84 protein-coding genes, 1 other RNA gene, 1 pseudogene, 1 riboswitch and 1 other annotated feature (1 of these 88 cut by a window edge) are annotated in these 90,310 nt (G+C 69.6%); of the genes and pseudogenes, 41 read left to right on the forward strand and 45 right to left on the reverse strand.

Going from position 1 to position 90,310, the window contains the following annotated elements:
• From MKK65_RS30650 to MKK65_RS30660, 3 genes are all read right to left on the reverse strand, one after another.
• On the reverse strand, positions 1-1,437 hold the 5' portion of the coding sequence (locus MKK65_RS30650) for a DNA polymerase III subunit gamma/tau (RefSeq protein ID WP_243961960.1). It extends 462 nt beyond the left edge of the window; 1,437 of the gene's 1,899 nt are visible here — the first part of the coding sequence; the start codon lies at positions 1,435-1,437; the stop codon falls past the left edge of the window.
• 35 nt (positions 1,438-1,472) lie between these two features.
• Positions 1,473-1,571: signal recognition particle sRNA small type (ffs, locus tag MKK65_RS30655), an RNA gene on the reverse strand.
• Positions 1,572-1,612: 41 nt separating this feature from the next.
• Positions 1,613-1,873 carry a PepSY domain-containing protein gene (locus MKK65_RS30660; protein ID WP_058192673.1) on the reverse strand — a complete coding sequence of 87 codons (261 nt, stop codon included), beginning with the start codon at positions 1,871-1,873 and terminating at the stop codon, positions 1,613-1,615.
• 157 nt (positions 1,874-2,030) lie between these two features.
• Between MKK65_RS30660 and MKK65_RS30665 the strand changes: the two genes are divergently transcribed.
• Positions 2,031-3,569, forward strand: a complete 1,539-nt coding sequence (locus MKK65_RS30665) for a YifB family Mg chelatase-like AAA ATPase (protein WP_243961961.1) — start codon at positions 2,031-2,033, stop codon at positions 3,567-3,569.
• A complete protein-coding gene (locus MKK65_RS30670; protein WP_243961962.1) occupies positions 3,566-5,308 on the forward strand; it encodes a bifunctional protein-serine/threonine kinase/phosphatase in 1,743 nt (580 codons plus the stop codon). The genes MKK65_RS30665 and MKK65_RS30670 overlap by 4 nt, the downstream gene beginning before the upstream one ends.
• Positions 5,309-5,374: 66 nt before the next feature.
• Here the strand turns inward: MKK65_RS30670 and MKK65_RS30675 are convergent, their stop codons facing one another.
• The 5 genes from MKK65_RS30675 to MKK65_RS30695 all read right to left on the reverse strand — a co-directional run bounded on the left by MKK65_RS30675 (position 5,375) and on the right by MKK65_RS30695 (position 9,920).
• Positions 5,375-6,094, reverse strand: coding sequence for a glutathione S-transferase family protein (locus MKK65_RS30675; RefSeq protein WP_243961963.1), 720 nt, complete (start codon positions 6,092-6,094; stop codon positions 5,375-5,377).
• Positions 6,095-6,141: 47 nt separating this feature from the next.
• On the reverse strand, positions 6,142-6,588 hold the full coding sequence (locus MKK65_RS30680) for a hypothetical protein (protein WP_243962060.1): 447 nt from the start codon (positions 6,586-6,588) through the stop codon (positions 6,142-6,144).
• 125 nt (positions 6,589-6,713) lie between these two features.
• Entirely contained in the window at positions 6,714-6,935 is a 222-nt protein-coding gene (locus MKK65_RS30685) for a hypothetical protein (protein ID WP_243961964.1), read from the reverse strand.
• A 204-nt stretch (positions 6,936-7,139) separates the two neighbouring features.
• Complete coding sequence (locus MKK65_RS30690; RefSeq protein WP_243961966.1) at positions 7,140-9,020, reverse strand: methylmalonyl-CoA mutase family protein; 1,881 nt, start codon at positions 9,018-9,020, stop codon at positions 7,140-7,142.
• Between the two features lie 96 nt (positions 9,021-9,116).
• A complete protein-coding gene (locus MKK65_RS30695) occupies positions 9,117-9,920 on the reverse strand; it encodes an undecaprenyl-diphosphate phosphatase (RefSeq protein ID WP_058192678.1) in 804 nt (267 codons plus the stop codon).
• 255 nt (positions 9,921-10,175) lie between these two features.
• Here MKK65_RS30695 and MKK65_RS30700 point away from each other — a divergent pair, with 255 nt between their 5' ends.
• The 3 genes from MKK65_RS30700 to MKK65_RS30710 are packed head-to-tail and all read left to right on the forward strand — an operon-like array spanning position 10,176 to position 12,903.
• Complete coding sequence (locus tag MKK65_RS30700) at positions 10,176-10,868, forward strand: glutathione S-transferase family protein (protein WP_058192679.1); 693 nt, start codon at positions 10,176-10,178, stop codon at positions 10,866-10,868.
• 29 nt (positions 10,869-10,897) lie between these two features.
• Positions 10,898-12,043 carry a tRNA epoxyqueuosine(34) reductase QueG gene (queG, locus tag MKK65_RS30705; protein ID WP_279597057.1) on the forward strand — a complete coding sequence of 382 codons (1,146 nt, stop codon included), beginning with the start codon at positions 10,898-10,900 and terminating at the stop codon, positions 12,041-12,043.
• Positions 12,040-12,903, forward strand: coding sequence for an SDR family oxidoreductase (locus MKK65_RS30710; RefSeq protein WP_243961968.1), 864 nt, complete (start codon positions 12,040-12,042; stop codon positions 12,901-12,903). Before queG ends, MKK65_RS30710 begins: the two co-directional genes overlap by 4 nt.
• Here MKK65_RS30710 and MKK65_RS30715 read toward each other — a convergent pair whose 3' ends face one another.
• Complete coding sequence (locus MKK65_RS30715) at positions 12,904-13,728, reverse strand: metal ABC transporter permease (RefSeq protein ID WP_243962063.1); 825 nt, start codon at positions 13,726-13,728, stop codon at positions 12,904-12,906.
• A 47-nt stretch (positions 13,729-13,775) separates the two neighbouring features.
• Positions 13,776-14,582, reverse strand: a complete 807-nt coding sequence (locus MKK65_RS30720; protein ID WP_243961969.1) for a metal ABC transporter ATP-binding protein — start codon at positions 14,580-14,582, stop codon at positions 13,776-13,778.
• A gap of 255 nt (positions 14,583-14,837) precedes the next feature.
• Between MKK65_RS30720 and MKK65_RS30725 the strand changes: the two genes are divergently transcribed.
• Entirely contained in the window at positions 14,838-15,323 is a 486-nt protein-coding gene (locus tag MKK65_RS30725) for a transcriptional repressor (RefSeq protein WP_243961970.1), read from the forward strand.
• A gap of 11 nt (positions 15,324-15,334) precedes the next feature.
• On the opposite strand, the gene MKK65_RS30730 is transcribed toward MKK65_RS30725, so the two are convergent.
• A complete protein-coding gene (locus MKK65_RS30730) occupies positions 15,335-16,840 on the reverse strand; it encodes an undecaprenyl-phosphate glucose phosphotransferase (RefSeq protein ID WP_243962065.1) in 1,506 nt (501 codons plus the stop codon).
• 427 nt (positions 16,841-17,267) lie between these two features.
• Positions 17,268-17,615, reverse strand: a complete 348-nt coding sequence (locus MKK65_RS30735) for an antibiotic biosynthesis monooxygenase family protein (RefSeq protein WP_243961971.1) — start codon at positions 17,613-17,615, stop codon at positions 17,268-17,270.
• 487 nt (positions 17,616-18,102) lie between these two features.
• Between MKK65_RS30735 and MKK65_RS30740 the strand changes: the two genes are divergently transcribed.
• A complete protein-coding gene (locus MKK65_RS30740) occupies positions 18,103-18,510 on the forward strand; it encodes a helix-turn-helix domain-containing protein (protein ID WP_243962066.1) in 408 nt (135 codons plus the stop codon).
• Between the two features lie 89 nt (positions 18,511-18,599).
• Here the strand turns inward: MKK65_RS30740 and MKK65_RS30745 are convergent, their stop codons facing one another.
• The 4 genes from MKK65_RS30745 to cbiE are packed head-to-tail and all read right to left on the reverse strand — an operon-like array spanning position 18,600 to position 22,322.
• On the reverse strand, positions 18,600-19,919 hold the full coding sequence (locus MKK65_RS30745; protein ID WP_243961972.1) for a cobyrinate a,c-diamide synthase: 1,320 nt from the start codon (positions 19,917-19,919) through the stop codon (positions 18,600-18,602).
• Entirely contained in the window at positions 19,916-20,692 is a 777-nt protein-coding gene (cobM, locus tag MKK65_RS30750) for a precorrin-4 C(11)-methyltransferase (protein ID WP_243961973.1), read from the reverse strand. Before cobM ends, MKK65_RS30745 begins: the two co-directional genes overlap by 4 nt.
• Positions 20,689-21,093: a cobalamin biosynthesis protein gene (locus MKK65_RS30755; protein ID WP_243961974.1), complete on the reverse strand. Its 405-nt coding sequence runs from the start codon at positions 21,091-21,093 to the stop codon at positions 20,689-20,691. The genes cobM and MKK65_RS30755 overlap by 4 nt, the downstream gene beginning before the upstream one ends.
• The gene (cbiE, locus tag MKK65_RS30760) at positions 21,090-22,322 is read right to left on the reverse strand and encodes a precorrin-6y C5,15-methyltransferase (decarboxylating) subunit CbiE (RefSeq protein WP_243961975.1); all 1,233 of its coding nucleotides are present in this window, start codon (positions 22,320-22,322) and stop codon (positions 21,090-21,092) included. The genes MKK65_RS30755 and cbiE overlap by 4 nt, the downstream gene beginning before the upstream one ends.
• A gap of 13 nt (positions 22,323-22,335) precedes the next feature.
• On the opposite strand from cbiE, the gene MKK65_RS30765 reads away from it, so the two are divergent.
• A complete protein-coding gene (locus MKK65_RS30765) occupies positions 22,336-23,118 on the forward strand; it encodes a cobalt-precorrin-6A reductase (RefSeq protein WP_243961976.1) in 783 nt (260 codons plus the stop codon).
• On the opposite strand, the gene cobJ is transcribed toward MKK65_RS30765, so the two are convergent.
• The 9 genes from cobJ to MKK65_RS30810 form a co-directional block, all read right to left on the reverse strand.
• Entirely contained in the window at positions 23,085-23,846 is a 762-nt protein-coding gene (gene cobJ, locus MKK65_RS30770; RefSeq protein ID WP_243961978.1) for a precorrin-3B C(17)-methyltransferase, read from the reverse strand. The two genes, MKK65_RS30765 and cobJ, sit on opposite strands and share 34 nt — an antisense overlap.
• Positions 23,843-24,622, reverse strand: a complete 780-nt coding sequence (locus tag MKK65_RS30775) for a precorrin-2 C(20)-methyltransferase (RefSeq protein WP_243961980.1) — start codon at positions 24,620-24,622, stop codon at positions 23,843-23,845. Before MKK65_RS30775 ends, cobJ begins: the two co-directional genes overlap by 4 nt.
• Positions 24,622-25,302: a precorrin-8X methylmutase gene (locus MKK65_RS30780; protein ID WP_243961982.1), complete on the reverse strand. Its 681-nt coding sequence runs from the start codon at positions 25,300-25,302 to the stop codon at positions 24,622-24,624. Before MKK65_RS30780 ends, MKK65_RS30775 begins: the two co-directional genes overlap by 1 nt.
• A complete protein-coding gene (cobG, locus tag MKK65_RS30785) occupies positions 25,299-26,657 on the reverse strand; it encodes a precorrin-3B synthase (protein ID WP_243961984.1) in 1,359 nt (452 codons plus the stop codon). The genes MKK65_RS30780 and cobG overlap by 4 nt, the downstream gene beginning before the upstream one ends.
• Positions 26,654-30,022, reverse strand: a complete 3,369-nt coding sequence (gene cobN, locus MKK65_RS30790) for a cobaltochelatase subunit CobN (protein WP_243961985.1) — start codon at positions 30,020-30,022, stop codon at positions 26,654-26,656. Before cobN ends, cobG begins: the two co-directional genes overlap by 4 nt.
• 72 nt (positions 30,023-30,094) lie before the next feature.
• Positions 30,095-31,129, reverse strand: coding sequence for a cobalamin biosynthesis protein CobW (gene cobW / locus MKK65_RS30795; RefSeq protein ID WP_243961986.1), 1,035 nt, complete (start codon positions 31,127-31,129; stop codon positions 30,095-30,097).
• Positions 31,126-31,524 carry a DUF1636 domain-containing protein gene (locus tag MKK65_RS30800; protein ID WP_243961987.1) on the reverse strand — a complete coding sequence of 133 codons (399 nt, stop codon included), beginning with the start codon at positions 31,522-31,524 and terminating at the stop codon, positions 31,126-31,128. Before MKK65_RS30800 ends, cobW begins: the two co-directional genes overlap by 4 nt.
• Positions 31,517-32,251 (reverse strand): CbtA family protein, encoded by a 735-nt coding sequence (locus tag MKK65_RS30805; RefSeq protein ID WP_243961988.1) that lies wholly within the window; start codon positions 32,249-32,251, stop codon positions 31,517-31,519. Before MKK65_RS30805 ends, MKK65_RS30800 begins: the two co-directional genes overlap by 8 nt.
• A 16-nt stretch (positions 32,252-32,267) precedes the next feature.
• The gene (locus tag MKK65_RS30810) at positions 32,268-32,450 is read right to left on the reverse strand and encodes a CbtB domain-containing protein (RefSeq protein ID WP_243961989.1); all 183 of its coding nucleotides are present in this window, start codon (positions 32,448-32,450) and stop codon (positions 32,268-32,270) included.
• A gap of 33 nt (positions 32,451-32,483) precedes the next feature.
• Positions 32,484-32,678: riboswitch (cobalamin riboswitch) on the reverse strand.
• A 225-nt stretch (positions 32,679-32,903) separates the two neighbouring features.
• Between MKK65_RS30810 and MKK65_RS30815 the strand changes: the two genes are divergently transcribed.
• Both MKK65_RS30815 and MKK65_RS30820 read left to right on the forward strand, forming a co-directional pair.
• Positions 32,904-33,938, forward strand: coding sequence for a DUF4424 family protein (locus MKK65_RS30815; protein ID WP_243961990.1), 1,035 nt, complete (start codon positions 32,904-32,906; stop codon positions 33,936-33,938).
• Positions 33,939-34,102: 164 nt separating this feature from the next.
• Positions 34,103-35,458 (forward strand): discoidin domain-containing protein, encoded by a 1,356-nt coding sequence (locus MKK65_RS30820; protein ID WP_243961992.1) that lies wholly within the window; start codon positions 34,103-34,105, stop codon positions 35,456-35,458.
• Between the two features lie 3 nt (positions 35,459-35,461).
• Here MKK65_RS30820 and MKK65_RS30825 read toward each other — a convergent pair whose 3' ends face one another.
• The 4 genes from MKK65_RS30825 to secG all read right to left on the reverse strand — a co-directional run bounded on the left by MKK65_RS30825 (position 35,462) and on the right by secG (position 39,948).
• Positions 35,462-37,051: a S10 family peptidase gene (locus MKK65_RS30825; RefSeq protein WP_243962067.1), complete on the reverse strand. Its 1,590-nt coding sequence runs from the start codon at positions 37,049-37,051 to the stop codon at positions 35,462-35,464.
• Positions 37,052-37,053: 2 nt separating this feature from the next.
• Positions 37,054-37,506, reverse strand: a complete 453-nt coding sequence (locus MKK65_RS30830) for a DNA polymerase III subunit chi (protein ID WP_007561502.1) — start codon at positions 37,504-37,506, stop codon at positions 37,054-37,056.
• A 66-nt stretch (positions 37,507-37,572) separates the two neighbouring features.
• On the reverse strand, positions 37,573-39,201 hold the full coding sequence (locus tag MKK65_RS30835) for a CTP synthase (protein ID WP_058192697.1): 1,629 nt from the start codon (positions 39,199-39,201) through the stop codon (positions 37,573-37,575).
• 333 nt (positions 39,202-39,534) lie between these two features.
• Positions 39,535-39,948, reverse strand: a complete 414-nt coding sequence (gene secG / locus MKK65_RS30840) for a preprotein translocase subunit SecG (protein ID WP_243961994.1) — start codon at positions 39,946-39,948, stop codon at positions 39,535-39,537.
• A gap of 261 nt (positions 39,949-40,209) precedes the next feature.
• Here secG and MKK65_RS30845 point away from each other — a divergent pair, with 261 nt between their 5' ends.
• Positions 40,210-40,680 carry a nuclear transport factor 2 family protein gene (locus MKK65_RS30845; protein WP_243961995.1) on the forward strand — a complete coding sequence of 157 codons (471 nt, stop codon included), beginning with the start codon at positions 40,210-40,212 and terminating at the stop codon, positions 40,678-40,680.
• 116 nt (positions 40,681-40,796) lie between these two features.
• On the opposite strand, the gene ppk2 is transcribed toward MKK65_RS30845, so the two are convergent.
• Together ppk2 and tpiA are read right to left on the reverse strand one after the other, a co-directional pair.
• On the reverse strand, positions 40,797-41,708 hold the full coding sequence (ppk2, locus tag MKK65_RS30850; protein WP_243961997.1) for a polyphosphate kinase 2: 912 nt from the start codon (positions 41,706-41,708) through the stop codon (positions 40,797-40,799).
• Positions 41,709-41,877: 169 nt separating this feature from the next.
• Positions 41,878-42,639, reverse strand: coding sequence for a triose-phosphate isomerase (gene tpiA, locus MKK65_RS30855; protein WP_243961999.1), 762 nt, complete (start codon positions 42,637-42,639; stop codon positions 41,878-41,880).
• Positions 42,640-42,835: 196 nt separating this feature from the next.
• On the opposite strand from tpiA, the gene MKK65_RS30860 reads away from it, so the two are divergent.
• Genes MKK65_RS30860 through glp form a run of 7 tightly spaced genes read left to right on the forward strand, consistent with a single transcriptional unit; the run spans position 42,836 to position 50,663 of the window.
• Positions 42,836-44,737: a peptidylprolyl isomerase gene (locus MKK65_RS30860; RefSeq protein ID WP_243962001.1), complete on the forward strand. Its 1,902-nt coding sequence runs from the start codon at positions 42,836-42,838 to the stop codon at positions 44,735-44,737.
• Between the two features lie 5 nt (positions 44,738-44,742).
• Positions 44,743-46,263 (forward strand): anthranilate synthase component I, encoded by a 1,521-nt coding sequence (trpE, locus tag MKK65_RS30865; RefSeq protein WP_243962003.1) that lies wholly within the window; start codon positions 44,743-44,745, stop codon positions 46,261-46,263.
• Between the two features lie 60 nt (positions 46,264-46,323).
• On the forward strand, positions 46,324-46,938 hold the full coding sequence (locus MKK65_RS30870; RefSeq protein WP_243962004.1) for an anthranilate synthase component II: 615 nt from the start codon (positions 46,324-46,326) through the stop codon (positions 46,936-46,938).
• Between the two features lie 35 nt (positions 46,939-46,973).
• Positions 46,974-48,011 (forward strand): anthranilate phosphoribosyltransferase, encoded by a 1,038-nt coding sequence (gene trpD, locus MKK65_RS30875; protein ID WP_243962006.1) that lies wholly within the window; start codon positions 46,974-46,976, stop codon positions 48,009-48,011.
• Positions 48,008-48,943, forward strand: a complete 936-nt coding sequence (gene trpC, locus MKK65_RS30880; protein WP_243962008.1) for an indole-3-glycerol phosphate synthase TrpC — start codon at positions 48,008-48,010, stop codon at positions 48,941-48,943. The genes trpD and trpC overlap by 4 nt, the downstream gene beginning before the upstream one ends.
• 2 nt (positions 48,944-48,945) lie before the next feature.
• Complete coding sequence (gene moaC, locus MKK65_RS30885) at positions 48,946-49,437, forward strand: cyclic pyranopterin monophosphate synthase MoaC (protein ID WP_243962009.1); 492 nt, start codon at positions 48,946-48,948, stop codon at positions 49,435-49,437.
• Positions 49,434-50,663: a gephyrin-like molybdotransferase Glp gene (gene glp / locus MKK65_RS30890; protein ID WP_243962010.1), complete on the forward strand. Its 1,230-nt coding sequence runs from the start codon at positions 49,434-49,436 to the stop codon at positions 50,661-50,663. Before moaC ends, glp begins: the two co-directional genes overlap by 4 nt.
• Before the next feature lie 4 nt (positions 50,664-50,667).
• Here the strand turns inward: glp and MKK65_RS30895 are convergent, their stop codons facing one another.
• Positions 50,668-52,446 (reverse strand): hypothetical protein, encoded by a 1,779-nt coding sequence (locus MKK65_RS30895; RefSeq protein WP_243962011.1) that lies wholly within the window; start codon positions 52,444-52,446, stop codon positions 50,668-50,670.
• 161 nt (positions 52,447-52,607) lie between these two features.
• Here MKK65_RS30895 and MKK65_RS30900 point away from each other — a divergent pair, with 161 nt between their 5' ends.
• The 3 genes from MKK65_RS30900 (at position 52,608) to MKK65_RS30910 (ending at position 55,965) form a co-directional block, all read left to right on the forward strand.
• The gene (locus tag MKK65_RS30900; RefSeq protein WP_243962012.1) at positions 52,608-54,110 is read left to right on the forward strand and encodes an NAD(P)/FAD-dependent oxidoreductase; all 1,503 of its coding nucleotides are present in this window, start codon (positions 52,608-52,610) and stop codon (positions 54,108-54,110) included.
• A 112-nt stretch (positions 54,111-54,222) separates the two neighbouring features.
• Entirely contained in the window at positions 54,223-55,506 is a 1,284-nt protein-coding gene (locus tag MKK65_RS30905) for a PQQ-dependent sugar dehydrogenase (protein ID WP_058192709.1), read from the forward strand.
• Between the two features lie 141 nt (positions 55,507-55,647).
• The gene (locus tag MKK65_RS30910) at positions 55,648-55,965 is read left to right on the forward strand and encodes a c-type cytochrome (protein ID WP_243962014.1); all 318 of its coding nucleotides are present in this window, start codon (positions 55,648-55,650) and stop codon (positions 55,963-55,965) included.
• 209 nt (positions 55,966-56,174) lie between these two features.
• Here MKK65_RS30910 and lepA read toward each other — a convergent pair whose 3' ends face one another.
• From lepA to MKK65_RS30925, 3 genes are all read right to left on the reverse strand, one after another.
• Entirely contained in the window at positions 56,175-57,977 is a 1,803-nt protein-coding gene (gene lepA / locus MKK65_RS30915; protein WP_147938642.1) for a translation elongation factor 4, read from the reverse strand.
• A gap of 322 nt (positions 57,978-58,299) precedes the next feature.
• Entirely contained in the window at positions 58,300-58,500 is a 201-nt protein-coding gene (locus MKK65_RS30920) for a hypothetical protein (protein ID WP_058192769.1), read from the reverse strand.
• Between the two features lie 57 nt (positions 58,501-58,557).
• Complete coding sequence (locus MKK65_RS30925; protein WP_243962016.1) at positions 58,558-59,352, reverse strand: HugZ family protein; 795 nt, start codon at positions 59,350-59,352, stop codon at positions 58,558-58,560.
• 289 nt (positions 59,353-59,641) lie between these two features.
• Between MKK65_RS30925 and MKK65_RS30930 the strand changes: the two genes are divergently transcribed.
• The 4 genes from MKK65_RS30930 (at position 59,642) to MKK65_RS30945 (ending at position 63,187) form a co-directional block, all read left to right on the forward strand.
• Entirely contained in the window at positions 59,642-60,352 is a 711-nt protein-coding gene (locus tag MKK65_RS30930; protein WP_058192712.1) for a response regulator transcription factor, read from the forward strand.
• Positions 60,353-60,401: 49 nt separating this feature from the next.
• The gene (locus MKK65_RS30935; protein WP_409565526.1) at positions 60,402-62,171 is read left to right on the forward strand and encodes a stimulus-sensing domain-containing protein; all 1,770 of its coding nucleotides are present in this window, start codon (positions 60,402-60,404) and stop codon (positions 62,169-62,171) included.
• Positions 62,171-62,611, forward strand: a complete 441-nt coding sequence (locus MKK65_RS30940) for an HPr kinase/phosphorylase (protein ID WP_243962018.1) — start codon at positions 62,171-62,173, stop codon at positions 62,609-62,611. Before MKK65_RS30935 ends, MKK65_RS30940 begins: the two co-directional genes overlap by 1 nt.
• 174 nt (positions 62,612-62,785) lie before the next feature.
• Positions 62,786-63,187 (forward strand): PTS sugar transporter subunit IIA, encoded by a 402-nt coding sequence (locus MKK65_RS30945; RefSeq protein WP_007561549.1) that lies wholly within the window; start codon positions 62,786-62,788, stop codon positions 63,185-63,187.
• A 7-nt stretch (positions 63,188-63,194) separates the two neighbouring features.
• Here MKK65_RS30945 and MKK65_RS30950 read toward each other — a convergent pair whose 3' ends face one another.
• The 7 genes from MKK65_RS30950 to MKK65_RS30980 form a co-directional block, all read right to left on the reverse strand.
• Entirely contained in the window at positions 63,195-64,019 is an 825-nt protein-coding gene (locus tag MKK65_RS30950) for a DMT family transporter (RefSeq protein ID WP_279597060.1), read from the reverse strand.
• A gap of 62 nt (positions 64,020-64,081) precedes the next feature.
• Positions 64,082-65,395, reverse strand: a complete 1,314-nt coding sequence (gene hslU / locus MKK65_RS30955; RefSeq protein WP_058192715.1) for an ATP-dependent protease ATPase subunit HslU — start codon at positions 65,393-65,395, stop codon at positions 64,082-64,084.
• Positions 65,396-65,511: 116 nt separating this feature from the next.
• Positions 65,512-67,008, reverse strand: coding sequence for a SulP family inorganic anion transporter (locus MKK65_RS30960; protein ID WP_243962022.1), 1,497 nt, complete (start codon positions 67,006-67,008; stop codon positions 65,512-65,514).
• Between the two features lie 64 nt (positions 67,009-67,072).
• Positions 67,073-67,128: a sequence feature (sul1 is cis-regulatory element that is thought to sense ions involved in sulfur or methionine metabolism; They are found in Alphaproteobacteria), on the reverse strand.
• 53 nt (positions 67,129-67,181) lie between these two features.
• Entirely contained in the window at positions 67,182-68,852 is a 1,671-nt protein-coding gene (locus MKK65_RS30965; RefSeq protein ID WP_243962024.1) for a methyl-accepting chemotaxis protein, read from the reverse strand.
• A gap of 130 nt (positions 68,853-68,982) precedes the next feature.
• Positions 68,983-69,513, reverse strand: a complete 531-nt coding sequence (gene hslV, locus MKK65_RS30970; protein WP_058192772.1) for an ATP-dependent protease subunit HslV — start codon at positions 69,511-69,513, stop codon at positions 68,983-68,985.
• A gap of 111 nt (positions 69,514-69,624) precedes the next feature.
• Entirely contained in the window at positions 69,625-70,377 is a 753-nt protein-coding gene (locus tag MKK65_RS30975) for an SGNH/GDSL hydrolase family protein (protein ID WP_058192717.1), read from the reverse strand.
• Between the two features lie 234 nt (positions 70,378-70,611).
• Complete coding sequence (locus MKK65_RS30980) at positions 70,612-71,061, reverse strand: cupredoxin domain-containing protein (protein ID WP_243962028.1); 450 nt, start codon at positions 71,059-71,061, stop codon at positions 70,612-70,614.
• 306 nt (positions 71,062-71,367) lie between these two features.
• On the opposite strand from MKK65_RS30980, the gene MKK65_RS30985 reads away from it, so the two are divergent.
• The 3 genes from MKK65_RS30985 (at position 71,368) to MKK65_RS30995 (ending at position 73,316) form a co-directional block, all read left to right on the forward strand.
• Positions 71,368-72,594, forward strand: coding sequence for an MSMEG_0565 family glycosyltransferase (locus tag MKK65_RS30985; RefSeq protein ID WP_243962030.1), 1,227 nt, complete (start codon positions 71,368-71,370; stop codon positions 72,592-72,594).
• On the forward strand, positions 72,587-72,865 hold the full coding sequence (locus tag MKK65_RS30990) for an MSMEG_0570 family nitrogen starvation response protein (protein ID WP_243962031.1): 279 nt from the start codon (positions 72,587-72,589) through the stop codon (positions 72,863-72,865). The genes MKK65_RS30985 and MKK65_RS30990 overlap by 8 nt, the downstream gene beginning before the upstream one ends.
• Positions 72,866-73,016: 151 nt before the next feature.
• Entirely contained in the window at positions 73,017-73,316 is a 300-nt protein-coding gene (locus MKK65_RS30995) for a hypothetical protein (protein ID WP_243962032.1), read from the forward strand.
• Between the two features lie 16 nt (positions 73,317-73,332).
• Here the strand turns inward: MKK65_RS30995 and selB are convergent, their stop codons facing one another.
• Positions 73,333-75,279 (reverse strand): selenocysteine-specific translation elongation factor, encoded by a 1,947-nt coding sequence (gene selB / locus MKK65_RS31000; protein WP_243962033.1) that lies wholly within the window; start codon positions 75,277-75,279, stop codon positions 73,333-73,335.
• A gap of 325 nt (positions 75,280-75,604) precedes the next feature.
• On the opposite strand from selB, the gene MKK65_RS31005 reads away from it, so the two are divergent.
• The 11 genes from MKK65_RS31005 (at position 75,605) to MKK65_RS31055 (ending at position 87,193) form a co-directional block, all read left to right on the forward strand.
• Positions 75,605-77,119: a CYTH and CHAD domain-containing protein gene (locus MKK65_RS31005; RefSeq protein ID WP_243962034.1), complete on the forward strand. Its 1,515-nt coding sequence runs from the start codon at positions 75,605-75,607 to the stop codon at positions 77,117-77,119.
• A 129-nt stretch (positions 77,120-77,248) separates the two neighbouring features.
• Entirely contained in the window at positions 77,249-78,415 is a 1,167-nt protein-coding gene (locus tag MKK65_RS31010; RefSeq protein ID WP_243962035.1) for a carboxylate-amine ligase, read from the forward strand.
• Between the two features lie 244 nt (positions 78,416-78,659).
• Entirely contained in the window at positions 78,660-79,121 is a 462-nt protein-coding gene (locus tag MKK65_RS31015) for a tellurite resistance TerB family protein (protein WP_243962036.1), read from the forward strand.
• Between the two features lie 100 nt (positions 79,122-79,221).
• The gene (locus MKK65_RS31020) at positions 79,222-80,502 is read left to right on the forward strand and encodes a Zn-dependent hydrolase (protein ID WP_243962037.1); all 1,281 of its coding nucleotides are present in this window, start codon (positions 79,222-79,224) and stop codon (positions 80,500-80,502) included.
• Complete coding sequence (locus MKK65_RS31025) at positions 80,499-81,731, forward strand: allantoate amidohydrolase (RefSeq protein WP_243962039.1); 1,233 nt, start codon at positions 80,499-80,501, stop codon at positions 81,729-81,731. The genes MKK65_RS31020 and MKK65_RS31025 overlap by 4 nt, the downstream gene beginning before the upstream one ends.
• Before the next feature lie 56 nt (positions 81,732-81,787).
• The gene (locus MKK65_RS31030; RefSeq protein ID WP_243962040.1) at positions 81,788-83,071 is read left to right on the forward strand and encodes a beta-ketoacyl-ACP synthase; all 1,284 of its coding nucleotides are present in this window, start codon (positions 81,788-81,790) and stop codon (positions 83,069-83,071) included.
• Positions 83,068-83,826 (forward strand): SDR family NAD(P)-dependent oxidoreductase, encoded by a 759-nt coding sequence (locus tag MKK65_RS31035; RefSeq protein ID WP_243962041.1) that lies wholly within the window; start codon positions 83,068-83,070, stop codon positions 83,824-83,826. The genes MKK65_RS31030 and MKK65_RS31035 overlap by 4 nt, the downstream gene beginning before the upstream one ends.
• Positions 83,827-83,937: 111 nt before the next feature.
• Positions 83,938-84,225 (forward strand): SH3 domain-containing protein, encoded by a 288-nt coding sequence (locus MKK65_RS31040; RefSeq protein WP_243962042.1) that lies wholly within the window; start codon positions 83,938-83,940, stop codon positions 84,223-84,225.
• An 11-nt stretch (positions 84,226-84,236) separates the two neighbouring features.
• The gene (locus MKK65_RS31045; RefSeq protein ID WP_243962043.1) at positions 84,237-85,259 is read left to right on the forward strand and encodes a zinc-binding dehydrogenase; all 1,023 of its coding nucleotides are present in this window, start codon (positions 84,237-84,239) and stop codon (positions 85,257-85,259) included.
• A 136-nt stretch (positions 85,260-85,395) separates the two neighbouring features.
• Positions 85,396-86,412, forward strand: a complete 1,017-nt coding sequence (locus MKK65_RS31050; RefSeq protein WP_243962044.1) for a lipid A biosynthesis lauroyl acyltransferase — start codon at positions 85,396-85,398, stop codon at positions 86,410-86,412.
• A gap of 7 nt (positions 86,413-86,419) precedes the next feature.
• Complete coding sequence (locus tag MKK65_RS31055; protein WP_243962045.1) at positions 86,420-87,193, forward strand: DUF1223 domain-containing protein; 774 nt, start codon at positions 86,420-86,422, stop codon at positions 87,191-87,193.
• Positions 87,194-87,203: 10 nt separating this feature from the next.
• On the opposite strand, the gene MKK65_RS31060 is transcribed toward MKK65_RS31055, so the two are convergent.
• Positions 87,204-87,419, reverse strand: coding sequence for a hypothetical protein (locus MKK65_RS31060; protein WP_243962046.1), 216 nt, complete (start codon positions 87,417-87,419; stop codon positions 87,204-87,206).
• Between the two features lie 187 nt (positions 87,420-87,606).
• Between MKK65_RS31060 and MKK65_RS31065 the strand changes: the two genes are divergently transcribed.
• Complete coding sequence (locus tag MKK65_RS31065; protein ID WP_243962048.1) at positions 87,607-88,323, forward strand: DUF1194 domain-containing protein; 717 nt, start codon at positions 87,607-87,609, stop codon at positions 88,321-88,323.
• 137 nt (positions 88,324-88,460) lie between these two features.
• Entirely contained in the window at positions 88,461-89,984 is a 1,524-nt protein-coding gene (locus tag MKK65_RS31070; RefSeq protein ID WP_243962069.1) for a UxaA family hydrolase, read from the forward strand.
• A 144-nt stretch (positions 89,985-90,128) separates the two neighbouring features.
• On the opposite strand, the pseudogene MKK65_RS31075 reads toward MKK65_RS31070, so the two are convergent.
• A pseudogene (locus MKK65_RS31075) lies at positions 90,129-90,310 on the reverse strand (saccharopine dehydrogenase); the annotation flags it as partial.

The raw sequence follows: 90,310 nt of genomic DNA on the forward strand, positions 1-90,310 counted from the left end.
TTCCGACGGGACGGCCATCGGGGTTGGGGCCGGCGCCGACATCGCCACGGGCGCGGGCATGGGGGCCGCCGCGGCGGACGCCATCGGAGCAGCGACCGGCATCGGACGGGGCGCGACGGCGGCCGCCGTCTGGCCGCCGCCGCGCAGGTCCGGAATCGGCGGCAGGGGCGGGCGACCGGAGGAGGATGGGGCCTCCTCGATCGGCGCCGCGGCGGCCTCGGCCTTCAACAGGCGCAAAGCCTCATCGGGTGTGGGCAGATCGGCTGCGTAGGCGAGGCGCACGATCGCCATCTCGGCCGCCGCCAACGGACGCGGCGCGGCCTGGACTTCGGGAATCGCCTTCAACAGGATCTGCCAGGCCCGCGACAGGGCGCGGATCGAAAGCTTCTCGGCGAACTGGCCGCCGCGCACCCGCTCGGTCTCGCTGAGCGTCGGGTCGGAGGCGGTCTCGGGCACGACCTTGAGCCGGGTGACCAGATGCGTGAACGCGGCGAGGTCGGACAGGACCACCGACGGGTCGGCCCCCGAATCGTACTGCGCCCGCAATTCCGCGAAGGCCGCCGGGACGGCGCCGCGCATCACCGCCTCGAACAGGTCGAGAATGCGCGCCCGGTCGGCGAGCCCGAGCATGTCGCGCACGCTCTGGGCGGTGACCGCACCGGCGCCGTGGGCGATCGCTTGGTCGAGCAGCGAGAGCGCATCGCGCACCGAGCCTTCGGCGGCCCGCACGATCGCGCCGAGCGCCTCCTCCTCGGCCTCGACCTTCTCCGCCGCGCAGACCTTGGCGAGATGCGCGTGCAGGATCGGCGCCTCGACCCGGCGCAGATCGAAGCGCTGGCAGCGTGACAGGATCGTCACCGGGACCTTGCGGATCTCCGTGGTGGCGAACACGAACTTGGCGTGCGGCGGCGGCTCCTCGAGCGTCTTCAGGAAGGCGTTGAACGCCTTCTCGGAGAGCATGTGGACCTCGTCGACGATGTAGACTTTGTAGCGTGCAGAGACCGGCCCGTAGCGGATCCCGTCGATGATCGCGCGCACGTCGTCGATGCCGGTATGCGAGGCGGCATCCATCTCCAGCACGTCCATGTGCCGGGATTCCATGATCGCCGCGCAATGGAGGCCGAGTTCCGGCATCGACACGGTCGGACCGGTATCGGGGACGCCGGCGCGGGCGTAGTTCAGGCCGCGGGCGAGGATACGGGCGGTGGTGGTCTTGCCGACCCCGCGCACGCCGGTCAGCATCCAGGCCTGCGGGATGCGGTTGGCCGCGAACCCGTTGGCCAGGGTCCGCACCATGGCGTCCTGGCCGATCAGGTCTCCGAAATTGGTCGGGCGGTATTTCCGCGCGAGCACCCGATAGGGCGTCGCCGCGCTGGCGGGGCTTGCGAACCCGGGCAGGCCCGGCTCGTCGTCAGGCGTGCCGGTCGAAGCGTCCATGCGTGTCGGGTCGGGCTTCCGAGCGCCAGGAATTGAGGTGGGAGGCTGGACGAAGACCCGCTCGGTCTCGTTAGGGCTGCTTCCTTCCGGACCTGACCCGGTTGGCGAGTGAAACGTCCCTCGCCAACCCCCCGCCGGCTATATGGCCGGGCTCTTGGCCGAACGCAAGCGCCGGCTACTCGGCCTCGCGCTTCACCACCGCCAGTGTCTTCGGGTCGAGCTTCAGGTCGAACTGCTTGCCGTTCGCGTCGATCGCATCGTCCACCTCGATCATGCCGTCGTCGAGCTCGATCTCCTTCCACTTGGTGAAGCCCTCCTGGCGCAGCATGGCCTCGACCTTGGCCTGCTGATCGGGCGGGAGTTTTTCGTCCGCGCGGGCGGTGGCGGTGAGGCCCGTGACCAGGGTGAGGGCGAGAAGGGACGTCGCAAGGCGCATGGCAATCTCCGGTGTGTATAGCGTGCCGGCTTTGAACAGGAACGCGGCGTCCTGGTTCCGACAAAACCGCGATCCTCTTGAGCGCGCTTCGAATTTCCCGCACAGCTAAGGCTGCTCACGGCAGCGCCTCGGCTCAGAGGCTCAGGACTACCGACCTATGGTCACACGCGTTGCCACCGTCGCGTTCGAAGGGATCGAGGCTCGGGCCGTCGACGTGCAGGTCCAGATCATCCCGGGCAACGTCGTGTTCAACGTGGTCGGCCTGCCCGACAAGGCGGTTGCCGAATCCCGCGAGCGGGTGCGCGGTGCGTTGATCGCCTCCGGGTTAGCGCTGCCGGCCAAGCGGATCACGGTCAACCTCGCCCCGGCCGACCTGCCCAAGGAGGGCTCGCATTACGATCTCCCGATCGCGCTCGGCGTCATGGCGGCGATCGGCGCGATCCCGGCCGATGCCCTCGGCGGTTATTGCGTCCTTGGTGAGCTGGCGCTGGACGGCAGCATCACGGCGGTGAACGGCGTGCTGCCGGCGGCCATCGCAGCGGGAGCCCGCGGGCTCGGGTTGATCTGCCCGGCCGCGACCGGGTCCGAGGCGGTCTGGGCCGGGGGCGATCTCGACGTGCTCGCCCCGCGTTCGCTGATCCAGCTCGCCAACCACTTCAAGGGCAGCCAGGTCATGGCCCGGCCGGAACCCTCGGTGGCCGGTCAGGCGGGGCCGCTGCCCGACCTCTCCGACATCAAGGGCCAGGAGGGGGCCAAGCGTGCCCTCGAGATCGCGGCGGCCGGCGGTCACAACCTGCTGATGAACGGGCCGCCCGGCTCCGGAAAATCGATGCTCGCGGCCCGGATGCCCTCGATCCTGCCGCCCCTCACGCCCCGGGAATTGCTCGATATCTCGATGATCCAGTCGGTGGCCGGCGAGCTGAAGGACGGGGCGCTCTCGAACCGCCGGCCGTTCCGGCAGCCGCATCATTCCGCCTCCATGGCGGCGCTGGTCGGCGGTGGCCTCGGGGCCAGGCCCGGGGAAGTGTCGCTCGCCCATGGCGGCGTGCTGTTCCTCGACGAGCTGCCGGAGTTCACCCCGCAGGTGCTCGACAGCCTGCGCCAACCGATGGAGACCGGCGAAGTCATGATCGCCCGGGCGAACCACCGCGTGACCTATCCGGCGCGCTTTCAGCTCGTGGCGGCCATGAACCCGTGCCGCTGCGGCCAGGGGCTGGAGCCGGGCTATGCCTGCCGGCGGGGGCCGAACGCGCGCTGCATGGCGCAGTACCAGGCCCGGATCTCCGGGCCGATGCTCGATCGTATCGACCTGCGCATCGAGGTGCCGGCGGTCACCGCCGCCGACTTGATCCTGCCGCCGCCGGCCGAGGGCTCACGGGAGGCCGCGGCCCGGGTCGCGGCAGCCCGCACCCTCCAGACGGCGCGCTACGCCGCCCGCGCCCTGCCGGCCGCCACCACCAACGCCACCTGCCCGGCGACGCTGATCGAGGAGGTCGCGAGCCCGGATGCTGAGGGGACGGCCCTGATCCGGCAGGCGGCCGAGAGCATGCGGCTCTCCGCCCGCGGCTTCCACCGGACCCTACGGGTTGCGCGCACGCTCGCCGATCTCGACGGCGAGGCGCAGGTGCGCCGGCTGCATCTGGCCGAGGCGTTGTCCTATCGCGGCCGGGGCGACGCGTCGGCGGCGGCCGCGTGAGTGAGGACCTGACCGTCACGATCGGCCAGGCCAGCGCGGCCGGGCGGAAGGAGGCCAATCAGGATTTCCACGGCGCCCTGGTGCCGTCTCAGCCGGCCCTCGGCTTGAAAGGCATCGCGGTGGCGGTCGCCGACGGGATCAGCAGCAGCGCGGTCGGCGCGCTGGCGAGCGAGACCGCGGTCAAGAGCTTCCTCAGCGACTACTACGCCACCCCCGACACGTGGTCGGTGAAATCCTCAGCGCAGCGCGTGATCGCGGCGACGAATTCCTGGCTCTACGCCCAGACGCGACAGGGGCGCGATCCGCACGATCCGGACAAGGGCTACGTCACCACCTTCGACGCGCTGGTGTTGAAGGCGCGCACCGCTCACCTCTTCCATGTCGGCGATGCGCGGATCTGGCGGGTGGACGGCCGGTCGCTGGAACAGCTCACCGAGGATCACCGCGTCGTGGTCTCGGCGGCGGAATCCTATCTCGGCCGCGCCCTGGGGGCGGGCGGGCATGTCGAGATCGACTACCATGCCGTGCGCGTCGAGGCCGGCGACGTCTTCGTGCTGACCACCGATGGCGTCCACGAGCATGTCCGCCCGCGGGAGGTGGCGGCGATGATCGCGGCGGCCGGCGACGATCTCGATGCGGCCGGCCAGGCGATCGTGCAGGCCGCGTTCGAGGCCGGCAGCGCGGACAACCTCACCGTCCAGATCGTACGGATCGAGGCCGTGCCCGATGGCGATCCAGCCGACCTGCTCGGCGGCGTCGCGGGTCTCGACCCGGCCCCGCTGCTCGACCCGCCGGCCGAGTTCGACGGATACCGGCTGCTGCGCACGCTGCATTCCGGGCCGCGCAGCCGGGTCTACCTGGCGATCGATGCGGAAACGGGGGACCCGGTCGCGCTGAAGGTCCTGTCGCTCGACCTGCGCGACGACCCGGCCCAGCGCAAGCGCTTCGCGCTGGAGGAATGGATCGCCCGGCGGATCGACAGCCTGCACGTGCTCAAGGCCCATCCGCAGGCACGCCGACGCAGCCACCTCTACACGGTCATGCGCTACGTCGAAGGCCAGACCCTGACCCAATGGATGCGCGACCACGCTGCCCCCGAGCTGGAGGCGGTGCGCGGCCTCATCGAGCAACTGGCGAAGGGCGTGCAGGCCTTCCACCGCCGGGAGATGGTCCATCAGGATCTGCGGCCCGACAACGTGCTCATCGACAGGGCCGGGACCGTCCAGGTCATCGATTTCGGCGCCACCAAGGTGGCCGGGGTGGTGGAGGGCGATCCCCGGATCGAGGCCGCCGAGATTCTGGGGACGGTACAGTATACCGCGCCCGAATGCTTTCTGGGCGAGCCGTCCACGGCCAGCGCGGATATCTTCGCGGTGGGCGTGATCGCCTACCAGATGCTCACCGGCCGGCTGCCCTACGGTGATCGGGTGCCCCGGGCGTTGACCCGTGCGGCCCAGCGCAGGCTCCGCTACGCCTCGGCCCGGACGACCCGGCCGCTGCTTCCGGCCTGGGTCGACGGGGCGCTCCGGAAGGCCGTGCATCCCGATCCTGCCCGGCGCTACCAAGCCCTCTCGGAATTCATCCACGATCTTCGGCACCCGAACCCGGCCTTCACCGAGACACGCCGCGCCGCGTTGCTGGAGCGCGATCCGCTGCTGTTCTGGCGGTTGCTGTCGCTGCTGCTGGGGCTCATCGCCCTCGGGCTCGCAGGGGTTCTGGTCGCCCACCTGCCGCGATGAGGCGGAGCCGGGCTTGCGCCGCATCATCGGTTCCGAAAGCCCGCGGCCACCGTTCGGGATGATGCTCTAGCCGTCGAGCTCCGGGTACCGGCGAAAGATCCCGTCCTCGTTGAACGGTATTCGCCGCTCGCTCCCCAGGTAGGCGGCGATCCGCGGGCGCTGCGCCACCGCCTCGTGCAGACGGGCGACCCGGGGCGTATCGCGCAGGACCGCCGCGGTGGCCTTCGGGAAGGCGTAGCGCAGGCCGGCGACGAGCTGGAACAGGGAGAGGTCGGCATAGGACAGTGTTGCGCCGACCAGATGCTCGCCCCCGTTCCCCTCCAGCACGCGCTCGAAATAGCCCAGGAATTTGGGGATGCGCGCTGCGCAAAACCCCTGCGCCCGGCGCAGCGCCTCCGGCTTCTGGTCGGCGTAGTAAAGGCTCACGCCGAGGGGGTGATGGGTGTCGTGGGCCTCGTCCACCGCATCCGCGATGGTGAGCTGGAGCTGGTGCGTCCAGATCCGGTCCGCTTCCCTGTCGCCGACGAGGCCGAGGCGGGGCCCGAGATAGAGCAGGATCGCCGGACTCTGGCCGATCACGACGGCGCCGTCGCGCAGGAACGGCGGTGCGAAGGGCGGGCGCGGATCGTGAGGATCGGCGAGGCGGTCGAGCATCGGCTCGATGCCGCCGGCATCGTTGTCTTGGCGCGCCACGTCGACGTAGTCGGCGCCGGCTTCTTCGAGGGCGAGGCGGACGAACTCGCCGCGCCCCTGGATCATCGGCCAGTAATGCAGCTCGTAGGGCATCGTGTCTCCTCGACCGAGACAACGCCGTGCCCGCGCGCGGTTCCCGCTCAGTTGGCCGGAGCGTCGCCGTCCGTGGCCTTCTCGGGCGGCGGCTCGGCGCTGGCCACCGTCTTGTGGGCCAGCATCGGCTGCAGATGCTCGGCGAGCTGCTGGTCGAGGTGCTTGACGTAGGCGCCCTTGAAGTAGCGCTCGCCGGTCTTGGCACCGTAGATCCGGTCATGGGCCTGGATCATCGCGGCCACCTCGGGGCGGCACAGGAAGCCGGTGATGCCCACCGCCTCGTACCAATGGCCGGCCCGGGCCTCGGCGGTCGCCTTGGGGTTGGCCAGCACGGTCTCGGCGAAGCATTCCGTCGCCGCCTGCCGCAACGGGGCCAGGATCTTCTCGGCCTCCGCCTGATTCACGGCGGGAGCGACCGGGTGGCGGTGGGGACGGGCCTGCGCCGTGGAAACCAGCGTGAGGACGGCGAAAGTGGCGAGGATCGTGGACTTCATGCGGGCGGCCTCGTCGGGTGTCCGAACGGCGTTCAGCATTCCCTCATGATTGCGTCGGGATCGGGGCTGAGGGAAGACTGCATCCGCCCGATCTCGGGCAAGAGACGGACCATTTCGCGACGGGGTCAGCGGCGGCGCTCGGGCCGCCAGCGGCCGCAGCATGTGTCGGCGCCGGAGGCGACCCAGGTGCCGGTCCCGAACCCGGTCGAGCCGAGGCGGCCGGCACCGTCCGCGGTGGCGGCGATGCCGCTGGCGATCGTGCCGCGTACCCCGCCGTTTCCGGCATCGTTGCCCTGCACGACAAAAGCGGTCCCGACGAACCGCGCTTGGCCGTCCTCGATCCGCACCGGGTCCCGGCAGGCCGGGTCGCAAGCGCAGGCCTTCGTGCGGTTCTCGACGCTCCACGTGCCGTCGAGCCGACCCAGGATCGGGACGCCCCGCGGCAGGGCCGTCGCGGGGATAGAACGTCCGAGGATCAGCTTGCCCCGATCAGCCGCCCGAAACGGTGTCGGATCATGGCGACGGTCGGGGCAGGCGGATTCGCGGTCGTCTCAATTCTTCGGGGAAGGCCGCATGGCGGCGCGAAGGGCGCCGTTGAGCAGGGCCACCAAGTCGCAGCCGGCGTGCAAGAAGGCGTGCACGCCAGCCGCCTGCAGCGGATCCAGAAGATCCGTCGGTTTGCCGGCAAGATAGATCGTTCCGGCACCCGCCTGGTTCAGGGCTTCGGCGGCCGGCACCGCCTGATCGGCATAGATCTTATCGGTGGAGCAGATGCAGGCGAGCGCGGCGCCGGACTCCTTGAAAGCCGCCACGAGGGCGGCCGGATCCGTGAAGCCATCGTTCGACACGGCCTCGATGCCACCGGCCGCGAAGGCGTTCGCCGCGAAGGTCGCCCGGGCGTTGAACGCCGAGACGGAGCCGAGATTGGCGAGGAACACGGCCGGTCGGCGGCCGGTCTTGGCGAGGTAGGCGTCGGAGGCGTCGCGCAGCGCCTCGAAGGGCTCCGCCAGGCGGATCGACGGGAGCGCATCGCAGGCGACCGCCGAGCCCGAGCCGAAATTCGAGCTGGGGCCGGCAGTCACCGGTTTCACGTCAAGCACCGTGACCGGCTTCTCGGCGAGATTCGGGAACTCGCTCGCGCCGGTCAGGGGCTCTCGGCGGGTCGCCACCGCCTTGGCCCGGGCCTCGCGGGTGGCCTCGATGCGCCGCTGCAGCTTGCCGACGCTGAGCGAGGCGACGATGCCGCCCTCGGCCTCGATCGCCTGGAAGGCCTCCCAGGCCGCCTCGGCAAGCTGGGCGGTCAGGGTCTCGAACCCGCCCGCACCGGCTGCGGGATCGCTGACCCGGGCGAGGTGCGATTCTTCGAGCAGGACGATCTGGCTGTTGCGCGCCACCCGCCTGGCGAAGGCGTCGGGCAAGCCGAGCCCCAGAGTGTAGGGCAGCACCGTGACGGTATCGGCCCCGCCCATACCGGCCGAGGCGGCGGCCATGCCGGTGCGCAGGATGTTCACGAACGGATCGCGCCGCGTCATCATCCGCCACGCGGTCTCGGCGTGGAGGCGCAGGGGCTTCGGCTCCAGACCGCAGGCCTGCTCGATCCGAGCCCAGAGCCGGCGCAGGGCGCGGAACTTCGCCACCGTCACGAACTCGTCGGCATCGGCGGGGAGCAGCACCGAGATCCGGTCGCGGGCTGTGGCGAGGTCGTGGCCGGCCGCTTCCAGGCCGCGCAGGTAGGTGACCGCGGTGGCGAGCACGGCCGCCAGCTCCGCCGCCTCGCCGGCCCCGGCCTCGTGGTAGGGGCGGCCGTCGGCCACGAAAGCCCGGCCGGTGAAGCCCGCCGCTACGAGGTCCGACACGGTGGCGGCCAGCCGCGGGGCGATCTCGCTCCAGACCGCGCCGAGGCTGCCGGTGGCGGCCAGCGTGCCGACCGGATCGATGCCGAGGTCGAGATCGTAGCTGGACAGGTCCTCGCCCCGGTGCGCCGCAAGGCCCTTCACCAGGCCGGCGACTTCGAGGCCGCGCGCGCCGGCATCGAGGCGCAGGCTGATCAGCGGCAGCATCACGCCCTTCAGCACGGCGTCGAGATCCGCGACGCTGCCGGCGGTCAGGCCGTAGCCCCGGGCGGCGGCTGAGCCGGCGAACACGAGTGCAAGCGCGTCGGCGCCGCCTTCGAGGTCGGTCATCGCCTGCGCGTTGGCGGCGGCGATCTCCGGGTGGTCGACCCGCTGGGAAACCCGCCAGGGCCCCGGCTCGCGGAAGGGTTGGGCGGTCGGCTCGGCCCGGGGATAGAGCGGCTCGATCCGCAGGCCGTCGCTCGTCCGGGAGACCAGCCGCTTCTCGAAATCGGCGCCCTTCAGGACATTGTCCACGAGGCCGAGCCAGCGCGCCCGGTCGGCGGGCTCGAACAGGTCGGCGAGCTGTGTGTCTTCCATCGGAACGTCCCTGGGCGCGGCGTCTTGTGCACCGCTTTCAGGGACGTGCGTCGCATGCCGCTCGGCCGGAGGCAATCGCCCGAGGGCTGAGGATTGTTATCCGAGGATGATCAGCCCGGCGAAGCCCAGGGCACCGACAATGATCCGCCACCAGGCGAACAGCCGGAACCCGTGGCGCGACACGTAGTCGAGCAGCACGCGGACCACGAACAGGGCCGAGATGAACGACACGATGAAGCCGATCACGATCAGGCCGACATCGTCGCGCGACAAGTATTTGTAGTTGTCGAACAGGTCCTTGGCGAAGGCGCCCGCCATGGTCGGCATCGCCAGGTAGAACGAGAACTCGGTGGCGGAGCGCTTGTCGGCGCCCATCAGCATCGCGCCGACGATGGTGGCGCCCGAGCGCGAGACGCCGGGGATCATGGCGAGGCACTGGAAGATGCCGATCTTCAGGTCCATTGGCAGGGTGAAGTCGTAGACGTCGGTCTTCTTCACCTCGAGGTCGGTGTCGTCGAGGACGAGAAGCACCAAGCCGCCCGCCACCAGGGTCGCACAGACGATCCATGGGTTGAACAGGTAGGCCTTGATCACCTTCGAGAAGAGCCCGCCGATGATGGCGGCCGGCAGGAACGCCACCAGGATGCCGATCACGAAGCGGCGAGCCTGCGGATTTGTCGGCAGCGCTGTGGCGATGCCGATCAGCCGGCGGAAATACACCGCCAGGATCGCCAGGATCGCTCCGAGCTGGATCAGCACCTCGAAGGTGTTGTTGGGCGAGTGGAACCCGATGAAGTGGCCGACCAGCAGCTGATGGCCGGTGGATGAGACCGGGATGAACTCGGTCGCGCCCTCCACCAGGGCGAGCAGGACCGCCTTGCCGATGCTTGCCGGATCCATTGTCGAGCCTCGCGCCGCGGGCGCGCGACCGCTCCTCGTGAGCGCGCCGCGGACCATGGGAAAATTGCGCCCGGAGGCTTCGCCCATCAGGGTTGACGGGCAGTTACCGGAACAGGCAGCGCGTGTTAAGGGCTCGGCAACGATCGAGCAATAACGCTCGCTCTGAAGTCCTGCGCGCCGAAGACCTGCGCGCCTGGGCCGACGACCGGCGCGGGACTGGCCGCGCCGTCAGACCGAGCAGTCCTGACGGCCTCAATGGCGACCCTCTACCACTTCCCCTTCTGCGCGAACTCTCGGTTCATCCGTCTCGTCCTGGCCGAGATGGGCCTGGAACCGACGCTGTTCGAGGAGCGCCCCTGGGAGCGCCGGGACGACTTCCTGCTGATCAATCCGGCAGGCTCCACGCCCGTGCTGCTGGAACAGACCGGTCTCGTGGTGCCGGGGGCCGGGGTCATCGCCGAATACCTCGACGAGACGCGCGGGCTCGGCCTCTCGGGACGCCGGATGCTGCCCGACGACACGGTCGAGCGCGTCGAGGTCCGGCGCCTGCTCGACTGGTTCCTGATCAAGTTCGACTCCGAGGTGACCGGATACCTGGTCAACGAGAAGATCTCGAAGCGCTTCATGTCGTCCCATGAGGGCGGCGGGCCGCCGGACATGAACGCGATCCGGGCGGCGCGCACCAACGTGCGCTACCACCTCAAATACATCGGCTACCTGATCGCGCGGCGGCGCTGGCTCGCCGGCGACAACCTGACCTATGCCGATCTTGCGGCGGCCGCCCACCTTTCCTGCGCCGACTACCTCGGCGATGTCCCGTGGGACGAGGACGAGATGGCGCGCAACTGGTATGCTCGGGTCAAGTCGCGGCCCTCGTTCCGGGGGCTGCTGGCCGACCGGGTGGCTGGCATGCCGCCGGCGGCCCATTACGCGGATCTGGATTTCTGAACCCGAGACGGACCTATCACGGCGCCGATCTGCGTCGCCTCGTCGAGGCGCGGGCGCAGCATCTCGGCTTCTGCGGGCTGCGGATCACCCGGCCCGACCGCCTGCCGGACCTGCCGGACCGTCTGTCGCGCTGGCTCGGCGAGGGCGCTCACGGCACGATGGACTGGATGGAAGAGCGCGCCGATCAGCGCGCCAGCCCGGTCGGCCTGTGGCCGGGCCTGCGCAGCATCCTGGTGCTCGCCATGAGCTACCGCCCGGACGACGATCCGCTCGAGCTTGTGACCCGAACGGATCGCGGCGCCGTCGCCGCCTACGCCCGGCGGCGCGACTATCACGAAGTGTTGAAGGGCAAGCTCAAGGAACTCGGCGGCTACCTGTCCGCCAAGGGCGACGTCCGGGTGAAGGTCTTCTGCGACACCGCGCCGGTGATGGAGAAGACGCTCGCCGAGGCCGCCGGGCTCGGCTGGCAGGGCAAGCACACGGTGCTGCTGTCGCGCGAGCACGGCAACTGGCTGCTGCTCGGGGCGATCTACACCAGCGCCGAGTTCGAGCCGGACGAACCCGGGCGCGGCCATTGCGGCTCCTGCCGGGCCTGCCTGGAGATCTGCCCAACCGACGCATTCCCGGCACCCTACCGCCTCGATGCCCGTCGCTGCATCTCGTACCTGACCATCGAGCATGCCGGGCCGATCGCGGAAGAATTCCGGACGGCGATCGGCAACCGCGTGTTCGGCTGCGACGACTGCCTCGCCGTCTGCCCGTGGAACAAGTTCGCCCGCACCGCCGCCGATGCCCGGCTCGCCGCCCGGGCCGATCTCGAAGCGCCGGCCTTGGCCGATCTCGCCGAATTGGACGACGTATCCTTCCGGAGATTCTTCGCCGGGACGCCGGTGAAGCGCACCGGCCGGGACCGGTTTCTGCGCAACGTGATGATCGCGGTGGGCAATTCCGGCGATCCGCACCTCGCCGCATCGGCGATCGCGCGGCTGGAGGACGACTCGCCCCTGGTGCGTGGCATGGCGGTCTGGGCCTGCGGCCGGCTCCTGACGCCGGTCGCCGTGCAGGCGCTGCATCGCCGGCACGCACCGGCCGAGACAGATTCGCACGTGCGCGACGAGTGGATCGCCGCCGCCGCCTTGACGGAGGCCCGGGCCGGCGAGACATCCGCGGCATGAACCTTTTCATCTTCGGGCTCGGCTTCACCGGCCGCCGTTTCGCCGAGCGGGCGCGTGACCGCTTCCAGACCGTGCGCGCCACCGTCACCGATCCGGTGGCTGCCGCGCGCTTGGCCGCCGAGAGCGGCTTCACCGTGCGCGCCTTCGGGCCGGAGGCCGACGATCCCCGCATCGTAGACGACCTCGCCGACACCGACGCGCTCCTCGTCTCGGCACCGCCCTCCGAGCAGGGCGACCCGGTGCTGCGGCGCTACGCGGAGGCGATCGCGGCGAGCCGGATCGGCTGGATCGGCTATCTCTCCACCATCGGTGTCTACGGCGACCAGGGCGGCGCCTGGATCGACGAGACCACGCCGGCCGCGCCGCGCAGCGCCCGGTCTCGGATCCGGGTCGAGGCTGAGGCGGCCTGGTTCGACTTGGGCGCCCGGACCGGGAAGGCCGTGCAGGTGTTCCGGCTCTCGGGGATCTACGGCCCGGGGCGCAACCCGATCGTGAAGCTGCGCGAGGGCCGCTCGCAGCGCATCGTCAAGGCGGGGCAGGTGTTCAACCGCATCCATGTCGACGACATCGCCACGACGCTGCTGGCGTCACTGGACCGTCCGCGACCGGGTGCCGTCTACAACGTCACCGACGACGAGCCGACGCCGCCGCAGACCGTGACCGAGCACGCCGCCGCGCTCGCCAACCTGCCGCTGCCCCCCGAGATCGATTTCGAGACCGCCGACCTGTCGCCGATGGCACGCAGCTTCTACGGCGAGAACAAGCGCGTGCGGAACCAGCTGATCCGGGACGAACTCGGCGTCGCACTCGCCTATCCGACCTATCGCGAGGGGCTCGCCGCGCTCAAGGACCAGGCCTGATCAGGCTTCGAGGTGGCGCGGCCGGATGAGGCGGCGGAGCAGGCCGCCGCGCGGTCCGGCCAGCATCGAGACGAGGTAGAGCGCCCCGGCGGCCAGCACGATGGCCGGGCCGCTCGGCAGGTCGAGGTGGTAGGACAGGCTGAGGCCCGACACGCTGGCGATCACCGCGATCAGCATCGACACCGGGATCAGGCCGCCGAGATCGCGCGCCCAGAACCGGGCCGCCACCGCCGGCAGCAGCATCAGGCCAACCGCCAGCAAAGTCCCGAGCGCCTGGAAGCCGCCGACGAGGTTCACCACCACCAGCGCCAGAAAGGCGAGATGCACCGGGCCGCCGCTACGGCTCACCGTGCGCAGGAACAGCGGATCGACGCATTCCATCACCAGCGGCCGGTAGATGGCGGCCAGCGCCACCAGCGTCAGCGTGCTGATGCCGCCGAGCAGGATCAAAGCAGCATCGTCGAGCGCCAGGACCGAGCCGAACAGGAAGTGCATCAGGTCGATCTGCGAGCCCCGTAACGACACCAGCAGCACGCCGCCGGCGAGCGAGATCAGGTAGAACGCCGCGAGGTTGGCATCCTCGCGCACCACGGTGGCCCGGGTGACCGCACCGGCGAGCAGCGCCACCGCCAAGCCGGCCACGAGGCCGCCGAGGGTCATGGCCGGCAGCGACAGGCCGGCGACGAGAAATCCCGCCGCCGCGCCGGGCAGGATCGCGTGGCTCATCGCGTCGCTCATCAGGCTCATCCGGCGCAGGGTCAGGAATACCCCGACCGGCGGCGCAGAGACCGACAGGGCCAGGCAGCCCGCCAGCGCACGGCGCATGAAGCCGAACTCCACGAACGGCGCGAGGATCGGCCCGAACGGATCGATCACGCGGCGTCCTCGTGATGGTGGGTGTCCAGGCCGTGAGACCCGTGATCGTGGCCGTCCACCGGCCGGGGACCGCCGCAGATTGCCGCGCCCTCGTCCCAGGCTTCGGAGAGATTGCGGGCGCGCACCAGATTCTCCGCAGTCAGAACCCGCGCGGTCGGGCCCCAGGCCACGGGTTCGCGGGCGAGCAGGAGCGTCGTCGGGAAATGCTCGCGCACCTGGGTGAGGTCGTGCAGGGCAGCAACGACGGTGCGGCCCTGGCCGTGCCAGAGGCGGATCAGGGCCAGCAGATCCTCGACGGTGCGATTGTCGATGCCGGTGAACGGCTCGTCGAGGAGCACCACCGGGCAATCCTGCAGGATCAGCCGGGCGAACAGGGCCCGCCGGAACTGGCCGCCGGAGAGGGTGCTGATCGGCCGTGCCTCGAACCCGCCGAGCCCGACCGCGTCGAGGGCCGACCCGATCTCCGGTCGCCACCGCGTCAGGCCGCGCCAGGATCCGGCCTTCCGCCAGAGTCCCATGCCGGCCAGATCCATGACGCTGAGTGGAAAGCTGCGGTCGATTTCGTCGGCCTGGGGCATGTAGGCGAGGGTGCCGAAGCGATCGATGTGACCCTCCAGGCAGGGGATCTCGCCGGCCATGCCTTTCAGCAGGGTCGACTTGCCGGCACCGTTCGGCCCGACCAGAGCCAGCAGGTCGCCGGCACGCACGACCCCGGAGAGGTGGTGGACCGCCGGATGCCGGTCGTAGCCCAGGGTTAAGCCGACGAGCCGGAACGCATCCTGTGTCGTGGGCCGGATGCTCATGCAGCAAGCGCCCAGGCGATGAGCAGCCAGACTATGGCCGAGAGGCCAGCGGCGAAGGCGAGGCGCGGGCCGATACCACTGCGGAACAGGGATCGCGGAGCTGCCCGGCTGGGATGGGGATGGGTGGGCAAGACGTCCTCGTCGCGCGCTCGGACCGGCGCGGGGACCTTTCGGGCTACTGGTGCGGTCCGGGGCAGCAGTGATACACTGTAACATTCCCGCCGGACAACCGGCGGTTTTCCGGTTGGAGCGATCATGCACCGTCACGAGGGTCACGACGCGTGCCACACAGGCGTCGGCGACATGCTCGCGCGGGCGGAGACCATCTGCCGGGAGCGCGGGCTGCAATTCACGCCCCTGCGCCGCGACGTGATGGAGGCAGTGGCCGAGGCCGGGAAGGCCCAGGGCGCCTACGATATCGCCGAGAAGCTCAGCGCACGGGGAAAGCGGGTGGCGCCCGTCTCGGTCTATCGCGCCCTCGATTTCTTGATGGAGCAGGGCCTGGTCCATCGGATCGCGAGCCGCAACGCCTTCATCCCCTGTCCCCACGGGCACGCCCCGGGGGAGGGGGTGGTCTTCCTGATCTGCCGGACTTGCGGCGTCGTCGACGAGGCGTCGTCGAAGGCATTGGAGGACGGTCTCGACCGCACCCTGAAGCGGGCGGGCTTCACGCCGGCCCACAGCATCCTGGAGGTCGAGGGCGATTGCGGCGCCTGCCGGGAGCGCCGGCAGGATTCCTGAGGCGCCCTCGCTCAGCGGGCGTTCTTGTAGGCCCGGCGCGAGACGATCGTCTGGATCATGATCTGGATGTCGAACCAGATCGACCAATTGTCGATGTAATGCAGATCGCAGGCGACGCGCCGCTCCATGTCCAGGTCGGTCAGGGTCTCGCCGCGATAGCCGTTGACCTGCGCCCAGCCGGTGATGCCGGGGCGCACGTTGTGCCGCCGGGCGTAGAGCGCGATCCGCCGCTCGAAGCTGCGATCATGCGCGAGTGCGTGGGGCCGTGGGCCGACCAGCGACATTTCGCCCCGAAGGACGTTCAGGAGCTGGGGAAGCTCGTCGAGATTGGTCCGACGCAGGATCGCACCGACCTGGGTGATGCGGCTGTCGTTGCGGGTCGCCTGCTTGAACACCGCGCTGGCATCCGCCCGCATTGAGCGGAACTTGAACACGCCAAAGGGCTGCTGATTGAAGCCATAGCGCTTCTGGCGGAAGAAGACCGGCCCAGGGCTGTCGAGCTTGATCGCCACCGCGATGAAGGCAAGCAGCGGCGAGAGCGACACCAGGGCGATCGCCGCCACGACCAGATCGAGGGCGCGCTTCAGCACGATCTCGGCGACGTTGAGCGGCCGGCGCCCGATATTGATGCCGGACACACCGCCGACCCGGGCGACCTGCATATCGGGGAACCGATCCAGCACGCTGCCCGGTCGAAGATGCAGGGCGGCCGGCACGCGCAGGAACGCATCGATGCAGCGCTCCACCTCGGCAGTGTCGGTCCACGGCACCAGCACGAAGACGTCGTCCGGCCGCAGGAACCGGACTACCGACACGGCGAGGTCGAGATCCTCCTGCAGCTGGTCGTGCCGCGACACGGTATCGGCGCCCGGGTCGATCCGGCGCAGGTAGCTGGTGCCGACGATCCGGGAGCCGAGCTGGTCAGCCTCGTGGCTGGCGTAGAACTTGGCGATGTCCTCCTCGTAGCCGACTAAGTGGACGCGGCTGGCCGAGGCCGAACCGGAGGCAAGGCTGCGCCGCACCAAACGGGTCGCCACCGTGCGGGTCGCCACCAGGGCGGGCAGTCCGAGGACGAAGGCGGTGATCGAGACGATGCGCGAATAATCGTTGGTGGTCTTGGTCAGGAAGCCGACGACGAGCACTGCGGCCCAGGCGACCAGCCAGAGCGAGGCCATGCGCTGAAAGTTCAGCCTCTGCGCCATGATGCCGTCGAGGCTGTAATCCTCTCGCAGCACGTTCGTCGCGACAATGATGGCGCTGAGCAGGGCAGCGAGCCGCAGGCTGCGGAAGCTGGTCACCCAAAAGCTGTCGCCGGCGAAGGCGAGTTGGTAGCCGAACTCGACGGTCAGGATGACGACGAGGATCGCCGCGATGTCGGCCAGAGCCAGCGATGACGACAGGGCCATCCGTGCCACCGCGCGACCGCGACGCGGCAGGAGCGCGGACCATACGCTGCGACGGCGTTCGGCCGAGGTCGGCAAGGCCTGAAACGTCTCCGGAACCCGCTCGTGAAACATCTGGCCCGCCACGTCCCGGTTTGATCGGACTTTGTACCGGTCTGAAACACGAAAGATTTCAGCGCCGGCATCTGCCGATGACGGAGCAAGGGGTGAGCCGCGACGTACAGTGATTCGGCCACTTCGGAATGGGCGCCCATGTAGGCGAACGCCTGGCCGCCGGCAATACATGGTAAATGCTAAGTCACCGGAATACAGACACATACCGTTCGCCCCGGCACCAGAGTCTGATACCAGCGGTTGCGTTGTAATGTCGGTTTCTTGCTAGACGGTTGAATTCCGTCGCAGCGCGAAGCTTGGCCATTGCGGCTGTAAAGCCGAACGAATCGACGCCGCTGGTTTTGCGTGCCGGGCAAAGAGTCTGGCAATAAAAAACGCCCGCCGCCGATCCGGCAGCGAGCGCCTTCAAATGTTATGTCCTGCGGCGTCAGACGGCGTCGGCGTGGGGTCTGGTCTCGCTCGCACCGCCGACCGTCTGCACCATCTCGAAGCCCTCGAATTGCGGATGACCGAGATAGAGTGGCTTGGTCGACGGCGCCCGGCTGTGCGCCTTGCGGAACTGCTCGGAGCGGGTCCAGGCCTCGAAATCGCTCCGTGACCGCCAGACAGTGTGCGAGGCGTAGAGGACGTGGTCCTCGTGCTCGGGCCCACGCAGAAGGTGAAACTCCACGAAGCCTTCCATTTCGCCGAGATGGCTGTCGCGGCCGAGCCAGACGGCCTCGAAGTCCTCGGTCGCATCCTTAACGACCTTGAAGCGATTCATCGCGATAAACATGGTGTTCTCCATTCGCACATCGGATTTAGGCCTTGAACCCCGCGCAGGCGAGCCCTGCTGCGGCGACGCAGCGCGCGGGATGGACTGGGGACAGTTTGCGGATCGACATTTCCGCAACAATGTTTCGGAGATACGTCAGGTTAAACCACAAGATGTAGACTTAGACTTGCGGAGCTTAACAACTTCGTGTCCAATTGCCTGACGGTTCGTATTGTGTCGCAGTCGGGCTGTTGGCCGACTGCTATAGCGCTCAGGGTCGATGTGGATTGTTTGTCGACGGAAGAGAGCGGATCACAATAAGGGCTTAGAGCTGTGGCCGATTGCAATGCAGGCGGCGGCTGCTCTAGCGTGTGGCACCGCACTCTAGGTGTAGACAGGATATGAGATTGAGGGTCGGACGGTGAAGCGGCGCGATAGCGAGGCGAGAGCACCGGATCCGCAAGGGGACGCTGTTCAGGCCGCGGAAAAGGATGTGAACAATCAGACGATGCCGAAGCAGACGACCGACGTGGATCGTCTGGTGGGTATTCGCATCACCGCTCTGCGGAAAGCGCGCGGTCTGAGCCAGACCGCCCTCGGCAATGCCGTCGGCGTCACGTTCCAGCAGGTGCAGAAGTACGAGAAGGGCCAGAATCGGGTCGGCGCCGGCCGGCTGCGCGAGATCGCGCGCCTGCTCGAAGTGCCGGTTTCTGCCTTCTTCGAGGAGAGTGAGCCCCGCGAAAATTCGCAGGAAGACGTCTTCGGCTTTCTCAGCGCGCATGGCGCGATCGAGCTGCTCCGCGCCTACGCACAGATCGAGGACGAGCAGATGCGCCGGGACGTGCTGGCGCTGGTGCGCAGCGCCGCGCGCCTCGCGCAGTCCCGCTCCGTGGCGCCCGCGGCGGACTCCGCCTGATCTTCGGCCCTGGCAGGACGGACGGGTCGCCCCACGATCAGCCTGATCGGGGGAGGCTTTTGTTTCGGGCATGACGCTCGAATGGCGTCTCACCCCTCGTCCGCCGCGATGAGGTGGAAGAAGCTTCCGCCCACATATCCGACCCGATGACCGGCCAAGCCCTGATCCGTGCCCTCCGCGTCTGTGACGCGGGCCAGGGCATCCGCCGCTGCGGCGACTGGCGAGAGTTCGGTAGCATAGTGGAATTCGTGGCCGACGACCCGTGCACCCTGCCGGCCCAGGGGGCCGTCGCTACAGAGCCGGGCGACGCGATAGCCGAGATGCAGCTTCCGCTTGCGGTAGGACGTGGCGACCGGCAACAAGCCCGCCATGACGTGGGTGGTGCCGTCCGCATCCTCGAGGGTGCGCCCGAGGACCATGTAGCCGCCGCACTCGCCGTGGATTGGGCGCGTGGTCGCGAAGGCGCGCAGGCCCTCGAGGAATCGAGTGGCGGCGGCGAGTTGGCCCGCATGCAACTCCGGATAGCCGCCCGGTAGCCAGCAGGTGTCGCACGACTCGGCCGGCGCCTCGTCGGCGAGCGGGGAGAAGGGTACAATTTCGGCCCCGGCCAGCTGCCAGCCGGCTTCGAGGTGCGGGTAGAGGAAGCTGAACGCCGCATCGCGGGCCACGGCGATGCGTTGCCCGGGCGGGCGCGGCAGGATTCCGGCTGACGCGGCGGCGCCGCCGCCCGCGCAGGCGAGCACGGCGTCGAGATCGATGCCGGCTTCGGCGAGGTCGGCCAGCCGGTCGAGGCGCGCTTCGAGATCGGCGGTCTCGCCGGCCTGAACGAGGCCGAGATGGCGCTCGGGCAGGACCAGCTCGGCGTCGCGCATCAGCACGCCGAGGACCGGAAGCCCCACGCGCTCCATGCCGGCCTCCACCAGCCGGCGGTGGCGGGCACTGGCAACTTTGTTGAGGATCACCCCGGCGATGCGGATCCGCGGATCGTAGAGCGTGCAGCCGAGCGCCACGGCAGCTGCCGACTGCGCCGCGCCGGAGACGTCGACCACGAGCACCACCGGCCAGCCGTAGCGGGCCGCGATGTCGGCATTCGCCCCGGTCCGGCTCTCCGCCGCCCGCACGCCGTCGAACAGGCCCATCGAGCCCTCGGCGACCACGATGTCGGCCTGCGCGGCCGTTTCACCCGCCAGTGCGTCGAGGAGGCCGGGCGCCATGGCGAAGCTGTCGAGATTGAAGCTCGGCTGGCCCGTGGCCGCGCGATGGAAAGCCGGATCGATATAGTCCGGCCCGCATTTCGCACCCCGGACGCGCAGGCCCCGCCGGCTCAGTGCCCGCATCAGCGCCAGCGTGACGGTGGTCTTGCCGGAACTCGAGCGCGGCGCTGCGACCAGGAGGCCGGGGGCGCTCATACCGCGCGCCCCACGGTCCCGCCCGGCCGGTAGCGCCGGTCGTAATCGGGCGCGTAGAGCGCGCTCTCGTGGAAATCGGCGGCGCCGAGAGCCGGACCGACGAGGATCAGAGCGGTGCGTTCGAGACCGGCCTCGGCGACGAGGGCCGGCAGCCCGGCGAGGTCGCCGACCAGGGCCCGCTCATCCGGCCAGGAGGCGCGGAACACTGCGGCGGCCGGGCAAGCGGCGCCGTAGTACGGGATCAGCTCGGTCGCGACCTTCTCCACGACGTGGATCGAGAGGTGGACCGCCAGCGTCGCCCCGGTGGCCGCAAAGGCCGCCAGCGTCTCGCGCTCCGGCATCGCGCTCGCCCGGCCGGAGGTGCGGGTCAGGACGACGGATTGCGACACGCCCGGCACAGTCAGCTCCCGGCGCAGCAGGGCAGCGGCGGCCGCGAAGGCCGGGACGCCCGGGGTCACCGTGTAGGCGATGCCGAGCCGGTCGAGCCGGCGCATCTGCTCGGCCAGCGCGCTCCAGATCGACAGGTCGCCCGAATGCAGCCGCGCCACATCCTGCCCGCGCGCGTCCGCAATCTCGATCTCGGCCATGATCGCGTCGAGGTCGAGGGGTGCTGTGTCGACGATGCGCGCACCTGGCGGGCACCAGCCCAGGATCTCGGGCGCCACCAGGGATCCCGCATAGAGGCAGACCGGGCAGGCGGCGATGCGATCGCGGCCGCGTACCGTGATCAGGTCGGCGGCGCCGGGGCCGGCGCCGATGAAATGGACGGTCATGTGTGCCGGGCTATGGGGTGCAGGACGGCGAGGGCGCAGGTTGCGCCACCGCTGGCGATACGGGGAAGGGCGAGGTGGCTGCCCGGTCCCGCCGCCGCCAGGGCCGCCGCCTCGGCGAGCGAGCCGACTCCACGCAGGCGTTCGATCCGGGCAGAGCGCGTGACGATGTTCGGGTCGCAGGCTTCAAGGGCTCTCGGTTCGACCGGGCAGGGCGAGAGGCCGAATTCCGAGGCCGCCTGGCGGATGGACGGTTCCGCAGCCCGGTCGGCTGCGGTCGCGATCGCTGCGAGGTCGGTGCGCGCGGCGCCGATCGTGCCGAGAGCACAGGTGATCAGCGCGGCGATCTCGTCGGCGCCCGTGCCGCGACGGAACCCGACCCCGGCGACGATCCGGTCGCTCATGACTTGGTCCAGGCCCATTGGGTCACCGGCATCGCGGGCCGCCAGCCGTGCAGGCCGCCCACCGGGCTCGCGCGGTCGACCGAGAACCGCCGCAGACTGCCGCCCTGGTTCGCGAAGGCCGCGAGCAGGGCGGCCTCGCCCTCCAGCGTCACGGCGTTGGCGACGCAGCGCCCGCCCGGCCGCAACGCGGCGATGGCCGTCGTCAGGATACCGGGCGCCGAGACGCCGCCGCCGATGAAGATTGCGTCGGGGGTGGTCAGGCCGGCTAGCGAAGCCGGGGCCGCGCCGGTGACCACCGTCAGATCCGGCACGCCCATAGCTTGCGCGTTCCGAAGGATCCGCTCGGCCCGGTCGGGGCGCGCCTCGATGGTGGTGGCCCGCAGGCTCGGGTGGCGCAGCATCCACTCAATCGCGACCGAGCCCGCACCGGCCCCGACATCCCAGAGATGCAGACCCGGATGCGGCCGCAGGGCCGCGAGCGTCAGCGCCCGGATCTCGGTCTTGGTGAGTTGCCCGTCATTCTCGAAGAGGCCGTCGTCGAGGCCGGGCGCCAGCGGCAGCGCGTGTCCTGCTCCGTCGATGGTGATCGCAACGGTGTTGAGCGGGTCGATTGCCGGGAGATCGAAGGCCTCGGCCTTCGCCGCACGGATCCGCTCACGCGGGCCGCCCATCGCCTCCAGGACGGTGAGGGTCGAGGTGCCGAAGCCGCGCTCGGTCAGCATCGCGGCCAGTGCCGCCGGCGTCGTGCCGTCCCAGGACAGCACGAGGAGGCGCGCGCCCGGCTGGATATGCGGGATGATCCGGGCCAGCGCCCGGCCATGCAGGGTGACGAGGCCACATTCGGCCAATGGCCAGCCGAGCCGCGCGCAGGCGAGGCTGAAGGCCGAAGGTTGGGGGAAGGCCCGGATCTCGGCGGGCGGCACCAGCCGGGCGATCTCAGCGCCGATGCCGTAGTGGAACGGATCGCCGGTAGCGAGAATGCAGGTCGGATTCCCCCGTCGGGCCAGGATTTCCGGATAGGCCTCGTGGATCGGGCTCGGCCAGGGCCGGGCTTCGGCGTCGAGGGGTGCAGCCAGATCCAGGTGGCGGCGGCCGCCATAGACCACCCGCGCGGCGTCGAGCGCGGCGGCGGCTGCCGGCGCGAGCCCGGCCCGCCCGTCCTCGCCGATGCCGACGATCGACAGCCACCGCCCGGCCGCGGGCGGGCTCGACAGGGGCTCAGCGCTCATGGACAAGGCCTCCATGACCGGTGACGCGATGCGAATCCTGATCCTCGGCGGCACCGGCGAGGCGAGCGCCCTGGCAGGGGCTTTGGCAGGTCGGGCAGATTGCGCCGTGACTCTGTCCCTCGCCGGCCGGACCGCCGCGCCGAAGGTCGAGCCTGTACCGACGCGGATCGGCGGATTCGGTGGCGCCGAGGGCCTTGCCGCGTTTCTGCGCCGCGAGCACATCGACCGTCTGATCGACGCGACGCATCCCTTCGCGGCGACTATCTCGGGCAACGCCGCCGTTGCAGCGGTGGCGGCGGGCGTGGAACTGCTGGCGATCCGCCGGCCGGCCTGGCGTCGCGAGCCCGGCGATCTCTGGACCGAGGTACACAGCATGGAGGAGGCAGTCGCCGTGCTCGGGCGTGAGCCCCGGCGCGTGTTCCTGACCATTGGCCGGCAGGAAGCCGGCGCCTTCGCAGCGGCCCCGCACCATGCCTATCTCGTACGCACGGTCGAGCCGCTGGACGGTGCGCTGCCGGTGCCGCACCTCACCGCCATCGAGGCACGCGGGCCGTTCGATGCGGCGGCCGAGGCGGATCTGATACACGCCACCCGCACCGAGATCCTGGTCAGCAAGAATTCCGGCGGCGCGGCGACCTACGGCAAGATCGCGGCGGCGCGCAGCCTCGCGATTCCCGTGATCATGGTGTGCCGGCCGGAGAAGCCCGAGGTTGCGAGCGTCCCCAACGCCGCGGGCGCACTGCGCTGGCTCGATGCCGGCGATCATGCCGGTTCCGCGACTTTGCGCGACGTGTAGACGAAGGGCAGTCCGTCGGTTCGCGGAATTAGCCGCGTGGTCGAGGCGCCGAGGATCACCATCGTGGCCATGTCGGCCGGCACGTCCCGTGCCTCGGCGAGGGTCGACACCCGGATCGCCTCGTCCGGCCGGCTGATCGCGCGGGCGAACATCACCGGCGTCTCCGGCGCCCGGATGGTGGCCGCGTGTTCGAGCGCTGCCCCGAGCTGCCAGGGCCGCGCGGTGGAGATCGGGTTGTAGAGCGCGATCACGAAATCGGCGCGCAGCACGGCGTCGAGCCGGGCGATGACCACCGGCCAGGGTTTTAGATTGTCCGACAGGGATAGGGCGCAGAAGTCGCCGCCCAGCGGCGCCCCGAGCCGGGCCGCGGCGGCCAGCATCGCCGTGATCCCAGGCTCCACCGTGATGGAAAGGTCGCGCCATCCAGGCTCGCCGTGTTCCACCGCCTCGAACACCGCCGAGGCCATGGCGAACACGCCGGGATCGCCGCCCGACACCACCGCGACCCGGCGGCCGGCGGCGGCAAGCTGCAGGGCGTGGCGGGCGCGGTCGACCTCGACGCGGTTGTCGCTGGCATGCCGGATCAGGCCCGGACGCTCGGGCACGCGGGCCACGTAGGGAAAATACCCGACCAGATCCTCAGCAGCGTCGAGAGCCCGGCGGGCGGACTCCGTCAGCAGCCCCGCATCCCCGGGGCCGAGGCCGACCACCGTAAGGCTGCCGCTCACGGGCGCCGCCCCTCGCCGGGCAGGAGGACCATGGAGAAGTAGGGGGCGTCGTCATCCGCCTTGTCGGCGAGCATCACGACGCGCTCGCCCGCCATCGTGCCGCGCTCGACATAGATCGCGCGATCGATGAGCCCGGCGGCGGTCAGCGCAGCGCGGACCTTTGGCAGATGCCGACCGAGCTTCATCAGCACGGCGGCGTCGGTGCCGCGCAGGCGCTCGGTGAGTGCGTCGAGCGGCAACGTCGCCGGCAGGACCGTCAGGATGTCGTCGCCCCAGGTGATCGGCGTGCCGGCCCGGGTCCAGCAGCCGGACATGCCGGTCACGCCTGGCACCACCTCCACGGGGAAGCGGTCCTTGAGGCGCCGCCATAAATGCATGAACGAGCCGTAGAAGAACGGATCGCCCTCCGACAGGATCGCGACGTCGCGCCCTGCGCCGAGATGGTCGGCGAGCTGCCCGGCCGCGTCGTCGTAGAAGGCTGCGAGCGCTGCCACGTAATCCGGGTGCTCCGGATGAATCTCGGTGGTGTAGGGATACGCCAGCGGCATCTCCCGGGCCGGGTCGTGCAGGATTGCGTCCGCGATGGTGCGGGCATTGCCCCGCCGGCCGCGCTTGCAGAAATGCACCAGCACCGGCGCGCGCATCAGGATGCGCTGCGCCTTGACGGTGAGCAGTTCCGGGTCACCCGGCCCCATGCCGACCCCGTAGAGAATGCCGGTGACGGCGGCAGCGGGCATCTCCTCGACGGGGGCTTCGACGCGTTCGAACCCGTCCATCACTCGACCTCGCAGGCCAGCGCGTTGACGGCCGCAGCGGTCATGGCGCTGCCGCCGCGGCGGCCGTGAACGACGACGAACGGGACCCGGCCGTCCCGGGCCAGCGCGTCCTTGGACTCGGCGGCGCCGACGAAGCCGACCGGGATGCCGATCACCGCGGCCGGCGGCTTCACGCCGGCATCAAGCAATTCGAGCAGGCGAAACAGGGCGGTCGGGGCGTTGCCCACCGCCACGATGCTGCCCGGCAGGTGTTCGCGCCACAGCTCCATGGCGGCGGCCGAGCGCGTGGTGCCGAGGCTTTTGGCGAGATCCGGCACGCGCGGGTCGCCGAGGGTGCAGACGACGGGATTGTTGGCCGGCAGCCGCGTCCGGGTGACGCCGTCGGCGACCATCCGGACATCGCACAGGATCGGGGCCCCGGCCTGAAGCGCCGCCACGCCCGCTTCTGCGAAACCATCCGACATCTCCACGTCGGCGGGGAGGTCGGTCATGCCACAGGCGTGGATCATGCGCACGACCACGCGCTCGGCCGCCCCAGACCAGCGCACGAGGTCGGCCTCGGCCCGGATCATCGCGAAGGAGCGCGCATAGATCGCGGCGCCGTCACGGATATACTCGTAGCGAGAGGTGGCCTCCGGCTCCGAACCTGCCTGGCGCAGGGCATTCTGGCTCGCGCTCATGCCGGACTCCCGTTCCTCCCAATATCGGTCATGGTGCGATCCGGCGCGAAGGCGGCGGCGAGCCCGATTGTCTTGGCCCTTCCTAACCGCTCCAGTACCGCATCGATAGGGAGGTGCATGGCTGGCTCATCGCCCGGCGCACCGCCGATGACAGTACCGTACAGTCCCGCCCGGCCGATCAGCGTCAGATCTGCGGGGCCCGGCTTGGCGCAGCCCTTCGCGCAGCCTGAGACATGGGCCGAGCGCCCCGCCGCGGCCAGCGACCCGAAAGCCTGCGCGAGAAGCGCGGCATCCGCGAGCGTCGATGTCGATCCGGACGCGCAGGCCGGCGCGCCCGTGCAGGCGGCGACGCTGCGACGGGGGTCGTCGGGTGCGACGATGAAGTTTTCCGCCAGTGTTGTCAGATCGGCGGCAGACGGATTTTTGAGCAGCAGCACGAAGCCGCGGGCCGGTGACAGGCGGATCTCGTCCGTGCCGAGGCGGGAGGCGAGATCGGCGAGGTCATCGAGGGCATTGGCCGTGCACCGTCCGAACGGCGCATCCGCGGTGAGAACGGCCATGTCGGGCGCGAGCCATCGGGTGCCGGCTGGCGGTGAGAAGGGCACTGCGCGTGGGGAGACAGCGTCGAACATCCCCTCTCGCCCAAGAGAGGGAACCCGCGTCGGCATCGCAAGCCGCACAGCATCCGCCACCGCGCCGAACGCATCCAGCGGGAGATCGCGCATCCGTCGCCGTCCGGTCCGGACGAAGGCCTTCAGCAGCGCCACGACGACGGCCGGCGTCTCCGCCTCAGTACAGGTAACGACTTCGTGAAAACCCTGATCCGCGGCAATCGCGATCGCGATGCCGCCGGAGGCACGGGGCGACACGTAGGCATCGCCGTCCGGCCTTTCTGCCTCGAGGCGGCCTTCGACCACCACCAGCGTCTTGGCCGGTAGTCCCGGAACTGCGAGCCCCGCTGTCTCGATGGCGCGGGCGAGGGTCGCGACGTCGAGCGTCTCGGCCGGATCATGGCCGGCCAGGGGGCTGGTCAGCGTCAGGCGCTGCGGGCCGCCATCGGCGCGCGTGTCGCCGAGACCGGCAGCTTCCAGCATGCGGGCGAGCGATGTGCGGGTCGCCTCCGAGACGCCGCGGATCTGGAGGTTGGCCCGGGCGGTGAGATCGAGATGGCCGTTGCCGAAGCGGCGCGCGCCCTCGGCCACCGCGCGCGCCTGCGGCACGGTCAGGATTCCGAGGGGCGGATGCACGCGGGCCAGCAGGCCATCCCCGGTGGGCATCGGCCGGCTGAGCCCGGGACACCAGCCCCGGCGTGCAGGCGCCTGCGGAAGAACGCGGCGATGCGCGGAGACGCTCATTCGGCGGCCTCCGGCATCAGCGCGTCGGCTGGCAGCGCGTTGCGCCGGCTGTGCCACAGGCCGCGGTCGCGCGCCTCGTCGAACCGCTCCAGGATGGCCCGGGTCGCGTCCGGGTTGGCTGTCCGCAGTCGGTCGAACACCTCAGGGTCGGCGATCCAGGCGGCGTAGAGGCGGTCGAACCCGGCATCGGTCACAACGTCGCTGGCGGCGGCGAGCACGAACACTGCGTCGAGCCCCTGGGCCAGCTCCTGAGCGCCCCGGTAGCCGTGGCGCAGCTGCGCCGCGATCCAGCGCGGATCGGCCAAGCGTCCACGGATCAACCGGGCGGCATCCTCCCGGGCGGTGCGGGTCTTGGGCCGCTCGGGAACCGATACATCGAGGCTGTAGAGATTGGGGCTGGCGCCTTGAAGCGTGGCGGCGGCCGCGAAACCGCCCATGGCGTCCACCGCGGCATCGCCGTCCAACAGGTCGCGCTCGGCCACGTCGAAGGCATGCAGGTAGGCATCCGCCGCTGCGACCCGGGCACCGAAGGTCGCATCCGGTCCCTCACTGTCTCCATAGGCATGGCTGCTCGCCGCGAGATAGGCACGACCGAGATCGGACCGGTTGTCCCAGGCGCCGTCGAGGGCGGTCGCGGCGGTGCCGGCCCCGTATCGGCCGGGAGCCGCGCCGTAGACCCGGGCAATCGCCTCGCCGCGGCGTCGAGCCGCAGCCAGGGGGTTTTCGAGATCCTCCTCGTCCCGCTCGGCCACCGCCCGGGCGGCGCGGTCGAGGAGTGCCAGCGTGTCCGGGAAGGTGTCGCGGAACGCACCCGAGACGCGCATGGTCACGTCGATCCGGGGGCGATCGAGCATGGCGAGGGGCAGCACCTCGAAGCCTGTGACCCGGGTGCTGGCATGGTCCCAGACCGGCCGCACGCCCATCAGTGCCAGGGCGTGGGCGACATCCTCGCCACCGGTGCGCAGGGTTGGCGACGCCCAGAGATCCATGACGATCCGGGCCGGGTACTCGCCCTCGTCCTGGAGGTAGCGGGTCACCACCGAGGCGGCGGCGCGTTCGCCCAATAGCGCCGCGGCGCGGCTCGGGATCGCCCGGGGATCGAGGGTCGCGAGATTGCGCCCGGTGGGCAGCACGTCGGCCCGGCCACGCGACGGCGAGCCCGCGGGGCCCGGCGGCACGAAGCGGCCGTCCAGGGCAGCCAGGAGTCCCGCCCGCTCGCCGGCAGCGCTTGCCGTGACCGGTTCGAGTGCAGCGTCGAGGGCCCGTCCGAACACGTGCAGGCCGTCGCGGAACGTGGTCTCGCCGAGATCGCAGAGATGGGCGTCGAGGCGGGTCAATGCCTCCTCCATCGGTGTGTCGGGGCCGATGCCGGCGCCGTCGAGCAGCCCGGCGGCGTCCGCATCTTCCAGGATCGCGCCGGCGATCAGGCCGGCCCGGCGCGGATCAAGCACGCTGGCGGCGGAGTACTCCTCCACCAGCTCGCGCAGACGCGCAGCCTCGGGCGACAGGGCATGCACCTCCGTGTCGGGCGTGAGGTGGCCGAGGGCGATCCCGCCCAGGCGACGCTTGAGCGGGGCGGCTTCGCCCGGATCGTCAACGATGAATGGGTAGATCACCGGCAGCCCGCCGACGCAGAGCGCCGGAAAGCAGTCCGGCGACAGAGCCACCGCCTTGCCGGGCAGCCATTCGGTGGTGCCGTGGGTCCCGAGCTGCACGAGCGCATCGAACTCGCGGCGAAGCCCGAGGTGGAACGCCAGGTAGGCGTGGGTCGGGATCCGTTCCGGATCGTGATAGCCGGTTTTCCGGTCGGCATCGCGGCCGCGGTCGGGCTGGAGGAAGAGGGCGAGTCGGCCCCCTTCGGCCAAGGCCGACGGGGGAAGGTGCGCGGCATCGGCCGTGACCATTCGGAACCGGAACATGCCGTCGCGGCAAGTCGGATCGGCAGTAGGCTCGCCCCAGGATTCGGTCAGTGCATCGCGCGTGTCTGCCGGCAGCCCGGCAAGCCAAGTGCCATAATCGGCGAGCGGTACCGTGAACCCCGCCTCGCCCGCGGTGAGCGCCCGCATCAGCGCGTTCGAATCGGGTAGCGCGCCGGTCGCGTACCCCGCTTCGGCAAGATCCAACAGGATCGCGCGGGCGCTCTCGGGCGTGTCGAGGCCCACCGCGAAGCCGGCCCTCCCGCCGCGGGCGGGATAATCCGACAGGACCACGGCCACCCGCCGCTCGGCGCGGGGCAGGGCGGCGAGGCGCAGCCAGCCCGCCGCCCGCTCGGCCAGAGCGTCGATGCCGGCGGGATACGGTACGGCCCGGCGCTCGGCGAACCCGGCGACCTCCGGGGATTCCTCCTTGAAGGAGATCGGGAAGCCGGAGAGCCGTCCGTCGAATTCCGGCAGGGCGACCTGCATGGCGAGGTCCGCGGCCCCGAGGCCCCGGGCCGAAGCTTCCCAGGCCGCCCGGGGCGATCCGATGGTGAAGGCCTGAAGCACCGGACAATCGGCACCGTCGAGCACGAAATCGATCCCGTCCTCCCGCGCCGAGAAGGCGGTGGCGGCGATGACGAGATCCGGCTTGCGGGTCCGCACGGCCTCGGCCACGGCCGTGGCAGCCCCGGGTTCCTTGAGGCTCGAGACGGCCATCGGCAGCACGCCGATGCCGCGGGCGCGCAGGGCGGCGGCTAGGGCGACGAACGGCGCCGTATCGCCGCCCAGCACCGCCGAGCGGTAGACCAGTAGCAGAGCCAGCGGTCTTGTCGCTGTTTGCCGGGTTGTCAGCGGCACCGCCGTCTCGGCGGCATCGATCGCGGTGGCCAACGGCAGCACGCCGCAGCCCGCGCACCAGGGAAAGCCGCGCGGCAGCGGCTGGGGTGGTTCGACCGCCCCGCCAGCGCCGATCCGAGCCGCCAGCAGCCGCAGCATCCTTCGGAGATTCTCCGGGCCGCCAGCCCGGAAATAGCCGTCGAGCTCATCAGCAAAGTGCGGGTCTGTGGAGAAGCCGGCGAGCCGCGGGTCCGGCCGGTCGTCACCCGGCAGCACCGCCAGCACGACTCCATGCGCCCGCGCCGCGGCGGCGCAGCGTTCGATCCCGTAGCGCCAGTAATCCAGGCCGCCGAGGCAGCGGATCACCACGAGCTTCGCCCGGGACACCACGCGCTCGACATAGAGATCGACCGACATCGGATGCCGGAGCTTGGCGAGCTTGGCGAGCCGCAGGCTCGGCAGGCCCGGCTCGGCGGCCTGTGCCAGTCCGATCCCGGCAAGGTCGCTGTCGGTGAACGACAGCACGACGAGGTCCCCGGGCTCCTGCCCAAGATCCACGGCCGCCTCGCCCTCGTCGAGGGAGACGGTATCGATGCGGACAAGATGCATGGCGCGCCTCCTAGGCCGCGCCGAAATGGGCGCGCGCGCAGCGTCTCAGCGAGGGAGCGCGCGCGAGCTCCGTCATCCCGCGAGCGCCGCGGCGACGGCGCCCTGGTCGAACCCCTTCAAGCCGATCACCACGAGGCGCCCGTCACGGCTCTCGCCCGCCCGCCAGGGCCGGTCGAAATGGTGGACGACGCGCCGACCGACGCCCTGCACCACGAGGCGCATGGCCTTGCCCTCGACCTCGGCGAAGCCCTTGATGCGCAGGACGCCGGGAGCTTCGGCGGCTTTTTCGACCCGGGCCGCCAGGTCGCCGGCCGTGATGGCCGGACGGATCGGGAGGGCCACGGTCTCGAAGTCGTCGTGGTCGTGATCCTCGCCGTCGCCATGATGCGAGGGACGGGCGTCGAGGTCGTCCTCCGCGGCGGCGCCCAGCCCGAGCAGCACCAGCGGATCGATCGCGCCGTTCTCGGTCTCGACCACCTTCACGGCGCGGGGCAGGTGCCCCTCGACCTCGGCGCGCACCCGTGCCCGGGTCTCGGCATCGAGCAGGTCGGACTTGTTGAGCACCACGAGGTCCGCGCAGAGGAGCTGGTCCTCGAACACCTCCTCCAGCGGGTTGTCGTGGTCGACCGCCGTGTCGGCGGCCCGCTGGGCGGCGAGCGCCTCGGGATCCTCCGCGAAGGCGCCGGCGGCGACGGCTGGTCCGTCCACCACGGCGACGACGCCATCGACGGTGACCCGCGAGCGGATCGCAGGCCATTGGAACGCCTGGACCAGCGGCTTCGGGAGGGCGAGGCCGGAGGTCTCGATCAGGATATGCTCCGGCGGCTCGGCGCGGCCGAGCAGCGTCTCCAGCGCCGGCACGAAATCGTCTGCCACGGTGCAGCAGATGCAGCCGTTCGGCAGCTCGACGATGGCATCCTCGGTGCAGCCCTCGACACCGCAGGCGGCCAGGAACGACTTATCGAAGCCGACATCGCCGAACTCGTTCACCAGGATCGCCAGGCGGCGGCCCTTCGCGTTTTCGATCACGTGGCGGACCAGCGTCGTCTTCCCGGCGCCGAGGAAGCCGGTGACGATGGTGCAGGGGATCTTGGTCACGATGGTCATTCCGCAGCCTCCCAGGTGCCGGCCGGAAGCGGGCGGGGATCGGGTAAGGGCGGGATCCGGGCGATCACGCCGGTCTTGAAGGCGGCGGGCCGCTCCCGCCACGGCACGATGCCGTCCTGCGTGGACGCGTAGGACGAGAGGCCGCCGAGGATAATCGCGGCGGACTCGATCGGGTCCATGTCGCCGTAGACGTAGGTCCATCGGTTTTCGGAGGCGACCGCCACCGAGCACGGCCGCTTGCACACCGACAGGCATTCGACCCCCTCGATCCGCAGGTCCGGCGCCGCGTTCCCCGCACGCAGGGCGTCGAGCAGGCGCGCCCCGGCTCGGGGGCCGTCCGGGTCGTCGCCCGGACGGCGGCAGGTGGTGCAGACGTAGAGGACGGTCTCAGGCATGGGCCGTCCCGCGCGCCGGACCCCGGGCGAAAGCCTGCCAAGCCCATCCGAAGCCCAGGCCGATCAGCAGCCAGAAGACGAAGCTGATCGCCAGCGACCGGGCCGCGAACTGTGCCGCCAGCGCCGCCGGAAGCTCGGAGGCGGCCTCGGGTGCCTGCGGCGCGCCAACCACGTGCGGGGCGATGATCAGCACGAGCCCGCCCATAATGGCGATCAGCGAGCGCCGGATCGCGATCAGGTACAGGCCCATGCCGGTGGCGGCCGCCGTCATCACCCACCACGCTTGTCGGGTGGCCAGTGGCGCGGCCTCACTGCCCGGCAGTTCCGGCGGCAACCCGAGTCCCGGGGCGAGGGCGACGCTAGCGAAGCCCGCGATCGCGAAGGCGACGCCCACCTGCCGGGTCGGCTCCCGCCCGCAGGCGAGGATCGCCGCACCGAGCAACAGGGCATAGCCCACCGCGCCGACGAGGGTCGCCAACGCCGTGAACGCCATCCGGGGCAGGCCCTCGCCGGGCTGCCAGTCGGGTGCGGTATCCGGCGCGGCGTGATCGTGTCCGGCATGAGCCAGGACGATCGGGAGGTCGCGCTGGGCCTGATGCGTCTCGTGATTCTCGTAACGCTCGGCCGCCACGATGAGCGGCGAGGTCAACGTCAACTCAAGGCCCGTCACGACGACGGCCGCGAGGAAGCCGGCGGCCAGAGCCGCCGACAGAAGCCGGGTGATCATCCCTGGGGTAGGGGCGTCAGTGGCAGGGGAAGTTCTGGGTATGCCGGAAATCGTGCGCGGCGTTGTGCAGCGCGATCGCCGGCGAGAAGCCTGCCATGAACAGCAGGCCGAGGCCCAGGAAAGCCGCCAGCGCAACGGCGACCGGGCGCTCCGCGGAGCGGGTGCCGGTGGCGACGGGGGCAAGGGTCGAGGTGGTCATCAACATGTCTCCAGCCGCCCCACCGGCGGCATTGCGGGATCTTATCGCGACGGCAGGTCTCCTGGCTCGCGGCTCGGCGCGCCTGCCGCCTTCCCGGATCGCTCCGGTGGCCACTGGCAGACGCTCGCCGCTCACAGTTGCGGGGGCAGCCGCGGATTCGGAACTTGCGTTCCTCACCGCATTCCCTTTTCACCCCGTCGCCGGGGCACCGTCACGCCATCGTTGTAGACGCATGACAGCTCTCGCACAACGGAGGCGCGGCGGAATCGTTTCCGACCCTTCAGGAAACGGCGCGGACATGCAGGTCGAGTGGCGGCGACGGGACGGCGGCCGTTTCCGAGAGCGGGACGCCAAGATGGGATTGTCCCCCCGGCGCACCCTCAGCGGCGCGAGCCGTGGCGACCGCATCATGACGGTCCCGGCTGCAGCATTCTACCCGAACACAAGAGCGTGATGTCGATGCGTACCTTGTCGCTGGTCTTGTCGCCGGTCCTGGCAGTCCTGGCGGCTGCGTCCTTACCTGCCCGGGCCGATGACAGCGTTGTCGCGCTCGCGGCCGGCGGCCTCGTTCTGGAGAAGACCGACAAAATCGCTTTGGTCTCCGAGGATCTATACCTGTCGGAGAAAGCCGTGCGGATCGACTACCGGCTCCGCAATCTGACCGACACGGATGTCGAGACGACCATCGCATTCCCGATGCCCGACATCACCGGGGATCCCGAGCGGCTCGCCTCAATCCCTGATCCGGCGCATGACAATTTCCTCAAGCTCGCTACCGCGATCGATGGCCAGCCTGTGGCCTCGCAGGTCGAGCAACGCGCCTTCTCACTCCGGAATGGAAAGACGCCGATCGACATCACCGATCGGCTGAGAGCCCTGTCCATTCCGCTGGTGCCGACCGTCGAGGCGACGGAGGAGGCCTTGCGCCGCCTCGGCGAGACCCGGCGTTTGGCCCTGATTGCCGACGGCATCTTGGTGCGGCAGGAGCACAAGGACGGCACGCTCGCGGATGTGCCGCTCTGGAGACTCACATCGACGTTCTGGCGGCGGCAGGTTTTCCCGGCCGGCCGGGAGATCGCGGTCCGGCAGAGCTACGTGCCAAGCCTGAGTGGGCAATCCAGCCTGTCCTACGGCTCCCCGGACCTGGATCCGCCGCGGAAGGCTCAGTACGCGAACCGGTACTGCACGGATCCCGCGTTCGAGAAAGCGGCCCAAGCCCTTTACCGCCGGGCGAGCGCCGACGGCAGCCGCGCGTTCCAGGCCTATGAGCAGAACCTTTCCTACGTGATTGCCGCCAGCGACAAAGGGGCCGGGCCGATCGGGACGTTCAGGCTGATCGTAGACAAGGGCGATTCGGCGACCCTGGTCTCGTTCTGCGCGCCCAACGTGAAGAAGATCGGCCCCACAACCTTCGAGTCGATCCTGAAGGACCACGTGCCCCAACGCGATATCGATGTCCTGTTCCTGAAGATCGGGACGGTCGATTGAGGCGCCGTTTTGCATCGGCGGCAAACGGCCGGGCTCCTTTCCGGAGCTGATCCGCGCAGCGGCCGACGCGCCCAGGCTTGACGGGCCCGTCCCGATGCGGGCACCGCCGGGTGCACCGTTCGGCCGTGTCCCCGGCGCGACCGGCCCATATCCGCCCCGGAGACATGATGGCCCCGGCAGACGCTTCGAATCTTGGCCTCGTCGAACTCGCCGCCGCCCGCCCGTCGCAGGCTGTGGTGATCGACGGCACGACGTGGCTGGAGATCGATCTCGCCGGCCGCTTCCCCGTCCATTCCGTCACCGTGGCCCTGGCCGAGGCCGGGACGCCGGCAGCCGACCACGCGATCCAGTTCTCACAGGACGGCACTGCCTGGACGGAGCCCGGCATCACGTCGAGGCGGGTTGCGGCGAATACCGGCACGGCGGTGATAGAGGCTGACGAGCGCGCCTGGGCGAGGCTGGTTCGCGTCGCGGTGTCGAAGACCGCCCCCGTCGTCGCGGCGCGGGTTTGGTCCGAGGCGGCGGCGATCGACCTGATCGCGCTGCGGGCGACGCTCGACCTCGACGTGACGCTCCTCAACGAGAAGCCGGGGGCCAACCGTTACATCGCCTACAGCCTCGAGAGCGGGCCCGATCGGGTCAGCCGCACCCTCGTCGGCCTGTCGCTGTTCGAGAACGGTGCGTTCGGCAATTGCCTCGTCCAGTACATCATCGCGATCTCGGTGGCGAAGGCACTGAACCTGAAATACATCAAGGTTCCGAAGGTCGACCGCAGCAAGGTGATCTTCCTGACCGAGCGGCTCACCCGCGACGGCATCACCTTCATTCCGCCGGACGCGGACCTGCCGGCGGACGGCTACTTCCTCTCCGGTCTTTATTTCGATCCGACGCAGTTCCAGCGGCTCGTGGGACTCCATACGCCGCCGGACTCGCAGGCGATCATCCAGGAGATCATCCGCCCGCTATTCAACGGGCTGCCCGCGACCTTCCCGAAGAAGCCCGACGACCAGCTCCTGATCCATATCCGATCGGGCGACATCTTCAGCACCTGGGTCGATCCGCACTATCCGCAGCCGCCCTTCGCCTTTTACCGCATGGTCATCGACCGGCTGCACAGCGAGGGTCGGATCCGGTCGGTGAAGCTGGTCTTCGAAAACCGGCTGAACCCGGTGATCGCCGAGGTTGAGGCCTATGCGAAAGGTCTCGGCCTGCCCGTGGAGATACAGAGCGAGTCGCTCGTGGCCGATGTCGCGGCCCTGGTGGGGGGGCGCTACCTTGTCTTCGGCCTGGGCACCTTCGGCCCGGCGATCTGCCACCTGTCGGACACGGTCGAGCAGGTGTTCTACTTCGCGTCCAATTGGCCGCAGGCTTTCCAGGGCATCGAGACTATCCGCAAGCTGGTGGAGGTCCGGGACATCGAGGGCCGCTACATGAAGGTCGGCGAGTGGCAGAACACCGATGCTCAGCGCCGCATGATGATCGATTACCCGGCCGAGGCGCTGGCCTTCGACGACGCCTGACGCTCAGGGCATGTCCTTGAGGCGCTCGGCCGGCGCTCCGGCCGGATGCGCAGAGCCGGCCTCGCGCGCCTTCAGGGCGTCCTGATAGAGGTTCTGGACATCGCGCCTGAAGGCGGCCCGGGAATCGTCGCGGGAATAGAACATGTGCCCCCCGGGATAGACCGCAAGGCTTAGCCGACCGGCGCCGTAGGCCGGGACCTGCGCCAGCAGCAGTTTCGAGGCGTAGTACGGCGTGACGAGATCGGTGAAGCCGTGGGCTACCAGCACCCGCAGGTGTCCGTCCAGCGCGAGGGCACCCTTGAGGTTCGAGAGCACCTCCGGCGCCTGCCGGCCCGAGCCCCAGCTCCAACCGCGGTTCACCGCGTTGCTCAGCAACTCGTAACGCAGGTTCGGCACAGGCCATTTCAGCGTGCGCGCGTAGAGGTCGATCATCGCGCTGGTCAGCGGAGCCTGGAGCGCCGTGAGCTGCGGATCCTCAAAGCTCGCCTGCGCAGCGTCCGGATTCGGGTCCCAACCCGTGATGCCGGTGTCGTAGGCGCTGGTGACGCGGCCTTCCGTGCGGTCGACCTCCCGCTGGATGCTGCGGGTGGAGAGGCGCCCGGCCTGGGCGCGGACGAAAGCCGGATCGAACCCGGTGAGCGGCGCGACCTTGTCGGTTATCCGGGCGACGGCGCCCGTATCGCTCGGACCCTTGAGCAGGTCGCTCAGATACGGACCGGCCGCGTAGGCCTCAGCCTCGCTGAGCAGCGCCGGGGTCGGGATGGTGCCGGCCCGCTCCAGCGCACCGGCGGCCAGGGAGGGCAGCTTCAGCACGTAGCCCCACGGGTTCGCCCGCGGGGTCTCGAGCCAGCCGAAGTCCAGGACGGGCGAGAGCAGCACCATCCCGGAGAGTCCGATCCCGATCTCTTCCTGCAGCTTCTCGGTGATCAGCGGCCCTCGGAAGCCGCCATAGCTCTCGCCGACGAAGAATTTCGGGCTCGCCATCCGCTCGTTGACCCGCAGGTAGCGCGCGATGACGGCGGCGAGCGTCGAAGCATCGCTGTCGATGCTCCAGTAGGTCTTGCCGTTGCCGTCGCTGGCGCGGCTGTAGCCGGTGCCGACTGGATCGATGAAGACGAGGTCGGTGAAGTCGAGCCAGGTGCCGTCGTTCGGCGTCAGCGCCACCGCTTGGGACGGACTGATGCTGGTGCCGCCGGTGGGCAATCGCCAGGGGCCGATCGCGCCGATATTTAGGTAGGCCGAGGCCGCGCCCGGACCTCCGTTGATCGCGAAGGTGACAGGTCGTGCGCGCCCGGCCTCCGGGGCCATGGTGTAGGCGACATAGGCGATCTCGGCCTGGAGCTTCCCGGCCTCGTCGACGAGGGGCAAGCTGCCGGCCGTGGCGGTGAAGTCGAGGCTGCGCCCGTCGGGGAACTTGATGCTCTGGCGGGTCGTGGAGTCCGGCGGCAGGCGACGGCCTTCCGGGCCCCGCGGTGCCGGCTTCGCCTCAGCCTGCGGCCCCGCATGGTGGGCGTCCTGCGCGTAGAGCGGCAACGGCGCCGTCGCCAGGGTGAAGCCGAGCGCGAGGCGCGCGAGACGCTTGTTGAGGAGCACGATCAAGCCTTCTTGTTCCAGCGGCCCGAATCGTCCTGCTGCCAGTAGGCGACGGCATGACCCGCCTCCTTGGCCTGGCGCCACTGCTCGCGGGCGCGCAGCAGGGCGTCCTGGTCGGTCCCGTCGAACAGGATGCAGATCCGCTCGTAGCTCTCTGCGTCGGGCGGCAAGTCGGCGCCCTCGACCAGGAACCGGATCGAGGCGGTGTTGGGGTTCACGTCGCGCAGGGTCAGCACCACCGGCTGGCCGGCCGCATCGGGATCCCGGTCGGTGCCGTGCGGCAGGAAGCTTTCGTCGGAATAGGTCCAGAGGTGGTCGTCGAGGGCCTGCAGCCGCTCCTCGGTGGCCGCCTGGATCGCGGCCTGCCAGCCCCGGCCGAGCGAGCGCTCGACGAGGTTCGGCAGCACCTTCTCCAGCGGCTGGCGCTGCATATGGTAGAACAGGATCTCGGTCACGATCCGACCGATATAGGGTTCAGACCCGCCACGCGAGCAGCGGCGCGCCGCCGCGCCTCGCCTGCCTTAGACCAGCCGGCTCTGCTCGATCGCCGCGCCGACGAACCCCTTGAACAGCGGATGCGGCTCGAACGGGCGCGACTTCAGCTCCGGGTGGAACTGCACGCCGATGAACCACGGGTGCCCGACATGCTCCACCGTCTCGGGCAGGAGCCCGTCCGGCGAGAGCCCGGAGAAGCGCAGGCCCTTGGCCTCCAGGCGCTCGCGATAGGCCATGTTGACCTCGTAGCGGTGGCGATGGCGCTCGGAGATCCGGTCCGAGCCGTAGATCTGGGCGATCTTCGAATCGGGGTCGAGCTGCGCATCGTAGGCACCGAGCCGCATCGTGCCGCCGAGATCGCCGACCGCGGCGCGCCGCTCCAGCTCGTTGCCGCGCAGCCACTCGGTGAGCAGGCCGACCACCGGCTCCGAGGTCTCGCCGAACTCGGTGGAGTTGGCGTCCGGGACGCCGGCCAGCGAGCGCGCGGCTTCGATCACCGCCATCTGCATGCCGAAGCAGATGCCGAGATACGGGATGCGCTTCTCGCGGGCATACCGGGCCGCGCGGATCTTGCCCTCGGCGCCGCGCTGCCCGAAGCCGCCGGGCACCAGGATGCCGTTCAGACCTTCGAGGAACGGCGCAGGGTCCTCGCGCTCGAACACCTCGGCCTCGATCCATTCGAGGTTGACCTTGACCCGATGGCTGATGCCGCCGTGGATCAGCGCCTCGGTCAGCGACTTGTAGGCGTCCTTCAGGCCCGTGTACTTGCCCACGATGGCGATGGAGACCTCGCCCTCGGGATTGCGCACCCGGTCGGAGATGGTGGTCCAGCGGCCGAGATCCGGCTCCTCGCCGTGCTCCAGGCCGAAATGGCCGAGCACCTCCCGATCGAGTCCCGCCTTCCGGTAGGAGAGCGGCACCTCGTAGATCGAGGCGACGTCGAGCGCCTCGATCACCGCGGTCTCGCGGACGTTGCAGAACAGGGCGAGCTTGCGCCGCTCCTCGACGGGGATCGGCCGGTCGCAGCGGCAGAGCAGGATGTCGGGCTGGATGCCGATGGAGCGCAGCTCCTTCACGGAGTGCTGCGTCGGCTTGGTCTTCAGCTCGCCCGCCGACGGGATGTAGGGCAGCAGCGTCAGGTGGACGTAGGCACAGGTGCCCCGGGGCAGTTCCTGGCCGAGCTGGCGGATCGCCTCGAAGAACGGCAGCCCCTCGATGTCGCCGACCGTGCCGCCGATCTCGACGAGGACGAAGTCGAACGTGTCGTTGCCGTCGAGGACGAAGTCCTTGATCGCGTTGGTGACGTGCGGGATCACCTGGATCGTGGCGCCGAGATAGTCGCCCCGCCGCTCCTTGGCGATGATGTCCTGGTAGATCCTGCCGGTGGTGATGTTGTCGGCCCGGCTCGCCGGCACGCCGGTGAAGCGCTCATAATGGCCGAGATCCAGATCGGTCTCGGCCCCGTCGTCGGTGACGAAGACCTCGCCGTGCTGAGTCGGGCTCATCGTGCCCGGATCGACGTTCAGGTAGGGGTCGAGCTTGCGCATCCGGACCCGATAGCCCCGTGCCTGGAGCACGGCGGCGAGCGCCGCGGACGCGAGTCCCTTACCGAGAGAGGAAACCACGCCGCCGGTGATGAAAACGTACCGCGTCATGGGCCTCGGTCCATAAAGAAGGCGTTGGCATTTGCCAAACGGCAAGCCTGCCGGCGATGAAATGTCTGGGGATCGGGCGGGCGCGAAGAACGGCCTGCCAGGATGGACCGGAGCCAAGCCGACTCGTCGGCCCTGCACGCATCCGCCGCCCGTCCTCTTGCTGCCCCCGGCCCCGATGTCACGCGCGTCCAGCGCAGACCCTGGATGCCTGATGCAGCATCTGCGCCGAATCTTAAATTCGCGTCGCCCTGTTCCGAACGTCGGCGACCGCCGTTCGGGAATGAATCCGGCATCCGTTTCAGCTGTGCGCGCCCGAATGGGGCGCGCGGTGCGTCAGCGCGACTGCGGCGCTTCGGGCACGGCCGGCTGGGCCGGAGCGGTCGCGGGCGCCCGGTCCTGCTGCTGGCGCAGGGTGTCGAGCAGATTGTCGGCCCCGGTCGGCTGCTTGGCCGGCTGCTTGGCCGGCTGGCCGGCGGGCGTCGACGCGCCAGTGTCGAGGATCGACTTCGGCGCCGCCGAGCGGTGCGACATCACGGCGAGCAGCATGCTTGTGGCGAAGAACAGGGCGGCCAGGATCGCGGTCGCGCGCGTCAGCGCGTTGGCCTGGCCGCGGCCGGTCATGAAGCCGCCGACGCCACCACCGCCGCCACCGCCGAGGCCCAGCCCGCCCTCGGAGCGCTGCAGCAGCACGACGCCGATCAGCGCCAGGACGATGATGAGGTGGACGACGATCAGGACGGTCTGCATCGGTGTTCCGGAATCTGGTTCGGCTTCGCGCGTCGGTCCTGACAGGCCGGTCCGGCGGCGGGCGCGGGGCGGCCGGTGCCAAGCATTCGACTTGGTGCGCCGGTCGCAAATCTGCGCCGGCCATACACCACTCGCCGGCTGCCGCCAACTTGACGATCGCCCCCCGGCTGTTCCCGACAGCCCTCGCGCCCGAGTGCCCGTCGTGCTCTGTCAGCGGGAAGGGTGGCTCACCGAACACGCCGCCCGCCCGGGAGGCCCGTCATGACCATCTCACGCCGTTCGGCGCTTGCCGCCGCGTTCGCCATCGCCGCCGCCGCGCCGATCCTGATACATGCGGGGCCCGCCATCGCAGCCAAACCGGGCGACTCCGCCCAGGGCACCGACGTCGAAGCGGCGGTGGACAACCTGACCAAGGCCCTGCTCGCCGCGGATGGCACCGCCCTGGACGCGCTCACCCTCGACGGCTTGAGCTACGGCCATTCCAGCGGCGTGGTGCAGGACAAGGCCGCCTTCATCGAGGCGTTGACCAGCGGCCGTTCGCGCTTCCCGAGCATCACCCTGTCGGATCGCTCGGCCTCGGTGATCGGCGACGATGCCATCGTCCGCCACGTCTTTACGGGCGAGACCATCTCGGGCGGCAACACCGCACCGGTCCATATCGGCGTGCTGCAGGTCTGGCGCCGCGACGGCGCTCGCTGGCGGTTGATGGCACGCCAGGCGTTCAAGCTCTGACGCGCTTCAGGGCTTCGTCCCCAAATATGGCCACCGGCTTTCGGAGTGGACGATGCGCGTCAAAAAAAGCGCGCATCGTGCCGGATCCAATGCCCGACACGATGGACTGAGTGCGGTCAGTAGCGCGACGGAACGAGCATCTCCGGCGGGGTCGGCGAGCGGATATAATCCGCGTGGCGAACCCGCTCGGGCAGATGGACATGCGGATGCTCGACCTCTTGGTAGGGGATCTGTTCGAGCAGGTGGCTGATGCAGTTCAGGCGGGCGCGCTTCTTGTCCACCGCCTCGACCACCCACCAGGGCGCCTCGGGGATGTGGGTGCGCGCCAGCATATCCTCCTTGGCGCGGGTGTAGTCTTCCCAGCGTCGGCGGGACTCGACATCCATCGGCGAGAGCTTCCACTGCTTGAGCGGGTCGGCGATGCGCATGTTGAAGCGCAGGGCCTGCTCCTCATCGGTGATCGAGAACCAGTACTTCAGAAGCACGATGCCCGAGCGGACGAGCATGCGCTCGAACTCCGGCACGGAGCGGAAGAACTCCTCCACGTCGGACTCGGAGCAGAAGCCCATCACGCGCTCGACGCCAGCGCGATTGTACCAGGAGCGGTCGAACAGCACGATCTCGCCGCCGGCGGGCAGGTGAGCGACGTAGCGTTGGAAGTACCATTGCGTGCGCTCGCGCTCGCTCGGGGCGGGCAAGGCGGCGACGCGGCAGACACGCGGGTTCAGCCTTTGGGTGATCCGCTTGATCGCGCCGCCCTTGCCGGCCGAATCACGTCCCTCGAACAGGACGACGACCCGCAGCTTGTTGTGCTGGACCCAGTCCTGCAGCCGGACCAGCTCGTGCTGGAGGCGCAGCAGTTCACGGAAGTAATGCCTGCGGTCCTGTCCGGATTCCGTCTGGCCTCCGAGGCTCTCGAGACGGTCGTCCTCGAAGCCGAGCTCCATCTCCTCGTCGTAACTGTCGAGAATTTCGCGGCGGATCATCTCCACCATCGTGGGGTCCGCGGAGGCGTGGTCGATCGTCATGTCGGGCTTCTTGGTCGGATGTCGTCACGACCTTAAAAGCAGGATCGTGTGACAGATCCGAGAAGCCCGCGCGCATCGTACCGGAACCGGGACCATGCGTTGACTTTCCAGATTGGCATGATCCCTTTCCGGACGCCGAAAACCACCGTTCGGGATCATGCTTCCAGGCTCACGCGTAGGCGGCGCAGATCCCCAGAAAGTCCTCGGCCACGAGGCTGGCGCCGCCGACCAGGGCGCCGTCGACATTCTCCACCGCCATCAGCTCGCGGGCGTTGCTGGGCTTCACCGAGCCTCCGTAAAGGATGCGGATCCGGTGGGCCTCGTCGCCGACGAGCTTGTCGAGCATTTCCCGCAGCGAGGCGTGGACCTCGGCGATGTCGCGGGGCGTCGGGGTGCGGCCTGAGCCGATCGCCCAGACCGGCTCATAGGCGATCACCGTGTCGGCCGCGGTCGCGCCCTTCGGAAGGCCGATGGCGAGCTGGGCGCGGACGATGTCGAGGGCGCGGCCCTGCTCACGCTCCTCGATGGTCTCGCCGACGCAGATGATCCCGCACAGGCCGGCGCGGCGGGCGCCGAGCGCCTTGGCGTGAACGCCGTCATCGGTCTCGTGGTGGTAGGCGCGACGCTCGGAATGGCCGACGATCACGTATTTGGCGCCGAGATCGGCCAGCATCTCGGCCGAGATGGATCCCGTGAAGGCGCCGCTCGGCCGGGCATGCAGGTTCTGCCCGCCGATGGCGATCGGGGACCCGGCGGTCGCCGCCACGCAGGAGCCGATGAGCGTCGCGGGCGGGCAGATCAGCACGTCGACACGGGCGGCGAGTTCCGGCGTGAGACCGTCGCGGATCGCTTCGACCACATTGATCGATGCCCGCGTCCCGTTCATCTTCCAGTTGCCGGCGACCAGCGGCTTCCGCCCCGTCTGCGTCATCCCTAGCCCTCGCCTCACCCCTGCGCCGCCTCGGTTTTCCGGGGTCGGCGGGGCCTACCAGAGCGAGCTTGGGCGCGCAAACCATCCGAAAGGGTGAGCCTTTGCCTGCGGGCGCGAATGGTCTATCGCGGTCGCCTTTCAGGGATGGCATCGGCCTGGCGACGGGTCGGGTGCCGAAGGTATCCGATCACAGATCATGCTTCAGGGCATCCGCAACGCCAGCCAGCATTGGTTCGGCAAGATCGTCTTGACGATCATCTTCGCGCTGCTGATCGCGGGCGTGGGGATCTTCGGCGTGGAGGAGTTCTTCCGCGGCGGCTCCAGCAGCAACGTCGCGACGGTGGGCAGCACGCCGATCACCGCCGAGCAGGTGCGCCAAGCCTACCAGAACCAGATGCAGCGCTATCAGGCGCAGCTGAAGCGTGCGCTCACCCCCGACCAGGCCCGCATGCTCGGCCTGGACCGGGCCGTGATGTCGCAGCTGATCACCGAAGCGGCCCTCGACCAGAAGACGCATGATCTCGGCCTCGGTGTGCCGGATGCCTCGGTGATCCGGGCGATCCACGACGAGAAGAGCTTCCAGAACGCCCAGGGCCAGTTCGAGCCGCAGCTGTTCTACCAGACCCTTCAGCGGGCCGGCCTGAGCGAGGGCATGTTCGTGCGCGAGCAGCGCGCCGTGATCGCCCGGCTGCAGCTCGCCGAGGCCGTGTCGTCCGACCTGCACGTGCCGGTGGCGATGCGCGAGGCGGTCCACCGCTACGCCACCGAGCGTCGCTCGGCCGCCTACGTGATGCTCACGCCCTCCGTGGCCGGGGAGATTCCGGCCCCGACCGAGGACGAGCTGAAGACCTGGTACGAGGCCAACAAGTCGGGCTTCCGGGCGCCGGAATTTCGCGCCACCACCCTGCTGGTGGTCGATCCCGAGGCGATGGCCAAGCCCGACGCGATCACCGATGCGGATGCCAAGGCCGCCTACGAGCTGAACAAGGGCCGCTACGGCAGCCCGGAGAAGCGCACGATCCAGCAGGTCGTGTTCCCGGATGCGGCCTCCGCGGAGGCCGCCCGCAAGGCGATCGAGGATGGCTCGAAGACCTTCGAGGCGGTCGCCGAGGCGCGCAGCACCGGCGGCACCGACCTGACGCTGGGCACGCTGACCAAGGCCGAGTTGTTCGACAAGGTCGTGGCCGATGCCGCCTTCGCACTGCCCGAGGGCGGCGTGAGCCAGCCGGTCCAGGGCCGGTTCGGCACCGTGCTGCTGCGCGTGACCAAGATCGAGCCTGGCACCGTCAAGCCGTTCGAGGCGGTCGAGGGCGAGATCCGCAAGAGCCTCGCGCTCACCCGAGCCCGCGACGCCATGGAGACGACCCGCGACGCCATCGAGGACCAGCGTGCCGGCGCCAAGCCGCTGGCGGACATCGCGGCCGAGCGCGGCCTCAAGCTCGTGACCGTCAAGGCGGTCGATCCCCAGGGCAAGGCCCCGGACGGGCAGCGTGTCGCCGATATTCCCGATCCGGATACCACCCTGCCGGCCCTGTTCCGCGCCGAGATCGGCGGCGACAACGAGCCGCTGCGCACCAAGTCCGGCGGCTATGTCTGGTACGATGTCACCGGCATCGACGCCGCGCACGACAAGCCCCTCGACGAGGTCCGGGACGGCGTGAAGGCCGGGTGGACCACCGCCGAGATCGCCAAGCGCCTCCAGGCCAAGGGCCGCGAGCTGGTCGAGAAGCTCAACGGCGGCGCGACCATCGAGTCAGTCGCTCAGGAGGTCGGTGTCAACACGCAGGAGGCGCAGGATCTCTCCCGCAACCAGGCGAAGGACATGCTCACCGCCGACGACGTGAACCTGATCTTCGCCACCCCGGTCGGCAAGGCCGGCACTGCGGCAGCGGGCGATTCGCGGGCGGTGTTCAAGGTGACGAGCGCGACGATGCCGGCCTTCGTCGCCGATACGCAGGCCGACAAGACCATCACCAAGAACTTCCAGTCCGCGCTGGCCGACGACGTGCTGTCCCAGTACATTTCGGAGGTCCAGAAGAACGCCGGTGTGAAGATCGACCAGACGGCCCTGCGCCGCGCCATCGGCGGAGAGAATTGAGGGCCATGGCCGAGGCGCCTGACTACGCGGCGTTTGCCGGACGCTACGAGGCCGGCCACCCGAGCCTCGTCGAGCTGAGCCTCGTGGCCGACCTGGAGACCCCGGTCGCGGCCTTCCTCAAGCTGCGCGCCCGGCATGCCGGGCCGGCCTTCCTGCTCGAATCGGTGGAGGGCGGCGCCGTGCGCGGCCGCTACTCCATGATCGGGCTGGATCCGGATCTGATCTGGCGCTGCCGCGACGGCGCCCCCGCCGTCGCCCGCGGCGCCGATCTCGACACCTTCCAGCTGGACGACCGGGCGCCGCTGGCCAGCCTCCGCGCCCTGATCGCCGAGAGCGCCATCGGTGAATCCGACGGGCAGGACCTTCCCCCGATGGCCGCCGGCCTGTTTGGCTATCTCGGCTACGACATGGTCCGCGCCATGGAGCGTTTGCCCGAGCCGAACCCCGATCCCCTCGGCGTGCCGGACGCGATCCTGGTCCGCCCGCGCGTGATGGTGGTGTTCGATTCGATCCGCGACCAGATCACCGTCATCTCACCCGTCCGCCCGGCGCCCGGCGTTACCGCCCGCGCCGCCTACGAGGCCGCGCTTCTGCGTATGGACCGTGTGGCGGAGGCCCTCGAAGGGCCTTTGCCGGTGGATGCCCGGGTGGACCTCTCGACGGTTGCGCATCCGGAGCCGATCTCGAACACCTCACTGGATGCCTTCGCCGCCATGGTGGCGCGGGCCAAGGAGTACATCGTCGCGGGCGACGTATTCCAGGTGGTGCTGTCCCAACGCTTCTCGGCGCCCTTCACGCTGCCGGCCTTCAGCCTGTACCGGTCGCTCCGGCGCACGAACCCGGCGCCGTTCCTCTGCTATCTCGATTTCGAGGCCTTTCAGATCGTCTGCTCGTCGCCGGAAATCCTGGTGCGGGTCCGCGAGGGCACCGTCACGGTGCGGCCGATCGCCGGCACGCGCCGCCGGGGCGCCACCCCGGCCGAGGATGTGGCGCTCGCCGCCGAGTTGCTCGCCGATCCGAAGGAATGCGCCGAGCACCTGATGCTGCTCGATCTCGGCCGCAACGATGCTGGCCGCGTCTCGAAGATCGGCACCGTGCGGGTGACGGATTCGTTCTTCATCGAGCGCTACAGCCAGGTGATGCACATCGTGTCGAACGTCGAGGGCGACCTCGATCCGCGCTACGATCCCCTCGACGCTCTGGCGGCGGGTTTCCCGGCCGGCACGGTCTCGGGTGCCCCGAAGGTGCGGGCCATGGAGATCATCGACGAGCTGGAGCGCGAGAAGCGCGGGCCCTACGCCGGCTGCATCGGCTATTTCGGCGCCCGGGGCGAGATGGATACCTGTATCGTCCTGCGCACCGCCCTGGTGAAGGACGGGCGGATGCACGTCCAGGCCGGCGCCGGCATCGTCTACGATTCCGACCCGGCCTCCGAGCAGCAGGAATGCGTGAACAAGGCCAAGGCGCTGTTCCGGGCCGCCGAGGAGGCGGTGCGGTTTGCCGCGCAGGCTAAGCGCGGGCAGTAGCCACCGGTTGACCGGAGGGGCACGAGCCGTCACATCGCCCCCATGCCCGAGCGCGCCGCGATGCCCAACGTCCTCGTCATCGACAACTACGATTCCTTCACCTGGAATCTCGTGCACCTGATCGGCCCGCTCTGCGGCGCCGTCGAGGTCGCTCGCAACGATGCGCTGAGCGTCGCCGATATCCGCGCGAAGGCGCCGGACGCGATCGTGCTCTCGCCCGGCCCCTGCACGCCGAACGAGGCCGGCATCTGCCTTGAGGTCGTGCGCGATCTTTCCGACGAAATTCCGATCTTCGGGGTCTGCCTCGGCCTCCAGGCGATTGGCCAGGCCTTCGGCGGCGACGTGATCCGCGCGCCGCTGCCCCTGCACGGCAAGGTCTCGACTATCCGGCACGGGGCCAGTGGCCTGTTCCGGGACCTCAACGACAGCTTCGAGGCGACGCGCTACCACTCACTGGTGGTCGACCGCGCGAGCTGCCCGGAGACCCTGCGGGTCACCGCCGAGGCGGACGGCCTGATCATGGGGCTGGAGCACGCCGAGCGGCCGCTGCACGGGGTCCAGTTCCACCCCGAGAGCATCCGGTCTCAGCACGGCACGGAGATCGTGAAGAACTTTCTGGATCTCGCCGCCGCCTGGAACGCGGCGCGTGACAGAGCGCGCCCCGACGTGCATTGACGCCGGACGGCCGGGGCGGCCTTCCGACAGAGCGCATGGACAGTTTCAGACCCCATCTCGCCAAGGTCGCCGGGGGCTTGGCCCTCGACCGCGCGGAAGCGCGTGCGGCCTTCGACGACCTGTTGTCGGGCGAGGTCACCCCCGTCCAGGCGGGCGCCTTCCTGGCCGCCCTCAAGGTGCGCGGCGAGACCGTCGAGGAGATCGTCGGTGCGGCCGAGGCGATGCGCGCCCGCATGACCCGGATCGCGGCGCCCGACAACGCGGTCGACGTGGTCGGCACCGGCGGCGATCATTCCGGCAGCGTCAACGTCTCGACGCTCGCCGCCATCCTGGTCGCCGCCTGCGGCGTGCCGGTGGCCAAGCACGGCAACCGCGCGGCGACCTCCCGCTCCGGCGCCGCCGACGTGCTGGCGGCGCTCGGTGTCCAGCTCGGCCTCGATGCCGAGGGCCAGGCCCGGTGCCTTGCCGAGGCCAATCTCTGCTTCCTGTTCGCCCAGGCCCATCACGGCGCCATGCGCCACGTGGCGGCGGTACGCTCCGAACTGCCGGTGCGGACGATCTTCAACCTGCTGGGCCCGCTCTGCAATCCGGCCGGCGTCGCCTACCAGCTGTTCGGCGTCGCCCAGGAGGCGCTGGCCGAGCCGCTGACGCGGGTGCTCGCCGAGCTCGGCAGCCGCCGGGTCTGGACCGTCCACGGCTCCGACGGGCTGGACGAGATCACCGTCACCGGGCCGACCCGGGTGGTCGCTCTCGAGGACGGCCGTATGTCCCGGTTCACCATCGATCCGCAGGAACTCGGCCTGACGCTGCGTGCGCCGGAAGACCTGCGCGGCGGGGATCCCGCCGACAACGCCCGGGCGCTCGAAGCCGTCCTGGCGGGCGCACGCATCGCCTACCGGGACATCGCCGTTCTGAATGCCGGTGCAGCCCTCGTCGTCGCGGGGGCGTCGCCGACCCTGGCGGAGGGGCTCGCGCGGGCGCAGGATGCCGTCGATTCCGGGGCGGCGCGTGACACCCTCGCCCGCCTGGTCCGGGCTTCGAACGATCGCTCGAACGGGCAGGAGTGCCGATGAGCACGCTCACGCAGGAATCGGTGGCCCAGGCGGGTTCTGCCGAGGCGCCGCACGAGCGGCCCAATGTGCTGGCCCGGATCGAGGCCTACAAGCGCCGCGAGATCGCCGAGGCGAAGCTCCGGGTGCCGCTGGCCAAGCTGGAGCGCCGCGCCCTTCAGGCCGAGCCGGTGCGCGGCTTCGCGTCTGCGATCCGGACCCATCTCGCCGCCGGGCGTCCGGCCCTGATCGCCGAGGTGAAGAAGGCTTCGCCGTCGAAGGGGCTGATCCGGGAGGATTTCGCCCCCGCGATGCTGGCGGCGGCCTACGAGGCCGGCGGGGCCACCTGCCTGTCGGTGCTGACCGACGAGCCGTCGTTCCAGGGACGCCCGGAATACCTGACCGAGGCCCGGGCGGCCTGTGGATTGCCGGTCCTGCGCAAGGACTTTCTGTTCGAACCCTACCAGGTCTACGAGGCGCGGGCCTGGGGCGCCGATTGCATCCTCGTCATCATGGCCTGCCTGGATGATGACGAGGCGCAGGCCCTGGTCGCCACCGCCCACGAGCTCGGCATGGATGTGCTGGTCGAGGTGCATGACGAGGCCGAGCTGGCCCGGGCGCTGCCGCTGGGGACCGCCCTGATCGGGATCAACAACCGCAATCTCAAGACCTTCGAGGTCTCGTTCGACACCGCGATCCGTCTCGGACCCGGCATTCCGAAGGATCGGATCGCCGTGGCCGAGAGCGGAATCGGCGGCCATGCCGACGTGGAGCGGCTTCGGCAGCACGGCCTTGGGGTGGTGCTGGTCGGTGAAAGCCTCATGCGTCAGGCGGACGTGACCGAAGCCACCCGCGCGCTGCTGTTCGGCGAGGCCGGCGGCCCGGAGCCGGACGCCAAGGCCGGCAAGGCCAAAAAGCAAGACGACAAGAAGCAAGACGACAAGAAGAAGGGCTGAGCATGGAGCCCGGTTCGACGCTCACCCATCTCGACACGAGCGGCGCGGCCAACATGGTCGACGTCACCGACAAGCCCGCCACCGACCGCACCGCCCGGGCCGAGGGCTGCGTGGTGATGCGGCCCGAGACCCTGGCGCTGATCCGCGAGGGCGACGCCAAGAAGGGTGACGTGATCGGCACCGCCCGACTCGCCGGGATCATGGCGGCCAAGCGCACGCATGAGCTGATCCCGCTCTGCCATCCGCTGCTGCTCTCGAAGGTGCGGGTGGAGTGCGAGCTGGACCCGGCGCTGCCGGGTCTTCGCATCGCCGCCGAGGTGCGGGTCCAGGGGCCGACCGGGGTCGAGATGGAGGCGCTGACCGCCGTCTCGGTCGCCTGCCTCACGGTCTACGACATGGTGAAGGCAGTCGATCGGGGCATGCGGATCGAGGGTATCCGGCTGACCGCCAAGGATGGCGGGCGCTCCGGTTCCTACCGGGCACCCGAGGCATGAGCGGCCTGATCCCGGTTGCCGAGGCGCTGGCGCGGGTCCTGGCGAGTGTGCCCGGCCCGGTCGAGGCCGAGACCGTTCCGCTGGCCCAGGCCGCCGGCCGGACGCTGTCAGCCGACGTAACCGCCGCCCGGACGCAGCCGCCATTCCCGGCCTCCGCCATGGACGGCTACGCGGTCCGCTTCGCCGATGCCGCCGCTGTCGGGGCGAGCTTGAAACTAGTCGGGACAAGCGCGGCCGGACACGGCTTCTCCGGCCGGATCGGCCCCAGCGAGGCGGTGCGGATCTTCACCGGCGCGCCGGTCCCGGAGGGCGCGGACGCGATCCTGATCCAGGAGGATGCGCAGGCCGAGGGCGACACCGTCCGCGTCATGGAGGCGGTCGAGCAGGACCGCTTCATCCGCCGGGCCGGGCTCGACTTCACCGCCGGCGAGACTCTGCTGGTCGCCGGCATGAATCTCGACGCGCGCCGCCTGGCGCTGGCCGCCGCAGCCGGCCATCCGCGCCTGTCGGTCCGGCGCCGGCCGCGCGTGGCGATCCTCGCCACCGGTGACGAGCTGGTGGAACCCGGCGCCGCACCGGCCTGGGACCAGATCGTCGCCTCGAACAGCTTGGCGCTCGCTGCGCTTGCCGCCGAAGCGGGCGCCGAGGTCATCGATCTCGGCATTGCCGCGGACGATCACGGTGCTCTCGAAGACGCCTTCCGCCGTGCCCGCGAAGCTCAGGCCGATCTGCTGGTGACGCTTGGCGGCGCTTCCGTGGGCGACCACGATCTCGTCCAGGCGGCTCTGGCCAAGGAAGGGCTGGAACTTGGCTTCTGGCGGGTGGCGCTCCGGCCGGGCAAGCCGCTGATGCAGGGGCGCCTCGGCGACATGCTGGTGATCGGCCTGCCGGGCAATCCGGTTTCGTCGATCGTCTGCGGGCTGCTGTTCGTGGTGCCGGCGATCCGGGCCCTCCAGGGCGATCCGCAGGCCGGCGCCGACCGCAGCGAGCCGGCCACGCTCGGCCGCGACCTGCCGGCCAATGACGGGCGCGCCGACTACATGCGTGCGAGCCTCACCCTCGAACCCGGCTGCCTGCCGGTGGCGGATCCGGAGAAGCGGCAGGATTCGTCGATGCTGGCGGTGCTCGGCCGCGCCGAAGCGCTGCTCATGCGCGCACCCCACGAGGAAGCCGCCAAAGCCGGCGACCCGTGCCGGATCATTCGGCTGGACCGTCGGCTGATCTGACGGATCACCGCACCACGCGCCAGACCTTCAGGGGGCCAGGCACCGTGACGGGCTCCAGCCGGTCGGTGTGAGCGTCCCCGCGAGTGAGGCGCGTCGCGAAGGCCGGAGTGGCCTGAAGGTTGTCGGCGGGCCGGGACGGGCAGGTCACCAGATAGCGGATCTGGAAGGTATCGAGCACCCGGTCGAGATCCGCCTCGGTTCCGCCGAGGCCCTCGATCGCCGCTGTCAGCCCCGGGATCGCCCGGTGATAGGGCGCGGCCACGATCGTGTGCGGCGTGCGCAGGAGGATCGACGGTCCCAGAAAGATCGGCGCCAGCACGGTTCCAGGCGGAAGCGCCGCCAGGGGCCGCACGGCGGCGTCGCCCTGGCAGGCAATGACACCCGCCGAATCAGGGGCCGTCCGTGAAGCCGGCGCGATCCAACCGGCGAGTGCCATCGGTGCCAGCCAGAGCGTGCTGACCAGGCCGCTGCCGAGAGCGAGAGCGCCCCAGCGGCGAACGGCCGTTCCGGGGGCGGCGGCGCGCGTCAAGGCGCGGTCGATCACCGGGCCCGCCACAAGCGGCACGAAGCCCGAGGCGATGTAGAGCCCGCGGAATTGGAAGACCCCGAGGATCAGGCCGGGCCACAGGAACAGCGCCGCGATCGACCAGGCCCGGCGCTGCGGGCCACGCCAGGCCATCCAGGTCGCGGTCAGGCTCCCGATCAGGACCACCGGATAGAAGACCAGCATCTCCCACCGCCCCTGAGCGACGGATTTGGGCAGCGAGGCCATCTCGTTGACGGTGAGCAGCCAATGGTCCCGGACCAGGGGTGTCATGCCGGGAAACGGCCCCTCCAGGCAGATTGGGAAGGCCAGACCGAAGCCGCCGATCAGAAGGATCCCGCAGAGGACCGCAAGGGCGATCCGCAATCCGGGCGTGCCGAGCCGGCGCCTGAGCGCGGTTGCTGCCAGCGCGAAACCGAAGCCGCCGGCGGCGAGCCACAGCCAAGGCGGCGAGAGCGCGTCGCAGCGCGTTGCGGTCCAGAGGGTGGGGGCGGTCTGCGCGGCGAACAGGAGCGGCGCCGCGACGCCGAGCCCGACGCCGAAGCCGGCAAGGCCGGGGAGGGCGGGGCGGCCGCGCCAGCACCAGGCGCCGACGCAGTACAGGGCGGCGAGCGCCAGGTAGGGAAGCCCCTCCAGCCCCACCGCCAGCGACAGGGCCGCCAGGCCACCGCCCACGAAGGCCGCTGGGAAACAGCCGCGCATCAGGCAGAAGGCGAGGCCCAGCATCGCCAGGATCTGCACGTTGTGGTGGTCGACCCGCCCCGGCTGGAACTGGATGGCGATCCCGAAGGTCTGCGTCGCCACGAGTACCGCCAGGATCGCCGCCCGGCCCCCGAAGGTTCGCCGCACGCCCCGATAGAGCAGGGTGCAGTACAGGCCGAACAGCAGCACGGGCCAGAACGCGGCGATCAGACCCTCGGCCAGGGGCCGGCCCGCCAGCAACGTCAGCGCACCGATCAGAGCGGCGATCGGCGCGTCCACGAGGCGCGACCAGTGGCTCGCCACGCCTTCGGGCGCCAGGAAGCGGTACTGGACGTTGTCGTACCAGGGCTGGCCGGCCAGCAGGTCCCGCACTTCGACGAGCCGCATGGCATCGTCGGTATCGGGCACGCGCAGGTGCCGGATCGTGTCCCAGATGTCCTGCGGCGCGTTCAGGGTCGCGAGCGACAGGATGACGAGCAGCCAGAGGAAAGCGCGGGTGTCGATCCGTCCCGGCAAGGCGGCGGCCGCGGGCGGCATCGGTGCGGGTTCCAGACGCGCCGCGATCCGACGCCCGATGTAGCCTGCGCGAACCGGCTTAATGGCCGGTCAATCGACCGTGAGTCGGTTCCTTAACCATCCGTCCTCAATCTCCGCGCGAGCTGGCCGGGATCAGGCCGCGACGGCAGCCGGAGCAGGGGATGAGCCACCACACCGAGACGCTGGTGATCGGCGCGGGGCCCGCTGGCCTCACGGCCGCTTACCTGCTGTCGAAGCAGGGGCGGTCGGTCACCGTGCTGGAGCGCGATCCGGCGCAGGTCGGCGGGATCTCGCGCACCGTCTCGCATAACGGCTACCTGTTCGATATCGGCGGCCACCGGTTCTTCTCGAAGTCGAAGGCGGTGGTCGATCTCTGGGACGAGATCCTGCCCAACGACTTCATCGAGCGCCCGAGGCTGTCGCGGATCTATTATCGCGGCAAATACTACGCCTATCCGCTCAAGGCCTTCGAGGCGCTGCGCAATCTCGGCCTGCTCACCAGCACGGCCTGCGTCGCCTCCTACCTGTATGCCCGCATGAAGCCGGTGCGGGACCCGAAGAACTTCCACGCCTGGGTGCGCAACCAGTTCGGCGAGCGGCTGTTCTCGATCTTCTTCAAGACCTACACCGAAAAGGTCTGGGGCATGTCCTGCGACGCGATCTCGGCCGATTGGGCGGCGCAGCGCATCAAGGGCCTCGATCTCGGCGCGGCGATCCGTGACGGGGTCAAGCGCTCGCTGGGCCTGCGCAAGGCGCACAAGGCCGGCGGCCCGGTGATCAAGACGCTGATCGAGTCGTTCCGCTATCCGCGCCGGGGCCCCGGCATGATGTGGGAGGCCGCCGCCGCCAAGATCCAGGCGCAGGGTGGCCGCGTGCTCCTCGACCGCGGCGTCGATTCCCTCAGTTATGATTCCGGCACCGGCATCTGGACGGTGGCGGCCCGCAGCGCCGACGGCAGCCGTGAGACCTTCACGGCCCGGCACGTGATCTCGTCCGCGCCGGTGCGGGAGCTGGTGGATTCGATCCGCCCACGCCCGCTCAGCACCTTCAACGCCCGGGCGCTGAAGTACCGCGACTTCCTCACCGTCGCGCTCATCGCCAAGTCCCAGAAGAATTTTCCGGACAACTGGATCTACATCCACGATCCCTCGGTGCAGGTCGGGCGAGTGCAGAACTTCCGGTCCTGGTCCCCCGAGATGGTGCCGGACGAGGATCACACCTGCCTCGGGCTCGAATATTTCTGCTTCGAGGGCGACGGGCTCTGGACCGCATCGGACGGAGACCTCGTGGCTTTGGCCAAGCGCGAGATCGGTCAGATCGGCCTGATCGACCCGGCCGATGTGGTCGATGCCTGCGTGGTCCGGCAGCCCAAGGCCTATCCGGTCTACGACGAGGATTACGCCGGCCACGTCGTCACCGTGCGCCGCGAACTCGAGCGGGATTTCCCGAGCCTGCACCTCGTCGGCCGCAATGGCATGCACAAGTACAACAACCAGGACCACGCGATGATGACCGCGATGCTGACCGTGGAGAACATCCTCTGCGGGCGGCGCCGGCACGATGTCTGGCAGGTCAACGAGGACGCGGAATACACCGAGTCCGGCGTGTCCGGGGCTCAAGGAGCGCTGGGAAGCGAGCGCCTCGTCCCCCGAAAGGTCGCCTGACACGCGACAGGTGCGGGCGCGCGTCACCGCCGCAACTTGCCCGTTTGCGGGCATCGTCTATGTCCGACGCGGGACTGCCCAGCACCAAGGGCGGCCGGGAGGATGTTTGACGATGCGATCGCTGTTCATCGCTGCGCTCTGGGCGGGTGTCGCCATGCCCGTATTCGCCCTATCGGCCAACGCGCAGGGCGCGGCGCCGGCCGAGACCAAGTCCAAGGCCGACGATCTGGAGAAGCTGCAGAGCTTCCACAGCACCGACACCCAGGCCGCCCCCGAGATTCCGCAGACCGGCCGCCGCGCCGACGCGATCCGCAAGACGCTCGGCAAGATCAAGCTGCCCGAGGGCTTCAAGATCGATCTCTACGCCGTGGTGCCCGATGCCCGCTCCATCGCGGTCGGTCCCAATGCCGGCGTGCTGTTCGTCGGCACCCGCAAGAACAAGGTCTATACGGTCACCGACCGCGACAAGGATCGGGTCGCCGACGAGGTCCGAGCCTTCGCGCCGGGCATCACCTTCAAGATCCCCAACGGCGTCTGCTTCTCGAAGGATGGCGTGCTCACCGTGGTCGAGCAGAACCGGGTGCTCGCCTTCCCGGCCGCCGAGTTCTTCTATGAGAACCCGGACGTCGCCGCCGGCATCCTGGTGAAGGAAGGCGCCCTGATCCCGGCGGCCGAGGAGAGCTTCAACCACACCGCCCGGGTCTGCCGGGTCGGCGCGGACGGGAAGACCTACATCGCGCTCGGGCAGCCCTACAACGTGCCCCCCGCCGACAAGATGGACCTGTACCGGAAAGCCGGCATCGGCGGCGTCATCCGCATCGATGCCGACGGCAAGAACCGCGAGGTTTACGCCACCGGCATCCGCAATTCGGTGGGCATGGATTTCGCCACCGACAAGTCGCTTTGGTTCACTGACAACCAAGTCGACGGCATGGGCGACGACAAGCCGCCAGGCGAGCTGAACCACGCCACCAAGGCCGGCGAGAACTTCGGATTCCCCTGGTACGGCGGCGGCGCCGTTCGCACCGTCGAGTACAAGGACCAGACCCCGCCCGCCGACGCGGTGCCCCCGGTGGCCGAGCTGCCGCCGCACGCGGCCGATCTCGGGATGACCTTCTACAACGGCAAGCAATTCCCGGCCTCGTACAAGGGCGGGATCTTCATAGCCGAGCACGGCTCCTGGAACCGCACCGAGCCGGTGGGTGCCCGGGTGATGTTCGCCCCCATGGGGGCGGACGGGAAGCTCGGCGCCGTGAAGCCCTTCGCGGAAGGCTGGCTCACCGGCGACGGCGAGTATCTCGGCCGCCCGGTGGATGTGGCGGTGATGCTCGACGGCTCGCTGCTGGTCTCGGACGATTCCGCCGGGGCGATCTACCGGATCTCCTACGAGAAGTAAGGGATCGCCTTCCCTCCCCCTTGCGGGGAGGGATCGAGGGTGGGGGTGGTGCAGACGGCACCGCACCGCTCCAGCTTCCCCACCTCCAACTCCTCCCCGCAACGGGGAGGAGCGTTCTGTCGCGCAAGCCGAGACCCTCCGATGATCCGCCCGCTTCTCCTCCTTGCCGCCACGCTCGTGCCGCTCTCGGCCCAGGCCGGCGACGCCGCTCTGGGGCGCAAGAAGGCCACCGCCTGCCAGACCTGCCACGGGATGGACGGCCTCTCGAAGCTGCCGGAGGCACCGAACCTCGCCGGCCAGGTCGAGCCCTACCTGGTGAAGGCGCTGACCGAGTACCGCGACGGCAAGCGGCAGAACGAGATCATGAACGTGGTCGCCAAGGAGCTGTCGGACACCGATATCGCGAATCTGGCGGCGTATTATGCCGGCATCCAGATCGACGTGCTGCCGCCGGGGTAGAGGCCCTTCCCGCGCCCAACACCGTCATTGCGAGCGGAGCGAAGCAACCTAGGGAAACGCTACGTCCTAAGATCGCGCGCTGCCCTGGGTTGCTTCGCTGCGCTCGCAATGATGGAACAGGCCGGTTTCGGTTTTAGGACCGTGCGTAGCGAAGGCGGAGGCTAAAACTCTCTCGCAGATGAGGGAGAGCGCCTCACGAACGCAGCACCTCAATCGTCCATCTTCAGCGCCGCGATGAACGCCTCCTGCGGGATCTCCACGCGCCCGAACTGGCGCATCTTCTTCTTACCTTCCTTCTGCTTGTCCAAGAGCTTGCGCTTGCGCGAGATATCGCCGCCGTAGCACTTGGCGGTGACGTCCTTGGACAGGGCCTTGATCGTCTCGCGGGCGATGATCTTGCCGCCGATCGCCGCCTGGACCGGGATCTGGAACAGGTGGCGCGGGATCAGGTCCTTCAGCTTCTCGCACATCGCCCGGCCGCGCGATTCGGCGCGGGTGCGGTGGACCAGCATGGACAGGGCGTCCACCGGCTCGGCGTTGACCAAGAGCGACATCTTCACGAGGTCGCCCTCGCGGTAGTCGGAGACGTGGTAGTCGAACGAGGCGTAGCCCTTCGAGATCGACTTCAGCCGGTCGTAGAAATCGAACACCACCTCGTTCAGTGGCAGGTCGTAGACCACCATGGCGCGCTTGCCGACGTAGTTAAGGTCGATCTGGACGCCGCGGCGGTCCTGGCAGAGCTTGAGCACGCCGCCGAGATACTCGTCCGGCGTCAGGATCGTGGCGCGGATCCACGGCTCCTCGATCAGCTCGATCTTCATCACGTCCGGCATATCGGCCGGGTTGTGCAACTCCTTGAGCGTGCCGTCGCGCATCTTCAGCCGGTAGACGACCGACGGCGCGGTCGAGATCAGGTCGAGGTTGAACTCGCGCTCCAGCCGCTCCTGGATGATTTCCAGGTGTAGCAGGCCGAGGAAGCCACAGCGGAAGCCGAAGCCCAAAGCCGCCGAGCTTTCCATCTCGTAGGAGAACGACGCGTCGTTGAGCCGGAGCCGGCCCATGGCCGCGCGCAGGTTCTCGAACTCGGCGGCGTCCACCGGGAACAGGCCGCAGAACACCACCGCCTGGACCTCCTTGAAGCCCGGCAGCATCGAGGTGGTCTGGCGCTTGTCCTCGGTCAGCGTGTCGCCGACGCGGGTGTCGGCGACCTCCTTGATCGAGCCGGTGAAGAAGCCGACCTCGCCGGGGCCGAGCTCGCCGATCTCGGCCATCTTCGGCCGGAACACGCCGATCCGGTCGACGCCGTGGACGGCGTCGGCGCCCATCATCCGGATGGTCATGCCCTTCTTGAGCACGCCGTCGATGATGCGCACCAGCACGACGACGCCGAGATAGGCGTCGTACCAGCTGTCCACCAGCAGGGCCTTGAGCGGCGCGCTCCGGTCGCCCTTGGGCGGCGGCAGGCGGGTCACGATCGCCTCGAGCACCGCCTCGATGTTGAGCCCGGTCTTGGCCGAGATCGGCACGGCGTTGGAGGCGTCGAGGCCGATCACCTCCTCGATCTGCTCCTTCACGCGCTCGGGCTCGGCGGCCGGCAGGTCGACCTTGTTGAGGACCGGGACGATCTCGTGGTTGGCGTCGAGCGCCTGGTAGACGTTGGCCAGCGTCTGCGCCTCGACGCCCTGGGAGGCGTCCACCACAAGCAGGGAGCCCTCGCAGGCGGCGAGCGAACGCGACACTTCGTAGGCGAAGTCCACGTGGCCGGGCGTGTCCATCAGGTTGAGGATGTAATCCTTGCCGTCCTCGGCCCGGTATTCCAGGCGCACCGTCTGCGCCTTGATGGTGATGCCGCGCTCCTTCTCGATATCCATCGAGTCGAGCATCTGCTCGCTCATGTCGCGCAATGCCACGGTGCCGGTGGCCTGGATCAGCCGGTCCGCCAGGGTCGATTTGCCGTGGTCGATATGCGCGACGATCGAGAAGTTGCGGATGTTGTCGATCGGGGTTGTCATCGGCATTCCGTTCGGGCGCGCGACGGCGCGCACCGTCTGACGTCTGGGCGTGTTTGGATGGGTCGGCTCACGCGCGAGATAGCAGCGCCGCGGGAACGCGCCAAGCGTGCCAGCCGGGGCGTCGCGCGCTCGCCGCCGGAGTGGACACCGGTTCGACGCAAGCGGACGCGCCAAATCAGGAAAATAGCGTCCGCTCCCGTCGCAACGCGATCGGGAACCACACGGGCGGTCGGGCCGGCACGAACGATGAGACGGGAGCCGGAACGATCCGGCCCCCGCCTATCGGCAGCGTCCCGCCGGGTCCGGCGGATGTCAGGATCGATCAGCGACCGCGGTCGCGGATCAGGCGCTCGATCTCGGCCTCGCCGTGGGTGCGGGCCTTCGACTCGGTCGGGTGCTTCCGGTCCGAGCGCTGGTGGAGCTTGCCGTGCTTGCGAATGCTCCACTGGTACATCGCGCCGCTCTCGCCGACCGGCTGCACATCGAGGCTGAAAGGATAGGTGTCTGTCTGTGTGTCGCTCATCGCGCGGATATGGTGCACCCCGCCGCACTTCGCCATGCCCGGGCGCGATCTCCGGCGTTACGTTTGCACCGTACCGACACCGCCGCGTGCCTGTGCGGCCATGGCCACGAGGCTCTTGCGCAGGCCGCCCATATCCGTGACCCGGTCCGGGTAGACCACCCGCGCCGTCCGCTCGCCGGCCATCAGGTCCATGCCTTCCGGGTCGAGCCCGGTCAGCCGCCAGGACAGACCGGCATCGCCCCCGGTCGCCGCGGCGGCGTAAAGCGCCAGCGCGTCGGCATGGTCGGCATTCATATGCTCGACCGCCCCGCGTTCACCCGCCGCGATGGCTTCGGCGCCCGTCAGATCGAGGAGCAATTCTTCGCGGGTCAGCGTCGCGGCCTTGGCGAAACCACCGTTGAGGTGGCCGGCCTTCGCAGCCAAGGCGAAGAACCCGAAGTCCGGGAAGTCGGCGTAGAGCTTCGCCTTCGGATGGCGGGCCAGGAACCGCTCCCGCGCCCGCGCCTCGTTCGTCTGGACGGCCTCACCCACCACCGTGAGCCGCGGATGCGCCAGCGGATCACCCTTGCCGCCCTGCGAGAACAGCAGCGAGCAGCGCGGGTCGGCCAGCAGGTTGCGGGTATGCGCCGAGAGCCGCGACAGCAGCATCAATGGCGTGCCATCCTGGTCCGTGGCGATGGTGACCAGGGAGGCGAACGGCGTCCCATCCTGGTCCAACGTCGCCAGTGCGCCGGACCGGATGCTCCGCATCAGCATCCGCGACAGCCCGATGGCGTCGAAAGGGGCGTCCGCAGCGGGAAGCGGGCGGGCCGGCTCGCGCTGTTCCGACGCACCTGTGCTCGCCTTTGCCATCGGATCCCTTCCGTTTCGAACCACCGCCACAATCGCGCGCCACGGTAGCGATGCCGTAGCCAACGCACGAGCGCCACGGCCCGCGTCAGATCGGCCTTTATGGCCAAGCTATGACCGCCGCTCGCTTTTTCCGATCGACCGTACTAAAGCACCTGTCCCGTTGCGCGAACCGGGCGGCGCCGACACCGGCCCGGTTCGCACGTCCGCCTGCCCCTCGGGGGCCGGGACGAAGCGCGGCCCGTGCGAACAGCCGGGACCGCGCTTGAGCCCGTTCATTCAGGGATCGCGCATGCCAACCATCGCCCTCGTCGACGACGACCGGAATATTCTGACCTCCGTGTCGATCGCGCTTGAGACCGAAGGCTACCGCATCCAGACCTATACCGACGGCGCCTCCGCCCTCGACGGTCTGCGGCACTCCCCGCCGGATCTCGCGATCTTCGACATCAAGATGCCGCGCATGGACGGAATGGAGCTTCTCCGACGCCTGCGGCAGAAATCCGACCTTCCGGTGATCTTTTTGACGTCGAAGGACGAGGAGATCGACGAATTGTTCGGTCTCAAGATGGGCGCGGACGATTTCATCCATAAGCCGTTCTCGCAGCGCCTGCTGGTCGAGCGGGTCAAGGCGGTGCTGCGGCGCTTCGCCAAGGAGCCGGCCGGCGCCACCCCCCGGGGCGAGGCCGAGGTCGCGGCCCGCTCGCTGGAGCGCGGCTCGCTCATGATGGACCCCGAGCGCCACACCTGCACCTGGAAGGGCGAGCCGGTGACGCTCACCGTCACGGAATTCCTGATCCTCCAGGCGCTGGCCCATCGCCCCGGCGTCGTGAAGAGCCGCAACGCCCTGATGGATGCGGCCTATGACGATCAGGTCTATGTCGACGACCGCACCATCGACAGCCACATCAAGCGCCTGCGCAAAAAGTTCAAAGTGACCGATCAGAGCTTCGACATGATCGAGACGCTCTACGGCGTCGGCTACCGGTTCAAGGAGGCGTGATCCAAGGATCCGCTCCGTGACCGGCCGCACCCCCGCCCAAACCGAGGACGTGCAACCGCGCGCCTCGCTCACTCAGCTTCTCTCGCGCCCGCTGACCTGGCCTCGCGCCCTCTGGGACGCGATCGGCCAGCGCGCGTCGTCGAGCCTGACGCGCCGCATCGTCGTGCTCAATCTCGTCGGGCTGATCGCCCTGCTCGTCGGCTTCCTCTACCTGAACCAATTCCGGCAGGGCCTGATCCAGGCTCGGATCCAGAGCCTGGCGATCCAGGGCGAGATCATCGCGGGTGCCATCGCGGCCTCGGCCTCGGTCGACACCGACACGATCCAGATCGACCCCGACAAGCTGCTCCAGCAGCAGGCCGGCGAGTCCGCTGAGGAGGAATCACAGCCGCTTGCCTTCTCGCTGAACCCCGAGAAGGTGGCGCCGCTGCTCTCGCGCCTGGTGACGCCCACCGGCAACCGCGCCCGGGTCTATGACCAGGAAGGCGGTCTGCTGTTCGATACGCGAACGCTGTTCAAGCGCGGCGACGCCGGCCGCGGCGACCCGATTGCCGCCAAGCCGCACAAGGCCGGCATGCTGGAATCCGCTTTCCAGGCGGTCCAGGCGAAACTGAGCGCCCTGTTCGGCAGCCGGTCGAGCCAGCCCGAGGAGACAGGGCCGGTGAATGGTCATTCGCTGCGCGAAGTCCAGGCGGCGCTCAACGGCAACCGTGGCAGCCTGGTCCGCCGCAACGCGCTCGGCGAGACCACCGTATCGGTGGCGGTGCCGATCCATCGCGCCGGGTCGGTGCGCGGCGCGCTGCTGATCTCGACGCAGGGCGATGCCATCGACCGGGTGATCGCCTCGGAGCGTTTCGGCCTGCTCCAGGTGTTTCTGGTCGCCTCGGCGGTGATGGTGGTGCTGTCGGCCCTGCTGGCCGGAGCGATCGCGGGTCCGGTCCGGCGCCTCGCGGAAGCCGCCGAGAAGGTGCGGATGGGGATCAAGACCCGGGAAGAGATTCCCGACTTCACCCAGCGCACCGACGAGATCGGCCACCTGTCCGGGGCCTTGCGGGACATGACCCAGGCGCTCTACCGGCGCATCGACGCCATCGAGAGCTTTGCCGCGGATGTCAGCCACGAGCTCAAGAATCCGCTGACTTCGCTGCGCAGCGCCGTCGAGACGCTGCCGCTGGCGAAATCGGATGATTCGCGCGGCCGGCTGATGGCGATCATCCAGCACGACGTGAAGCGCCTCGACCGGCTGATCAGCGACATCGCCGACGCCTCCCGCCTCGACGCCGAGCTGGCCCGCGCCGAGGCGCGCCGGGTGGATCTCAAGAAGTTGCTGACGACGGTGGTCTCGGTGGCGAATGAGCGCCGTCGTCCGAAGGATTGTCTGATTCAGCTCGATGTCGAGCCGATCCCGGACCAGGACGCTCCCTTCACGGTGATCGGCCACGACAGCCGGCTGGGCCAGGTCGTCAACAATCTGCTCGATAACGCCCGGTCGTTCTCGCCCACCGAGGCCAAGGTTCGGGTCGCGCTGCGCCGGGTCCGTGGCGAGGTCGAACTGGTCTGCGAGGACGAGGGCCCGGGTATTCCTGAGCACGCCCTGGAGCGGATCTTCGAGCGCTTCTACACCGACCGGCCCGAGCAGGGCTTCGGTCAGAATTCTGGGCTCGGCCTGTCGATCTCCCGCCAGATCGTCCAAGCCCATCGCGGGACGATCCGCGCCGAGAACCGCCCCGGCGCTCCCGACGAGGATGGTGAGCCCACGGTGCGCGGCGCCCGCTTCACCGTCCGTCTGCCCGCAGCGCCCCGCCAGCTCCACGCGTGATGTCGACGATACACGCCGCCTGCATCGCCCTGGGCGATGCAGGTATCCTGATTCGCGGCCCATCCGGCTCGGGCAAGTCGAGTCTGGCGGTGCTGCTCGCGTCCGAGGCCGACGGTGCATTCGTGGCGGACGACCGGGTTCTGTGCGACCGGCGCGGCGATCTCCTCTCGGCCCGGGCCCAAGAGGCGCTGTGCGGTCAGGTCGAGATCCGCGGCCAGGGGATCCTGTCCGTCGCCGATCTCGGCCTCGCAATCCGCCCCGAGGCGATCGTGCGCTTGACCATCGACCTCGCTGCGGAATCGCCCCGGCTGCCCGAGCCGCCAGCGGATGCCGAAATATTGGGTCTTTCAATACCCCGCCTGATTCTCGACCGAGGCGTGCGGCGCGCCGGATTAGCGCCGCTGCTGATTCGTGCGGCACTGCGGAAGCAGCGGCCGTGACTTCGCAGCCGCACACACCGTTGATTCGCTTTAGGGTGGCGAGACCCCGTAGCGCCCGGGCAGCCAGCATGGCATGATCGCGGCAATGTCCGAGCAAAAACGTCGCGATCGCCTTGTTGGGACCTGTGCATTGCACAACATGGCGGCAGACAGAGGACGTTGGAACACGTGTCGATGATTGGCATGGTGCTCGTCACTCACGGGCTATTGGCGACCGAATTCAAGGCCGCCCTGGAGCACGTGGTCGGCCCGCAGGATCAGATCGAGACGATCACGATCGGGCCGGAAGACGATATGGAATTGCGACGCCGGGACATCATGTCCGCGGTCTGTCGCGTCAACACCGGTGACGGTGTGGTGGTGCTCACCGACATGTTTGGCGGCACGCCCTCGAACCTTGCGCTCTCCTGTATGAATGGCGGCTCGGTCGAGGTGGTGGCGGGAATCAACCTGCCCATGCTGATCAAGCTGGCGAGCGTCCGCGACGAGGAGAATCTCGGCGACGCCGTCCTTCATGCCCAGGAAGCGGGTCGCAAGTACATCAACGTCGCTTCGCGCGTTCTCGCCGGTAAATAACGCGGTTTCAGCCTTCGATGATTGCCGCCTCCGGGAGGGGCCGGCGCGACGTGGCGGTGATGCCCGCGGAGGCTGCGATGACCAGCCCGATCGCGAGCCACTGAATGGCACCGAGCCGCTCACCCAGCAGCGTGAAGCCGAGGCAGGCGGCCACCGCTGGCTCCAGGCTCATCAGCACGCCGAATCTTCTGCGGTCGAGGCGCCGCAGGGCGAACATTTCCAGCGAGTAGGGCAGGGCGCTCGACATCAGCGCCACGGTAAGCCCGGCAACAAGGATTCCCGGCGCGAGCAGATCCAGCCCGGCCTCCGCGAAGCCGAACGGCGCCACCACTACGGCCGCCATCAGCATGCCCAGTGACACGGCCTGGCCGCCATCGATTCGACCTGCCCGCTGACCGAACAGGATGTAGAGCGCCCAGGCCAGCGCCGCCCCGAGGGCGAGGGCGACGCCGAGCGGATCCAAGGGGCTCGTCGGCGAGACCGGCAGGAGAAGCCCCAGCCCGAGCACGGCAACGCCGATCCACAGGAAGTCGGTTATGCGGCGCGATGCGAGCAGCGCGATGGCGAGGGGCCCGGCGAACTCGATCGCCACCGCCGGCCCCAGCGGGAGGCGCGCGATCGCCAGGTAGAACAGCAGGTTCATCAGCCCCAGGGTGACGCCGTAGAGCGCGATCCACCCGGCCTCGCGGCGCGCCAGGCTGCGCCGCCACGGACGCCAGACGGCGATCAGCATCAGAGCCGAGAAACCCACCCGCAGGGCCGAGGTCCCGGCCGCACCCACGGCTGGGAAGAGGCTCTTGGCGACCGTTGCGCCGTATTGCAGCGAGACCATGCCGGCCACCAGGGCGGCGACCGGGAGGAGGACCGAAACCGGCCCTCGCTCCGCAATGGCGCTCACAGAATGAACCGGCTCAGATCGGCGTTGGCTGCCAGATCCTCGACCCGGGCTCGCACATAGGCGGCGTCGATCGGGACCGTTTCGCCGGAGCGGTCGGTGGCCGTGAACGAGATCTCGTCGATCACCCGCTCCAGCACGGTCTGCAGGCGGCGGGCGCCGATATTCTCGACGGACGAGTTCACCTCGACGGCGACCCGGGCGAGCGCGTCGACGGCATCGTCCGTGAAGGTGAGCGTCACGCCCTCGGTCTGCATCAACGCGACCGTCTGCTTGAGCAGGCTGGCCTCGGTGGAGGTCAGGATCTGGCGGAAATCGTCCACCGTCAGCGGCTGCAGCTCGACGCGGATCGGCAGCCGGCCCTGGAGCTCGGGCAGGAGGTCGGACGGCTTCGAGACGTGAAAGGCGCCCGAGGCGATGAACAGCACGTGGTCGGTCTTCACCGGGCCGTGCTTGGTCGCCACCGTGGTCCCCTCGATCAGCGGCAGCAGGTCGCGCTGCACGCCCTCGCGGGAGACGTCACCGGAGGAACGGCCCTCGCGGGCGCAGATCTTGTCGATCTCGTCGAGGAAGACGATGCCGTTGTTCTCGACCTCGCGGATCGCCTCGCGAATCAGCGCGTCGTCATCCACCAGTTTGTCGGATTCCTCGGCGAGCAGGGGCGCGTAGGCGTCCCGCACCAGCACCCTGCGCGGCTTGCCGCGCTGGCCCCCCAGCGCCTTGCCGAGCACGTCGCCGATATTGATCGCCCCCATGGAGGCGCCCGGCATGCCGGGAATCTCGAACATCGGCAGGCCGGCGGGGGCACCCGAGGCCAACTCCAGCTCGACTTCCTTGTCGTCGAGCTCGCTGTCGCGGAGCTTCCGCCGGAAGCTGTCGCGGGTCGCCTGGCTGGCGGTCGGACCAACGAGCGCGTCGAGGATGCGATTCTCGGCGGCGGCCTCGGCCTTGGCCTTCACGGTCTCGCGTTTGGCCTGCCGGGTCAGGCCGATCGCGACCTCCACAAGGTCGCGAACGATCTGCTCCACGTCGCGGCCGACATAGCCGACCTCGGTGAACTTGGTCGCCTCGATCTTCAGGAACGGGGCGTTGGCCAGCCGGGCGAGACGCCGGGCGATCTCAGTCTTGCCGCAACCGGTCGGCCCGATCATCAGGATGTTCTTGGGCGCCACCTCCTCGCGGAGCGGGCCGGTCAGCTGCTGACGGCGCCAGCGGTTGCGGAGCGCGATCGCGACGGCGCGCTTGGCATCCTGCTGCCCGACGATGAAGCGATCGAGTTCGGACACGATCTCGCGGGGAGAGAACGTCGTCACCGCTGTGCCATCCTGTGTTTCCCGGCCCAAAGAAACCGTGGGCCAGGGCGGGAATGGGGTCGCGGCGCGCGCGACGCAAGAGGCGGCGCGCGGCCGCAGGTTCGCCGAGCGCTCCCTTAGTGCCCGGCCGGCGTCGCCGTTGCGCCGGGCTTGTCGTGCGTTCCGAACCGCTCGACCAGGGTCGCGCTGGCGGCGTTCAGGCCGACGACCTCGACGATTCGCCCGCGGTTGCGCGCCTTCAGGACGACCCGGTCGAGGGCCCCCACGGCCGAGATGTCCCAGAAATGCGCGTCCCGCACGTCGATGACGACGCGATCCACCGGCTCCAGCATGTCGATCGCGTCCGAGAAGGTGCCGGCCGAGGCGAAGAACACCTGCCCGGCGACCCGGTAGGTCCGGGTCCGGCCGTCCTCCGAGAGCGTGGGGATCACCTGGCTGAGCCGCGACACCTTGCCGGCGAAGAACACGCCGGACAGCAGCACGCCGGCCAGGACGCCCTGGGCCAGGTCCTTGGTGGCGACCACGACCAGGACGGTCGCCAGCATCACCGCCGAGGAGGGCAGCGGGTTGGTCCGCAGCTGCGCCAGCGAGCGCCAGGAGAAGGTGTTGAGCGACACCATGATCATCACCGCCGTCAGGGCCGCCACCGGCACCACCGCCAGCAGGTCCTGCAGCGCCACGAGGAGGAGCAGCAGGAAGGCGCCCGCGACCAGCGTCGACAACCGGCCCCGGGCGCCCGAGGAGACGTTGATCACCGATTGCCCGATCATCGCGCAGCCGCCCATGCCGCCGAACACGGCCGACGCCATGTTGGCGACGCCCTGGCCCATGCATTCGCGGTTCTTGTCGCTGCCGGTATCGGTCAGGTCGTCGACGATCTGCGCGGTGAGCAGGCTCTCCAACAGGCCGACGGCGGCGAGCGTAGCGGCGTAGGGCAGCAGGATCCGCAGGGTCTCGAAGGTGAACGGCACGTCCGGCAGGGCAAAGCTCGGCAGCGTCGAGGGCAGGGCGCCCAGATGCGAGACCGTGCGCACGTCGAGATGGAAGATCGCCGTCACCGCGGTCAGCACCGCGATCGCCACGAGCGGCGAGGGCACCGCCTTGGTGATCCGGGGGAACCCGTAGATGATCGCGAGCCCGAGGGCGATCAGCCCGTAGGTCGCCGGCGTGACGCCGGTCAGCTCGGGAAGCTGCGCCAGGAAGATCAGGATCGCCAGCGCGTTGACGAAGCCGGTCATCACCGATTGCGAGACGAACCGCATCAGCCGGCCGAGCTTGAGCAGGCCGGCCAAGATCTGGATCACGCCCATGAGGATGGTGGCGGCGAACAGGTATTGCACGCCGTGCTCGCGAACGAGATCGATCATGACCACCGCGGTGGCGGCGGTGGCGGCCGAGATCATCGCCGGCCGGCCGCCGGCGAAGGCGATCGCGCAGGCGATGACGACCGAGGCGTAGAGCCCGACCTTGGGATCGACCCCGGCGATGACCGAGAAGCCGATGGCTTCCGGGATCAGCGCCAGGGCGACGACGATCCCCGAGAGGGTATCGCCGCGGATGTTGGACACCCACGACCCCAGAGGGCCGGCGGTTCCGGTTGAACTTTGTTGCATGATGACGAGAATCCGCACGAGACGCACGTCCGCTCGATTGGCGGATGGTGGGGCGTCTCGGATGCGTGGTCCGGCGGATCGGCGGCCGGAAGAGCCACCCGGGCTTTCACCGGGTCCTTGCGAATGCCGCGACCCATACGGGGCATTGCGCTGCGACGCAACATCGGACTGCGTCAGGCCGCCCGCACCAGCGCCACGAAGCCCGCGACCTCGCTGCCCAGTCCATCCGATCGGCGGGCGATGTCTGCAGCGGCGTCGAGGACCTGGCCTGCGCTGGCGCCGGTCTCATGGGCAGCGCCGAGCACCAGCGTCATGGTCTCGGTCACCGCGCGGGTGCCGCTGGCCGCCTCGGCGATGCTGCGAGCGATCTCCTGCGTCGCGAGCTGCTGCTCCTCCACGGCCGCAGCGACGCCGATCGCGATCCCGTGGACCTGTTCGATCGTGCCGCCGATCTCCTCGATGGCGGTGACGGCCTCATGCGTTGCCGCGCGCATCGTGGCGATCTGCCCGGCGATCTCGTCCGTCGCCCGGGCGGTCTGGGTCGCCAGCGCTTTCACCTCGGTTGCCACCACCGCAAAGCCGCGCCCGGCCTCACCGGCGCGGGCGGCCTCGATGGTGGCGTTCAACGCAAGCAGGTTGGTCTGCCCGGCGATGGTCGAGATCGGCGATATCACCTGCCCGATGCCGTCGGCGCTGCGGGCGAGCGCCTGGACGCTGGCCCGGGTCCGCCGGGTCGCCTCGACGGCGCCCGCGGCAGCCTCGGAGGTGTGAGAGACCTGAACGCCGATCTCGCTGGCCGTTGCGGCGAGCTCTTCGGTGGCGGCGGCCACGGCTTCGACATTGTGCGCGGTGGTCTCGGCAGCCCGGGTGACGGCCCGGGATTGCTGATCGGTCCGCTCGGCATTGCCGGCCATGGCGGCGGCGGCACGCTCCATGTCGGCGGCTGCGCCAGCGAGGTGGCCGACCAAGCCGCCGATGCTGCCCTCGAACTGGTCAGCCAGCCCGACCATCTCGGCGCGCTTGTCGGTCGTGGCCTGCGCACCAGTGCGCTCGCGCTCCAGTCGGAGATCTTCGGCCTCGCGCATCGTCTTCGCGAAAACCGCCATGCTCGTCCAGATCGCGCCGATCTCGTCGCGCCCAGCCTTGATCGCCGGGAGCGTCAGGTCGCCGCGCGAGAGGCGCTGGATCGCCTCGGAGACGGCCCGCAACGGCCGGGCGATCTGGCGCTGCCCCACCAGGAGACCGAAAGCTCCGCAGGCGACCGTACCCAAGAGAGCGAGCCCGAGCAGCAGGCGCATCCGGGCCTGGAAGAGATCCCGGGTCTCGGCTTTGACCGTGGCCATCTCGGCGCGGCCGCGGCTCACCAGCGCGTCGATGCTGGCCTGAAACGCCTTGCGGTTGGCCCGGTTCACGTCATTGAAGCCCAGATCGGCCGCAGCGCGCGGGCTTATCGTTTCGCCAGCTTGGGCGATCGCAGTCCGCATCGCTCGATAGGCATCGGCGTTGCGCGTCATCGCGTCGAAGAGCGGGCGCTCGTCCGCGGTCACCAGGGGCGCCCAAGCCGCACGGAGCGCATCCATGTCGGCGAGGCCCTTGCGGACACCCGCGGCATATTTCGCCGCCTCCGATGTGTCGGCTGCGGCGTAGACCCCCCGAGAATCCATCGTCACCTCCGCGGCGAGGCGATTGAAGTTCGCCGCGTTGAGCGCACGGGTCGAAGCCCCCTCGACCTGCGCCAGGGAGTCCTCGAAGCTTTGAAGCGTCGCGACGCTGACGCCCGCGACAACCAGTGTCGTCAGACTGCAGGCGCCCACAAAGGCCAGGAGTTTCCCGCCGATATTCATTTTATTTCCAGCCCAAGCCTTTGTTGGGCTGAGACTAGGCAGGATTGTTCAATACGGCGTTAATCATCGCCCAAGACCGGTTCATCGCAAACTGCGGGCCATGGATGCGACCGACGCCGGGCGCGGCGCGCTATGCCTGATCGAGCGCTTCGATGACCAGATTGCCGTTCGTGTAGACGCAGATCTCCGCAGCGATCGCCATGGCCTTGCGCACGATCGCTTCGGCGTCGAGGTCGGTATCCTCCAGCGCGCGGGCAGCCGACAGGGCGTAATTGCCGCCGGAGCCGATCGCCATGACACCGCTTTCCGGCTCCAACACATCGCCCGAACCCGACAGCAGCAGGCTCACCTCCTTGTCGGCCACCACCATCATCGCCTCCAGGCGGCGCAGGTAGCGGTCGGTCCGCCAATCCTTGGTGAGTTCGACACAGGCCCGGGTGAGCTGGCCGGGATACTGCTCCAGCTTAGCCTCCAGCCGCTCGAACAGCGTGAACGCATCGGCGGTGGCGCCCGCGAAACCGCCGATCACGGAGCCTTTCGCCAAGCGCCGGACCTTGCGGGCATTGCCCTTCACGATGGTCTGGCCGAGGCTGACCTGTCCGTCGCCGCCGACGACGACACGGCCGCCCTTGCGGACCATCAGGATCGTGGTGGCGTGCATCTGGGGCACGGAGCCCCTGTCGTCGTACCTGAAGGCGTCCTGGCTCACGATGGGGCTCCGATCTCGGTCCGGCCGAAATGGGGAGCTTGTCCGGTCGAGTCCAGCGGTCGGCTATTCGTCGACCGCTTCGGTGGTGTGCACCGAGCCCGCATCGGTGAGGATCGAATCGGCCGCCGCCTGTGCCAGGAGGGCGTAGCCGCCATCGGCCATATGCAGACCATCCGAGGCGAAGAGCTGCTTGGCGGTCAGTTTTCCCTCTCGGACCCAGCCGTGCATCAGGTCCGCCCGCCGGATCACCGGCACGTCGAGTTCGTCCCCGATCGAGCGCACGGCGTCGCGGAACCGCGAGGAGCCCGGCGTCGAATCGAGCTTCGGGCACCATTGCGGCTCCATCAGAACCACGTCGATGCCGGCTTCCCGGATCCGCCGGATGGCCGCCGCCGTCGCATCGCGAAAGTGTTCGATGGAGACGCCACGGAGGGGGTCGTTGCTGCCGGTCTGCCAGATGACCAATTGCGGCTCGGCCGCGATCACATCGCGATCCAGGCGCTTCAACATGTCGTCGACATGCTCGCCGCCGATCCCGCGGTTGATCACCGCGACATCCAGGCCGCGCAGCTTCTTGCGCAGATCGACCTGCAGGCGAGCCGGGTAGGAATGGGCCGGGCTCGAGGCGCCGATGCCCTCCGTGGAGGAGGAGCCGAAGGCTACGATCTTGAGCGGTGCGCCGATCGCGATCTGCCGGGCCACGTGCGGAAGATCGGGGCTTTCCCGCAGATCGATGCCGACGAGATCCAGCGAATCGGGCAGCAGATCCGCGTAGGCCAGCACCGCGGTCGGCACCAACAGGAGGCCGCACACCATCAAGACATCGCGCAGACGCCTACGATGCGACTTCGCGGGAGAGACTGATGTCGGATTCTGGGACACGGGACCGATTGCTCCGCCGCTCGTCGACGACAGATACAATCTGACACAGGGACTTGAAAAGGCCGGTTCCACCCATGCGGTGAAGTCAAAGTGAATTCGTAACGCAAAATTAATTCTGAACGGCGCGAAGGCCGGAACCCCGTGCGTTTCCGGCCCCCGTCCTCGGCGTCAGCCGGCGGGCGGCGACAGGACCATCTTACCAACGAAGGGCGCGTCGCGCCTGTTGTTGGCGGTGCAGGCGTAGCTGTGCTCGCCCGCATCCAGGGTTCGCAGCTTCAACGTTCCGTGGCCGTTGGCCTTCACGGTGTAGCCCTTCTCGCTCATGACGTGGATGAGGTCGCCGTCGGCGTGGAGCAGATGGCCCTGCTCGAACTGCCCCTCCGCCGTGATCGTGACCGGCACATTGGCTTGGCTGACGACCTGCAGCATCACGTCGGTGTTGGCAGGCAGGCGTATCTCGGCCGGCGCACAGACAGGCTTGCCGTCCTGAAGGGTGACGGTCAGCTCGACCGGCGGCAACGCATCGCTCGCGGGCTTACCGAGCTGGGGATTGTCGGCGGCGCTCGCCGCGGATGTGAGCAGCGTGGCGCATGCGGCGGCGATCAGGATGTTGCGCAAGACTCGGAATCTCCATCGTCTCCCGCGACCAGGGCCCGGGACTCGCTGCGGCAATGATGCGGCGGAGCGGCTGTTCCGATGCGCGACGCCGTGGCTCGAATCCCGAGTCCGGGTGCGGCCGTCCCGGCGTTCGGCGTGGCGGCTGCGCCCAGACCTGACGTTTTATTGCGGATCACGCGCGCCGATGCCGATTTCGGCACGATCGATGCGAACCGCCCGGCACGGATCCGCGAGAGGGCGGCGGGGATCCAGGGTCGAGGCTTCGCGCGAAGTCCGGGCCGGCGATGCGCCTCGGTGCACCGTCCCATGGTCGACCGTTTGCGCATCGCGATCCTCACGCATTCGACCCAGGCCCGCGGCAGCGTGGTCCACGCCCTGGCGCTCGGCGAGGCCCTGTGCGGTCTCGGTCACGAGGCGGTGGTCCATGCCCCCGATCCCACGGGCCGGGGCTTCTTCCGGAATGCCGGTTGCCCGGTGGTGTCGGTGGCGGCCAAGCCTGTTGCCGCGCCGGCCCTGGCTGTGTTCCGGTCCCGGATCGCCGATTACCTCTCGCATTTCTCGACGCCGGCGGCCTGCGACTTCGACGTCTTCCATGCCCATTGCGACATCAGCGGCAACGCGCTGGCGACCCTGACGCGCCGGCGCCTGATCCCCGGCTTCGTCCGCACGGTCCATCACATCGACACGGTGTCGGACCCGCAACTCGGCCAGCTGCAGGAGCGCGCGATCCTCGATGCCGGGCGGCTGCTCTGCGTCAGCCGGACCTGGGCTGCGACGCTTGAGGCCGAATACGGGGCGCGGGCCGACGTGGTCGGCAACGGCGTGGATGGCGCGGTCTACACGCCGGAGCCAGCGCCCGGCGATGTCGAGCTCCGCGTCCGCCTGGGGCTCGGGGTCGGTCCCGTTTATCTGAGCGTCGGCGGCTTCGAGGCGCGCAAGAACACCCTGTCGATCATCGAGGCGTTTGCGCGCCTGCGCCGGAACGTCCCCGCCGCGCAGCTGGTCATGGCCGGAACCGCCTCGCTTCTCGATCATGCCGGCTACGAGGCCCGGTGCTGCGCTGCCCTGGAGCGGGAGGGCCTGGAGGTCGGCCCCGGCAAGCCGGTGATCCGGACCGGGCCGATCGCCCAGGCCGACATGCCGGGGCTCTACCGGATCGCGGATACGCTGGTCTTCCCGTCCCTGAACGAGGGCTACGGCCTGTGCGTCCTGGAAGCGATGGCCTGCGGCACGCCGGTGATCGTCTCGGCGCGACCGCCCTTCACCGAATACCTCGCCCCCGGCGAGGCGCTCTCGGTCGAGCCGGACGACCCCGATGCCATCGCCGCCGCCATGATGGCGAGCTTGGAGCCGTCCCGCCGCGCCCGCCTGCGGGCCAGCGGCCTGGAGGTCGCCCGTGCCCATGCCTGGGAGGCCTGTGCGGCGCGCCATCTGCCGACCTACGCATCCCTGGTGCCCGGACCGGCACCGGTTGCGACGATCGCCACCGGGTCCGCCGCCTGGAACACCACACGGATCCCCGGCGATGCCTGAGATGCGGTTCCACATCCGCTGGCCGGATGGCAGCCGCGACGCCTGCTACTCGCCGACCCTCGTGATCAAGCAGCATCTCGCCGTCGGCCAGGATTACGCCCTCGACGAGTTTCTGGCCCTGACTCGCCTCGCCCTGGGCAGCGCCAGCGCCCGGGTGCAGGAACGCTACGGCTTCCCCTGCGGACGGGCCGAGGCGCAGCTCGCCCGGATCGAGGAGACTGCTCGCCGCCAGGAGCCGGGCACCGTGCATGTCGAGGCGTTCGAGGAGTGATTGTTTGGAGTTGGGCTCGGGGTGATCGCGGGGTGATACGCGCGGAGCAGATTGCCTGAATTCCCGCCCACGCGTGTCGAACCGACACAGCGCGAATCCCTGGGCCGGGCGCGTTGTTCTGAGGTACGCGCGCAGTGAACCAGGCACACTCATGATCTTCCGGATCGCCACGGCCCTCATGGTGATCGCGGTGCCCGCGGCGGCGCAGACGCGTCCGTCGAGCACCGACATGACCTGCCAGCAGACGGCCCGGCTGGTCCAGGCACGCGGCGCGCTGGTGCTCGGGACCGGCGGTCAGACCTACGACCGGTTCGTCCGGGACCGCTCGTTCTGCGAGATCACCGAGATCGCCCGGCGGGCGTTCCGCCCCACCCGCGACAACCCGACCTGCCTGATCGGCTATACCTGCTACGAGCCGGGCGCCGACGATTGGCCCGGCGAGGGGTTCTAGTCCAGGCGCAGGCGCCTCACCGTGTGCCGTGTTCCAGCTCGACGATGATCCGCCGGTCCCCGGCTCGGCGGCTGAAGCCGACGGCGTCGAGATGTTCGAGGAGCGGGATCGAGTATTTGCGCGAGATGCCCAGCGCGGCCCCGGCCTCCCGGGCCAGGAAACCGGTCTCCGGGGTCGTGGCGTTCGGAAAGGCGTCCACGAGGCGCGACCTTGCGACCGTCACCGCCTCGCGATGGAACAGTACCGCCCGGCGCTGGACCCGGTCGATGGCGCGGATCACAGTACCGGCGCCGACCAGATAGGTCAGCGCCTCGCGTCGGCGGACATCGCGGCCGACCGCCTCGGCCTCGTCCGGCGGGTTGAGGCCGGCGCGGCGAAACAGCTGCTCAAGCTTGCGGGCGGTCTCGCTCTCGTTCCGGGCCGGATCGAAGTCGGACCGGCGCCACAGGGCGCCGGCCTGGGCCGCGCCGCCGGTGGCGACCAGGTCGCGCAGGACCAGGGCGGTCAGCGCTTCGGGGATCAACAGCAGCTTTGCGAGGCGCTCCAGCGCGATGCCGTGCTCCATCGGGTTGTCCCGGTGATGCGTGGACAGAGCCGCGAGCGCGGCGGTGCGGAGCGACGCGAAAGCCGGAGTCCCGATGTAGCGGTCGCCGGTTTCCCGGGCGCCCGACGCGGACAGCATCTGTCGGGCTCGTTCGGTCCCGGTGCCGGCGGCACGGGCGATCTCCGTCAGCGTCGCCCCGGCCGCGCCAGCCTGCGCCAAGCGGACCGCCACGGCGTCGGCGGGCTTGCCCGTCGCCAGGGTATTGAGGTCGGCGAGCACGCGGGCATCGTGCCGCCGCCGGCGCCGGCTCGTGGGATCGAGCACCCGGCCGCCCGCGACCGTGGCGGCCGGTGAATCGAGCCGGAGCACGAAGGGCTCCCGGGCCGGCACAGTCACGGGCTCGGCGAGGTGCAACTGCGCCACCGCGCTGGCACCCGGCTCGAGCGCATCCCGGTCGAGCAGCCGCAACCGGGCTTCGACCTCGGTGGTGCCGAACAGGAGGCGGCAGGCGCTTCCGCCCGCCAATGCGCCGTCCGCGCTCGATGCGGCCGTAAGCGCGACGTCGAGCCATTGCGATGGCACCAGCAGGCCCGGCACCGAGAGGGCGTCCCCGCGAGCGATCTCGTCGAGGCCGACGCCGCGCAGGGCCACGGCGGTCCGCCGTCCCGGTTCGGCGCGCTCGACCGGCCGGCCGTGGATCTGGAGGCTGCGCACCACGGCGCTGCGGCTCCCTGGCACGATCTCGAGGGTGTCGCCCACCGCCAGCGGCCCCCGCCGCAGCGTCCCGGTCACCACCGTGCCGAAGCCCGGCCGGGTGAAGACCCGGTCGACCGGCAGGTAGGGAAATCCGTCATCGACCCTCGGCTCCGCCTCCGCCAGAAGGGCGGCGAGCGCCTGGCCGAGCTCCGGAATTCCGGCTTCCGTCAGCGTCGACGTCGCGATCACCGGTCCGGCGGCGATCCCGGCGCGTGCCGCGGCGGCGGTGATCTCGGCGGCGCGCGCCGCGATCGTCTCGGGGGTGGCCAGATCCGACTTCGTCAGCGCCAACACGCCGCGGCGGACGCCGATCAGCCGGGCAATCTCCAGATGCTCGACCGTCTGCGGCTTGATGCCCTCGTTGGCATCCACGGCGAGCAGCACGGCGCGCATCCCGGTGGCGCCGGAGACCATGGCCCGGACGAATCGCTCGTGACCGGGCAGGTCGATCAGGTCGATCTCCCCCTGGCCAGAGGCCAGCAGCGCGAAGCCCGGGACGATGGAGACCCCGCGATCCCGCTCTTCCTTCAGCCTGTCCGTCTCGACTCCCGTGAGGGCCCGGACCAAGGCCGTCTTGCCGTGATCCACATGCCCGATCACACCGACCAGAAGTGTCTTCAAGGGAGCCACCGACCCAACGATTTCCGCGGCGCTACCGTCCACGCAGGGCGCACCGCTCTCTCAGCAAGGGATTCCGTCTCGCTGGCACGGCGTCGTGCGGTTCGCCGCCGTGCGGTCGGAGCCACGGCGCAGGAGGCAGATGGATTGTGGACAATCGGTTTTGCCACGCCATCCCACTTTGGGAAAGGGTAAATTTGGTGCGGTTCACGTCGCACGCCGTCGAACGCATGCCATCCGGCCGCGGATTTCCTGTCGGTCGCGATTGCCCGAGCGACGGGCGCGGCTCTAGACCGGCTATCATGGCGGACGGATGCAACCCTGCGGGTCCCCCGTAAGGTTATGGACCGGACGTTTCGAAGAGGAGATCATGAGCGAGATCGATAGCCACGCCGTGGCAGCCCCCCGCGAGATCGAGCTGAAGCTCGAATGTGCGAGCCCCGACCTGACCGCGCTGGCGGCGCATCCGCGGCTTCAGGGGGCCGAGCATGCCGAGCCCGAACTCCTCGTGACCACCTATTACGATACGCCCGCGCAGGATCTGCGCGCCGCCGGGTTGACCCTGCGGGTGCGCAATCAGGGTGGCCGGCATATCCAGACCGTGAAAGCCGGAAGCGGCGGCGTCGGCCTGTTCGATCGGGCCGAGTGGGAGACCGAGATCGCCGGCGAGGCGCCGGATCCGGCGGCCTGGGCCGAGACCGCGGCAGACAAGGTCCTGCGCAAGGCGGACGCGCCCCTGGAACGGCTGTTCTCCACGCGCATCACGCGTCGGGTGATCCCGGTCGAGCAGGGCGCTTCGCGGATCCTCGTGACCCTGGATGAGGGGTGCGTCGAGAGCCCGGCCGGCGATGCGCCGATCTGCGAACTCGAGCTGGAGATCGCCGAGGGCGAGGCCGGCGACCTGTTCGCCCTGGCGCAAATCCTGGCCGAAACCGTGCCGCTGCGCCTGAGCGCCACCGCCAAGAGCGGCCGCGGCTTCGCCCTTGTGGACGGGACCAGCCCGACCGTGGTCAAGGCCGAGCCGGTCGAGCTGCCCGAGGAGGCAAGCGCCGGCGAGGTGTTTCGCCGGGTCGCCCGCGCCTGCCTGCGCCATCTGCGCCTGAACGAGACGGCCTTCCTGGCGAGCCACGCGCCCGAGGCTCTGCATCAGATGCGCGTGTCGCTGCGGCGGCTGCGCTCGGCCCTGTCGCTGTTCGCCCCGATGCTGGACGGCGATCCGCGGGCTGTCAGCTTCGGGGACGAGATAAAGCGCGTCACCGAACCCTTCGGACACGCCCGCAACCTCGACGTGTTCCTCGGCGACACCCTGCCGAGCCTCGCCAAGCAGCGACCGGACGACGCGGATCTCGTCGCCGTGCGTGAGCTGGCCGAGGCCGAGCGCGCCAAGGCCTACGAGGGCGTGCTGGCGATCCTGGAAAGCCCGCAATGGCGCGGGCTGATCATCGACGTCGCCGGTTGGATCGAGGCTGGAGCCTGGGCGACGCAGGACCCCGCCGCGGAGGATGGGCGAGCCTTCGCTGCGCAGGTTCTCGATCGGGCCCGCGATCGCCTGAAGAAGCGCGGCCGCGGCCTGAAGAAGCTCGACCCGCATACCCGCCATCGCGCTCGGATCGCCGCGAAGAAGCTCCGTTACGGCGCAGAGTTCTTCGCCGGGCTGTACACGAAGAAGAAGGCTCGCCGCCGCCAGGACACATTCGGCGCCGCGCTCTCGGACCTGCAGGACCATCTCGGCACGCTGAACGATCTGGAAACCGCGCGGTCGATGATGGAGAGCCTCGGCGGTCCGCCGATGCCGGGTCCGGACGACGAGGGCACCCGGGAGCTGCTCGTTGCGGCCGCCGAGGCGCGGGCCGAACTGCTCGACGTCAAGCCGTTCTGGCGCTGAGGCTGCCCCAGCCGGGCTGCTATCGGCGGAAACGGATCCGTACCGGGTGACCACGATCCGGCACGGATCTCGCGACGCGCCACCGACCGGGATCCGGCCATTCGCCGGAAGACCGGGTGAGGAGCGCGGATGGCCCATGCCTACCGATTCGGGATCGAGGAAGAGTTCTTCCTGGCCGATGCCCGTACCCGCGGCTCGCCGCGCGCCGGGCTGAAAGCGTTCCATGCGGCCGTCAAGGCCCGGCTCGACACGGCGGAGCGCGAGCAACTGCAGAGCCAGATCGAGATCGCGTCGCCCCCGACTGCCGACATCGCCGAGGCGCGGGCACATCTCTCAGGGCTGCGCGAAGGCCTCTCCGAAATCGGTTCTGAACGCGGCATCCTGCCCTTTGCCGCCGGGACGCATCCCACCGCCCGGTGGCGCGACCAGAGCGCAACCGACAAGGCGCGCTATCACGGCATCATGGCCGACCTGCGAATGGTCGGGCAGCGCAATCTCGTCTGTGGCTTGCACGTTCATGTCGAGGTGCCGGATCCCGGCAAGCGCATCGACCTCATGGGGCGACTGCTGCCGTTCCTGCCGGTGCTGCTCGCGCTTTCGGCGTCGTCGCCCTTCTGGCAGGGCGAGCGGACCGGTATGGCCGGCTACCGGACCCGGGCCTACGCTGAGCTGCCCCGCACCGGCCTGCCCGAGCTGTTCGCCGACCCGGCCGACTATGACCGTTACGTGGACGTGATGACCCGCAGCGGCGCCATTGCCGATGCGACCTTCCTGTGGTGGCAGCTGCGTCCGTCGCTGAAATACCCCACGCTCGAATTGCGCGTGGCCGACAGCTGCACGCGCCTGGACGACGCGATCTGCATCGCCAACCTGTTCCGGTGCCTGGTGCGCCGGGTCGTCCGGGACCGAACGCTCAATGCCGGGCTGACCGCCGCCTCGCGGGGCTTCATCCGGGAGAACCTGTGGCGCGCCGAGCGTGATGGCGTGCAGGCCACGCTGATCGACGAGGCCCGGGAGCAGGCGGTGCCGATGACCGAGTTGGTCGAGACGCTTCTCATGGAGACGGCCGAGGATGCCGACGCCCTCGGCTGCAGCGAGGTCTGCGCGCGGGCCCGGACCGTTGCGGCGGAGGGGTCGAGCGCCGACCGTCAGCTCGCGGTCTTCTCGGCGGCCCGCAAGCGCGGCGCTCGGGAACGCGAGGCGCTGTCGGCGGTGGTGGATCATCTCGCCCGAGAGACCGCCGCCGGAACAGGCGACGCGGTTGGGGCCACCCGCGCACCGTCCCGACGGCGTTAGACAGGAACCGGGCCCGCCCGAGGGGGGGATTGGCGAGCCCGGGATCCGTCGGACCGCGCTGGGGACGCGGTTGAATGCGTGATTCACATATGCGTGTTGCCGGAGAATTTCTGGATCGCGGCACGTCCGGAAATTCGGCTTCGGGTTAAACCCGCGTCGCGTTGACGGGTTGGTCCCCGGCACCTTTCTTCCGCCCGAAGGTCTGCTATCCCTCGCGCTCCGGCGGACACCTCGAATATTCGGCATGAGCCTTCTGAGCGATATTTTCGGCCGTGTCGGCCGTACCGTGACAGCCTATGCGGGTGACAAGGCCCTGATGCTCGCCGCCGTCTCGGCCTCGGCCAACGTGATCGTGGCCGACGGCGAGGTGGCCGGCGAGGAATTCGATGCGGCCCTCCACGGCCTGCGCGCCGATCCGGTCCTGGAGAAGGGCTACGACGCCCTGATGCTGGAAACGGAGCTGTACGAGGGTATCGCCCGGGCGCGCACGCGCCTCGGCCGCGCCGAGAATCTGCGCCACGTCGCGTCCATCGCCGAGCGGCCCGTGAGCCAGCGCGAGAACGTCTTCCTGATCGCCGCCGACGTGGCCGACCAGGACGGGATCAGCGGCATCGAGGCCACGGCTCTCGGGGAGATCGCCGTCGCCTTGCAGGTCGACGGCGATGGGCTGCTGCGCGCCAATCCGGTGCGGCGGCCGCCCGCCTGACCGGACCGACTGGCATCACCGTTGCTCCCGGCCGGCGCATCACCCGATAACGGTGATGGACACTCTTGTCGCACGGCGCCGCGCCGTGAGAGGACCCGCCATGGCCGAAACCAACCCGAGCAAGACCCATAACCTGCGCGCCAACGGTGCGCGGCTCTGGGCCACGATCCTGGAGACGGCCGCGTTCGGCGGCACCCCGGCCGGCGGCATCAACCGGCTGACCCTGTCGGCCGAGGATGGCCGGGTCCGCGACTGGTTCCGGGAGGCCTGCGAGGCGGCGGGGCTCACGGTCTCGGTCGACGCGCTGGGCACCCAGTACGCTCTCCGGCCGGGCCGCGACATGAGCCGCAAACCCGTGGCCTTCGGCTCGCATCTCGACACCCAGCCGACGGGCGGCAAGTTCGATGGCGTGCTCGGCGTGCTGGCCGGGCTCGAGGTGATGCGCAGCCTGAACGATGCCGGCCTCGAGACCGAGGCGCCCCTGATGGTGGTCAACTGGACCAACGAGGAGGGCTCGCGCTTCGCCCCCGCCATGATGGCCTCGGCCGCCTATGCGGGCGAATTCACCACGGCGGAGATCCTCGCCAAGCGCGACGCCGCCGGCATCACCGTCGCCGAGGCGCTCGATGCGATCGGCTATCGCGGGGCCGAGGATGTCGGCGCGCGCAAGATCGGCGCCTTCGTCGAGCTGCATATCGAGCAGGGCCCGATCCTGGAGGCCGAGGGCAAGACCATCGGCGTGGTGGAAGGCGGCCAGGGCATCATGTGGTTCGACGGGCTGATCACCGGCTTCGAGAGCCATGCCGGTACGACGCCGATGCCGCGCCGCCGGGACGCGCTGCTGGCATTATCCGAATTCGCCCTTGCGGCCGAGCGGATCGCCGTGGGGCACGCGCCGTCCGCCGTCGCGACGATCGGCGAGGCCCAGATCCTGGCGCCGTCCCGCAACGTCGTGCCGGGCCGCGTCGCCTTCACGGTCGACGTACGCGATCCCAGCTCGTCGACGCTCGACGCCATGGAGGCGAGCCTAAAGGAAGCGGCGACCGAGATCGCCGAGCGCCGCCGGCTGGAGATCGCGCTCACCCGGATCTGGCGCAAGGAGCCGGTGCCGTTCGATCCCGCCATCGTGGCGGCGGTGGATGAGGCCGCCGAAAGCCTCGGGCATGCCCGGCGCCGGATCATCTCGGGGGCCGGGCACGATGCCTGCAACCTCGCCGCCACGGTCCCGACCGCGATGATCTTCGTGCCGTGCAAGGACGGCGTGAGCCACAACGAATCCGAATCCGCCACCCCGGGCGATTGTGCGGCCGGGGCCGACGTCCTGCTGCAGACCGTGCTGCGCCTCGCCAACGCGCCCCGGGCGGAACAGCCCGCGCGATGATCTTCGCCCCGGGCATCCAGGAGCGCCTCGACGCGTTGGCGGCGATCACCGCGGAGCCCGGTGCCATCACCCGCCTCTATCTGACGCCGGAGCAGGCGCGGGCCGAGGTGCTGGTGGCGGGCTGGATGCGCGAGGCGGGCATGACCGTGCGCCAGGACGCCATCGGCAACCTGATCGGCCGGATCGAAGGGCCGGAGCCCGGCGGTCCGGCCCTCGTCGTCGGCTCGCATCTCGACACGGTCCGGAATGCCGGCCGGTACGACGGGCCGTTGGGCGTCATCACCGGGATCGCCTGCGTCGAGGCGCTGGCCCGCGACGGGATCCGTCTCCCGCACGCCCTGGAGGTCGTGGCCTTCGCCGATGAGGAGGGGGTGCGCTTCCCGGCGACCCTGACCGGCAGCCGGGCCTTCGCGGGGCATCTCGATCCGGCTTTGCTCGACGCCGCGGACGCGGACGGCACCACGCTGGCCGCCGCGATGCGGGATTACGGGCTCGATCCCAGCACGATCGCCACCGCGGCGCGCCGTCCGGACGAAATCTTGGGCTACCTCGAACTGCATATCGAACAGGGGCCGATGCTCGAGACGGCCGATCTGCCGGTGGGCGTCGTCACGGCGATCTCCGGAGCCAGCCGGCTGGAATTCACCCTGACCGGCGAGGCCGGCCATGCCGGCACCGTCGCCATGAGCGCGCGGCGGGATGCCCTGGCGGGCGCAGCCGAATGCGTGCTGGCAGTCGAAGCGCGCTGCAGCGGCGAGGCGCATTTGGTCGGCACCGTTGGCCGCATCGAGGCTCTTCCCGGCGCGGTGAACACGATCCCTGGGCTGACGCGCTTCTCCCTCGACCTTCGCGCCCCCGACGATGCCCGGCGCCGCGCCGCGCTGGCCGACATCCGGGCGGCCTGCAAGAGCGTTGCGGATCGTCGGCACCTCGATCTCGGTATCCGCCTGCTGCACGAGGCCGAGGCGGTGCCGTGCGATCCTGTGTTGACCGCGCTGATCCGCGACGCCGTCACCGCCGAAGGCCTGCCTATCCTCGCCCTGCCGAGCGGAGCCGGCCATGACGGCATGGCCGTGGCGGCCGTCGCGCCGATCGCCATGGTGTTCGTACGCTGCCGGAACGGCATCAGCCATAACCCGGCGGAATTCGCGAGCCTGCCGGATATCGAGACCGGGGCCCGGGTGCTGTTTGCGACGATCAACGGGTTCGGGGCCCGGAGCCGGGTCTGACCTGCGCCCCGTGGACCGGGTGGACGCCAGCAAAAAAAATCCCGTACAGACGCGCTATGAGCGCACGATCCTATCGCGACGCCCGGGGCCGGCCGCTGATCGCGGTGACGGGCATCGGCGTCGTCTCCTCCCTCGGACAAGGTCAGGCCGATACCTGGACGGCGATGAGCGCCGGCCGATCCGGCATCCACGCCATCGCGCGGTTCTCGACCGAGGGCCTTCGCACCCGGATCGCCGGCACGGTCGATTTTCTGAACACGGAACCGCTGGTTGCGCCGCTCCTGTCCGAGCGCTTCGCCGCGGAGGCTGCCGCGGAGGCGGTGGCGCAGGCCGGCATCGGTACGAAGAGCGATTTCCCGGGGGCGCTGTTCATCGCGGTTCCGCCGGTGGAGATGGAATGGCCGCAGCGCCAGGCCCTGGCCGAGGCCGCAGGCGGCGAGGGTGACGTCGATTACGCCGGCCTGCTCCGGGCCGCGGCGACCCGGCGGTTCGATGCCTGGCACGACCTGTTCATTTTCGGCACCGTGGCCGACCGGATCGCCGAAAGGTTCGGCACCAAGGGCTCGCCGATCTCGCTGTCCACCGCCTGCTCCTCCGGCGCCACCGCGATCCAGCTCGGCGTCGAGGCGATCCGCCGGGGCGAGGCCGCCGCGGCGCTCTGCATCGGCACCGACGGCTCGGTGAACCCGGAATCGCTGATTCGATTCTCGCTGCTCTCCGCGCTCTCCACCCGCAACGACGTGCCGGAAGAAGCCTCGAAGCCGTTCTCGAAGAATCGGGACGGCTTCGTGATGGGCGAGGGTGCGGCCGCCCTGGTCCTCGAGGAGGCCGAGGCCGCGGTCGGTCGGGGCGCGAAGATCCTCGGCTACGTGCTCGGCTGTGGCGAGAAAGGTGACGGTTTCCACCGCACCCGATCCAGCCCGGATGGGGCGCCGGTCATCGCGGCGATCCGCGCCAGCCTGGACGATGCCGGGCTGGGCCCCGACGCGATCGACACGATCAACGCCCACGGCACTTCGACCCCGGAGAACGACAAGATGGAGGCCCTGGGGCTCGCCGCAGTGTTCGGCGACCGTGTGCCATCCCTGCCGGTCACCTCGAACAAGTCGATGATCGGTCACACGCTGACGGCGGCCGGCGCCATCGAGGCGGCGGTATCGCTGCTGACGATCCGGAACGGTCGCATCCCGCCGACCATCAACCACCGGGTGCCGGACCCGGCGCTCGGCCTCGACGTCGTCGAGACCGCCCGGGACCTGCCGGTGCGCACCGTGCTGTCGAACTCGTTTGGTTTCGGTGGTCAGAACACCTGCCTGGTGTTCGGGGCGGAGCCGGCGTGAGCGCCGCCCGCCGCGTCCTCGTCACCGGTGGAGCCTCGGGCGTCGGCGCGGCGATCGTCCGCGCGCTGGCGGGTTCGGGCTTCGCCGTCGACTTCACCTATCGCTCGTCGATAGAGGCGGCAGAAGGGCTGCTTGCCGACCTGCGCGCAGCGTATCCGGATCGGGCCTTCATCGGGCATGCCCTGGACCTCGCCGACAAGGCCGCCCTCAACGTCTTCTGCGACGCCGCCGAGAATGCCAGCTATCACGGCCTCGTCCACAATGCCGGCCAGCCGAGCGACGCGCTTGCCGCCATGTTCGACCAGGACCGGGCCGAGACGGCCATGCAGATCAATTTCTTCGCGCTGACCCGGCTGACCAAGGCGCTGGTCCGCCCGATGACCCAGGCGCGGACGGGCCGCATCATCGCGATCGGCTCCGTGGCTGCGCTCCGCGGCAATGCCGGCAACGCCGCCTACGCGGCCACCAAGGGCGCGCTGATCGCCTATTGCCGGACCCTCGCGGTCGAGACCGCCAAGCGCGGAGTCACGGTCAACGTCATCGCCCCGGGCTTCGTCGACACCGCCATGATGGCGCGCTACGCCGCCCACCGGGCCGGGATGGAGCGCCAGATCCCCGCCGGCCGGTTCGCCCAGCCGGAGGATGTCGCCGCGCTCGCCGCTTTCCTGATGGGCGATGGGGCCACGTACATCACCGGGGCGGTGCTTCCCGTCGACGGCGGCCTGACGGCCATGATGGGCGTCCACCGCACCTGATTTCTTTTGTGTTTGCGTGTCTCCGTCGCAGGCTCACGCCTCTCGCGGCTGCCGTGATAAGTCCGAAGACCTGACTTCCCCTCACCCGCGCCCTGCTTGAGCGACCCGCCGATGCGCGCCCGACTGATTGTTCTCGCCGGATTGTGCCTCGCGGCGCCCCTTGTCCCGTGCTGCGCCAGCGCCGAACCGGAAGCCTACCGGATTTCGGGGCTGCCCCCCGGCGAGCCCCTCTCGATCCGCGCCGAACCGGATGCTGCGGCCGAGCAAGTCGGCGAGATCCGTTCCAAGGCTCTGGTCTTCGGCTGCACCAACGATACGCCGAGCCGGACGACCTGGTGCCGGGTCAAGGCGGGACGTGTCGTCGGCTGGGCGCGGCGGCGCTATCTGGCGCCGGAATGACGAAAGACAGCATGAAAGCCCTCCAGCTATTCGGCGACCGCGACCTGCGCCTCACCGAGGTCGAGGCACCAGCCGCCCCGGGTCCGGGCGAGGTGCAGATCCGCATCCGCGCGGTCGGCCTCAACTTCATCGACGTCTGGGGCTTTCGCGGCATGGCCTTCGCCAAGCGCAATATGCCGCTGATCGTCGGAGCCGAGGCGGCGGGGATGGTCGAGTCGGTCGGCGCCGATGTCACGAACGTGGCCGTCGGCGACCCGGTCGTTCCCTACGGGGCGATGACCTGCGGGCAGTGTCGCGCCTGCCGCGAGGGCCGCGACAACCTCTGCGAGGACGTGTCCGGGGTCATGGGCTTCCACATCGACGGCTTCGCCCGCGAACTGGTCAACATGCCCGCCCGTCTCGTGGTGAAAGTCCCGGACCGGGTCAGCGACACCGACGCAGCCTGCGCTGGCATCGCCTTTGGCACGGTCCAGCACATGCTGTTCGACAATGCCCGGCTGGAGCCCGGCGAAAGCGTGCTGGTCCATGCCGGCGGGTCCGGTATCGGCACCGCCGCCATCCGCATGGCGAAGGCGATCGGCTGCACCGTCTACACGACGGTCGGCGACGACGAGAAAGGCCGCAAGGCGGCGGAACTCGGCGCCGACCACGTCATCAATTACCGGACCGAGCGGTTCGAGGGCGAGGTCCGGCGGCTGACCAAGCGCAAGGGCGTCGACGTCGTGTTCGAGCATGTCGGCGCCGACACCTGGAACGGCTCGCTGCTCTGCCTGAAGCGCGGCGGGCGGCTGGTGACCTGCGGCTCGACCTCCGGCGTCTCGGCCACCATGAACCTGATGCAGCTGTTCCAGCAGCAATACCGCATCACCGGCTCGTTCGGCTGCTCGCTCGCCAATATCGCGCAGGCCCTCGACAAGATGACCCAGGGCATTCGCCCGGTCGTGGATACCGTCTACCCCCTCGGCGACTTCGCGCAGGGGCTGGAACGGCTTGAATCCCGCAAGGTCTTCGGGAAGATCCTCGTCGGCCTCTGAGCCTTGCCGCGTATCGTCCCGGGGGCCGGCGGCCACCTTTCCGGACGATGCGCTATCGCACTGCGGGAAAGATCGGTTAAGCTTCGCCTTTCACGCGAATTGCCGGGTCTGCCCGCTTCGTGCCCGGGAATCCAACGTGCTGCGCCTCGCCCTCATCCTTCGACGGTCCTTTCCGCGCCTGGCGGGCTTTGCCATGATCCCGCTGATCCGCGGACTGGTCTGGCTGGCGCGCGCCCTCGGGCCGGATCGTTCGACGGCGCTCGGCGCCGCCCTCCTGCGGAATGTCGGGCCGCTGTTGCCGGCGCATCGGACCGCCATGGCGAACCTGCGCGCTGCCTTCCCGGACATGCCGGAGGCGGAACGGAAGCGGATCGCCCTCGAGGCCTGGGACAACCTCGGGCGGACCGGCGCCGAGTACGCTCATCTCGATACGCTGTTCGACTTCGATCCCGACGCCACCGGCCCGATGCGCACGGAGGTCGCGGGAATCGACCACTTCGCCGCTTTGCGCGATGATGGCCAGCCGGGCCTGATCTTCTCCGCGCATCTGGGGAACTGGGAGCTTCCCGCGATCTGCGCCGCACGGTTCGGCCTCGACGCGACCGCCGTGTTCCGGCCGCCGAACAACCCGGCGGCTGCACGCCTCGTGCAGGAGGTCCGCCGCCGCTCCATGGGTGGCCTCGCCGCCTCCACCCCGGGGGCCGTCTTCGCCATGCGCGACGTGGTCGAGAATGGCGGCCATCTCGGGCAATTGATCGACCAGCATTTTACCCGGGGCGTGGTGGTCGACTTCATGGGCCGGCCGTGCCTGGCCAACCCGCTTCTGGCCAAGCTCGCCCGGCACTACGATTGCCCGGTGCACGGCGTCCGCGTCATCCGCCTGCCCGAGGGCCGATTCCGCCTGGAACTCACGCCCCCCCTGGACCTGCCGCGCAACGCCGACGGCGTGATCGATGTCGCCGGCGCGATGCAGGCGATGACAAGTGTGGTCGAGGGTTGGGTCCGCGAGAATCCAGGCCAATGGCTGTGGATGCATCGCCGCTGGAGACCGGACATGTTGCCGAAAGCGCGGAATGCTCGGACGACGTCGCAACCAATGGTAGAAAATACTCAAGCCAACGTGATTTCCCAGACGGCATCCCAGACGCTCTGATGGCACCATGATCCTTCGGCCCCGCGCCCGTACCCAGACCGGCGAGATCCGTGCGCTGTGCGCGGCCGCGCTGCTCTGCGTGGTCTCGGCCACCGCTCAGGCGCGGGCGGAGCCGGTCCGCGCCGTGGTGGAGATGTTCACCAGCCAGGGCTGCGGCGCCTGCCGGAGTGCCGACCCGGTCATCCGCGACCTCGCCCGTCAGCCCGGCGTGGTCGCGCTCACCCTGCCGGTGACCTACTGGGATTATCTCGGCTGGAAGGACACCCTGGCCTTGCGGCCGCTGACCGATCGCCAGCGCGCCTATGCGCGGGCGCACGGCGTCCGCCAGGTGTTCACGCCGCAGGTCGTGGTCGACGGCAGCGGCTTCGCGGTGGGCTCGGACCGCATCGCTCTCGAGCGGCTGATGCGCGAGGGGACGCAGCGCGGCGGATTGCCGATCCCGGTCCGCGGCGAGATTCACGGCGACCGCATCACGGTCGAGGTCGGTGCCGCTGCGGATGCCAGGCCCGAGACGCGTGGCGATGTCTGGCTGGTGCCCGTTCTGCGCAGCCGGGCCATCGCGATCCTGGCCGGTGAGAATGGCGGCCGGACCGCCACCTACGTCAATGTGGTGCGCGGCCTGCAGCGCCTCGGTCCCTGGACGGGCCAGTCGACCCGCTTCGACGTGCCCTGCACGATGGCGGAGATTGCCGACGCCGACAGCTGGGTGATCCTGGTCCAGGGCGCCACGGAGGGCAGACCCGGCCGCATTCTGGGGGCGGCCAAGGGGCCGGGCCTGTAGGGCGTTCGGCTCAGTCCAAGGTGATCGGATCCACCTGCCGCCGGCCCTCCCGGCGATGACGCTCGTTCGACGCCTGCGCCAACTTGCCGAGCTTGGCGTCCAGGCGGTCGGAGCATCGGCCGACCAGGCCGATCATCGCGTCGAGCAGGCTGCTGAACAGCGCGACGCTGCCGATCACGCCGGTGATGATGACGGTCTTGATGATGTGACCGATCCAATGAAACATACGCATCGTCTAGGGAAAGCTTTCGACCTGCGCGGCGCCCGGTGCGTCGCTTCCCGACCGCAGATAGCGTGGCGCGGCCGGTACGCGCTGCGACCGAAGGCGGCATCGAACCGCCCGGGCGGCAGGCTCGTTGCACGCATGGGCCCGTCCGCCGAACCGTGTGGACGCCCGTCATTGAGTGTCGGCCATGCGGCGACGCCACCTGCTCTCGGGAATGCTCGCCGCCGCGTCCCTGGCGGGTCGCCGTTCTGAAGCGGCCGACCTCGCGGTCGATGTCCTCCTCGTGCTCGCCGTCGATGTCTCGCTGAGCATCAGCGAGGCGCGCTTCGACCTGGAGCGGCGTGGCTATGCCGAAGCCTTCGGCGATCCGCGCGTCCTGCGGGCGATCGCCGAGGGCCCTCATGGGCGTATCGCGGTCGCGCTGTTCGATTGGGCAGGCCCGGGGGAGCAGCAGGTCGCGGTCGATTGGATGGTCATCGGAACGGCCGCCAACGCGATCGCCTTCGCGAAAAGGCTCGCCGCGGTGTCGCGCCCCTTCTACGGCCGGACCGCCATCGGGTCGGCGATCGGCTTCGCCTCCATGCTGCTGGAGCGATCGCCCTACCGCGCCGACCGGACGGTCATCGACATCTCGGGGGACGGCACCAGCAATTCGGGCCGGTCGATCGCCGAGGCCCGGGACGCGGCCGTGACCGCCGGCACCACCGTCAACGGCATCGTCATCCTCACCGATCCGGCGGGCATGCCGGCGTTCCTGAGGGACCACACCAATCCCGTGGGCGGCTTGGCTGCCTATTACCGGGAGACCGTGATCGGCGGCGAGGGCGCGTTCGTCATGGCGGCCGAGGGCTTCGAGGCTTTCGGCCGGGCGCTGATCGCCAAGCTGGTCCGCGAGATCTCCTGACCCCGGCCGCCGACATCCGGCCTTCAGCGTCACCCGCGCTGCTCGCGCCCTGCGTATCGGCGCGGTAGGCTCCTCGGGCACGTGCCCGGCGAGGCGCGGCCCAGGGAGGAATGACGATGCCGATCACGGCCGACGCGCTGTCCGCCTATCCCGTCATCACCCTGCGCCCGGACGACGGCGTGGTGGTCGCCCGGACCGCCATCGAGCCGGGCATGCCGGTGACCCCGGGCGTCACAGCCGCCGAACGGATTCCGCCCGGGCACAAGGTGGCGGTCCGCCCGCATCTGTCCGGTGAGGCCGTGACGAAGTACGGCCAGATCATCGGCTTCGCCAAAGAGGACATCGCCGCCGGCCGGCACGTCCATGTCCACAATCTCGGCATGGGCGAGTTCGCCCGCGACTACGCCTTCGGGGTCGATGCCCGCCCGACCCGGCTGATCACGCCGCCGGCGACCTTCCAGGGCATCCGCCGACCGGACGGGCGCGTGGCGACGCGCAACTATGTCGGCATCCTCACCTCGGTGAATTGCAGCGCCCATGTCGCCGACCTGATCGCCGACGCGTTCCGGCGCCACCCGATCCTCGGCCTGGATCCGCTGGCCCCCTATCCGAATGTCGACGGCGTCGTTGCGCTGACCCACAAGACCGGCTGCGGCATGGCGATGGGCGAGCCGCTGAAGCTCCTGCGCCGGACGCTCGCGGGCTATGCCCGGCACGTCAACTTCTCGCACATCGTGATGATCGGGCTCGGCTGCGAGGTGAACCAGATCGGCGCTTTCCTGGAAGAGCAGGGCCTGGGCGACCGGATCCGCAGCATGAACATCCAGACGCTGGGGGGCACTCGCAAGACGGTCGAGGCCGGCATCGACTTCGTCACCGGCATCCTGGCCGAGGCCAACGGGGTGTGCCGGGAGACCGTGCCGGCGAGCGAGCTGATCGTTGCCCTGCAATGCGGCGGCTCGGACGGCTATTCCGGGGTCTCGGCCAACCCGGCGTTGGGGATCGCCAGCGACCGCGTGGTCGAGAACGGCGGCACCGTGATCCTGTCCGAGACCACCGAGACCTACGGGGCCGAGCACCTGTTCACCCGGCGCGCGGTGAGCCCCCAGGTCGGTCAGAAGCTCGTCGATCTCATGCGCTGGTGGGAGGCGTATACCCGCCGGGAGGGCTCGGAGATCGACGCCAACCCGTCGCCGGGCAACAAGGCCGGCGGCCTGACCACGATCCTGGAGAAATCGCTCGGCGCCATGGCCAAGGCCGGCAGCACCAACCTGGTCGACGTGGTGCGCTATGCCGACCCGGTGACCGCCAAGGGCTTCGTGTTCATGGACACCCCCGGCTACGACCCGGTCTCGGCGACCGGGCAGGTAGCCGGCGGGGCGAACCTCGTGTGCTTCACCACCGGGCGCGGCAGCGTCTTCGGCTGCAAGCCGTCGCCGTCGATCAAGATCGCCACAAACTCGGCGATGTACCGGCGGCTGGAGGAAGACATGGACGTCAATTGCGGCACCATCCTCGACGCTGAGGAGACGGTCGAGCAGGCGGGCCAACGGATCTTCGAGCTGATCCTGCGGGTGGCGAGCGGCGAGCGGACCAAGAGCGAGCAGTTCGATTTCGGTTCGTCGGAATTCGCGCCGTGGCAGCTCGGCGCGACCGTGTGAGCCCGTTGCGATCGCGCAGCGTTTGATGCCTTCGAACGCCGCTCCCCGTCATTGCGAGCGCAGCGAAGCAACCTAGGGACACGCCACATTTGGAGATCGCGCGCAGCCCTGGGTTGCTTTGCTGCGCTCGCAATGACGGGAGGATCAGAGATCCGTCCACACGACGTTCGGAAACTCCAAAATAAAATCCGGTCCGAAGGCGGTGACGGGCGTGTGGAACCCGGCCGGCCCCGCGCCCGAAGCGACACGCCGGGCGGCATCACTCGCGGTCCGGACCGTTACAGTGTCGCCCTCGGGGCTCTCCATACCGTTTCCTCCGCTAGTAC

Origin of the sequence: Methylobacterium sp. J-001 (assembly GCF_022829565.1) — a bacterium.
Classification (GTDB): domain Bacteria; phylum Pseudomonadota; class Alphaproteobacteria; order Rhizobiales; family Beijerinckiaceae; genus Methylobacterium.

Coding starts and splice junctions, on each gene's coding strand:
- MKK65_RS30660 (WP_058192673.1), bottom strand. CDS start 1,873: ATGCGCCTTGCGACGTCCCTTCTCGCCCTCACCCTGGTCACGGGCCTC.
- MKK65_RS30665 (WP_243961961.1), top strand. CDS start 2,031: ATGGTCACACGCGTTGCCACCGTCGCGTTCGAAGGGATCGAGGCTCGG.
- MKK65_RS30675 (WP_243961963.1), bottom strand. CDS start 6,094: ATGCCCTACGAGCTGCATTACTGGCCGATGATCCAGGGGCGCGGCGAG.
- MKK65_RS30680 (WP_243962060.1), bottom strand. CDS start 6,588: ATGAAGTCCACGATCCTCGCCACTTTCGCCGTCCTCACGCTGGTTTCC.
- MKK65_RS30690 (WP_243961966.1), bottom strand. CDS start 9,020: ATGGAAGACACACAGCTCGCCGACCTGTTCGAGCCCGCCGACCGGGCG.
- MKK65_RS30695 (WP_058192678.1), bottom strand. CDS start 9,920: ATGGATCCGGCAAGCATCGGCAAGGCGGTCCTGCTCGCCCTGGTGGAG.
- MKK65_RS30700 (WP_058192679.1), top strand. CDS start 10,176: ATGGCGACCCTCTACCACTTCCCCTTCTGCGCGAACTCTCGGTTCATC.
- MKK65_RS30710 (WP_243961968.1), top strand. CDS start 12,040: ATGAACCTTTTCATCTTCGGGCTCGGCTTCACCGGCCGCCGTTTCGCC.
- MKK65_RS30715 (WP_243962063.1), bottom strand. CDS start 13,728: ATGCGCCGTGCGCTGGCGGGCTGCCTGGCCCTGTCGGTCTCTGCGCCG.
- MKK65_RS30720 (WP_243961969.1), bottom strand. CDS start 14,582: ATGAGCATCCGGCCCACGACACAGGATGCGTTCCGGCTCGTCGGCTTA.
- MKK65_RS30725 (WP_243961970.1), top strand. CDS start 14,838: ATGCACCGTCACGAGGGTCACGACGCGTGCCACACAGGCGTCGGCGAC.
- MKK65_RS30730 (WP_243962065.1), bottom strand. CDS start 16,840: ATGTTTCACGAGCGGGTTCCGGAGACGTTTCAGGCCTTGCCGACCTCG.
- MKK65_RS30735 (WP_243961971.1), bottom strand. CDS start 17,615: ATGTTTATCGCGATGAATCGCTTCAAGGTCGTTAAGGATGCGACCGAG.
- MKK65_RS30740 (WP_243962066.1), top strand. CDS start 18,103: ATGCCGAAGCAGACGACCGACGTGGATCGTCTGGTGGGTATTCGCATC.
- MKK65_RS30745 (WP_243961972.1), bottom strand. CDS start 19,919: ATGAGCGCCCCCGGCCTCCTGGTCGCAGCGCCGCGCTCGAGTTCCGGC.
- cobM (WP_243961973.1), bottom strand. CDS start 20,692: ATGACCGTCCATTTCATCGGCGCCGGCCCCGGCGCCGCCGACCTGATC.
- MKK65_RS30755 (WP_243961974.1), bottom strand. CDS start 21,093: ATGAGCGACCGGATCGTCGCCGGGGTCGGGTTCCGTCGCGGCACGGGC.
- cbiE (WP_243961975.1), bottom strand. CDS start 22,322: ATGAGCGCTGAGCCCCTGTCGAGCCCGCCCGCGGCCGGGCGGTGGCTG.
- MKK65_RS30765 (WP_243961976.1), top strand. CDS start 22,336: ATGACCGGTGACGCGATGCGAATCCTGATCCTCGGCGGCACCGGCGAG.
- MKK65_RS30775 (WP_243961980.1), bottom strand. CDS start 24,622: ATGGACGGGTTCGAACGCGTCGAAGCCCCCGTCGAGGAGATGCCCGCT.
- MKK65_RS30780 (WP_243961982.1), bottom strand. CDS start 25,302: ATGAGCGCGAGCCAGAATGCCCTGCGCCAGGCAGGTTCGGAGCCGGAG.
- cobG (WP_243961984.1), bottom strand. CDS start 26,657: ATGAGCGTCTCCGCGCATCGCCGCGTTCTTCCGCAGGCGCCTGCACGC.
- cobN (WP_243961985.1), bottom strand. CDS start 30,022: ATGCATCTTGTCCGCATCGATACCGTCTCCCTCGACGAGGGCGAGGCG.
- cobW (WP_243961986.1), bottom strand. CDS start 31,129: ATGACCATCGTGACCAAGATCCCCTGCACCATCGTCACCGGCTTCCTC.
- MKK65_RS30800 (WP_243961987.1), bottom strand. CDS start 31,524: ATGCCTGAGACCGTCCTCTACGTCTGCACCACCTGCCGCCGTCCGGGC.
- MKK65_RS30805 (WP_243961988.1), bottom strand. CDS start 32,251: ATGATCACCCGGCTTCTGTCGGCGGCTCTGGCCGCCGGCTTCCTCGCG.
- MKK65_RS30810 (WP_243961989.1), bottom strand. CDS start 32,450: ATGACCACCTCGACCCTTGCCCCCGTCGCCACCGGCACCCGCTCCGCG.
- MKK65_RS30815 (WP_243961990.1), top strand. CDS start 32,904: ATGTCGATGCGTACCTTGTCGCTGGTCTTGTCGCCGGTCCTGGCAGTC.
- MKK65_RS30820 (WP_243961992.1), top strand. CDS start 34,103: ATGATGGCCCCGGCAGACGCTTCGAATCTTGGCCTCGTCGAACTCGCC.
- MKK65_RS30835 (WP_058192697.1), bottom strand. CDS start 39,201: ATGACGCGGTACGTTTTCATCACCGGCGGCGTGGTTTCCTCTCTCGGT.
- secG (WP_243961994.1), bottom strand. CDS start 39,948: ATGCAGACCGTCCTGATCGTCGTCCACCTCATCATCGTCCTGGCGCTG.
- MKK65_RS30845 (WP_243961995.1), top strand. CDS start 40,210: ATGACCATCTCACGCCGTTCGGCGCTTGCCGCCGCGTTCGCCATCGCC.
- ppk2 (WP_243961997.1), bottom strand. CDS start 41,708: ATGACGATCGACCACGCCTCCGCGGACCCCACGATGGTGGAGATGATC.
- tpiA (WP_243961999.1), bottom strand. CDS start 42,639: ATGACGCAGACGGGGCGGAAGCCGCTGGTCGCCGGCAACTGGAAGATG.
- MKK65_RS30860 (WP_243962001.1), top strand. CDS start 42,836: ATGCTTCAGGGCATCCGCAACGCCAGCCAGCATTGGTTCGGCAAGATC.
- trpE (WP_243962003.1), top strand. CDS start 44,743: ATGGCCGAGGCGCCTGACTACGCGGCGTTTGCCGGACGCTACGAGGCC.
- MKK65_RS30870 (WP_243962004.1), top strand. CDS start 46,324: ATGCCCAACGTCCTCGTCATCGACAACTACGATTCCTTCACCTGGAAT.
- trpD (WP_243962006.1), top strand. CDS start 46,974: ATGGACAGTTTCAGACCCCATCTCGCCAAGGTCGCCGGGGGCTTGGCC.
- trpC (WP_243962008.1), top strand. CDS start 48,008: ATGAGCACGCTCACGCAGGAATCGGTGGCCCAGGCGGGTTCTGCCGAG.
- moaC (WP_243962009.1), top strand. CDS start 48,946: ATGGAGCCCGGTTCGACGCTCACCCATCTCGACACGAGCGGCGCGGCC.
- glp (WP_243962010.1), top strand. CDS start 49,434: ATGAGCGGCCTGATCCCGGTTGCCGAGGCGCTGGCGCGGGTCCTGGCG.
- MKK65_RS30895 (WP_243962011.1), bottom strand. CDS start 52,446: ATGCCGCCCGCGGCCGCCGCCTTGCCGGGACGGATCGACACCCGCGCT.
- MKK65_RS30900 (WP_243962012.1), top strand. CDS start 52,608: ATGAGCCACCACACCGAGACGCTGGTGATCGGCGCGGGGCCCGCTGGC.
- MKK65_RS30905 (WP_058192709.1), top strand. CDS start 54,223: ATGCGATCGCTGTTCATCGCTGCGCTCTGGGCGGGTGTCGCCATGCCC.
- MKK65_RS30910 (WP_243962014.1), top strand. CDS start 55,648: ATGATCCGCCCGCTTCTCCTCCTTGCCGCCACGCTCGTGCCGCTCTCG.
- lepA (WP_147938642.1), bottom strand. CDS start 57,977: ATGACAACCCCGATCGACAACATCCGCAACTTCTCGATCGTCGCGCAT.
- MKK65_RS30920 (WP_058192769.1), bottom strand. CDS start 58,500: ATGAGCGACACACAGACAGACACCTATCCTTTCAGCCTCGATGTGCAG.
- MKK65_RS30925 (WP_243962016.1), bottom strand. CDS start 59,352: ATGGCAAAGGCGAGCACAGGTGCGTCGGAACAGCGCGAGCCGGCCCGC.
- MKK65_RS30930 (WP_058192712.1), top strand. CDS start 59,642: ATGCCAACCATCGCCCTCGTCGACGACGACCGGAATATTCTGACCTCC.
- MKK65_RS30940 (WP_243962018.1), top strand. CDS start 62,171: ATGTCGACGATACACGCCGCCTGCATCGCCCTGGGCGATGCAGGTATC.
- MKK65_RS30945 (WP_007561549.1), top strand. CDS start 62,786: ATGATTGGCATGGTGCTCGTCACTCACGGGCTATTGGCGACCGAATTC.
- MKK65_RS30950 (WP_279597060.1), bottom strand. CDS start 64,019: ATGGTCTCGCTGCAATACGGCGCAACGGTCGCCAAGAGCCTCTTCCCA.
- MKK65_RS30960 (WP_243962022.1), bottom strand. CDS start 67,008: ATGCAACAAAGTTCAACCGGAACCGCCGGCCCTCTGGGGTCGTGGGTG.
- MKK65_RS30965 (WP_243962024.1), bottom strand. CDS start 68,852: ATGAATATCGGCGGGAAACTCCTGGCCTTTGTGGGCGCCTGCAGTCTG.
- hslV (WP_058192772.1), bottom strand. CDS start 69,513: ATGCACGCCACCACGATCCTGATGGTCCGCAAGGGCGGCCGTGTCGTC.
- MKK65_RS30975 (WP_058192717.1), bottom strand. CDS start 70,377: ATGGTGTGCGGCCTCCTGTTGGTGCCGACCGCGGTGCTGGCCTACGCG.
- MKK65_RS30985 (WP_243962030.1), top strand. CDS start 71,368: ATGGTCGACCGTTTGCGCATCGCGATCCTCACGCATTCGACCCAGGCC.
- MKK65_RS30990 (WP_243962031.1), top strand. CDS start 72,587: ATGCCTGAGATGCGGTTCCACATCCGCTGGCCGGATGGCAGCCGCGAC.
- MKK65_RS30995 (WP_243962032.1), top strand. CDS start 73,017: ATGATCTTCCGGATCGCCACGGCCCTCATGGTGATCGCGGTGCCCGCG.
- MKK65_RS31005 (WP_243962034.1), top strand. CDS start 75,605: ATGAGCGAGATCGATAGCCACGCCGTGGCAGCCCCCCGCGAGATCGAG.
- MKK65_RS31010 (WP_243962035.1), top strand. CDS start 77,249: ATGGCCCATGCCTACCGATTCGGGATCGAGGAAGAGTTCTTCCTGGCC.
- MKK65_RS31015 (WP_243962036.1), top strand. CDS start 78,660: ATGAGCCTTCTGAGCGATATTTTCGGCCGTGTCGGCCGTACCGTGACA.
- MKK65_RS31020 (WP_243962037.1), top strand. CDS start 79,222: ATGGCCGAAACCAACCCGAGCAAGACCCATAACCTGCGCGCCAACGGT.
- MKK65_RS31025 (WP_243962039.1), top strand. CDS start 80,499: ATGATCTTCGCCCCGGGCATCCAGGAGCGCCTCGACGCGTTGGCGGCG.
- MKK65_RS31030 (WP_243962040.1), top strand. CDS start 81,788: ATGAGCGCACGATCCTATCGCGACGCCCGGGGCCGGCCGCTGATCGCG.
- MKK65_RS31040 (WP_243962042.1), top strand. CDS start 83,938: ATGCGCGCCCGACTGATTGTTCTCGCCGGATTGTGCCTCGCGGCGCCC.
- MKK65_RS31045 (WP_243962043.1), top strand. CDS start 84,237: ATGAAAGCCCTCCAGCTATTCGGCGACCGCGACCTGCGCCTCACCGAG.
- MKK65_RS31055 (WP_243962045.1), top strand. CDS start 86,420: ATGATCCTTCGGCCCCGCGCCCGTACCCAGACCGGCGAGATCCGTGCG.
- MKK65_RS31060 (WP_243962046.1), bottom strand. CDS start 87,419: ATGTTTCATTGGATCGGTCACATCATCAAGACCGTCATCATCACCGGC.
- MKK65_RS31065 (WP_243962048.1), top strand. CDS start 87,607: ATGCGGCGACGCCACCTGCTCTCGGGAATGCTCGCCGCCGCGTCCCTG.